Origin of the sequence: Microbacterium hominis NBRC 15708 (assembly GCF_001592125.1) — a bacterium.
Taxonomy (GTDB): domain Bacteria; phylum Actinomycetota; class Actinomycetes; order Actinomycetales; family Microbacteriaceae; genus Microbacterium; species Microbacterium hominis.
This window is the reverse complement of the sequence record NZ_BCWI01000009.1, coordinates 1-113918: the sequence shown is the minus strand read 5'-3', so window position 1 is coordinate 113918 and position 113918 is coordinate 1. Positions and strand designations below refer to the sequence as shown.

Annotated in this window: 102 protein-coding genes and 1 tRNA gene (1 of these 103 running past the window's edge); 43 read left to right on the top strand and 60 right to left on the bottom strand. The window is 71.9% G+C overall.

Annotated elements, in window-relative coordinates:
• Nucleotides 1–594, top strand: the 3' end of a protein-coding gene (locus tag MHO01S_RS09020; protein ID WP_061782183.1) for a phosphoenolpyruvate carboxylase. 2079 nt of this gene lie to the left of the window's left edge; only the last 594 of its 2673 coding nucleotides appear in the window; its start codon lies beyond the left edge, outside the window; it ends in the stop codon at nt 592–594.
• A 30-nt stretch (nt 595–624) separates the two neighbouring features.
• Here MHO01S_RS09020 and MHO01S_RS09015 read toward each other — a convergent pair whose 3' ends face one another.
• Nucleotides 625–1224, bottom strand: coding sequence for a gamma carbonic anhydrase family protein (locus MHO01S_RS09015; RefSeq protein ID WP_060959808.1), 600 nt, complete (start codon nt 1222–1224; stop codon nt 625–627).
• Between the two features lie 116 nt (nt 1225–1340).
• Here MHO01S_RS09015 and gdhA point away from each other — a divergent pair, with 116 nt between their 5' ends.
• Both gdhA and MHO01S_RS09005 read left to right on the top strand, forming a co-directional pair.
• On the top strand, nt 1341–2699 hold the full coding sequence (gene gdhA / locus MHO01S_RS09010; RefSeq protein WP_060959809.1) for an NADP-specific glutamate dehydrogenase: 1359 nt from the start codon (nt 1341–1343) through the stop codon (nt 2697–2699).
• On the top strand, nt 2696–4135 hold the full coding sequence (locus MHO01S_RS09005; protein ID WP_060959810.1) for a basic amino acid/polyamine antiporter: 1440 nt from the start codon (nt 2696–2698) through the stop codon (nt 4133–4135). Before gdhA ends, MHO01S_RS09005 begins: the two co-directional genes overlap by 4 nt.
• An 11-nt stretch (nt 4136–4146) precedes the next feature.
• Here MHO01S_RS09005 and mfd read toward each other — a convergent pair whose 3' ends face one another.
• Complete coding sequence (gene mfd / locus MHO01S_RS09000; protein ID WP_061782182.1) at nt 4147–7773, bottom strand: transcription-repair coupling factor; 3627 nt, start codon at nt 7771–7773, stop codon at nt 4147–4149.
• A 102-nt stretch (nt 7774–7875) separates the two neighbouring features.
• Here mfd and MHO01S_RS08995 point away from each other — a divergent pair, with 102 nt between their 5' ends.
• Nucleotides 7876–8601, top strand: coding sequence for a hypothetical protein (locus MHO01S_RS08995; RefSeq protein WP_255266078.1), 726 nt, complete (start codon nt 7876–7878; stop codon nt 8599–8601).
• Between the two features lie 43 nt (nt 8602–8644).
• On the opposite strand, the gene pth is transcribed toward MHO01S_RS08995, so the two are convergent.
• On the bottom strand, nt 8645–9229 hold the full coding sequence (gene pth, locus MHO01S_RS08990) for an aminoacyl-tRNA hydrolase (RefSeq protein WP_060959811.1): 585 nt from the start codon (nt 9227–9229) through the stop codon (nt 8645–8647).
• A gap of 82 nt (nt 9230–9311) precedes the next feature.
• Complete coding sequence (locus tag MHO01S_RS08985; protein ID WP_060959812.1) at nt 9312–9935, bottom strand: 50S ribosomal protein L25/general stress protein Ctc; 624 nt, start codon at nt 9933–9935, stop codon at nt 9312–9314.
• 276 nt (nt 9936–10211) lie between these two features.
• On the opposite strand from MHO01S_RS08985, the gene MHO01S_RS16880 reads away from it, so the two are divergent.
• Nucleotides 10212–10334, top strand: coding sequence for a hypothetical protein (locus MHO01S_RS16880; RefSeq protein ID WP_255266077.1), 123 nt, complete (start codon nt 10212–10214; stop codon nt 10332–10334).
• Between the two features lie 42 nt (nt 10335–10376).
• Here the strand turns inward: MHO01S_RS16880 and MHO01S_RS08980 are convergent, their stop codons facing one another.
• From MHO01S_RS08980 to MHO01S_RS08960, 5 genes are all read right to left on the bottom strand, one after another.
• Nucleotides 10377–10793 (bottom strand): hypothetical protein, encoded by a 417-nt coding sequence (locus tag MHO01S_RS08980; protein WP_060959813.1) that lies wholly within the window; start codon nt 10791–10793, stop codon nt 10377–10379.
• 115 nt (nt 10794–10908) lie between these two features.
• Complete coding sequence (locus MHO01S_RS08975) at nt 10909–11415, bottom strand: gluconokinase (RefSeq protein ID WP_060959814.1); 507 nt, start codon at nt 11413–11415, stop codon at nt 10909–10911.
• Nucleotides 11416–11417: 2 nt separating this feature from the next.
• Nucleotides 11418–12446, bottom strand: coding sequence for a zinc-binding dehydrogenase (locus tag MHO01S_RS08970; RefSeq protein ID WP_061782181.1), 1029 nt, complete (start codon nt 12444–12446; stop codon nt 11418–11420).
• Between the two features lie 16 nt (nt 12447–12462).
• Nucleotides 12463–13230 carry an SDR family oxidoreductase gene (locus MHO01S_RS08965; protein WP_060959816.1) on the bottom strand — a complete coding sequence of 256 codons (768 nt, stop codon included), beginning with the start codon at nt 13228–13230 and terminating at the stop codon, nt 12463–12465.
• Nucleotides 13223–14608 (bottom strand): GntP family permease, encoded by a 1386-nt coding sequence (locus MHO01S_RS08960; RefSeq protein WP_060959817.1) that lies wholly within the window; start codon nt 14606–14608, stop codon nt 13223–13225. Before MHO01S_RS08960 ends, MHO01S_RS08965 begins: the two co-directional genes overlap by 8 nt.
• A gap of 167 nt (nt 14609–14775) precedes the next feature.
• On the opposite strand from MHO01S_RS08960, the gene MHO01S_RS08955 reads away from it, so the two are divergent.
• On the top strand, nt 14776–15480 hold the full coding sequence (locus tag MHO01S_RS08955; protein WP_060959818.1) for a FadR/GntR family transcriptional regulator: 705 nt from the start codon (nt 14776–14778) through the stop codon (nt 15478–15480).
• Nucleotides 15481–15494: 14 nt separating this feature from the next.
• Here MHO01S_RS08955 and MHO01S_RS08950 read toward each other — a convergent pair whose 3' ends face one another.
• The 4 genes from MHO01S_RS08950 to MHO01S_RS08935 form a co-directional block, all read right to left on the bottom strand.
• Entirely contained in the window at nt 15495–16229 is a 735-nt protein-coding gene (locus tag MHO01S_RS08950) for a fumarylacetoacetate hydrolase family protein (RefSeq protein WP_060959819.1), read from the bottom strand.
• Nucleotides 16230–16281: 52 nt separating this feature from the next.
• Complete coding sequence (locus MHO01S_RS08945; protein ID WP_060959820.1) at nt 16282–17703, bottom strand: MFS transporter; 1422 nt, start codon at nt 17701–17703, stop codon at nt 16282–16284.
• Nucleotides 17704–17824: 121 nt separating this feature from the next.
• Complete coding sequence (locus tag MHO01S_RS08940) at nt 17825–18622, bottom strand: IclR family transcriptional regulator (RefSeq protein WP_061782180.1); 798 nt, start codon at nt 18620–18622, stop codon at nt 17825–17827.
• Between the two features lie 39 nt (nt 18623–18661).
• Complete coding sequence (locus MHO01S_RS08935; RefSeq protein ID WP_371836322.1) at nt 18662–19765, bottom strand: D-2-hydroxyacid dehydrogenase; 1104 nt, start codon at nt 19763–19765, stop codon at nt 18662–18664.
• Nucleotides 19766–19864: 99 nt separating this feature from the next.
• Between MHO01S_RS08935 and MHO01S_RS08930 the strand changes: the two genes are divergently transcribed.
• Both MHO01S_RS08930 and gnd read left to right on the top strand, forming a co-directional pair.
• Nucleotides 19865–20794: an NAD(P)-dependent oxidoreductase gene (locus MHO01S_RS08930; protein ID WP_061782179.1), complete on the top strand. Its 930-nt coding sequence runs from the start codon at nt 19865–19867 to the stop codon at nt 20792–20794.
• Between the two features lie 29 nt (nt 20795–20823).
• The gene (gene gnd / locus MHO01S_RS08925) at nt 20824–22317 is read left to right on the top strand and encodes an NADP-dependent phosphogluconate dehydrogenase (protein WP_060959848.1); all 1494 of its coding nucleotides are present in this window, start codon (nt 20824–20826) and stop codon (nt 22315–22317) included.
• Between the two features lie 108 nt (nt 22318–22425).
• On the opposite strand, the gene MHO01S_RS08920 is transcribed toward gnd, so the two are convergent.
• The 3 genes from MHO01S_RS08920 to MHO01S_RS08910 are packed head-to-tail and all read right to left on the bottom strand — an operon-like array spanning nt 22426 to nt 25749.
• On the bottom strand, nt 22426–23439 hold the full coding sequence (locus MHO01S_RS08920) for a magnesium and cobalt transport protein CorA (RefSeq protein WP_082734168.1): 1014 nt from the start codon (nt 23437–23439) through the stop codon (nt 22426–22428).
• A 37-nt stretch (nt 23440–23476) separates the two neighbouring features.
• Nucleotides 23477–24202, bottom strand: a complete 726-nt coding sequence (locus MHO01S_RS08915; protein ID WP_060959823.1) for an ABC transporter ATP-binding protein — start codon at nt 24200–24202, stop codon at nt 23477–23479.
• Nucleotides 24203–24252: 50 nt separating this feature from the next.
• A complete protein-coding gene (locus MHO01S_RS08910) occupies nt 24253–25749 on the bottom strand; it encodes an ABC transporter permease (RefSeq protein ID WP_061782178.1) in 1497 nt (498 codons plus the stop codon).
• A gap of 183 nt (nt 25750–25932) precedes the next feature.
• On the opposite strand from MHO01S_RS08910, the gene MHO01S_RS08905 reads away from it, so the two are divergent.
• From MHO01S_RS08905 to MHO01S_RS08895, 3 genes are all read left to right on the top strand, one after another.
• Nucleotides 25933–26667: a response regulator transcription factor gene (locus tag MHO01S_RS08905; protein ID WP_060959825.1), complete on the top strand. Its 735-nt coding sequence runs from the start codon at nt 25933–25935 to the stop codon at nt 26665–26667.
• 83 nt (nt 26668–26750) lie between these two features.
• Entirely contained in the window at nt 26751–28229 is a 1479-nt protein-coding gene (locus tag MHO01S_RS08900) for a sensor histidine kinase (protein ID WP_191009669.1), read from the top strand.
• 71 nt (nt 28230–28300) lie between these two features.
• Nucleotides 28301–28759, top strand: a complete 459-nt coding sequence (locus MHO01S_RS08895) for a GNAT family N-acetyltransferase (RefSeq protein ID WP_060959827.1) — start codon at nt 28301–28303, stop codon at nt 28757–28759.
• A 60-nt stretch (nt 28760–28819) separates the two neighbouring features.
• Here the strand turns inward: MHO01S_RS08895 and MHO01S_RS08890 are convergent, their stop codons facing one another.
• The 10 genes from MHO01S_RS08890 to MHO01S_RS08850 all read right to left on the bottom strand — a co-directional run bounded on the left by MHO01S_RS08890 (nt 28820) and on the right by MHO01S_RS08850 (nt 39494).
• Complete coding sequence (locus MHO01S_RS08890; protein ID WP_060959828.1) at nt 28820–30370, bottom strand: FAD-dependent oxidoreductase; 1551 nt, start codon at nt 30368–30370, stop codon at nt 28820–28822.
• Entirely contained in the window at nt 30370–31242 is an 873-nt protein-coding gene (locus MHO01S_RS08885) for an FAD:protein FMN transferase (protein WP_061782189.1), read from the bottom strand. The genes MHO01S_RS08890 and MHO01S_RS08885 overlap by 1 nt, the downstream gene beginning before the upstream one ends.
• Nucleotides 31243–31268: 26 nt before the next feature.
• Nucleotides 31269–31769 carry an FMN-binding protein gene (locus tag MHO01S_RS08880; RefSeq protein WP_060959829.1) on the bottom strand — a complete coding sequence of 167 codons (501 nt, stop codon included), beginning with the start codon at nt 31767–31769 and terminating at the stop codon, nt 31269–31271.
• Nucleotides 31770–31904: 135 nt separating this feature from the next.
• Nucleotides 31905–34625, bottom strand: a complete 2721-nt coding sequence (locus MHO01S_RS08875) for an HAD-IC family P-type ATPase (protein WP_060959830.1) — start codon at nt 34623–34625, stop codon at nt 31905–31907.
• 70 nt (nt 34626–34695) lie between these two features.
• Nucleotides 34696–35730, bottom strand: a complete 1035-nt coding sequence (locus tag MHO01S_RS08870; protein WP_060959831.1) for a ribose-phosphate diphosphokinase — start codon at nt 35728–35730, stop codon at nt 34696–34698.
• Nucleotides 35705–37177 (bottom strand): bifunctional UDP-N-acetylglucosamine diphosphorylase/glucosamine-1-phosphate N-acetyltransferase GlmU, encoded by a 1473-nt coding sequence (glmU, locus tag MHO01S_RS08865; protein ID WP_060959832.1) that lies wholly within the window; start codon nt 37175–37177, stop codon nt 35705–35707. The genes MHO01S_RS08870 and glmU overlap by 26 nt, the downstream gene beginning before the upstream one ends.
• Before the next feature lies 1 nt (nt 37178).
• Nucleotides 37179–37250: transfer RNA gene (locus MHO01S_RS08860), tRNA-Gln, on the bottom strand.
• A gap of 75 nt (nt 37251–37325) precedes the next feature.
• Nucleotides 37326–37607, bottom strand: a complete 282-nt coding sequence (locus tag MHO01S_RS08855) for a metal-sensitive transcriptional regulator (RefSeq protein WP_060959833.1) — start codon at nt 37605–37607, stop codon at nt 37326–37328.
• A complete protein-coding gene (locus MHO01S_RS16660) occupies nt 37607–37768 on the bottom strand; it encodes a DUF8730 family Cys-rich protein (RefSeq protein ID WP_167626524.1) in 162 nt (53 codons plus the stop codon). Before MHO01S_RS16660 ends, MHO01S_RS08855 begins: the two co-directional genes overlap by 1 nt.
• Nucleotides 37769–37808: 40 nt before the next feature.
• Nucleotides 37809–39494 carry an FAD-dependent oxidoreductase gene (locus MHO01S_RS08850; protein ID WP_061782176.1) on the bottom strand — a complete coding sequence of 562 codons (1686 nt, stop codon included), beginning with the start codon at nt 39492–39494 and terminating at the stop codon, nt 37809–37811.
• A 95-nt stretch (nt 39495–39589) separates the two neighbouring features.
• Here MHO01S_RS08850 and MHO01S_RS08845 point away from each other — a divergent pair, with 95 nt between their 5' ends.
• On the top strand, nt 39590–40087 hold the full coding sequence (locus tag MHO01S_RS08845; protein ID WP_060959835.1) for a MarR family winged helix-turn-helix transcriptional regulator: 498 nt from the start codon (nt 39590–39592) through the stop codon (nt 40085–40087).
• Nucleotides 40088–40182: 95 nt separating this feature from the next.
• On the opposite strand, the gene MHO01S_RS08840 is transcribed toward MHO01S_RS08845, so the two are convergent.
• The 4 genes from MHO01S_RS08840 to MHO01S_RS08825 are packed head-to-tail and all read right to left on the bottom strand — an operon-like array spanning nt 40183 to nt 45368.
• Nucleotides 40183–41979, bottom strand: coding sequence for an ABC-F family ATP-binding cassette domain-containing protein (locus tag MHO01S_RS08840; protein ID WP_061782175.1), 1797 nt, complete (start codon nt 41977–41979; stop codon nt 40183–40185).
• A gap of 33 nt (nt 41980–42012) precedes the next feature.
• Nucleotides 42013–43326: a GNAT family N-acetyltransferase gene (locus MHO01S_RS08835; protein WP_060959837.1), complete on the bottom strand. Its 1314-nt coding sequence runs from the start codon at nt 43324–43326 to the stop codon at nt 42013–42015.
• 39 nt (nt 43327–43365) lie between these two features.
• A complete protein-coding gene (locus tag MHO01S_RS08830) occupies nt 43366–44307 on the bottom strand; it encodes a 4-(cytidine 5'-diphospho)-2-C-methyl-D-erythritol kinase (RefSeq protein WP_060959838.1) in 942 nt (313 codons plus the stop codon).
• Nucleotides 44304–45368, bottom strand: a complete 1065-nt coding sequence (locus MHO01S_RS08825) for an aldo/keto reductase (RefSeq protein WP_060959839.1) — start codon at nt 45366–45368, stop codon at nt 44304–44306. The genes MHO01S_RS08830 and MHO01S_RS08825 overlap by 4 nt, the downstream gene beginning before the upstream one ends.
• Nucleotides 45369–45476: 108 nt before the next feature.
• On the opposite strand from MHO01S_RS08825, the gene MHO01S_RS08820 reads away from it, so the two are divergent.
• Complete coding sequence (locus MHO01S_RS08820) at nt 45477–47075, top strand: stealth family protein (RefSeq protein ID WP_061782174.1); 1599 nt, start codon at nt 45477–45479, stop codon at nt 47073–47075.
• Here the strand turns inward: MHO01S_RS08820 and MHO01S_RS08815 are convergent.
• The 11 genes from MHO01S_RS08815 to hemE all read right to left on the bottom strand — a co-directional run bounded on the left by MHO01S_RS08815 (nt 47011) and on the right by hemE (nt 58448).
• On the bottom strand, nt 47011–47934 hold the full coding sequence (locus MHO01S_RS08815) for a phosphodiesterase (RefSeq protein ID WP_060959851.1): 924 nt from the start codon (nt 47932–47934) through the stop codon (nt 47011–47013). The genes MHO01S_RS08820 and MHO01S_RS08815 overlap by 65 nt on opposite strands.
• A 78-nt stretch (nt 47935–48012) precedes the next feature.
• Nucleotides 48013–48858: a 16S rRNA (adenine(1518)-N(6)/adenine(1519)-N(6))-dimethyltransferase RsmA gene (gene rsmA / locus MHO01S_RS08810; protein WP_061782188.1), complete on the bottom strand. Its 846-nt coding sequence runs from the start codon at nt 48856–48858 to the stop codon at nt 48013–48015.
• A 55-nt stretch (nt 48859–48913) separates the two neighbouring features.
• Nucleotides 48914–49492 (bottom strand): hypothetical protein, encoded by a 579-nt coding sequence (locus tag MHO01S_RS08805; RefSeq protein WP_060959841.1) that lies wholly within the window; start codon nt 49490–49492, stop codon nt 48914–48916.
• 151 nt (nt 49493–49643) lie between these two features.
• On the bottom strand, nt 49644–50954 hold the full coding sequence (gene hemL / locus MHO01S_RS08800) for a glutamate-1-semialdehyde 2,1-aminomutase (RefSeq protein ID WP_061782173.1): 1311 nt from the start codon (nt 50952–50954) through the stop codon (nt 49644–49646).
• Nucleotides 50951–51946, bottom strand: a complete 996-nt coding sequence (hemB, locus tag MHO01S_RS08795; protein WP_061782172.1) for a porphobilinogen synthase — start codon at nt 51944–51946, stop codon at nt 50951–50953. The genes hemL and hemB overlap by 4 nt, the downstream gene beginning before the upstream one ends.
• Nucleotides 51943–52725 carry a uroporphyrinogen-III synthase gene (locus MHO01S_RS08790; RefSeq protein ID WP_061782171.1) on the bottom strand — a complete coding sequence of 261 codons (783 nt, stop codon included), beginning with the start codon at nt 52723–52725 and terminating at the stop codon, nt 51943–51945. The genes hemB and MHO01S_RS08790 overlap by 4 nt, the downstream gene beginning before the upstream one ends.
• Entirely contained in the window at nt 52722–53828 is a 1107-nt protein-coding gene (hemC, locus tag MHO01S_RS08785; protein ID WP_061782170.1) for a hydroxymethylbilane synthase, read from the bottom strand. The genes MHO01S_RS08790 and hemC overlap by 4 nt, the downstream gene beginning before the upstream one ends.
• Nucleotides 53825–55066, bottom strand: a complete 1242-nt coding sequence (locus MHO01S_RS08780) for a ferrochelatase (RefSeq protein WP_061782169.1) — start codon at nt 55064–55066, stop codon at nt 53825–53827. Before MHO01S_RS08780 ends, hemC begins: the two co-directional genes overlap by 4 nt.
• Nucleotides 55066–55755 (bottom strand): hydrogen peroxide-dependent heme synthase, encoded by a 690-nt coding sequence (hemQ, locus tag MHO01S_RS08775; RefSeq protein WP_061782168.1) that lies wholly within the window; start codon nt 55753–55755, stop codon nt 55066–55068. Before hemQ ends, MHO01S_RS08780 begins: the two co-directional genes overlap by 1 nt.
• Before the next feature lie 9 nt (nt 55756–55764).
• Nucleotides 55765–57375, bottom strand: coding sequence for a protoporphyrinogen/coproporphyrinogen oxidase (locus MHO01S_RS08770; protein ID WP_061782167.1), 1611 nt, complete (start codon nt 57373–57375; stop codon nt 55765–55767).
• On the bottom strand, nt 57372–58448 hold the full coding sequence (gene hemE / locus MHO01S_RS08765) for a uroporphyrinogen decarboxylase (protein ID WP_231735066.1): 1077 nt from the start codon (nt 58446–58448) through the stop codon (nt 57372–57374). Before hemE ends, MHO01S_RS08770 begins: the two co-directional genes overlap by 4 nt.
• Before the next feature lie 151 nt (nt 58449–58599).
• On the opposite strand from hemE, the gene MHO01S_RS08760 reads away from it, so the two are divergent.
• From MHO01S_RS08760 to MHO01S_RS08750, 3 genes are all read left to right on the top strand, one after another.
• Nucleotides 58600–59907 carry a glutamyl-tRNA reductase gene (locus MHO01S_RS08760; protein WP_255266076.1) on the top strand — a complete coding sequence of 436 codons (1308 nt, stop codon included), beginning with the start codon at nt 58600–58602 and terminating at the stop codon, nt 59905–59907.
• A complete protein-coding gene (locus MHO01S_RS08755; protein WP_061782166.1) occupies nt 59904–60860 on the top strand; it encodes a LacI family DNA-binding transcriptional regulator in 957 nt (318 codons plus the stop codon). Before MHO01S_RS08760 ends, MHO01S_RS08755 begins: the two co-directional genes overlap by 4 nt.
• A gap of 160 nt (nt 60861–61020) precedes the next feature.
• On the top strand, nt 61021–62307 hold the full coding sequence (locus tag MHO01S_RS08750) for an MFS transporter (protein WP_060959329.1): 1287 nt from the start codon (nt 61021–61023) through the stop codon (nt 62305–62307).
• Nucleotides 62308–62336: 29 nt separating this feature from the next.
• On the opposite strand, the gene MHO01S_RS08745 is transcribed toward MHO01S_RS08750, so the two are convergent.
• The 4 genes from MHO01S_RS08745 to MHO01S_RS08730 form a co-directional block, all read right to left on the bottom strand.
• Nucleotides 62337–63035, bottom strand: a complete 699-nt coding sequence (locus MHO01S_RS08745; protein ID WP_060959328.1) for a hypothetical protein — start codon at nt 63033–63035, stop codon at nt 62337–62339.
• A gap of 67 nt (nt 63036–63102) precedes the next feature.
• Complete coding sequence (locus MHO01S_RS08740; protein WP_060959327.1) at nt 63103–63996, bottom strand: TatD family hydrolase; 894 nt, start codon at nt 63994–63996, stop codon at nt 63103–63105.
• Nucleotides 63997–64139: 143 nt separating this feature from the next.
• Nucleotides 64140–65702: a methionine--tRNA ligase gene (gene metG, locus MHO01S_RS08735; RefSeq protein WP_060959326.1), complete on the bottom strand. Its 1563-nt coding sequence runs from the start codon at nt 65700–65702 to the stop codon at nt 64140–64142.
• A 69-nt stretch (nt 65703–65771) separates the two neighbouring features.
• Nucleotides 65772–66785, bottom strand: a complete 1014-nt coding sequence (locus MHO01S_RS08730) for a LacI family DNA-binding transcriptional regulator (RefSeq protein ID WP_060959325.1) — start codon at nt 66783–66785, stop codon at nt 65772–65774.
• Nucleotides 66786–67018: 233 nt separating this feature from the next.
• On the opposite strand from MHO01S_RS08730, the gene MHO01S_RS08725 reads away from it, so the two are divergent.
• From MHO01S_RS08725 to MHO01S_RS08710, 4 genes are all read left to right on the top strand, one after another.
• On the top strand, nt 67019–68272 hold the full coding sequence (locus MHO01S_RS08725) for a sugar ABC transporter substrate-binding protein (protein ID WP_060959324.1): 1254 nt from the start codon (nt 67019–67021) through the stop codon (nt 68270–68272).
• 73 nt (nt 68273–68345) lie between these two features.
• Entirely contained in the window at nt 68346–69977 is a 1632-nt protein-coding gene (locus tag MHO01S_RS08720; RefSeq protein WP_060959323.1) for an ABC transporter permease subunit, read from the top strand.
• 1 nt (nt 69978) lies between these two features.
• A complete protein-coding gene (locus MHO01S_RS08715; protein ID WP_060959322.1) occupies nt 69979–70911 on the top strand; it encodes a sugar ABC transporter permease in 933 nt (310 codons plus the stop codon).
• Nucleotides 70912–71043: 132 nt separating this feature from the next.
• Nucleotides 71044–72993 (top strand): glycoside hydrolase family 13 protein, encoded by a 1950-nt coding sequence (locus MHO01S_RS08710; RefSeq protein ID WP_061782165.1) that lies wholly within the window; start codon nt 71044–71046, stop codon nt 72991–72993.
• 13 nt (nt 72994–73006) lie between these two features.
• Here MHO01S_RS08710 and rsmI read toward each other — a convergent pair whose 3' ends face one another.
• Nucleotides 73007–73822 carry a 16S rRNA (cytidine(1402)-2'-O)-methyltransferase gene (gene rsmI / locus MHO01S_RS08705; RefSeq protein WP_060959321.1) on the bottom strand — a complete coding sequence of 272 codons (816 nt, stop codon included), beginning with the start codon at nt 73820–73822 and terminating at the stop codon, nt 73007–73009.
• 23 nt (nt 73823–73845) lie between these two features.
• On the opposite strand from rsmI, the gene MHO01S_RS08700 reads away from it, so the two are divergent.
• The gene (locus MHO01S_RS08700) at nt 73846–75444 is read left to right on the top strand and encodes a dolichyl-phosphate-mannose--protein mannosyltransferase (RefSeq protein WP_060959333.1); all 1599 of its coding nucleotides are present in this window, start codon (nt 73846–73848) and stop codon (nt 75442–75444) included.
• A 55-nt stretch (nt 75445–75499) separates the two neighbouring features.
• Here MHO01S_RS08700 and MHO01S_RS08695 read toward each other — a convergent pair whose 3' ends face one another.
• Nucleotides 75500–76327 carry an aldo/keto reductase gene (locus tag MHO01S_RS08695; RefSeq protein WP_060959320.1) on the bottom strand — a complete coding sequence of 276 codons (828 nt, stop codon included), beginning with the start codon at nt 76325–76327 and terminating at the stop codon, nt 75500–75502.
• A 124-nt stretch (nt 76328–76451) separates the two neighbouring features.
• Between MHO01S_RS08695 and MHO01S_RS08690 the strand changes: the two genes are divergently transcribed.
• The 6 genes from MHO01S_RS08690 to MHO01S_RS08665 are packed head-to-tail and all read left to right on the top strand — an operon-like array spanning nt 76452 to nt 84692.
• A complete protein-coding gene (locus tag MHO01S_RS08690) occupies nt 76452–76871 on the top strand; it encodes a hypothetical protein (RefSeq protein WP_060959319.1) in 420 nt (139 codons plus the stop codon).
• Nucleotides 76871–78484 carry an EI24 domain-containing protein gene (locus MHO01S_RS08685; protein ID WP_061782164.1) on the top strand — a complete coding sequence of 538 codons (1614 nt, stop codon included), beginning with the start codon at nt 76871–76873 and terminating at the stop codon, nt 78482–78484. The genes MHO01S_RS08690 and MHO01S_RS08685 overlap by 1 nt, the downstream gene beginning before the upstream one ends.
• On the top strand, nt 78484–78951 hold the full coding sequence (locus MHO01S_RS08680; RefSeq protein WP_060959318.1) for a hypothetical protein: 468 nt from the start codon (nt 78484–78486) through the stop codon (nt 78949–78951). The genes MHO01S_RS08685 and MHO01S_RS08680 overlap by 1 nt, the downstream gene beginning before the upstream one ends.
• On the top strand, nt 78948–79610 hold the full coding sequence (locus tag MHO01S_RS08675) for a hypothetical protein (RefSeq protein ID WP_060959317.1): 663 nt from the start codon (nt 78948–78950) through the stop codon (nt 79608–79610). Before MHO01S_RS08680 ends, MHO01S_RS08675 begins: the two co-directional genes overlap by 4 nt.
• Before the next feature lie 21 nt (nt 79611–79631).
• A complete protein-coding gene (gene hrpA, locus MHO01S_RS08670) occupies nt 79632–83699 on the top strand; it encodes an ATP-dependent RNA helicase HrpA (protein ID WP_061782163.1) in 4068 nt (1355 codons plus the stop codon).
• Between the two features lie 51 nt (nt 83700–83750).
• Complete coding sequence (locus MHO01S_RS08665) at nt 83751–84692, top strand: quinone oxidoreductase family protein (protein ID WP_061782162.1); 942 nt, start codon at nt 83751–83753, stop codon at nt 84690–84692.
• Between the two features lie 10 nt (nt 84693–84702).
• On the opposite strand, the gene MHO01S_RS08660 is transcribed toward MHO01S_RS08665, so the two are convergent.
• Complete coding sequence (locus tag MHO01S_RS08660) at nt 84703–86046, bottom strand: M20/M25/M40 family metallo-hydrolase (RefSeq protein WP_061782161.1); 1344 nt, start codon at nt 86044–86046, stop codon at nt 84703–84705.
• Between the two features lie 36 nt (nt 86047–86082).
• Here MHO01S_RS08660 and MHO01S_RS08655 point away from each other — a divergent pair, with 36 nt between their 5' ends.
• Both MHO01S_RS08655 and MHO01S_RS08650 read left to right on the top strand, forming a co-directional pair.
• The gene (locus MHO01S_RS08655) at nt 86083–87114 is read left to right on the top strand and encodes a Gfo/Idh/MocA family protein (protein ID WP_060959418.1); all 1032 of its coding nucleotides are present in this window, start codon (nt 86083–86085) and stop codon (nt 87112–87114) included.
• Nucleotide 87115: 1 nt separating this feature from the next.
• A complete protein-coding gene (locus MHO01S_RS08650; RefSeq protein WP_060959417.1) occupies nt 87116–88009 on the top strand; it encodes an NYN domain-containing protein in 894 nt (297 codons plus the stop codon).
• Nucleotides 88010–88040: 31 nt separating this feature from the next.
• Here MHO01S_RS08650 and citH read toward each other — a convergent pair whose 3' ends face one another.
• The gene (citH, locus tag MHO01S_RS08645) at nt 88041–89579 is read right to left on the bottom strand and encodes a citrate transporter CitH (RefSeq protein ID WP_060959416.1); all 1539 of its coding nucleotides are present in this window, start codon (nt 89577–89579) and stop codon (nt 88041–88043) included.
• Nucleotides 89580–89718: 139 nt separating this feature from the next.
• Here citH and MHO01S_RS08640 point away from each other — a divergent pair, with 139 nt between their 5' ends.
• The 5 genes from MHO01S_RS08640 (at nt 89719) to MHO01S_RS08620 (ending at nt 96158) form a co-directional block, all read left to right on the top strand.
• On the top strand, nt 89719–91389 hold the full coding sequence (locus tag MHO01S_RS08640) for a sensor histidine kinase (RefSeq protein ID WP_060959415.1): 1671 nt from the start codon (nt 89719–89721) through the stop codon (nt 91387–91389).
• Nucleotides 91386–92042, top strand: a complete 657-nt coding sequence (locus tag MHO01S_RS08635) for a response regulator (protein WP_060959414.1) — start codon at nt 91386–91388, stop codon at nt 92040–92042. Before MHO01S_RS08640 ends, MHO01S_RS08635 begins: the two co-directional genes overlap by 4 nt.
• A 110-nt stretch (nt 92043–92152) precedes the next feature.
• Nucleotides 92153–93535, top strand: coding sequence for an MFS transporter (locus MHO01S_RS08630; RefSeq protein ID WP_060959413.1), 1383 nt, complete (start codon nt 92153–92155; stop codon nt 93533–93535).
• A gap of 203 nt (nt 93536–93738) precedes the next feature.
• Complete coding sequence (locus MHO01S_RS08625; RefSeq protein ID WP_060959412.1) at nt 93739–95031, top strand: DUF4921 family protein; 1293 nt, start codon at nt 93739–93741, stop codon at nt 95029–95031.
• Nucleotides 95028–96158 carry a class I SAM-dependent methyltransferase gene (locus tag MHO01S_RS08620; RefSeq protein ID WP_061782160.1) on the top strand — a complete coding sequence of 377 codons (1131 nt, stop codon included), beginning with the start codon at nt 95028–95030 and terminating at the stop codon, nt 96156–96158. Before MHO01S_RS08625 ends, MHO01S_RS08620 begins: the two co-directional genes overlap by 4 nt.
• A gap of 30 nt (nt 96159–96188) precedes the next feature.
• Here the strand turns inward: MHO01S_RS08620 and MHO01S_RS08615 are convergent, their stop codons facing one another.
• The 4 genes from MHO01S_RS08615 to MHO01S_RS08600 form a co-directional block, all read right to left on the bottom strand.
• Complete coding sequence (locus MHO01S_RS08615) at nt 96189–96599, bottom strand: MarR family winged helix-turn-helix transcriptional regulator (RefSeq protein ID WP_060959411.1); 411 nt, start codon at nt 96597–96599, stop codon at nt 96189–96191.
• Nucleotides 96600–96709: 110 nt separating this feature from the next.
• Entirely contained in the window at nt 96710–97024 is a 315-nt protein-coding gene (locus MHO01S_RS08610; protein WP_061782159.1) for a hypothetical protein, read from the bottom strand.
• A 28-nt stretch (nt 97025–97052) separates the two neighbouring features.
• Nucleotides 97053–98156: an LLM class flavin-dependent oxidoreductase gene (locus MHO01S_RS08605; protein ID WP_060959409.1), complete on the bottom strand. Its 1104-nt coding sequence runs from the start codon at nt 98154–98156 to the stop codon at nt 97053–97055.
• Nucleotides 98157–98184: 28 nt separating this feature from the next.
• Entirely contained in the window at nt 98185–99018 is an 834-nt protein-coding gene (locus MHO01S_RS08600; protein ID WP_060959408.1) for an alpha/beta fold hydrolase, read from the bottom strand.
• Nucleotides 99019–99105: 87 nt separating this feature from the next.
• Between MHO01S_RS08600 and MHO01S_RS08595 the strand changes: the two genes are divergently transcribed.
• The 3 genes from MHO01S_RS08595 to MHO01S_RS08585 all read left to right on the top strand — a co-directional run bounded on the left by MHO01S_RS08595 (nt 99106) and on the right by MHO01S_RS08585 (nt 102166).
• Nucleotides 99106–99771: a GntR family transcriptional regulator gene (locus MHO01S_RS08595; RefSeq protein WP_060959407.1), complete on the top strand. Its 666-nt coding sequence runs from the start codon at nt 99106–99108 to the stop codon at nt 99769–99771.
• A 111-nt stretch (nt 99772–99882) separates the two neighbouring features.
• Nucleotides 99883–101487, top strand: coding sequence for a UGSC family (seleno)protein (locus MHO01S_RS08590; protein WP_061782158.1), 1605 nt, complete (start codon nt 99883–99885; stop codon nt 101485–101487).
• Nucleotides 101488–101578: 91 nt separating this feature from the next.
• Nucleotides 101579–102166, top strand: a complete 588-nt coding sequence (locus tag MHO01S_RS08585; protein WP_223848891.1) for a flavin reductase family protein — start codon at nt 101579–101581, stop codon at nt 102164–102166.
• 34 nt (nt 102167–102200) lie between these two features.
• Here the strand turns inward: MHO01S_RS08585 and MHO01S_RS08580 are convergent, their stop codons facing one another.
• The 5 genes from MHO01S_RS08580 to nrdH all read right to left on the bottom strand — a co-directional run bounded on the left by MHO01S_RS08580 (nt 102201) and on the right by nrdH (nt 106648).
• A complete protein-coding gene (locus tag MHO01S_RS08580; protein WP_060959405.1) occupies nt 102201–102668 on the bottom strand; it encodes a DUF3817 domain-containing protein in 468 nt (155 codons plus the stop codon).
• A 163-nt stretch (nt 102669–102831) separates the two neighbouring features.
• Nucleotides 102832–103812, bottom strand: coding sequence for a class 1b ribonucleoside-diphosphate reductase subunit beta (nrdF, locus tag MHO01S_RS08575; RefSeq protein ID WP_005052315.1), 981 nt, complete (start codon nt 103810–103812; stop codon nt 102832–102834).
• A 31-nt stretch (nt 103813–103843) separates the two neighbouring features.
• Entirely contained in the window at nt 103844–106000 is a 2157-nt protein-coding gene (gene nrdE, locus MHO01S_RS08570) for a class 1b ribonucleoside-diphosphate reductase subunit alpha (RefSeq protein WP_060959404.1), read from the bottom strand.
• Nucleotides 105982–106413, bottom strand: coding sequence for a class Ib ribonucleoside-diphosphate reductase assembly flavoprotein NrdI (nrdI, locus tag MHO01S_RS08565; protein WP_060959403.1), 432 nt, complete (start codon nt 106411–106413; stop codon nt 105982–105984). Before nrdI ends, nrdE begins: the two co-directional genes overlap by 19 nt.
• 1 nt (nt 106414) lies before the next feature.
• Nucleotides 106415–106648, bottom strand: a complete 234-nt coding sequence (gene nrdH / locus MHO01S_RS08560) for a glutaredoxin-like protein NrdH (protein WP_005052310.1) — start codon at nt 106646–106648, stop codon at nt 106415–106417.
• A gap of 403 nt (nt 106649–107051) precedes the next feature.
• Here nrdH and MHO01S_RS08555 point away from each other — a divergent pair, with 403 nt between their 5' ends.
• Nucleotides 107052–108275 (top strand): MFS transporter, encoded by a 1224-nt coding sequence (locus MHO01S_RS08555; protein WP_060959402.1) that lies wholly within the window; start codon nt 107052–107054, stop codon nt 108273–108275.
• A gap of 157 nt (nt 108276–108432) precedes the next feature.
• Here the strand turns inward: MHO01S_RS08555 and MHO01S_RS08550 are convergent, their stop codons facing one another.
• Complete coding sequence (locus MHO01S_RS08550; protein WP_060959401.1) at nt 108433–108837, bottom strand: hypothetical protein; 405 nt, start codon at nt 108835–108837, stop codon at nt 108433–108435.
• A 219-nt stretch (nt 108838–109056) separates the two neighbouring features.
• On the opposite strand from MHO01S_RS08550, the gene MHO01S_RS08545 reads away from it, so the two are divergent.
• Complete coding sequence (locus MHO01S_RS08545) at nt 109057–110217, top strand: acyl-CoA dehydrogenase family protein (protein WP_061782157.1); 1161 nt, start codon at nt 109057–109059, stop codon at nt 110215–110217.
• A gap of 180 nt (nt 110218–110397) precedes the next feature.
• Here MHO01S_RS08545 and MHO01S_RS08540 read toward each other — a convergent pair whose 3' ends face one another.
• Complete coding sequence (locus tag MHO01S_RS08540) at nt 110398–110670, bottom strand: metal-sensitive transcriptional regulator (protein WP_060959399.1); 273 nt, start codon at nt 110668–110670, stop codon at nt 110398–110400.
• Between the two features lie 34 nt (nt 110671–110704).
• Between MHO01S_RS08540 and MHO01S_RS08535 the strand changes: the two genes are divergently transcribed.
• From MHO01S_RS08535 to MHO01S_RS08520, 4 genes are all read left to right on the top strand, one after another.
• Nucleotides 110705–111976, top strand: coding sequence for a DUF445 domain-containing protein (locus MHO01S_RS08535; protein ID WP_060959398.1), 1272 nt, complete (start codon nt 110705–110707; stop codon nt 111974–111976).
• Between the two features lie 72 nt (nt 111977–112048).
• The gene (locus MHO01S_RS08530; RefSeq protein WP_060959397.1) at nt 112049–112393 is read left to right on the top strand and encodes a gamma-glutamylcyclotransferase family protein; all 345 of its coding nucleotides are present in this window, start codon (nt 112049–112051) and stop codon (nt 112391–112393) included.
• Nucleotides 112393–113301 carry an agmatinase family protein gene (locus MHO01S_RS08525; protein WP_061782156.1) on the top strand — a complete coding sequence of 303 codons (909 nt, stop codon included), beginning with the start codon at nt 112393–112395 and terminating at the stop codon, nt 113299–113301. The genes MHO01S_RS08530 and MHO01S_RS08525 overlap by 1 nt, the downstream gene beginning before the upstream one ends.
• Complete coding sequence (locus MHO01S_RS08520; RefSeq protein ID WP_061782155.1) at nt 113298–113765, top strand: SixA phosphatase family protein; 468 nt, start codon at nt 113298–113300, stop codon at nt 113763–113765. The genes MHO01S_RS08525 and MHO01S_RS08520 overlap by 4 nt, the downstream gene beginning before the upstream one ends.
• Nucleotides 113766–113918: the final 153 nt, after the last annotated feature.

Sequence of the window (113918 nt, the reverse complement as noted above, 5' to 3'; positions counted from 1 at the left end):
TGGTTCGCGACGGTGACCCCGATGGAGGAGATCGGGCTGCTCGCACTCGGCTCCCGCCCCGCCCGGCGCGGCCTGTCCGTCGAGTCGCTCGAAGACCTCCGCGCGATCCCGTGGGTGTTCGCCTGGTCGCAGGCGCGCATCAACCTCGCCGGGTGGTTCGGTCTGGGCTCCGCGCTCGAAGCCGTCGGCGACGTCGAGCTCCTGCGCCGCGCCTACGCGGAGTGGCCGCTGCTGCGCACCGTCATCGACAACGTCGGCATGAGCCTCGCGAAGGCCGACGGGCGCATCGCCCGCCGTTATCTCGACCTGGGCGACCGTCCCGACCTCGCCGCACTCGTCGTCGACGAGCTGCAGCTGACCGGCGACTGGGTGGTCCGCATCGTCGGCGGGGACGAGCTGCTCGCCAACAAGCCGGTGCTGCAGCGGGCCGTCAAGATGCGCAGCCCGTACGTCGACGCGCTCTCGCTGCTGCAGTTGCGCGCCCTGCGCACGCTGCGCACCGGCGAGCACGACGAGGCGGATCTGCCGCAGTGGCAGCGACTGCTGCTGCTCAGCGTCTCCGGCGTCTCGGCCGGACTGCAGAACACGGGGTGAGCCGCCCCGCGCCCGTGACGCCGCGCGGGCTCAGTCCGCGCGGCGGTCGTCGGCGTGGCGCGCGAGCGCCGCGCCGTAGCGCTCGGTGAGCTGGATCATCAGATCGGGCGTGTCGCGGTCCACGCCGAAGACGAAGCCGGGGAAGTCCAGCTCCTTCTGCAGGGCCCAGATCTCCTCGTGACGGTCGGGCGACAGCATCCGTGCGGGATCGCCTACCGCCACCCACCCGATCGGCACGACCGACTCCGGGGGCAGCGCGGTGCGCACGTGCACGATGGCGCCGATGCGCACCTCCGACCGGTCGCCGATGCGCGCGCCGTTGAACACGCGCGTGCCGGTGGCGAGGAACACCTCGTCGCCCACGGTCGCCCCCGAGATGCTGGCGGTCGGCCCGACGAGGACGTGGGAGCCGATGTGGACGGGGTGCACTGCGCTGGCGCGGATGAGCGCGTTCTCCATGACGATCACGTGCGTGCCGAGCGTGATCGGGCCGCCCTCGGCGGTCAGCACGGCGCCGTGGAGGATCTGGCATCCCGCGCCGATCTCCACGTCCCCCGAGATCACCGCCGTCGGGGCGACCACGGCGTCGGGGTGGATGCGGGGCCGGGCCCCGAGGTGTTCGAACTGCATGATCGACCTCCCGACCTCACCCTAGGGCGCCGCCGCCGAGCCGTCGAGGCTCTGTCGGAGCCCCATTAGGGTGGGACAGGCCGAACCACCCGGGACTGCGGCCGGAAAGCTCCACCGTGACAGAAACCCTCACCTCCCTGCCCTCTTCCGTCGCCGCCGTCTTCGACGCCGTGGTCGACCGCAACCCGAACGAGCCCGAGTTCCAGCAGGCCGTGCACGAGGTCGTGAACTCGATCGCGCCGGTCATCGAGAGCCGCCCGGAGTTCGCCGCGGCCGGAGTCCTCGAGCGCATGGTCGAGCCGGAGCGACAGATCATGTTCCGTGTGCCCTGGGTCGACGACCAGGGGCGGGTCCGCGTGAATCGCGGCTTCCGCGTGCAGTTCTCCTCGGTGCTGGGCCCCTACAAGGGCGGCCTGCGGTTCCACCCGAGCGTGAACCTGTCGATCGTCAAGTTCCTCGGCTTCGAGCAGATCTTCAAGAACGCGCTCACCGGTCAGGGCATCGGCGGCGCCAAGGGCGGCAGCGACTTCGATCCCCGCGGGCGCTCGGATGCCGAGATCATGCGGTTCTGCCAGGCCTTCATGAACGAGTTGTACCGGCATCTCGGCGAGCACACCGACGTCCCCGCCGGCGACATCGGCGTCGGGGGCCGCGAGATCGGCTACCTGTTCGGGCAGTACCGCAAGATCACCAACCGTCACGAGTCGGGCATGTTCACCGGCAAGGGCGTGCAGTGGGGCGGGGCGGAGGTGCGCACGGAGGCCACCGGCTACGGCGCCGTCTTCTTCGCGGAGGAGATGCTCGCGGTGCGCGGACGGTCGATGTCGGGTCGCCGGGTCGGTGTCTCCGGCTCGGGCAACGTCGCGATCTATGCGATCGAGAAGGCGCATCAGCTCGGGGCGATTCCGGTGACGGCGTCCGACTCGTCGGGGTATGTGGTCGACGACGAGGGCATCGACGTGGGCCTGCTCCGTCAGGTGAAGGAGGTCGAGCGGGCACGGATCTCGACGTACGCCGACCGCCGCGCCTCCGCGCGCTTCGTCGAGGGCGCCCGCCCGTGGGAGGTCGCCGTCGACATCGCGATCCCCGCCGCGACGCAGAACGAGCTCGACGAGACGGACGCGCGGGCGCTGCTGGGAAACGGCGTCGGCGCCGTGTCGGAGGGCGCGAACATGCCCTGCACCCCCGCGGCCGTCGCCGCCTTCCAGTCGGCCGGTGTGCTCTTCGGCCCGGGCAAGGCGGCCAACGCCGGGGGTGTCGCGACCTCGGCGCTCGAGATGAGCCAGAACGCCGCGCGGCAGCGCTGGAGCTTCGAGGACAGTGAGCGGAAGCTCCGCGCCATCGTCCGCGACATCCACCGCGCCGCGTTCGACGCCGCCGAGCGACACGGGCGCGACGGGGACTACGTCGCGGGCGCCAACATCGCCGGGTTCGAACGCGTCGCCCAGGCGATGCTGGCGCAGGGAGTGATCTGACGGCCGTGTCGTCCGGAGCCGGCTCCCCCGCCCCCGCCACCGTCTCGACGCTGACCCTGTCGACGTTCGTCGTCGGCTCGATGGTCGGCGCCGGGGTCTTCTCGCTGCCGGGCACCTTCGCGGCGCAGACGGGGGTGGTGGGCTCCCTCGTCGCGTGGGCGGTGGCGGGCACCGGCATGCTCCTGCTGGCGCTCGTCTTCCAGCGGCTGGCCGCGCGCCGGCCGGAGTTGGATGCCGGCGTGTACTCGTACGCGCGGGCCGGGTTCGGCCGCTACCTCGGCTTCCTGTCCGCGTTCGGCTACTGGGCGAGCGCCTGCGCGGGGAACGTCTTCTACTGGGTGTTCATCATGTCGACGGTGGGCGCGGTGCTGCCCGCCGTCGCCGGGGGCGACACGCCCGTGGCCGTCGCGGTGTCGTCCGCGGGATTGTGGACCTTCTTCCTGCTCGTGCGTCGCGGTACGCGTGAGGCGGCCGCGGTGAATCGCATCGTCAGCGTCGCGAAGGTGCTGCCGATCGTCGTGTTCGTGTTCCTGTGTCTGTTCGCGTTCGATCCGGCGGTGTTCGCCGCGAACCTGTCCGGCCCCGGCGACGTCCCGCTCTACGATCAGGTGCGCGGCACCCTGCTCGTCACGGTATTCGCCTTCATCGGCGTCGAGGGCGCGAGCGCGTACTCGCGGCACGCACGCCGCCGCCGCGACATCGGGCGCGCGACCGTGCTCGGATTCCTCAGCGTGCTCGCGATCTTCCTGTCGGTGACGATCGTGTCCTTCGGCATCCTCCCGCGCGAGCGCATCGCGCAGCTGGCCCAGCCGTCGATGGCCGGGGTGCTCGCCGAGGTCGTCGGACCGTGGGGTGCGGGCTTCGTCGGCGTGGCGCTCATCGTGGCGGTGCTCGGGGCGTACCTGTCGTGGACGCTGATGGCGGCGGAGGTGCTGCTGGTCGCGGCGCGCGACGGCGACCTGCCCCCGGTGTTCGCCCGCACCAACGCCCGTGACGTGCCGGTCGGAGCCCTGACGATGTCGACGCTGCTCGTGCAGGCACTGCTGATCGTGGTGCTCTTCTCCACGAACGCGTTCGACGTCGCGCTCAGCCTGACCAGCGCGTTCGCGCTCATCCCCTACGTCCTCACGGCGGGGTACGGGCTGCGTGTGGCTCTCGCCGATGCCCGCTCCGACGGCTCGCGCGCGGTCGCCGGCGCCCTCGTCGTGGCCGCCTGCGCCACCGCCTACACCCTGTTCCTGCTCGCCGCGGCGGGAGGCCAGTACCTGCTGCTCGCGATGCTGGTCCTCGTGCCCGGCACGCTGCTGTTCGCCCTCGCGCGGCGCCGTCGCGGCGACCGCGTCTTCCAGCGCGGCGAGTGGGTCGTCTTCGCCGTCGCCGTCGCCGCGGCTCTCGCGGCGGCCGTCCTGCTGTCCGTGGGGGCGATCGAGATCTGAGCGCCCCGGGCTCAGGCCTCGACGGCCTCGGCGACCGGCAGCGGGTAGAGCTGGTCGATGAGCTGGCCGACCCAGGCGATCAGATCACCGTCGGCCAGTGGCTCCCCCGCCGCCGTCGGCAGCGGCACGACCATCGCCTCGCCGCCGGCGAGGACCTTCGACTTCGGGTAGAGGCGCTGCAGCCGCACCCGCAGCGAGTCGGAGGCCGGCGCCGGCACGACCCGCAGGTTCGGCCCCATCGCGACGACGTCGCTGAGGCCCGCGACGGCGGCACGGCGGCGCAGCCGGGCGATCGCGACGAGACCGTCGACCTCGCGCGGCGGCGTGCCGTAGCGGTCGGTGAGCTCCTCGATCACGAGATCGATGGGGTCGCTGGAGGCTCCGGCATCCCCGCCGCGCGTACGGGCGTCGGGCGAGGCGGCGGCCGAGAGCTTCTGGTAGGCCTCCAGGCGCAGACGCTCGCTGTCGATGTAGCTCTCCGGCAGGCGGGCGTCGATGGGAAGCTCCAGGCGCAGCTCGGTCGGCCCCTCCACGTCGTCGCCGCGGAACGTCGCGACGGCCTCGCCGATCATGCGCAGGTACAGGTCGAAGCCGACGCCGGCGATGTGGCCGGCCTGCTCGGCGCCGAGGAGATTGCCCGCGCCGCGCAGCTCCAGGTCCTTGAGGGCGACCTGCATGCCGCTGCCGAGATCGTTGTTCACCGCGATGGTCTCGAGCCGATCGGCCGCGGTCTCCGAGAGAGGCTTCATCTCGTCGTAGAGGAAGTAGGCGTAGGCGCGCTCGCGTCCGCGACCGACGCGTCCGCGCAGCTGATGCAGCTGACTGAGGCCGTACTTGTCGGCGCGGTCGATGACGATCGTGTTCGCGTTGGAGATGTCCAGACCGGTCTCGATGATGGTCGTCGACACGAGCACGTCGAACCGGCGCTCCCAGAAGCCGTCGACGACCTCCTCCAGGGCGTGCTCACCCATCTGCCCGTGGGCGACCGCGATGCGCGCCTCCGGCACGAGCTCGGCGAGGTGGGCGGCGACCCGCTGGATCGACTGCACGCGGTTGTGCACGTAGAAGACCTGGCCTTCGCGCAGGAGCTCGCGACGGATCGCGGCGGCGATCTGCTTGTCGCTGCGCGGACCGACGTAGGACAGGATCGGATGCCGGTCCTCCGGCGGGGTCTGCAGCGTCGACATTTCGCGGATGCCGGTCACCGCCATCTCGAGCGTCCGCGGAATCGGCGTCGCGCTCATCGCCAGGATGTCGACGTTGGTCTTGAGCTTCTTCAGCGCATCCTTGTGCTCGACGCCGAAGCGCTGCTCCTCGTCGATGATCATGAGGCCGAGGTCTTTGAAGACGACCTTCTCGGTGAGGATGCGGTGGGTGCCGATGACCATGTCGATGCTGCCCTCGGTGAGCCCCGCGAGGATCTCGCGCGCCTCCTTGTCGGTCTGGAAGCGCGACAGCGCCCGCACCTTCACGGGGAAGCCCGCGAACCGCTCGGTGAACGTGTCGAGGTGCTGCTTGACGAGCAGCGTCGTCGGCACGAGCATCGCGACCTGCTTGCCGTCCTGGATGGCCTTGAACGCCGCGCGGACCGCGACCTCGGTCTTGCCGAAGCCGACATCGCCGGACAGCAGTCGGTCCATCGGGATCGGCCGCTCCATGTCGGCCTTGATCTCCTCGATCGTCTGCAGCTGATCGGGGGTCTCGGCGAAGGGGAACGCCTCCTCCAGCTCGCGCTGCCAGGGCGTGTCGGGACCGAACGCGTAGCCCTTGGCCGCCATCCGGGCGGAGTACAGCTTGACCAGCTCCACGGCGATGTCGCGGACGGCCTTGCGCGCCTTGCCCTTCGCGGCGGCCCAGTCGCTGCCACCCATCTTCGACAGCGTGGGCGCCTCGCCGCCGACGTACTTGCTGAGCAGGTCGAGCTGATCGGTGGGGACGAAGAGCTTGTCGCCGGGATGACCGCGCTTGGAGGGCGCGTACTCGAGCACGAGGTACTCGCGCGTCGTCTTCACGGCGTTGCGGCCGCCGCTGGACACCTCGCGCTGCACGAGCTCGACGAAGCGGCCGATGCCGTGGGTGGCGTGCACGACGATGTCGCCCGCCTTCAGCTGCAGCGGGTCGACGACGTTGCGGCGCCGCGATGCGAGCTTCTTGACGACGCGGCTGTCGGCACCGATGGTGCGCCCGTAGAACTCCGCCTCGGTGAGCACCGCCAGTCGGGCGTCGGGCTGCTCGAATCCGCTCTCGAGCGCCCCGAGCACGGCGACGGCCACGCCCGACTCGGGGGCTTCGGCCAGCGCGTCGACCGTGCGCGCCGCGATGCCGCGCTCGGCCAGCACGTCGCGCGCACGGTCGACGAGCCCGGCGCCGGAGGCCGCGATCACGACGCGCCAGCCGTCGGCGAGCAGGTCGCCCACGTGCGCCGTGGCGCCGTCGACGTTGCCCTGGAACGACGGCACCGCGGAGGCGGGGACGCGCACGACATCGGCCCGGTGCCCGCCGTCGATGCCCGCGAGGTCGGCCGCCGCGTCGGCGTCGCCCGAGTCGAACCCGCTCAGCGTCCACCACACACCGCCGCGCGCCGAGGTCGCCGCGCGCAGCTCGGGCAGGGCGAGGAAGTCGCCCGAGCCGAGATCGATCGGGGTGTCGGCGCCGGCGACGGCGGCGCTCCAGGCCGCCTCGAGGAACTCGCGGTTGGTCTCCCCCAGCGTCATCGCCCGACCCACCGCGCGCTCGGGATCGACCAGGGCCACCGCCGTCGCGGCGGGGAGATAGTCCACGAGCGGCACGACGGCGTCCGCGAGGGCCGGAAGGAGCGATTCCATCCCTTCGACCGGGATGCCCTCGCTCATCTTCTCGAGCATGCCGCGCAGGCCCGGGAACCGGTCGCGAAGACCCGCTGCGCGCTCGCGCACGGCCGGCGTCAGCAGCAGCTCACGGCTGGGCAGCAGGGTGACGGCCGCCACCTCGCCGGGCAACGAGCGCTGATCGGCGACCGAGAACGCGCGGATCTGGTCGACCTCGTCGCCGAAGAACTCGACGCGGTACGGGTGGTCGGCGGCGGGCGGGAACACGTCGAGGATGCCGCCGCGTACGGCGAACTCACCGCGCCGCGACACCATGTCGACCCGGTGGTACGCGAGGTCGACGAGCCGGCGCGTCACGCCGTCGAGGTCGTAGCCGCGACCCCCGGCCGACAGCTCGATCACGCCGGCGTCGGTCAGCCCTGCCGCGATCGGCTGCAGCGCGCTGCGCACCGAGGCGGTCACGATGAGGGGGTGGGAGCCGTCCCAGTGGTCGACGGCGCGCAGCACGGCGAGGCGCCGCCCGACGGTCTCCGGCGACGGGCTCAGCCGTTCGTGCGGCAGGGTCTCCCAGGCGGGGAAATGCAGCACCTCGGCATCCGGCAGGACGCTCGACAGCGCCGCGCCGAGCGCTTCGGCCCGCCGGCCGGTCGGCGCCACGGCGAGCAGGGCCGCCGGGTGTCCGGCGCGGCGGCGGCGCTCGACGAGTGCCGCGAGGACGGGCGCGTCGAGTCCCGCGACGAGCGAGAAGTCGGTGTCGGCGAGCGCGGACTCGACGGCTTCGCGGACCGTGTCCGCCTGGATGAGGGCGCGAACGATCCCGGAAACTGTCACCGGAAGAGTCTACGGCGCACCGCCGACACCGGACGCTGCGCGCCGCTCGCCGCGACGCCGCTCCGACACGCGCCGAGCGGCGGCTCTGCCTAGGATGAGCACGTGAGCGACAACCCGCAGCCCGCTGCGCCCCTCGAGCCCACCGCGCCGGCGGCCCCCTCCACGAGCGGCGGCTACGTCCAGCCCGCTCCCGGGGCGCCTCCCGTCTACGTCCCCCCGGCGGCCGTGCCCCACCCCGCGGCGCCCCCTCAGGCCGCCCCGTCTCCCGTCACCGCTGCGGGCGCGCCCGCGCCGAGCTCCGCGCCGGCACCCGCGCCGACGTACGGCGCCGCCCCGACCTACGGCGCTGCCCCGACCCACGGCACCGCCCCGACCTATGGCACCGCACCCGGGTATCCGGGCGCGGCGGCACCCGCCGCGTCGCCGTCACGCGCCCTCGGCACGATCGCGCTCATCATCGCGATCGTCGCCGTCGTCCTCGCGACGGTGCTGAGCACCGTCACCGCATTCGCCGCCGCCAGCGGGGCGGTCGCACACGCGGGGGTGTCTTCGACCGCGGCGCTGGAGAACCTCTCCGACGACCAGGTGCTGGCACTGCTCAGCCCCGTGCGCGGCCTCGTGCTCTGGGCCGAGATCGGCTTCTGGGCGGGGACCGTCCTGGGCCTGTGGGCCCTCGTGCAGGGCATCGTCGCGATCACGACGCGGCGCGGGCGCGGGCAGGGCATCGCCGCCGTCATCGTGGCCGCGGCCGGCCCGATCCTCTACGGCGTCGCCGTCACGGCCGCGGTCATCGTCGGTATCGTCGCCGCGACGCCCGTGTACTACTGAACCGCCCCGGTCCGAGAACGGACGCTCGGCCGCGCCCGCGAGATCAGGAGCGCGGTGCGTGGTGCTTCTGCTGCGCCGCGAGGAGGCCGTCCTCGACGAGCAGCTCCACCGCGTCGGCGGCGTCGGAGACGAGCACCGGCAGCGCGGCGCGCTCCGCGCTCGAGAACGGGTCGAGCACCCAGTCCGCGGGATCCTGTCTGCCGGGCGGGCGACCGATCCCCACCCGCACCCGCGGGAAGTCCGGCGTGCCGAGAGCCTTCGCGACGTCGCGGATGCCGTTGTGACCGCCGTGACCGCCCCCCGTCTTCAGCTTCACGGTGTCGAAGGGGATGTCGAGCTCATCGTGGACGAGGACGATCCGCTCCGCCGGGATGTCGTAGAACCGTGCCAGCTGGGAGACGGGACCGCCGGAGACGTTCATGAAGGAGTTCGGCGCCGCGAGCACGAGCTTCGCGCCGCCGGGGCGCAGCCAGGTCTCCGCGACCCGGGCCTGGGCCTTGTGCGCGCGCAGCGTCTCGGACCGGCGGGCGGCGAGCTCCGCGATCACCATCTGCCCGACGTTGTGCCGGGTGCTCTCGTACCGTGCGCCGGGGTTTCCCAGGCCGACCACGAGCCAGGTCTCGGGCATGTCCTCTCCTCCACTGATCGCGGGACGACGAAGCCCGCCCCACCAGTATCGGTGGCGGCGGGCTCCGGTCATGACGCGTCGATTACTCGGCGGCCTCTTCCGACTGCTCCTCGGCGACGGCCTCGTCGGCCGCCTCGATCTCGTCGGCCTCGGCGTTGGTCGCAGCCGGCACCGAGATGGCGACGATGAGCGTCTCCGGCTCGGTCACCAGCGACGCGCCCGCGGGCAGCTTCAGGTCGGCGGCGGTGATGTGGGTGCCGTCCTCGAGTCCCTCGACGTCGACCTCGACGTTCTCGGGGATGTGGGTGGCCTCGACCTCGAGCGACACCGTCGCGTTGTCGAGGTTGACGATCGTGCCCGCGAAGGGCTCGCCCAGCACGACGACGGGAACGTCGACCTGGACCTTCTCACCCTTCTTCACGACGAGCAGGTCGATGTGCTCGATGATCTGGTGCACGGGGTCCTTCTGGACGTCCTTGACCAGCGTGAGCTGCTGCGTGCCGTTCACGTCGAGCTCGAGCACCGCGTTGGCGCGGCGGATGAGCAGCGCGACCTGGTGGCCGGGCAGGGCGACGTGCACCGGGTCGGTGCCGTGGCCGTAGATGACGGCGGGGATCTGGCCGGCGGCGCGCAGGCGGCGGGCGAAGCCCTTGCCGAAGTTCTCGCGAAGCTCGGCGATGACCTTGGTGTCGGTCTCGGTCGACATGATGGATTCTCCTTGCGGGCTGTGGCGCCCTGGTCTGGGTCTGGGTCTCGACTCGAACGTGTGCACGTGAGGAGAGCCCGCCCGGACTGTCGTCCGAGTCGCGTGGGCCCGCAACACCGCGTCGATCACGGATGCCGGTGCGAGTACGCGCGGCATCCCTCGCCGAGGGAGGACAGCAGTCTATCAGCGACCCCGCTAGCATGGAGACGGTGCCCGGATCGGGCGCTCTCGCGCGGCCCCGGCCCCGCTCACCCGTCTCTCACTCCGGAGGAACCCATGGACTACGGCTGGATGTCGCACGCACTCCTGTGGATCATCGGCCTGATGTCGGTGGGGGCGACGGTCGCCGTCATCGGGGCCCTCTTCACACTCGGCCGCTCCGGCTACCGCAAGGACTGATCCGGTACCGCCGCGCCGCGCCTCCGCCCGGGGCGGCGCATCTCACCGCGCCGTGAGCAGATCGGCGACCCGATCGACCACGGCCTGCAGATCGGTGCCCGCAGCCAGGCGGAAGCCCGCCTCGTCCTGAGTGAGGGGCTCGCCGACGCTCTGGCGGCCGACCAGTTCGACGAAGACGACGTCGCGCACGCGCGCGCGCACGGCGTCTCGGGCGACGCGGGTGAGGGGGCCCGTCGTCACCACGACCGCAGGCGCCTCCACGAGGACGAGACGAAGCGCATCCAGCCAGATCTCGGCATCCGACGCCGCCGGCGTCGATTCCCCGCGCCGACGCCGCCGGCGCGCGGGCGGCCGCAACTCGTCGCCGTCGATGTAGCGGGCACGCAGGCGCGCGGCGAGCGCTGCTCCGGTGAGCTCGACCGCGGCATCCGTCGACCCCATCAGTACGATCCGCGCCATCTCGACCTCCGTTCGGCATCCCGCGGCCCGCCGCCCCGTGCCCGCGACGCGCCTCGATTCGAGCGTATCGGGGCGACGGCCGGTGCACGCTCCCCCGCCGGGGCGCGTCGGCCGGCTACGGGTGCGGCGCCGCGTCCAGCAGCCCGCGGGCGCGGCCGGCAACCTCGATGATGCCCCCGACGTTGTCGACGGCGACGCCGTCCTCGTCGGCCTCCAGATGCTCGAGGGTCGCGAGCTGCGACTCCAGCAGCGCCACCGGCATGAAGTGCTGACGCGACCGCATGCGCCGATCCAGCTCCGCCCGCGACACCCGCAGCTCCACGAAACGGACGTCGGGAGCGGCGGCGCGGATGCGGTCGCGGTAGCGACGGGCCAGAGCGGAGCAGGCGATCACCAGTCCCGGCGACGCGGCCAGCCGCGCGCCCACGACATCGAGCCACGGCATCCGGTCGTCGTCGTCGAGGGGCACGCCCGACTCCATCTTGGCGACGTTCGCCGGCGGGTGCAGATCGTCGGCGTCCACGAAATCGACGCCGAAATCGACGGCCAGGGCGGCGCCGACGGCGGTCTTGCCCGACCCGCTCGGCCCCATCACCACGATCCGCGCTTCGCGGTGCACCATCGTCATCCCTCCGTCGCCCCGGCGCCCGTGAAGGCGACGACGACCTTCGCGCTCACAGCCGATCGGCGGGCGGTCTCGAACGCGGCGACCGCCTCGCGCGGCGAGAACTCGTGCGTGATCACACTCTCGACGGCGGGCTGCGCGTCCAGCAGCCCGATCGCCTCCTCCATCTCGTCCAGGAAGCGGAACGCCCCGCGCAGCGTCGCCTCCTTCGCCACGAGCGGGGCGAGGTTCACGGGGCGGGGCTCGTTCGGCAGCATCCCGATCTGCACGACCGTGCCGCGTCGGCGCACCGCCGCGATCGCCGTGCTCACCGCGGCGGCAGCCCCGGAGCACTCCAGGACCACGTCGTAGGCGTCGTCGGGGATCGCGTCGACGCCGACCCGCCGGACGCGATCCGCACCGACCGCGCTCGCGCGCTCCAGCGCCTCGGGGAGGAGATCCGACACCTCGACGCTCGCGGCCCCGCGGGCGCGAGCCGCCACCGCCGCCAGCAGGCCGATCGGCCCCGCGCCGCACACCAGCACGCGCGTGCCGGTCAGCGCCCCCGCCCGGGAGGCCCCGTGGAGCGCCACGGCCAACGGTTCGGCCAGGACCGCGCGACGCACGGGAAGCGTGTCCGGGAGCGGGCGCACCATCGACGCCTCGACAGTGACGTACGCGGCCATCGCCCCCTGGGTGTGCGGCGTCGTCGAGGCGCTGCCCAGGTACGAGCCGCCGGGCCAGAGATGCGGCGCCTCCGCGAGCGCGGGAGTGCGCTGCCCGAAGCGCGCGGGATGCACCGTCACCGGCGCCCCCTCGACCAGCGCCCCCGACGGGTCGTGGGCGACCCAGCCCGACACCTCGTGCCCGGGAACGAGCGGCTCGGTCACGACGAACGCGCCGTTCGCGCCGTCGAAGTAGTAGTGCAGGTCCGATCCGCAGATCCCGACGTACCCCACGCGCAGCAGCACCTGTCCGGGCGCGCAGGCGGGCAGCGGCCGGTCCTCGACCGTCAGCGCCTCGCGCCCGCTGATGACAACAGCATCCATCGTTCTCTTCTCTCGATCACACGACCGCGGTCATGCCGCCGTCGACGAACAGGTTCTGCCCGCTCACGAAGTCGCTCGCCGCGGAGGCCAGGAACACGAGCGGACCGCGCAGCTCCGACACCCGACCCCAGCGCCCCGCCGGCGTGCGCTGCGACACCCAGGCCGTGAACTCGGCGTCGGCCACGAGCGCCGCGTTCATCTCGGTCGCGAAGTAGCCCGGCGACAGCGTGTTGACCTGGATGCCGTGGCCGGCGAGGTCGGCGGCCATGCCCCGGGTGAGCTGGGCGATCCCGCCCTTGCTGGCCGAGTACGGGGCGATCGTCCGCCGGGCCAGGGCCGACTGCACGGAGGCGATGTTGATGATCTTGCCCGAGCCGCGCGCGATCATGCCGGGAGCCACGAAACGCGAGACGTAGAACGCGCTCGAGAGGTTCGTGGCGATCACGTCGTCCCAGTCCGACACCGAGAACTCGGCGAACGGGGCGCGGCGCTGGATGCCGGCGTTGTTGACCAGGATGTCGGGGACGCCGACGCGCGCCGTCAGCTCGGCGATCGCCGCTTCGACGGCCGCGGCATCCGTCACGTCGAAGACGACCGTCTCCGCGCGCGCGCCGGTCCGCTCGGCCAGCAGGTCGGCGCTGGCGTCGACCGTCGCGCGATCGCGGCCGTGCACCACGACCCGCGCCCCGGCATCGGCCAGGCCTGCGGCGAGACTCTGTCCGAGGCCGCGCGACGACCCGGTGACGAGGGCGAGCCGGCCGGTGAGGTCGAAGAGCTCAGACAAGGGACACCGCCCCGAAGATCACGAGGACGAAGGCGAAGCCGACGACCGATTCCAGCGCCTGCTGCACGGTCCAGGTCTTCAGCGTCGTCTTCACGTCCATGCCCATCAGCCTCCCGACGAGCCAGAAGCCCGAGTCGTTGACGTGGCCGGCGAAGACCGACCCGGCGGCCGTCGCCAGGACGACGCAGGCGACCTGCAGGGGGCTGAAGCCGGCGGCGAGGACCGCGGGCGAGACCAGGCCCGCGGCCGTGACCAGGGCCACCGTCGCCGAGCCCTGGGCGACGCGCAGGACGACCGCGATGAGGTAGGCGGCGAAGATGACCGGGATGCCGATCGAGGCGAGCGAGTCGGACAGCGCGGTGCCGATGCCGGAGGCCCGCAGCACGCCGCCGAACATGCCGCCGGCGCCGGTGATGAGCACGACGGAGCAGATGGGCCCGAGGGCGGAGTCGACGATCTTCTCGAGCGCCGTCCCGTGCACACCCCGGCGGGTGCCGAGCACGAACAGGGCGACGAGCACGGAGATGAGCAGGGCGATCTGGCTGGTGCCGATCAGGCGCAGCGCCTGCACCCAGACGAGCGTGCCGTCCACGACCCCGGCCGACACGAGCGCCGACATGCCCGTGTTGAGCAGGATCAGCACGAGCGGGATCGCGAGCACCCCGATGACGGTGCCCGCCTTGGGCGGGTTGGTCGGCTCGACGTCGCGGCCGCCGAAGAGGTCGACGATCGCCAGCGGGATGCGCTTGTCGGTGAACTTCGCCCACAGGTAGCCGGTGAGGTACCACGTCGGCAGCGCGACGACGAGACCGATGAGGAGGACGAGCCCGAGATTCGCTCCGTACGTCTCACTGGCCGTGATGGGCCCCGGGTGCGGCGGCACGAAGACGTGCATGACCGAGAACGCGGCGGCGGCGCTGATGCCGTAGAGCAGCATGTGCTTGCCGCCGATGCGTCGTCCGACGGCGAAGATCACCGGGAGCATCACGATGAGTCCCGCGTCGAAGAACATCGGGAATCCCATGATGAGCGAGGCCACGCCGAGGGCGAACGCGGCCCGTTTCTCACCGAAGACGGACACCATCTTCTCGGCCAGCACGCGCGCACCGCCCGAGGTCTCCACGAGCGCGCCCAGCATGGCGCCGAGACCCACGAGCAGCGCGACGGCGCCGACGGTGCCGCTGAAGCTGTCGATGAGCACCTTGCCCACGCTGTCGATCGGGATGCCGGTGACGAGCGCCGTGAGCAGCGAGACGAGCACGAGCACGAGGAAGGCGTGCATCCTCGCTCCGATGATGAGGACGAGGATCAGGGCGATCGCGCCGGCCGCGATGAGCAGCAGGGGCACGGCGCCCAGGGTCTGTGTCCAGTCTTGCATGGGGCTTCTCCGATGAATCGTCCATGCGCCGGGGTCGTTCCCGGCGGCGTCACCACGCTGACACAAAAGTAGTACTTATTGCAACCCATTGATCATACTTTTTCCCGGCGACCCCTCCTCCGAGGCGCACCCGCACCGGTAGCGTGGGCCGGGACAGAAGGACACCGATGCCCCCCACGACCCCGACCGCGTCGCACGCGCACATCGTCGAGACCCTCGGCCGCCGTATCGCCGGCGGCGAGCTCAGCCCCGGCACGGGCATGACCGTCGCAGCGTTGGAGCAGGAGTTCGCGGCCTCCCGCACCGTCGTGCGGGAAGCGGTGCGCGTGCTCGAGGCCCACGGGTTCCTGCGCTCCCGACGCCGGGTCGGCCTGGTCGTGCGCCCGCGGGAGGAATGGGACAGTCTCGATGCGAACGTCATCGAGTGGAGCCTCGACGGTCCGCGCCGCCGCGACGTGCTGGTCGAGCTGACCGAGCTGCGCATCGCCGTGGAGCCGATCGCCGCCCGGGTGGCGGCGGAGCGCGGCAGCGATGCCGACCGCGCGCGGCTCCTGGAGCTGGCCGTGCGGTTGAGCGAGCTCGGCGCCGAGGGACTCGGAGACTCCGACGAGTACCTCGAGGTCGACATCGCCTACCACTCGCTGCTGCTGCAGGCCGGCGGCAATCCGCTCTTCGGCAAGCTCAGCGCGCCGATCGCCGAGATCCTGCGCGGACGCGCCGTGCGCGGCCTCACCCCCGGCATGCCGCGCGTGGGGACGCTGGAAGCGCACGTGGCGACGGCCCGGGCGATCACCCTCCGCGACGGGGCGACGGCCGAGGCCTCGGCGCGCGAGCACCTCACGCTCGTCTCCCGCGAGGTCGCTCACCTCTGACCGGGACGCCGCCCTCACGCGGTCGGCGTCGTGAGGCGCACCGCGCCCACCACGACATCCATCCGCTGACCCGGTCTCACCTCGCCGGCACTGAACGGCGCCCCCATCATCACGACGTCGCCGGGGCCGAGCGGCGTCCACGACGCCACGTAGGCCAGGCAGTCGCGGATCGGGACCGGCAGGGCCGCGGCATCCGTCTCGGCGACCGCCGCGCCGTCGATCTCGAGACGCAGCGCGACGCGGTCGATGTCGGCCGCGGTGTCGATCCACGGGCCGAGCGGCGTGTACCCGATGCCCGACTTGGACTCGAAGTTGCGCACGTCCACCGTCGCACGATCGGGACTGGACAGATCGTTCACGGCCGTCACGCCCAGCACATAGCGCTCCGCCGTCTGCGCGGTGAGACCGGCGGTGTCGCGGCCGATCACGACCGCGATCTCGCCTTCCGCGACCGTACGGCCCGCGTCGCGGCGCAGGCGGACCGCGACGCCGGAGGCGACCACCGTGCGGGGGCTCTTCAGCCACGCCTGGACGGGCGCGACGTGATCGGGACCGTTCTGCGCGATGCCGACGAGCACCCCCGGGTCGGCCGGGGCCAGCAGCACGGCGTCCCCTCGCGGCGCGCCGGTGTCGACCGGGAGCGTCCCCGACGCGAAGGCCGCGAACGGCGAGCCGATCGGGACCGGACCGTCGGGACTCCACCGCACATCGACGATCTCCCCTCCGATGCGGGCGCGACCGATCAGCACGGGAACTCCCCCGCGAACTCCCCCGCGACCTCCCCCGGGCGCGCGGACCGCGTCACCAGCGGACCGTCCGGATCGTCACGGTCGTGGAGGACACGCCCTCCCCCGACTCGTCGCGCGACACCTTCACGGCGTCGTCCAGGCGCGTGAGGTCTCGCCGCAGCGTCTCCGGGACGAGGAAGGTGGAGGCCGTGGTGATGAGGGCCAGTGTCGCCATGTAGATGCCGAGGAGCACCCAGTTGCCGCCGCTGACGGCGATCAGGTAGGCACCCAGCACGCCGGCCAGGCCGCCCGCGAGCACCGCGGACAGCTCGCGCGCCATCGCGACGCCGAGGTAGCGGTGGCGGTTGCCGAACAGCTCGGGCAGCATCGCGCACTGCGGTCCGAGCATGACGTTCACCCCGAAGCCGATGCCGACGGCGATCACCGCGATGGCGATCGCGTGGTTGCCGAGGGTGAGCAGCCACCAGGCGGGGAAGGCGTACGCGAGCAGGAACAGCGAGCCCATCCGGTAGACGGTGCGCCGTCCCATCCGATCCGACAGGGCGCCCGACAGCGGGACGGTGAAGATGCCGATGAGCGAGCCCAGCGTGACGCCCCAGGTCAGCAGGCTCTTGTCGGCGTTGTGCCCGGCGACGGCGACGAAGAAGGTGAGCGCGAGGGTGTTGAACATGTACGAGCCGCCGTTCTCGGCCATCCGCAGACCGATGCCGACGATCACGCCGGGCAGGCCGTGGCCGAAGATCTCCCGCACCGGACGGTCGTTGATCTGCTCATGCTTCTCCAGCTCGACGAACGTCGGCGTCTCGCGAAGGCGCATGCGGATGAAGAGGGCGACGAGGATGAGGGCGAACGAGCACAGGAACGGGACGCGCCACCCCCACGTGAGCAGCTGGTCATCGGGCAGGAGGGTGATCAGACTGAAGACCACGGCGGCCAGCAGCGTGCCGGCCTGGATGCCGATGAAAGGCAGCGCCGAGAAGAAGCCGCGTCGGCGCACCGGGGCGTACTCCGCCATGAGCACGGTCGCGCCCGCCTGCTCGGCGCCGGCGCCGAAGCCCTGCAGAAGGCGCATGAGCACGAGGAGGGCCGGGGCCCACAGGCCGATCTGCGCATAGGTGGGCAGCAGCCCGATGGCGGTGGAGGCTCCGCCCATCAGGAGGATCGTGATGACGAGGACCCACTTGCGCCCGAGGCGGTCGCCGAGCACGCCGAAGAACAGGCCGCCGAACGGGCGGGCGACGAAGCCGACGCCGAAGGTCGCGAACGCCGCCACCGTCGCCATCGCCGGGTCGTCCTGCGAGAAGAAGAGCACGTTGAAGATCAGCGCGGTCGACAGCCCGTAGAGGGCGAAGTCGAAGTACTCGAGCGCGCTGCCGATGCTGGAGGCCAGCGTGGCCCGGCGAAGGTTCGCCGCGTACTCGGGGTCGTCGGCCGCACTCGCGGTGACGGGGGGTCGAAGCTCTGTCACTGCCATCTCCTTTGATCGGCACGGCTGGGCCGCGTGTGCGATCAGAGTATCAACCCAGTGGACATAGTTCAATATGTTGAACGCAGTCAGCGCGCAGAAGATCGCTTCCCGGGCCGGCGTGAGGTCGTCAGCCGCGACGTGCGGCCGCGCTGAACGGGTTCGTCAGCTGTCGCGCGACGTCGCGGAGCGCCGCGGCGACGGCGTCGACGTGCTCCGGCGTCGCCTCGGCGACGGGGATGCCGACACCGATCGCGAGCTGCGGGTCGCCCGGCGCCCACCCCTCGAGCGGGACGGCGACGCCCACGATGCCCGGGAACGACTCCTCGGCGTCGAGTGCCCACCCGCGCTCGCGCGCCTCGACGAGCCGGCTCAGCAGCCCCGCCAGATCGCGCGTCGAGTTCTGCGTCACCGGGGGGAAGACCGCGTCCCGCCCGACGAGGGCCGTCACCTCGGCATCCGTCAGCGTGGAGAGCATCGCCCGCCCCGTCGCACTGAGGGCCGCGGGCAGCCGCGAGCCCAACGGGGTCCCGATGCGCAGCGACCGCGACCCCTCGTGCCGGGCGATGTAGAGGGCGTCGGCACCGTCGAGGATCGCGATCTGCACGAGCTCGCCGGCGAGCACCGGCGAGGCGTCGCAGATGTCATAGAACTCCCGCACCTGGTTGAACTGCGCGGCGAAGGCGCCGCCCAGCTCGGCGGTGCGCAGTCCGAGGCGGTACCCCTGGGCACCGCGCTCGATCATGCGCGCCGCCTCCAGCGCGAGGCAGAGGTTCGCGGTCGACGATTTCGCCAGCCCCAGCCCCCCGGCGATCTCGGTGAGGTTGAGCGGTCGGCGCGCCTCGGCCAGAAGCTCCAGCAGGCGGATGCTGCGGGTCACGGCGGGCGCAGGGTCGCGTCCGGCGCGGTCATCGAGGTCGTCGCTCATGGTCCTCCTTCGCGCGGAGTCCGCCGGCACGCGCGGACGTCAGTAGAACTCGACCGTATCGACAACCGCGTGCATCGGCGCGCCATCGAGCAGCCGCGTCGCATCCGACGCGAACCGCCGCGCGATGCGCTCCTCCTCGCGACTGCTCAGTGCCGCCGTGTGGGGGCTCACCAGCACGCGCGGGTGCGACCAGAGCGGGGACTCGCGCGGAAGGGGCTCGACCTCGAACACGTCGAGAGCCGCGAAGGCGACCGTGCCGTCGTCGAGCGCTGCCAGCAGCGCACGCTCGTCGATGACGCTGCCGCGCCCGACGCTGGCCAGGAGGAGTCCGGGGCGCGCGGCGGCGAAGATGCGCGCGTCGATGAGGTGGTGCGTCTGCTCCGTTCCGGGAAGGGTGACGACGACGGCATCCGCCTGCGCCACCGCGTCGGCGAGCTCGTCGAGCGGCACGAGCCGATCGACGCCGGCGACGGGCTCTCCCGAGCGCGTCGTCCCCCAGACACGCGCACCGAGCGCGTGGAAGCGCTCCGCGCAGGCGGAGCCGATGCCCCCCAGCCCGACGACGAGCACGGTGAGCTCGTCCAGGTGGCGCATCTCCCAGCGCGCCGACGGCCATTCCCGCGCGGCCTGGTCGCGCTGCAGCCGCGGCAGGTCCTTCGCCCCGGCGAGGATGCCGAAGACGGCGAACTCGGCCAGCGCCGCACCGTGGACGCCCGCGGTGGTGCTGAAGACGATCCGCTCCAGCGCCTCGGGCGCCAGCTGCGCCGCGCGCACCTGCGCACCGCCGCCGGCGGCGGTGGTCATCACCCAGCGCAGACGCGGATTGGCGGCGACGGTGCGCGCCAGGGCCGCCGGCTCGACGTCGGGGATGCCGAACAGCGCGTCGGCCGAGTCCACCATGCGCTCGTAGCGCTCCTGCTGGGCCGGCGTGCGCCGGAAGGACGGATCGCCCGACCAGTCGGCCGGCCCGCGCATCGGGGGGACCAGCTCGTGATCGCGCACCAGCTGCACGCGCGGCTCGAGCGCTTCGATGAGGCGGCAGAGCTCCTCCCGCAGCGGCACGGCGGCGACGGCGCGCAGCGACGGGGCCGTCGGGGACCCCGCATCGGGGGACGGGGTGATCTCCATCGACGTGTCCGACATGCGTGATCCCTTCATCGGGTGGGCGTGATCACCACTCTATCGCACGTCCACTTTGTTGAACATTGTCCATCCTGTTGGACAGCCGCTATCGTGGCCTCCATGACCCTTCCTCTCGATGACGAGAACGTCCGCCTCGGCGTGATCGGTGTGGGCGCGATGGGAGCGCCGATGGCGCGTCGCCTGCTGCACGCCCGCGGATCCCTGAGCGTGTTCACGCGATCCCCGCGCCCCGACCTCGAGGCCGGCGGTGCCACGCTCGTCGCGACACCGCGCGAGCTCGCGGCCCGCAGCAACGCGATCCTCGTGATGCTCCCCGACCTCCCCGAGCTGGAAGCCGTCCTGGACGGCGAGGACGGGCTGCTCGCCGGCGCGGACGGACTGCTGCTGATGATCGGCTCGACCTCGTCGCCGACCGGCGTGCGCGCGCTCGCCGAGCGGCTCCATCGGACCAGCGGCGGGGCGGTCCGGGTCGTGGACTGTCCCGTCTCCGGCGGGGCGGACGGCGCGGAAGACGGCACCCTGTCCATCATGATCGGCGGCGCCGGCGACGACGCGGCCCGCGCGGCGGCGCTCCTGGCTCCGTGCGGGCGCGCCGTGCATCTCGGACCGCTGGGCGCCGGCGAGGTCGCCAAGGCGTGCAACCAGCTCGTCGTCGCGGCGACCATCACGGCGCTCGGCGAGGCGACCGAGCTCGCCGCGCGGTCGGGGCTGGATCTGGACGCCCTGTGGGCGCTCCTGTCCGGCGGCTACGCGGGCTCGAACCTCCTCACCAGCCGGCGGCACCGACTGGTATCCGGCGACGACTCCCCCTCCGGCGCCGCCAAATACATGGTGAAGGATCTCGGCTTCGCCGCCGACGTGGCCGGGGCCACCGGCATCCACCCCGCTCTGCTGCCCGCCCTGCGCGACATCTTCGACGAGATCGTCGCGGAGGGACTCGGCGACCGGGACATCTCGGTGACGCGTCGGCTCACCGCCCGTCGTCATGCTGCGCCGACGACCCCCGCGGCGGACTACGCTGACTTGTGAATCCCCGACTGATCCCTGAGGAGTTCGACGTGCCCGAACAGACCGCTGCCGAGACCACCACGCCCGTGTCGCCCACGGCCAACATCGGAGTCGTCGGGCTCGCGGTGATGGGCTCGAACCTCGCCCGCAACCTCGCCTCGCGCGAGGGCAACACCGTCGCCGTCTTCAACCGGTCGCGTTCCAAGACCGATGAGCTCGTCGCCGAGCACCCCGAAGCCGGCTTCGTGCCCGCCTTCTCCTACGAGGAGTTCGCCGCCAGCCTGCAGAAGCCGCGCACGGCGCTGATCATGGTCAAGGCCGGCGGCCCGACCGATGCGGTCATCGACGAGCTGATGAACGTCTTCGAGCCCGGCGACATCATCATCGACGGCGGCAACGCCCTGTTCACCGACACCATCCGTCGCGAGAAGGCCGTGCGCGAGCGCGGGTTCAACTTCGTCGGCATGGGCGTCTCGGGCGGTGAGGAGGGCGCCCTCCTCGGCCCGTCGCTCATGCCCGGCGGTCCCGACGAGGCGTGGGTCACGCTCGGCCCCATCCTCCGCTCCATCGCGGCGGTCGCCGAGGGCGAGCCGTGCGTCACCCACATCGGTCACGACGGCGCCGGCCACTTCGTGAAGATGGTGCACAACGGCATCGAGTACGCCGACATGCAGCTCATCGCCGAGGCCTACGACCTCATCCGTCGCGCGACCGGCAAGACCCCCGCCGAGATCGCCGACGTGTTCGCGCAGTGGAACACCGGCGAGCTCGAGAGCTACCTCATCGAGATCACGGCCGAGGTGCTGCGCCAGGTGGATGCCGAGACCGGTGCGCCGCTGGTGGATGTCATCCTCGACCAGGCCGGCGCCAAGGGCACCGGCGGCTGGACCGTGCAGACGGCGATCGACCTCGGTGTGCCCGTCTCGGGCATCGCCGAGGCGGTGTTCGCCCGGTCGCTGTCGAGCCACCCCGAGCAGCGCTCGATCTCCGGAGGCCTTCCGGGACCGGACGACGACGGCGCCGCGCCCCTGAGCGGCGCGGAGGCCGACGCGTTCATCGAGCAGGTGCGCCTGGCCCTCTACGCCTCGAAGATCGTCGCCTACTCGCAGGGCTTCGATGAGATCCGCGCCGGCGCCGCGCACTACGACTGGTCGATCGACCTCGGCGCGGTCAGCAAGATCTGGCGCGCCGGCTGCATCATCCGCGCCCAGTTCCTCAACCGCATCGCCGACGCCTACGCCGCCGAGCCCGACCTCGCGGTGCTCCTGACGGCGCCGTACTTCGTCGACGCGCTCACCCGCGCCCAGGATGCCTGGCGCACCATCGTGGCGCGGGCCGCCGCCGCCGGCATCCCGGCGCCGGCGTTCTCGTCGTCGCTCGCGTACTACGACGGCCTGCGCGCACAGCGTCTGCCGGCGGCGCTCATCCAGGGCCAGCGCGACTTCTTCGGAGCGCACACCTACAAGCGCATCGACAAGCCCGGCACCTTCCACACGCTGTGGTCCGGCGACCGCACCGAGGTCGAGGCCGAAGACACCCACTGAGGCGGGCGACGCGGCTGAGCGGGGCGTTTCGACCCGCTGCGCGCGCTCAACGACCGGGACGGCAACCACCGGTCGTTGAGCGCGCGGCGCAGCCGTGAGCCGAAACGCCTAGAGCCAGTCCTTCTTCTTGAAGACCACGTAGAGCCCCGCGCTCACGGCCGCCATCAGCCCGAGGGCGAACGGATACCCCCAGGGCCACGCCAGCTCCGGCATGTGCTGGAAGTTCATGCCGTAGATGCCGGCGACGAGCGTCGGCGCGAAGCCGATCGCCGCCCACGACGAGATCTTCTTGACCTGGTCGTTCTGCTCGATGCTCCGGCGCGTCATCTCGCTCATCTGATCGTTGCGACGCTGGTCGACGAGCGTCGCGTGGATCGTCAGCGCGTTGTCGAGGGTCTCGCGGAACGCCGCGACCCTCGCGTCGATGTACCGGGCCCGGTCGGCGAGCTCGCGGTAGCCGGGTGCCTCGCCGTTCGGCGTCCGAAGGGCGACGTAGTGCTCGAGTCGGTCCATGATGGCCGGCAGCGGCGCCGTCGCGTGTCGCAGGTCGATCACCTCGCGCTGCAGGGCGAAGATGCGCCGGGACACGCCCTCGTCCTCGCCGAACAGCTCCTCCTCGATCTCGTCGATGTCGTGCTCGATGCCGTCCATCACGTCGCGGTAGCCCCGGGTGACGTACTCGAAGGTCCCCCAGAGCACGCCCAGCGGTCCGCGCGCGGCGATGTCGGGATGCTCGTCGAGTAGCGCGCGCAGCCGGTCGACGTCGACCGCGCCGTCGCCGGAGATCACGACGAAGAAGTCGGCGCCCACGAAGAGGTCCACCTCTCGGCACTGCACCGTCTCGGTGGTGTCGTCGTACTGGGAGGGCTGGACGACGACGTACAGATGCTCGCCGAAGCGCTCCAGCTTCGACCGCTGATGCGTGCGGAGGGCCGTGGCGACGCCGAGGCGCTCCAGGTGGAGCACCTCGGCGAGCTCGTGCACGTCGTCGTCGGTCGGCGCGGTCAGCCCGATCCACAGCATCCCGCCGCGCCGGCGCGCCTCGGCGAGCGCCTCGGCCGGGGAGGCATCGATCGGGTGGGCGATGCCGCCGTCGTAGACGACGCACTGGGGCTGGGCCATGAGAGCCACCCTAGGCCCCGCCCCGGTGCGTCGCGCGTCAGCGGCTGATGTCGCGGACGGTCCCCTTCTCCAGGCGCAGCCGACGGCGTGCGCGCTTCGCGACCGCGGAGTCGTGCGTCACCATGACCAGGGTCAGCCCCTCCGCATTGAGCTGCTCGAGCACCACGAGGATCTCGTCGCGCATGTGCTCGTCGAGATTGCCCGTGGGCTCGTCCGCGAGCAGCACGCGGGGGCGCTTCGCGATGGCGCGCGCGATCGCGACGCGCTGCTGCTGGCCGCCCGACAGCTCACCCGGGCGGTGGGCGCCGCGGTCGGACAGCCCCACGTGGTCGAGCGCCTCGGCGACCCGCACGTCGCGCTCGGCCCGGTCGAGTCCGAGCGGTTCGAGGCCCATCGCGACGTTCTCCGCTGCGGTCAGCGTCGGGATGAGGTTGAACGCCTGGAACACGAAGCCGATCTCGTGCGCGCGCAGGCGCTCGAGGTCCGCGCCGGATGCCGAGGCCAGGTCGGTCTCGCCGATGACGACGCTCCCGGTGGTCGGCGTGTCGAGCGCCCCCAGCAGCTGCAGGAGGGTCGACTTCCCGCCCCCGGTCGGGCCCTGGATGGTCACGAACTCGCCGGTGGGGATCTCGAGGTCGACGCCCCGGAGCGCCTGGACCTCGCGCCCCTTCTGTCGGTAGGTCTTCGTGACGGCGGTCAGCCGGTAGGCGGGCGCGCCGGCGGGGTCGGCGGCGCTCCCGACGGTCGGGTCGATGAGGGTCATGTCGGAGCTCTCTTCGTTACGGGGGTCGGTGGGGTGGGATGCTGTGGCGTTCACGAGACGGCTCGCAGTGCCTCGGCGGGGCTCAGGCGGGCCGCGCGCCATCCGCCGAAGGCACCGGCGACGAGGCCGCCGGCCACGGCGAGGCCGAGTGCGAGCGCGATGATCCAGACCGAGAGGGGCGCGTGCAGGACGATGTCGGTGGCGGTCTGTGCGAGCTGACCGAACCCGCCCTGGCCTCCTCCCGGGGCCTGTCCCATGCCGCCGGGGCCTCGCCCGCCCGTCGTTGTCGCGGGCGTGGAGGAGATCGTGGGCGCGATGACGTTGATGATGACCACGCCGATCAAGCCGAGCACGACACCGGCGATACCGCCGATCAGCGCCTGCACCATCGACTCCCCCGCGACCTGGCCGACGACGCGCGAGTTGGACCAGCCGATCGCCTTGAGCGTTCCCAGCTCACGCGTACGACGCGAGATGCCGGAGATCGTGAACAGCACGGCCAGGGCGACGGCGACGGCGAGCACGATGATCGACAGCCACGTCCCGAGGCTCGTGATGAGCGAGCTCGCGCTCGTCAGGGAGCCGGAGACGGTCGAGGCGAGCTCGGACTGCGAGCTCACGGTCGCGTCCGGCAGCACGGCGGCCAGCGCCGTCTGCACGTCGGCGATGCGATCGCTGGAGGTCGCCTGGACGTACACCGTCGACACCACGTCGCCCGCGCCGGACAGCGTCTGGGCCACGTCGAGGGGGATGTAGACGTTCGCCGCCGTGTCGGCCGACGAGGAGGCGGACGCCACGATGCCGACGACCTCGAAGCTCGTGCCGCCGATGTCGATCGTGCCGCCGACGGCGACGTCCGCGGTCGCGGCGTAGGTGGCATCCAGCACCGCGACGTCGGAGCCGGCGTCGCTGGAGTCGAGGGCACGCCCGTCGCTCAGCGAGACCGCCGAGAGCGGTCCGACCGCCGTCGCGGACGGGTCGATGCCGAGCACCGTGAAGGAGTCGACGCCGAACGACCCGCCGCCGAAGCCGCCGCCGCCCTGGCCACCCTGGCCGCCCTGCCCCTGCTCGGGCATCGTCCCGGTGCCGTCGCCGGTGCCGGCGTCGGAGGGCGCCTGCGGCAGCTCGCCGCTGAAGGTCATGTTCGTCAGGCTGAGCGCACCCGTGGCGGCCGACACCCCGTCGACATCCGCCACCGTCTCCAGCACCGAGGCGTCCAGCGTGCTGCGTCCGAAGTCGGTGACCAGTCGCGACTGGCTGAGGGTCGTCGTGCCGTCGGTCCCGGTCTGACCGCCGCCCTCGCCGAAGTCGAAGCGGCCGCCGCTGCCGGGGCCGCCCGAGCCCGGCTCGGCCTGGGCGCCCGTGACGGTGAGGTCGGTGCCGACGCCGTACACCGACTGCAGCGCTTCGGCCTGCGCGTCCCGGATGCCCGCCGACAGCGCGTTGACCATGATCACCAGTGCGACGGCGACGGCGAGGCCGATGGCCACGATCGTCGTCTGCTTCTTCCGGCCGGACAGCTCGCGGCGCAGATATGTCCAATACATCGAGTCCCCTTCTGGCGCCCGCTGCGGTGTGCGCGGCCACGCCGACGCCTCGACGGTAAGAGGGGCGTCGATGTGCCGTCTCGGTCCGGGTTAGGCAGGAGCTATGAGTGCGGGCCGGCGATACACAGCAGGCTCATAGTGCTCGGCATAGGTTCCTCACAGGAGGGGCACGAGAATGAACCCATGACCGCTCTCGCCGCCGCTCCCACCCTCCACCGTCCCGACGGTTCGGCCCTCCGCGTGCTCGTCGTCGACGACGAGCAGATGCTCACCGACCTGCTGTCGATGGCGCTGCGGATGGAGGGCTGGGACGTCCGTACCGCCGGTTCCGGCTACGACGCGCTCTCCCAGGCACGCGAGTTCGACCCCGACGCGATGGTGCTCGACATCATGATGCCCGACCTGGACGGCATGTCGGTGCTGCAGCGGCTGCGGCACGCGGGCAACGACGTGCCCGTGCTCTTCCTCACCGCGAAGGATGCCGTGGCGGACCGCGTCGCGGGCCTCACCGCGGGCGGCGACGACTACGTGACCAAGCCCTTCAGCCTCGAAGAGGTGGTCGCACGTCTGCGCGGCCTCATGCGGCGAGCCGGCACGGCGACCGCCGGCACGGCCGACCCGATCCTCCGGGTGGGCGAGCTGACGCTCAACGAGGACTCGCACGAGGTCATGCGCGGCGACGCGGAGATCGAGCTGACCGCCACGGAGTTCGAGCTCCTGCGCTTCCTCATGCGCAACCAGCGGCGCGTCGTGTCGAAGGCGCAGATCCTCGACCGCGTCTGGAACTACGACTTCGGCGGTCGCTCGTCGGTCGTCGAGCTCTACATCTCCTACCTCCGCAAGAAGATCGACGCCGGACGCGAGCCGCTCATCCACACGGTCCGCGGCGTCGGCTACATGATCAAAGCCCCTCAGTGAGCGCCACGACCCCCTCATCCCCCGGGCGTCACGTGCGCCGGCGCTGGAGCCTGCAGACCCGCCTGATCACGGCCGTCGTCGGCATGGTGACCCTCATCCTCGCGATGATCGGCCTGGCCACGAGCGCGCTGCTCGGCAACATCCTGTCCGGTCAGCTCGACACCCAGGTGCGCGACGCCGCCGGCAGCGTGAGTGCGCAGCTGGTCGGTCCGCACTCCGACTACGGCTCGGTCGAGACGGCGCTGAGCGTCCTCCAGGACGCCCGCGTGCGCACCCCCGGCGTCCTGCTGGTCGTGCGCTCCCCCACTGCCCTCGACGGCGCCTACCTCGACGGCAACACCGTCAACCAGCTCACCGACGCCCAGGTGCAGCAGATCGTGACCGCCTTCGACACCTCTCCCGCGACGACCGCCACCGTCGACGACCTCGGCGCCTACCGGCTGTTCACCACCCGCGCCGGCAACAACTACGTCATCGCCGTCGGGCTGCCGCTGTCGTCCATCAGCTCGACGATCGCCCAGATCCTCACGACCGTCGCCCTGGTCACGACGGGCGGCCTGCTCCTGCTGGCGGCGGTCATCGCGATCGTGATCCGACACTCGCTGCGACCGCTGCGCGCCGTCGCGGCGACCGCCACCCGGGTGGCGGCCCAGCGACTGGACTCGGGCGACGTGACCATCACGGAGCGCGTCCCGGCGACCGAGGCCGATGCGAGCGACGAGATCGGTCGGGTCGGCGCGGCGTTGAACTCGCTGCTCGATCACGTCGACGTCTCGCTGACCGCGCGCCAGCGCAACGAGGAGCGCATGCGCGCCTTCGTCGCCGACGCGAGCCATGAGCTGCGCACCCCGCTCGCCGCTATCCGCGGGTACTCCGAGCTGTCGCTGCGCTCTCTGCGGACGGTCCAGGCGGCCGGCGACGCCGCGACCGCGACGCAGGTCGCCGTCAGCGCCGAACAGTCGGAGCACAGCCTGGAGCGCATCCAGTCGGCGTCTCTGCGGATGACGGCCCTGGTCGAGGATCTCCTGCTGCTCGCGCGCCTGGACGAGGGCAAGGAGCTCGTCTACGGCGCGGTCGATCTGACACGTGTCGTGCTGGACGGCGTCGCCGACGCGCAGGTGGCCGGTCCCGAGCACCAGTGGCAGCTCGATGCCACGGAGGAACCCGTGGTCGTCGCCGGCGACGCCATGCGCCTGCACCAGGTGATCGCGAACCTCCTGACCAACGCGCGCGTCCACACCCCCGCCGGCACCACCGTCACCGCATCCATCGCGCTCGTCGACGGCGAGGCCGTCGTGCAGGTCGCCGACGACGGCCCTGGCATCGCCCCGGAGATCGCGGGAGAGCTGTTCGAGAGGTTCTCGCGCGCCGACACCTCACGCGCCCGGCAGACGGGCGGGACGGGGCTGGGACTCTCGATCGCGCAGGCGATCGTGACGGCCCATCACGGCACGATCACGGTCGACAGCGTGCCGGGCCGGACGGTGTTCGAGGTGCGCCTGCCGGCGCGGCCCGCCACCCCCGGGGCGGAGGGCGCCTCGACCGCCGTCGACGCCGCCTGACGGCGACATCCGCGAGCGGCGGCCGGCATCCCGGTTCGCCTCCTCACGGTCACGACTGGTTGACTTAGTGCGTGGATCTCGAGCGGTGCCGTGCGGCTGATGTCGAGGCGCTGACGGCCTTCCTCACAGCGGTGGACCTCACGCTGAGCGGACTGGACGCACCGAGCGTGCGATTGTGGCTCGAACGCGACGGGACGGGTGCGATCGTCGGCAGCGTCGGCTACGAGATCAGCGGCGACGGCCGTCATGCGCTGATCCGCAGCGTCGCCGTCGGCCCGACGCGGCGTTCCCGTGGTCGCGGCACCGCGCTGGCGCGCTTCGCGCTCGAGCGTGCCGTCGCGGAGGGCGCCCGGAGGGCGTGGCTCTTCAGCCGCCGGTCGGGCCCGTTCTGGCAGAGCCTGGGCTTCGAGCCGACCGACCGCGACGAGCTCGTCGCGACGTTCGCGGACACCCATCAGGTGCGTATGTTCCAGCAGACCGGACGGCTGAGCCGAGAGGTCGCCTGGTCGCGCCCGCTCGCCGCGGGCTGACCCGCGCGCGGGCGGCTCACGTACCCGCCCGAGACGGGGCGGCCGGCTCGCGGCCGGGGCTCAGTAGCCGGAGAAGGCGTCCGTCGTCAGGGAGCGCGCCTTCTCGAGCGCGGGCGCGAGATCGGCGATGAGACGCGGCGGCCCCGAGATGTAGGCATGCCGCGCAGCGAGGTCGGGAACCACCTCGAGCAGGCCGTCGGCGTCGAGTCGGACGCCGCGTGCCCAGCGCCAGTGCGGCGGCAGGGTGGAGGGCTCGTTGCGCGTGAAGACGATCACGGGGATGCCGGCATCCTCCAGGTCGCTGCGGAACGCGAGCTCCTCGGCATCCGAGGCGACGTAGACGAAGACGACGTCGCGGTCCTCGCCGGACAGGCGCAGGTGACGCAGCTGGGACACGAACGGCGTCACGCCGATGCCCGCGGCGACCATCAGGACGGGGGCGGACGGCCGCGCCGGCAGGACGAAATCGCCCCAGACGCCGGTGACGGCGAGCCTCTGGCCGGGCTCGACGAGGGCGAGCGCCTTCTTGTAGCTGGACTGCGATCCCTCCCGCAGTGCGATGCGCACCTCCGGGAGCTCTTCGGGGGCGGAGACGATGCTGAACTCCCGCCGGGTGCCGCGCGCGTCGGGGCGCGGGTGCGGCACCTCGAGCTCGAGGTACTGCCCCGACACGAAGCGGAAGCGCCGCTCGGCACGGAACGAGAGCTCGCGCACCGTCGGCGTCAGCGCCACGCGGTCCTGGAACGTGAGGCGGACGGCCGTGCGGGCGGCGAAGGCGAACGCGAGGAGGTTGCCGATGAGCAGCGCGCGCTCCTGGCCGAGGCTGACGTCGCCGATGTCGATGGGCCAGCCGGCCAGCACGCCCACGAGCGCCGCCACGGCGAACTGCTGCCAGCGACGGGGCGGGAGGGTGAGCGGCTCGGACAGCATGAAGGCGCCGAGGAACAGGAACGGCGACGACCACAGGATGTTCCAGAAGACGGTGCCGGTGTCGAGGGCGAGTCCCGCCTGCTGATACTGCACCGATGTGCGCACGAACGCGACCGCGACCGCGATCAGCAGGAACAGCGTGATGATGCGCACCTTCTCGGTGCGCACGAGCACCACCAGTCCGAGCAGGATCACCGGGCCGGCGAGGAACGGGGATCCCACCCACCAGGCCGAGGCGCCGAGGTCCGGAAGCCAGACGCTGAGGATCGTGAGGACGGTGGCGCCGACGGCGGCCGGGTTGAAGATGTGTCGCCCCTGCCACACCAGAAGGTACTTGGATGCCGAGGCCACCACGCCCGCCACGACGACGCCCACGAGTCCCAGCGGCTCGACGGTGGGCCGGAGCACGAACAGCAGGATGAGCGCGGTGATGAGGGAAGACTCCCAGCGCCAGTCCTTGCCGAGGAAGCGGTGCGCGACGGCATCCGTGCCCGCACACGCCAGCGCGAGGACGGCGACGGTGGCCAGCAGCTCCCACGGCGACGGCCCCACCGCGCCGAACAACGACAGCACGAACGAGATCGCCGCGAGCACCGCCAGGGCGAGCACGACCAGTCGGTACATGGAGACGCGGCCGAGCACCGCGAGGGTGCGGTTCCAGGCGGCGGTCAGCGAGGTCATCACAGGAACAACTCTGCCTTACTGTCGGGCGACCACTCCACGCGGCCGTCGGTGGTCATGCGGACCCACGCGACGCCGTGGGCATGGGCGAAACGCGGTCCGCCATCGAAGAAGAGCGCGGTCGCCGCGGCATCCGCGGTCATCGCGTCGGGCGCCACCGCCCACGTGGCGGCGATCGTCCGCACCGGCTCCCCCGTGCGGGCGTCCAGGACGTGGTGCAGGCCGCCGCCGTCCGCACCCGGCCACGCGCGGCGCTGCGTCGCCGACGCGCACAGGGCCGCATCCATCACCTGCCACACGCCGATCGCACGCGCCGCGTCGAAGGGATGCTCCAGGGCGATGGTCTCGCTGCCGCGGAGGGCGATGTCGCCGCCCGCGTCGACCGTGACGTCTCCGTCGGTGCGGGGGGCGAGGGTCGCGAGCACCAGATCGACCAGGCGTCCCTTCCCGAGCGCCCCGACGTCGATCGTGGCGGCCTCCCGCAGCGTCAGGGTCCCGTCGGTCCACGTCAGCAGTTCCCGCCAGCGTGCCGGCGCCGACTGCGCGCCGCGATCGACGAGGCCGTAGCGGGCGTCGTATCCGCGGCGCGCGAGCGCGTCGCCCACGAGGGGGTTGACCGCCCCTTCGGTGGACTCGCTGAGTGCGCCGTACAGCTCGAGCATCGCGGCGGCGTCGGCGGGAGCCGGGATCGCGCCGGGCTCCGACGCGAGGGGCGCGATCCGCGCATCCGGACGGAACCGTGACCAGGTCCGGTCGAAGTCGTCGATGAGCGCGCTCACCGCGGTGCGGAGAGCCGGTGCGAGCGGCGCCGACGTGTCGATCCGCCACCGCGTGCCGATCGCCTCGAACTCCCACCGGGCCCGCTCGAGCATGTCGCCTCCGCGCGGCGGCGTCGCCGTCACGCCTTCGCTTCGGACTTGATCTCCGCGATGGCCGTGTTGAACCCGCCGCTCGTGAGCGACGATCCCGCGACGCGCGACACCGAGATCTCGTCGATGTTCTTGCCGACGACCTCGCTGCTGATCCCGCCGATGAACTGGCTCTGGTACTGCTCCGACTCGCGCTTGGTGGGGTTGCCCGACACCTCGACGCTCGTGATGACGTCGTCGGCCAGGGTGACGGTGACCGAGATGGTCTCGACGGACTCGGGGGTCGAGTAGGAGCCGTCCGCGGTGTACGTGCCGTCCTTATAGACGCTGGTGGACGCGGTCGACTCCGCCGCGGCGGTCGACGAGGGCGTCGCGGATGCCGTGGCGGCGGTCGTCTTCTCCGGCGTGGAGCTGGCCGTCGCGTCGGCCGTCGTCGTGGCCGAGCAGCCCGCGAGGGCGACCATGCCGAGGACGGACGCGGCGGCGGCGCCGGCGCGGACGGAACGGGGTACGGCGGTGGTGCGGATCATGATGGTCCTCCTTCTGTCGTGCCCTGCCGCTTCAGATGCACGGGGGCGCATCGCGGTGGCAGTTCCACGGTAGCGGGGGCCGGGTTGGCGTCTGCCAGGCGTTGCCTATGCATTCGCATTGAAAGACGCGCGCGCTCAGCGCACCGCCGCGACGTCCGGGCCCGACCGACGCCGCAGCGCCTTGAGCCCTTCCACCGCGAAGAACACCGCGACCGACATGCCGACCGGGAGGATCCAGCCCACCGCATCCAGGGGTTCGGAGCCGAACAGCCCATTGAGGAACGGCAGGTAGGTGTAGAGCACCTGGAGCACGATGAGAGCGAGCGCCGACCACCAGATGACCGGGTTGCCGCGCAGGACGTCCACCGTGAGGCTCGATCGCCCGAGGAAGCGGCAGTTGAGCAGGAACGCCAGCTGACCGAACGCGAGCATCGCGACGGCCTCCGTGCGCGCGACGTCGACGTCCGAGCCGCGCGCGAGCGAGAGGGCGAACACCGCGAGCGTCGCGCCGCCGATCAGCAGCGACACCGAGAGCACGAAACCGAGCTCTCGGGCCGACACGATGGATCCGCCCGTGGCGCGCGGCGGACGGGTCATGATCCCGCGCTCGGCCGGCTCGTAGGCGAGCGCGAGCGACAGGGTGACGGCGGTCACCATGTTCACCCACAGCACCTGGACGGGTGTCAGCGGGAGGGTCAGGCCGAACAGCACGGCGACGAGGATCACCAGCGACTGCGCGCCGTTGGTCGGCAGCAGGAAGACGACCGACTTGCGGAGGTTGTCGTAGATGCGCCGTCCCTCGGCGATGGCGCTGCGGATCGTCGCGAAGTTGTCGTCGGCCAGGACGATCTCGGCGGCCTCCTTCGTCGCCTCGGTGCCCTTGATGCCCATCGCGATGCCGACGTCGGCACGGGTGAGCGCGGGAGCGTCGTTGACGCCGTCGCCGGTCATCGCGACGACCTCGCCGTGCGACTGCAGGGCGCGGACGATACGGATCTTGTGCTCGGGACTCGTGCGGGCGAACACGTCGACCCCGCGCACGACGACCTTCAGCTGCTCCTGGCTGAGCGCCTCCAGCTCGGCGCCGGTCAGCACCGGGGCGTCCTCGTCGGCGACCAGACCCATCTCGCGGCTGATCGCACGGGCGGTGCCGGCGTGGTCACCGGTGATCATCTTCACGCGGATGCCGGCGGCATGGCAGTCGGCGATGGCGGCGATGGCCTCGGGACGCGGCGGGTCGACGATGCCCCACAGCCCGAGGAGCTCCAGGTCCTGGAGGTCGTCGACCTCGACAGTGGTGGCGCGGGTGGGCTTGCGTGCGGCGGCGAGCACGCGCAGGCCCTGCCCGCTGAGCTCGTCGACCGCCCGCTCCCAGAAGCCGCGGTCGAGCGGCTCCGAGCCGTCGGCCCCGCGCTGGGTCAGCGCGCGGTCCAGGAGGCGGTCGGGCGCGCCCTTGACCAGGATCGCGCGCGAGCCGTCAGCGCTCTCGTTGAGGGTCGCCATGAACTTGTGGGCCGAGTCGAAGGGCACGACGCCGATACGGCGCGTGCCGGCGGTGTCCACTCCCCCCTTCATCGCGACGACCTTCAGCGCGCCCTCGGTGGGCTCTCCGACCAGCGCCCAGCCGGCGGCGCCGGCCCGCTCGGCATCCGCTCCCGCGGAGACGCGCTCGAGGGATGCGTCGTTGCACAGGTCGGCGACGGCGAGGAGGGCCGCGAGATCGGCGCCGCCGGCCGGCGCGATGTCGCCGGCGGGGTCGTAGCCGAGGCCGGACACCTCGTAGCGTGCGACGGGCGTGACGATCGTGCGGACGGTCATCTCGTTCTTGGTGAGCGTGCCGGTCTTGTCGGAGCACACGGTGGTCACCGACCCGAGGGCCTCCACCGCGGGGAGCTTGCGCGTGATCGCGTGGCGCCGCGCCATCTGCTGCACGCCGATCGCCAGCGTGATGGTGACGAGGGCGGGCAGGCCCTCGGGGATCGCGGCGACGGCGAAGCCGATGGTCGCCGACACCAGCTCGGGCAGCGGCATCTGGTGGAGGTAGCGGCCGATGACCATCATCGTCAGCGCCATGCCCAGGATCACCAGCGTGAGCTTGCGGCCGAAGGCGTTCAGCTGGGTGGTGAGCGGCGTGTCGAGCGATCCGGCGTCGCCGACGAGCGCCTGGATCTTGCCGATCTCGGTGGACGAGCCCGTGCCCGTCACGATGCCGAGGCCCTGTCCGGCCGTCACGATGGTCCCGGAGAAGGCCATCGACGAGCGGTCGCCCACGCCGGCGTCGCCGGCGACGGGGGCGCGGTCCTTCGACGACGACACCGACTCGCCGGTCAGCGCCGCCTCGTCGATCCGCAGCTGGGTCGCCTCCGCCAGCCGCACGTCGGCGGGGACCTTGTCGCCCGGCATGAGTCGCACGAGATCGCCCGGCACGAGATCGGCCGCCGGCACCGTCGCCCACCGGCCGTCGCGACGCACGGTCGCATCGGACGAGAGCATGCCGCGGATGCCCGCCAAGGCCTTCTCGGCGCGCCCCTCCTGCACGTAGCCGATGACGGCGTTGATGATCGCGACCGCCATGATCACCCAGAAGTCCAGCCAGTCGCCCATCACCGCCTTGATGGCGGCGGCGGCGAGCAGGATGTAGATGAGGGTGTCGTTGAAATGCGACAGGAAACGGAGCCACGCGGGGGTCCGCTGGGGCTCGGGCAGGAGGTTCGGCCCGACGACATCGAGTCGCGACGTCGCTTCGGACGTGGTCAGGCCGGCATCGTCGACGCGCAGCGCGCGCCGCACCTCGTCGACCTCACGTGCGTGCGGGCCTGCGACGGTGAACTCGGCGTCGACGGTGGGAAGGGTCATAGCGCGATCCTAGAAGGTGCGCGCCCGACTCGCCGTCCGCGCGGCGGGGGAAAACACGGCGGATGCCGACTCAGGCAGCGCCGTCGAACATGCTCGTGACGGAGCCGTCCTCGAAGACCTCCTTGATCGCGCGCGCGAGCAGCGGGGCGATCGGCAGGATCGTCAGTCCCGGGAAACGCTTCTCGGGGGGCAGCGGGATCGTGTCGGTGACGACGACCTCGTCGATGGCGGCATCCTGCAGGCGCTGCGTGGCGGGGTCGCTGAACACGGCGTGCGTGGCGGCGACGATGACGCGCTCGGCGCCGTTCGCCTTGAGCGCCTGCGCGGCCTTCACGATCGTCCCGCCGGTGTCGATCATGTCGTCCACCAGCAGGCAGACGCGACCCTCGACATGTCCGACGATCTCGTTGACCGTCACCTGGTTGGCCACGTTCGGATCGCGCCGCTTGTGGATGATCGCCAGCGGCGCCCCCAGCGAGTCCGACCACTGGTCGGCGACGCGCACACGTCCCGTGTCGGGCGAGACGACGGTCAGCTTCTCGCGGTCCTCCGGCGACAGGCTCTTCTGGAAGTAGTCGAGCAGCACGGGCTTGGCGAACAGGTGGTCGACGGGACCGTCGAAGAAGCCCTGGATCTGCGCGGCGTGCAGGTCGACGCTCATGACCCGGTCGGCACCCGCCGTCTTCAGCAGGTCGGCGACGAGACGGGCGCTGATCGGCTCGCGGCCGCGTCCCTTCTTGTCCTGGCGCGAGTACGGATAGTAGGGCGCGACGACCGTGATGCGCTTGGCGGATGCCCGCTTGGCGGCATCCAGCATGATCAGCAGCTCCATGAGCCACTCGTTCACGGGAGGCCCGAAGGACTGGATGATGAACGCGTCGCATCCGCGGATCGACACCTCGAACCGCGTCAGGATCTCCCCCGACGCGAACGTGCGGTGCTCGGTCGGGACGAGCTCGGTGCCGAGGGCCGCGGCGACGTCGTGGGACAGGGTCGGGTGGGAGCTTCCGCTCGCGACGACCAGACGCTTCTTGGTCTTGGCGACGAGTCCCGGGGCGATCCCGCGCTCGACGTCCAGATCAACCGTGTGCTTCTTGCGCGCCATCGTCCGCTTCCTGTGCAGACCGGGACTGCGCGGCAGCTGCCGCCGCGGCCGTTCCCGGTCGGTGGTTCTCAACCCACCCCTCGACGTTGCGCTGAGGGGCAACGCTCAAGGCGAGGGCTCCGGGCGGGACATCCTTGCGGATCACCGCGCCGGCTCCGGTCTTGGCGCCGTCTCCGATCCTAACGGGCGCGACGAACACGTTGTGCGAGCCGGAGTGCACCTCGTCACCGATCTCGGTGCGGTGCTTGGCGATGTCGTCGTAGTTGGCCGTGATCGCGCCGGCGCCGAGGTTCACCCCGCGACCGATGGTCGTGTCGCCGATGTACGACAGGTGCGGCACCTTGCTGCCCTCGCCGATGGTGGAGTTCTTGGTCTCGACGAACGTGCCGATCTTGCCGCCGGCGGCCAGCACGGTGCCGGGTCGGAGGTAGGCGAAGGGGCCCACCGTGGCGCCCGCGCCGATCACGGCGAGCGTCGCGTCGGCGCGGCGCACGACCGCGTTCTCGCCGACCTCGCAGTCCTCCAGCGTCGTGTCCGGGCCGATCGTGGCGCCCGCGGCCACCGCCGTCGCCCGCAGGATGTGGGTGTTCGGCAGCACGGTGACGTCGGGGGCGAGGGTCGCCGTCACGTCGATCCACGTCGTCGCCGGGTCCTGGATGGTCGCGCCCTCGAGCTGCCAGCGGCGCACGGTGCGGGCGTTGAGCAGCCGCCCCGCCTCGGCGAGCTGGGCGCGATCGTTGACGCCGAGCGTGAGGGCGACGTCCGCCACGATCGAGGCGACCACCTGCTCCCCGGCGGCACGGGCGAGCCCGATGACGTCGGTGAGGTACTTCTCCCCCTGCGCGTTGTCGGTGCCCACGCCGGCCAGATGCCTGCGGAGGGCGGCGGAGCGGAAGACGTAGACGCCGGCGTTGATCTCGGTCACGGCCGCCTCGGCCGCCGTCGCGTCCTTCTGCTCGACGATGCGCTCGACGGTGCCGTCGGTCGCGCGGATGACGCGACCGTAGCCGGTCGCGTCGTCGAGCACCGCCGACAGCAGCGTCGCGCTGGCGCCCGAGTCGCGGTGATCGCGGACGAGGGCGCTGAGGGTCGGCGCGTCCAGCAGCGGGACGTCGCCCGAGAGCACCAGGACGTCGCCGTCGAAGGCCGGCACCGCGGCCAGCGCGACCTCGACCGCGCGGCCCGTCCCGGGCACCTCGTCCTGATCGACGACGACGACCTCGGGTGAGATGCCGGTGACGGCGTCGGCGACCAGGTCGCGCTCGTGCCGGACGACGACCAGCACGTGCGCGGCGGAGAGGTCGCGCGCCGTGTCGAGGACGTGGCCCACGAGCGGACGCCCGCCGATGCGATGCAGCACCTTCGGAAGCGCGGATCGCATGCGCGTCCCCTGCCCGGCGGCGAGGATCACGACGGCCAGGGACGCGTCCCACGTGTTCTCTGTCATGCTCCGCCGCCAGGATTCGAACCTGAACCTCACAGCTCCAAAGGCTGTCGTGCTGCCGTTACACTACGGCGGACCGCACCCCGCGAGACGGCGGGCATGCCGGTCCAGTCTGCCAGTCTCCGGCGCCGAAGACCGCATCGATCGGCCGTCAGGCGAGCATGAGGAAGAGCTTCTCCAGCTCCTCCGTCGTGAGGCCGTCCTCGATCTCGGCGGCGGCCGGATCGGCGAGGCATTCGCGCAGCGCGGTCGACACGATCGCGAAGCCCGCGCGGTCCAGCGCGTGGGAGACGGCCGCCAGCTGCGTGACGACGTCGCGACACGGCCGCCCCTCCTCCACGGCCGCGATCACGGCGTCCAGCTGCCCGCGGGCGCGGCGCAGCCGGTTGGCGATCTTGCGCTGGGCGGCGGGGTCGTGCGTCGAGGTCGCCATCAGCGCGAGAACAGTCGGGAGAAGAAGCCCGATCCGCTGTCGGTCTCGTGTCCGGCGCAGCGCTGCGCGGCGGGGACGTTGCGCATCACCTGGTCCACGTGCTGGCCGCAGCCGGCCCAGGTCGTCTTTCCGCAGGTGGTGCACGTCACGGCAGAGCACATGTGAGGTCTCCTCGTCTTTCGGTGTCGGTGTGGGGGGGGTTCAGACGGCGGTGCGATCGGTCACGAGCAGGGTGCCCGCGCGGTCGCCGAGGACGGCGCGGAGCGTCAGCATGCCGCCGGAGAGGGATGCCGAGTCGAACCCGGCCTGCGCGAGCACCCGATGCGCGATCGCGGAGCGCACGCCCGACTGGCACATCACGCGCACGGGGCGGCCGGCGGCGGCGTCGCGGACCTCGTCGAGGCGGGCCCGCAGCTGCGTGTGCGGGATCGCCAGGACGTCCGGCAGTCGGCCGGTGGCGAGCTCCGCGGGCGTCCGGACGTCGAGGACGAGCGCCGACGAGAGCACCTCCTCGAGCTCCTGCGCGTACCAGAGGCGGAGCGTGCCGGAGCGCACGTTCTCCCCCACCATGCCGAGCAGGTTCACGGGATCCTTCGCCGAACCGTACGGCGGCGCATAGGCCAGATCGAGATCGATGAGGTCCTCGACGCTCCACCCGGCACGGATGGCGGTGGCGAGCACGTCGATCCGCTTGTCGACGCCGTCGGCGCCGACGGCCTGCGCACCCATCAGACGACCGTCGTCGCGCCGGACGTGCGCGACGAGGTGGATCTGCGAGGCACCGGGGAAATAGCCGGCGTGCTGGCCCGGGTGCAGGTGCACGGTGTCGATCTCGACGTCCGCGGCCGCCAGTGCGGCACGGTTGGCGCCCGTCAGCGCGACCGTCTGCGCGCCGACGCGCACGATGGCGGTGCCGACCGGTCGTGGGATCGCGCGGGCCGTGTGCGGGCGGAGGATCGCATCGGCCACGAGGCGGCCCGCCCGGTTGGCGGGGCCGGCGAGGGCGACGGGGCGCACGGCTCCCGTCACGGCGTCGGCCACCGCGGTCGCATCGCCGACCGCATAGACGTCGGGCAGCGAGGTGCGGCCGTGGTCGTCGACGATCATCGCCCCGCGGACGCAGGCGACGCCGGCCTCTTCGAACACGGCGGTGTCGGGCCGGACCCCGACCGAGAGCACCACCAGATCGGCGTCGAGCCGCGATCCGTCGTCGAGGACGACGACGTCGGCGTCGACGCCCGACTCGATCGCCGTCGCGGCCGCACCGGCGCGCACCTCGATGCCGAGCGCGTGCAGCTCGGCGCTCACGAGGGTCGCGAGCTCCTCCTCCAGCGGAGGGAGGACGTGGGGCGCGAGCTCCACGACCGTGGTGTGGAGGCCCCTCTGGGCGAGCGCCTCCGCGGCCTCGACGCCGATGAAGCCGGCACCGAGCACGACCGCCCGGCGCGCACCGGCGGCGACGCGGTCGCGCAGCGCCACGGCATCCTCCACGGTGCGCAGCGTCCGCACGCGAGAGGAGTCGAGTCCGGCGATCGGCGGGCGCGCCGACTGCGCGCCCGGTGCGAGCACGAGGGCGTCGTAGGCGAGCGTGTCGACCCCGTCCGCGGTGACGACCGTCACGGTCTTGGCCGCGGCATCCAGGTGGGTCACGTCGTGTCCGGTGCGTACGTCCAGGGCCAGCGCGGCCTTCAGCGACGCGGGCGTCTGCACGAGCAGTGCAGACGGGTCGGCGATCTCGCCGCCCACGAGGTAGGGCAGACCGCAGTTGGCGAAGGAGACGTGCTCCCCGCGCTCGAGGACGACGATCTCGGCGGACTCGTCGAGCCTGCGCGCGCGTGCGGCGCAGCTCATCCCTCCCGCCACGCCTCCGACGATCACGATGCGCATCCGTGCTCCCCCTTCAGGTTCAGTTCTCGCCCGAATATACCCCCGGGGGTATAGCGCGCCAAATCGGGCGGATCGCCTCCCGCGATAATGGAGCCATGGCCACCGAACACGACGAAGTCGACCGGATCGTCGGCGCGTGGGGTGCCCAGCGTCCCGACCTCGACTTCTCGCCCCTCGAGGTGCTCTCCCGCGTCGACCGTCTGTCGCGCCACCTCGACCGGGCGCGACGTGAGGCGTTCCGCCGCAGCGACCTCGAGCCGTGGGAGTGGGACGTGCTGTCGGCCCTGCGCCGCGCGGGCGAGCCCTATCAGCTGAGCCCGAAGCAGCTGCTGCAGCAGACCCTCGTCTCCAGCGGGACGATGACCAACCGCATCGATCGGCTCGTGGGCCGCCGTCTCGTGCGCCGCGAAGCCGACCCGGCCGACGGCCGCAGCGTGCTCGTCACGATCACCGACGACGGGAAGACCCGCGTGGATGCCGCCATCACGCGTCTCGTCGACGCCGAAGCCCTGCTGCTCGGCGTGCTCTCCCGCGGCGACCGGGAACGCCTCGCCGCCCTGCTGCGCAAGCTCTCCCTCGGCTTCGACGCCTGACACAGGCTCGCGTTACGGTCGCCTCGAGCGCCCGAAACGGCGCCCCAGCGAGTTTCGGACGCCACGAGCGACCGAAACTCCTCCGTCGCGGGGCGTCAGCCGAGAAGCTCGGACAGCTCGAACCAGCGCTCCTCCAGCGCGGCGATCTCCGCCTCCAGCGCGCCGATCGCCCGCATCCGCTCCCCCAGGCCGACGTAGTCCGACTGATCGTGGTCGGCGAGTGCCGTGCGCGCGGCATCCACCTGGGACGTGAGCTTCTGGATGCGCCGCTCCGCGGCGGCCACCTCTTTCTGGGCTGCGCGCAGGTCGGCGCCGGCGAGGGCGGGACCGGACGCGGCGGCGCCGGATGCCGCGGGAGCGGCGGCCGGTGCGGACAGCTGCGCGGCGCGCAGGCGCAGGTACTCGTCGATGCCGCCGGGCAGGTGCCGGAGGCGCCCGTCCAGCACGGCGTACTGCTGGTCCGTGACGCGCTCGAGGAAGTACCGATCGTGGCTGACGACCAGCAGGGTCCCCGCCCACGAGTCCAGGAGATCCTCGATGGCGGCGAGCATGTCGGTGTCGAGGTCGTTCGTCGGCTCGTCGAGGATGAGCACGTTCGGCTGGTCGAGCAGGATCAGCAGCAGCTGCAGCCGGCGCTGCTGACCGCCGGAGAGATCCTTGACCGGCGTCGACAGTTGGGCGGAGCTGAAACCCATCCGCTCCAGGAGCTGGCCGGGCGTCAGCTCGGCGGCCTTCGAGCCCGTGCCGATCGTGTAGCTCGTGCGCAGGCCCGAGATCACGACCCGCACCGGGTCGTCCCGGTACTGGTTCAGCTCGTCCATCCGCTGGGTGAGCGTCGCGACCTTCACGGTCTTGCCGCGCTTGACCCGGCCGCTCGTGGGCTCGACCGTCCCGGCCACCAGGCCGAGGAGCGTCGACTTGCCGGCGCCGTTGACACCGAGGATGCCGGTGCGCTCGCCCGGCGCGATGCGCCACTCGACGTCGGTGAGCACCGGGTGCCCGTCGTACGCGACGCCGGCATCGAGCAGGTCGACGACGTCCTTGCCCAGGCGAGAGACGGCGAGGGACTGCAGCTGGACGGCGTCGCGGATCTCGGGGACGTCGGCGATCAAGGCGTTGGCCGCGTCGATGCGGAAGCGGGGCTTGCTCGTGCGCGCGGGCGCGCCGCGGCGCAGCCACGCGAGCTCCTTGCGGGCGAGGTTCTGCCGCCGCTGCTCGATGACCGCCGACTGGCGGTCGCGCTCGACGCGCTGCAGCACGTAGGCGGCGTAGCCGCCCTCGAACGGCTCGACGATGCGGTCGTGCACCTCCCACGTGCGGGTGCAGACCTCGTCGAGGAACCACCGGTCGTGGGTGACGACCAGCAGCGCCCCCGTCGAGGCGGACCAGCGGCGCTTGAGGTGCGCGGCGAGCCAGGCGACCGCCTCGACGTCGAGGTGGTTCGTGGGCTCGTCGAGGGCGAGGACGTCCCAGTCGCCGACGAGCAGTCGCGCGAGCGCCACGCGCCGGCGCTGCCCGCCCGAGAGACCGACCACGGGGCCGTCCCAGTCGAGGTCGCCGACCAGGCCTGAGATCACGTCGCGGACGCCGGCATCGCCCGCCCAGTCGTGCTCGGCGCGGTCGCCGACGACGCTCTGGGCGATCGTGAGGGCATCGTCGAGCGTGTCGCCCTGATCGAGCACGCCCACGCGCACCCCGCCGCGCACGGTGACGCGACCGGCATCCGGCTCCAGACGCCCCGCGAGCATCGCCATCAGACTCGACTTGCCGTCGCCGTTGCGGCCGACGATGCCGATGCGATCCCCCTCGTCGACGCCGAGAGAGACGCCGTCGAAGACGACCTTCGTGGGGAATTCCAGGTGGAGGCCCTCAGCCCCGAGCAGATGCGCCATATCCGCTCCAGGCTACGCGAGAGGTCCCGGCGGTCAGTACCAGAAGCTCAGCCGCGGCGGCACCGTGGAGGCGAACAGCCGTGCGAGCGCGGGGGCGTCGTCGGCGACCAGACGGCCCGCGCGCGCCAGCGTCACGGGCGAGACGCCGCCCAGCAGCAGCGCAGACAGCTCGGCCACCCCGAGCGTGACCGTCGGCACGCCGACCGGCGGCTCGTCGACGAGTTCCACCGCAGCGGTGCCGTCGGCATCCGTCGTCAGCAGGAAAACCCCGGAGGCGATGCCCAGCGGATCGGTGACGTCGAGCACGACCGTGTCGACGACGTCGTAGGTCCGCGCCGAGAGCGCCGCCGGCACGTCCAGGATGCGCGTGTAGTGATGGTCGCGCAGCGTCACCGTCACGGCGCGCTGGTCGGCGATCATCCACCACAGCGGCTCGTCGACCGACAGCTCGCTGGCCTCCACCGTGCCGATGAGGTCCATCGTGAGGAAGAAGCGCCAGAGGGCCGCGTACGCCTCGTCGCCGGCGGCGAGCAGCAGGCCGATCTCGACGGTGGATGCAGCGAAGTCGTGCTCGTTCTCGGTGACGCGGTACACGGCGACGCCCTCGACGTCGCCGGACGGCGAGCGGTACTGCACCGCCCGCAGCTGCTCGGCCTTCTCGACGTCCGCTCTCGTGCCGAAGAAGCGATCCCAGTGCCCGCCGGGCATGTCGATCTCACCGGGCGCGTGCACGCGGACCCGCTCGTGCAGCTCCGCGGCGATCTCCCGTCCCTGCGCACGCGTGACGAAGTCGATGCGTCCGGGGGCGTCGGGTCCGATCCACCGTGCGCGGCGCGCGTCGATCCGCCACTGCGCGGCCAGCGCCGCGGGGGCGAAGCCGAAGCGGCCGTAGATGGTCGACTCGCTGACGGTGAGGATCGCCACCGGAAGGCCCCGCTCGACGGCGGTGCGCAGCTCGCCCGCCATCACCGAGCGCAGGATGCCGCGGCGGCGATGGGTCGGGGCGACGGTCACGGAGCTGATCGCGCAGGCGGGCACCGCCCCGCCGGGGAGACTGAGCTCCGCGGCCCACGACGCGAAGGTCGCGACCGGCACCTCCGGCTGCGGCGCCGTCTCGTCGAAGACGCCGAGCTTGCGACGGTACGCCGAGCCGGCGAAGAACGCCTCGCGCTGCGTCTCGGTGCGTTCGCCGTCGAGGAACCCGCGCGAGACGGCCTCCAGCCACGGGTCGGTCTCGGTGCGCAGCGCGTCGTCGACCCGCCGCACGACGAGGTCGCGCGCGGCGAGCTCATCGACCAGGGTGCTGTCGAGCGAGGCGTCGTGGTGCGGGCGGTGACGATCGGTCATGGTGCTCTCCGTTCGAGGGGGTGTGCGAGATGGCGGCGCTCAGGCCGTGACGACGCGGGCGCCGGGCACGGGACCGTGCGCGTGCAGCACACGCGAACGGGCCGGCGCGGTGGCCGCGAGGTCGGCGGCGAGCTCGACGGCGGCGCGCTCGTCGGCCGCGAGGAAGGCGACCGTGGGCCCCGACCCCGAGACGATACCGGCCAGGGCGCCCGCCCGTCGTCCGGCGCGCAGGGTGTCGGCGAGTGCGGGCCGCAGTGACAGCGCGGCATCCTGGAGGTCGTTGCGGACGGCGACGGCGAGCGCCGCGGGGTCGCCCGCCCGCAGCGCCTGCAGCACCACGGGATCGGCCGACGGCACGCCGTGATCAGGGGCGATGTCGGGCAGGTCGCGCAGGCGGTCGAGCTCGCCGTAGACCGCCGGCGTCGACAGCCCGTCCGCACTGGTCACGAGCACCCAGTCGAAGCGCCCGCGGGCGAGCGCCGGCGCCAGCTCGTCGCCGCGGCCGGTTCCGATCGCCGTGCCGCCGAGGACCGCGAACGGCACGTCCGCGCCGAGGGGCGCACCGAGCTCCTGCAGCTCGAGCGTCGTCAGCCCGCCGCCCAGCAACTCGTTGACGGCGACGAGGGCGGCCGCGGCATCCGCCGACCCGCCCCCCATGCCGCCGGCGACGGGCACGCCCTTGTGGACGTCGAGGTGGATGCCGCCCTGCCAGCCCAGCCGCTCGGCGGCGCGCCGCGCCGCCCGGACGGCGAGGTTCGTGGCGTCGAGGGGGACGCCGGACACATCGAGGTCGCCCGTGACGGCGATCGTGAAGTCGTCGGCCACCCGCGCCCACACGTCCTCGTACACCGACACGGCCTGGTACACGGAGGCGACGTCGTGGTAGCCGTCGGGCTGGACGTCGCCGACGTCGAAGGCGATGTTGATCTTGCCGGGCGCGCGCGCGTGCACCCGGCGACCGGCCAGCCCGGCGATGGTCACGAAGCGTCCACCCAGATCTCTCCGATGCCGGCAGCGATCACGTCGATGCGCGCGAGCTCCTCGGCGTCGAAGGCGGGCCCGTCCAGCGCGGCGAGGTTCTCGTCGAGCTGCGCGGTCCGCGAGGCCCCGATGAGCGCCGAGGCCACGACACCGTCGCGCAGCACCCACTGCAGAGCCAGCTGCGCGAGGCTCTGCCCGCGCTCGCGGGCGATCACGTCGAGAGCGCGCAGGCCCTCCAGGGCGGAATCGGTCAGGCGACGCCCGGGCAGCGACGAACGGTCCTGGGAGCGGGTCGCGGTGCCGTCGCCGAGGTAGCGGTCGGTCAGCAGCCCCTGCGCGAGCGGGACGAACGCGATGGCGCCCATGCCCTCCTGCTGCAGCACGCCGGTCAGACCGTCTTCGATCCAACGGTTGAGGATCGAGTAGGCGGGCTGGTGGATGATCAGGGGCGTGCCGAGCGCACGCGCGACGGCGGCGGCCCGCGCGGTCTGCTCGGGCTCGTACGACGAGATGCCGACGTAGAGCGCCTTGCCCTGTCGCACGAGGGTGTCGAGCGCGGCGACCGTCTCCTCGATGGGCGTCACCGGGTCGAAGCGATGCGAGTAGAAGATGTCGACGTAGTCGAGCGACATCCGCGTGAGGGACTGCTCCGCGCTGGCCAGCAGATACTTGCGCGAGCCCCACTGCCCGTAGGGTCCGTCCCACATGTCGTAGCCGGCCTTGGACGAGATGATGAGCTCGTCGCGGTAGGGCCGGAAGTCCTCGCGCATCATGCGGCCGAAGTTCGTCTCCGCGCTGCCGTACGGCGGGCCGTAGTTGTTGGCGAGGTCGAAGTGGGTGATGCCGCGGTCGAAGGCGTGGCGCAGCAGCGCGCGCTGATTGTCGAACGGCACGTTGTCGCCGAAGTTCCACCACAGCCCCAGCGAGATCGCGGGGAGGTAGAGGCCGCTGGCGCCCACCTGTCGGTAGCCGGCGGAGGTGTAGCGGTCGGGGGCCGCGGTGTAGGGACGGTGCAGGTCGCCGCCGCGCGACGCGGCGAAACGCTCGGGGGTGTCGGTCACCCGTCCAGGCTATCGAGCGCAGGGCGCCGGCGGCGGCCGGTGGCCGAAACGCGGAGGAAACGACATGCGCGTACGCTGAAGGCTCCCCGGCGACGAAAGAAGGTCTGCGTGACACCACTGGAGGCACTCTCACCGCATCCGCACCCCTGGTCAGGTCTGCTCGCCCGCGACGACCTCCGATGGGTCGACGGTGTCCTCCACCTCGTGCACGACGACCTCACCCCCGAAATGGCCCGGACGGCCGACATCGGCCTCGTCGCCGACGCCCTCGCGGCCGCCGGCCTCGACCCGATGCTCGCGCAGGACGACCACGGCGGCGCGGTGATCGTCGTGGATGCCGCCGAAGGCCCGGCCGCCGTCCGCGCCCTGGCCGCGGCCGGCGCGGACGAACCGCTCTATGCCAAGCCCGCCGGCGCCGTCGCGCGCCTCGCGGTGGATCTGCCCCTCCCCGACCCGGACGACGTCTGGGGGATGCGTCTGTACCGCCCGCGCATCAGCGCCAACGGCTCGCTGCGCTACGGGACGGCGGAGTCGGTGCGCCTCGAGGCGTGGCGCCGAGCGGACGGGCTCGTGCACGCGCCGCGCGCCAACGCCCTCACGCGGCGGGTGTTCCCGGCATCCGATCTCACCCCCACGACGGTGTGGCGCCACGGCCGCTCCTGGAGGACGGTCGTGGGCATGTTCGACGCGCGCCCGCATCAGGTCACCGCCGACATCGACATGGTCTTCTCGTGGGTCGACGGCTCGGCCAGCGAGTTCCAGCGCCAGCGCGCCGCGCAGCTCGAGGAGTACGTGGTCGGCGAGGGCGACGACGGGCCGGCGCGCTACCGCCACGTCGACGAGCTGCGCTACGCACTGCGCAGCGTGCACATGTACGCCCCCTGGGTGCGACGGATCTTCATCGCCACCGACTCGCCCAAGCCCGCCTGGCTGGCCGAGCACCCGCGCGTCACGATCGTGCGCAGCGAGGAGTTCTTCGCCGACCCCTCGGTTCTGCCCACCCACAACTCGCACGCCGTCGAGGCGCAGCTGCATCGCATCGACGGCCTCGCCGAGCACTTCCTGTACTCGAACGACGACATGTTCTTCGGCCGTCCCGTCGCGCCGGAGATGTTCTTCACCGCGGGCGGGCTCACGACGTTCGTCGAGTGCGACGTGCGCATCGGGGCCGGGGCGGCGCGCAGCGAGCGGTCCGGGCACGACAACGCCCTGCGCGTGAACCGCGCCCTCCTGCTCGAACGCTTCGGCCGCTCGATCGTGCGCGACCTCGAGCACTGCGCCGCGCCGATGAGGCGCAGCATCGCCGCCGAGCTCGAACGGGAGTTCGCCGAGGACATCGCGCGCACCGCGGCATCCCGGTTCCGCTCGGCGAGCGACGTGTCGGTCACCAACAGCCTCTACCACTACTACGCCCTCATGACCGGGCGGGCCGTGGCGACGACCGCACCGCGGGTGACCTACGTGCAGACCACCATGGTCTCCGCGCTGCGCAAGATGCGCCGGCTGGAGGAGCGCCGCGACGCGGACATGTTCTGCCTCAACGACGGCGGTGAGACCGAGGTGCCGGAGGAGATGCGCGTGCGCCTGCTGCGCGACACGCTCGAGCGCATGTTCCCGGTGCGGGCGCCGTGGGAGGTGCCGGTCAGCGCAGCACGGACAACGGCCGCGTCGGCGGGGCGCTCGGCCTCTGCACGCCGACGCCCGTGATGCCCGCCTCGGCGAGCCGCCGGCGGGCGGCCTCCGGGTCGGTGTACTCCATCACGCGGGGGACGTCGACGGGGACCACGGAGTGGACGACCGTGTCGTCGTAGACGTGCACCAGGTTGTACGACTGGGCCCCGTCCTGCGGGCGGGTGCCGCCGACGGGGACGGTGAGATCCTGCGCGTAGCAGGTGGATGACGCGACCGACACGGGGATGCCCGCGAACGTCGCGAACGTCGAGTAGTGCAGGTGCCCCGCGATGATGGCACGAATGTCGGTACCGCGGACGACGGCGGCCAGACGCGCCTGACCGCGCAGCTCGACGCTCGCCGCCAACGCGAGCACGCTGGGAACGGGCGGGTGGTGCATCGCCAGGATCGTGCCGAGCGGCGCGGGCGTCTCCAGCACGGCGGACAGCCACGCGAGCTGGGCGTCGGAGAGCTCGCCGTAGTGGTGGCCCGGAACCGAGGTGTCGAGGGTGACGATGCGCAGGCCGTCGAACTCGTCCACCCGGTCGACGGGGCGCAGATCGGCGGCCGGATCGTCCCACAGCTCGGCGCGGAACGCGGCGCGATCGTCGTGGTTTCCCATGACCCACACCACCGGCGCCTCCAGGCGCGCGGCGACGGGCTCCACCATCGCCCGCAGCGTCGCGTACGCGGCACGCTCGCCGAGGTCGACGAGGTCGCCGGTGACGACGATGGCGTCGGGGCGCACGCCCGAGGACTCGATGCCGTCGAGCGCGCGGGCGAGGTGCTCCTCGCCGGAGACGGCGTCCCAGATGCGCGAGCCCCCGGCCCGGAGGTGGGTGTCGCTGAGATGAAGCACGATCCGCTCGGGAGCAGGATGCTCGGCCATTCGCATGCGCGTCATGTTACAGACATGTTTCGTGACCGCGCGGTGAACGTTGCGCGTCGTGTCGAGGTCGCCGCCGGCGCGCGGTCAGCGGGAGGCGCGGGCGACCGCCACGAAGTGGTCGATCGTCAGCTGCTCGCCCCGGGCCGTGGGGTCCACTCCGGCCGCCTCCAGCACCGCGGTCGCCGCCGCCGAAGAGCCGCCGAGGAGCGGGGCGAGCGCCTGGCGCAGCATCTTGCGGCGCTGCTGGAAGGCGGCATCCACGACCCGGAAGGTGGCGCGGCGGAGGGTCTCGTCGCCTCGGGGTTGCGGATCACGGCGGAATCCGACCAGCACGCTGTCGACGTTGGGCACCGGCCAGAAGACCTGCCGCGACACCGTGCCCGCCAGCCGCCACGCGCCGTACCAGGCCGCCTTGACGCTCGGGGCGCCGTAGACCTTCGATCCGGGAGGCGCCGCGAGACGCTCCCCCACCTCGGCCTGCACCATCACGACGCCGCGCTCGAGACCGGGAAAGGTCTCCATGAAGTGCAGGAGCACCGGCACGCTGACGTTGTAGGGCAGGTTCGCGACGAGCACGTTCGGATCGCCCGGCAGCGCCGTGACACGGAGGGCGTCGGCATCCACGACCGTCAGCGCACCGTCGGCGACGCCGTGGGCCGCGGCGGTGGCCGGCAACCGCTCCGCGAGGCGGTGGTCGATCTCGACGGCGGTGACGGGCGCGCCCGTCTTGAGGATGGCGAGGGTGAGCGAGCCGAGACCCGGCCCGACCTCGACGACGCGGTCGGCGGCGGTCACCTCCGCGACGTGGACGATCTTTCGCACCGTGTTGGCGTCGACCACGAAGTTCTGCCCCAGCTTCTTGGTCGGAGTGACGTCGAGGTCGGCGGCGAGCGCGCGGATCTCGGCGGCTCCGAGCAGGGTCACGGGCATGCGCACCAGCCTATCCGTGATGCGTGCGGCCGCCCGGTCCGGCGGGATCCGCGGCCTAGGCGATCCAGTAGCCGACGGCGCACAGCAGGCGCGTCTCGTCGTCGGCCCCCTCGGGCGGATCGATCGCCGGCGGGAACACACCCCACGCGCGCCACTCCTCGGCGAACGAGACGACGTGCTCCTCGAGACCGGCGATCAGCTCGGGGGTGAAGTGGAACGGGATGCCGAGGTGCTTCGCGATGAGCCACGCCTGGAACGCCCGGTAGGTGGCGAGGTGGGCGAGACCCTCGGCGGCCGGGTAGTCGCCGTAGCTGAACCGGAAGGTGTCGGCGTAGCCGCCGGCGCGCACCGCCGCCGTCGCGGCGTCGTTGCGGGCGTCGTACGCGCCGATCGGATCGTCGCCGAGCAGGTCGACTCCCCGCAGGTCGTCGCCGTCGGCCGATGCGCGCCCGCGCAGGACGTCGGGGACCCAGGCCTCGTCGTAGGTGTGCGCCTGAAGGATGTCGCGGAAGGTGGGATCCGCCGTGGAGGTCCATTCGGACGGTGCCGGACGGGTGAGATAGGCCGGGTCGATCCGGTCGATCACGTCGCGCAGGGCGGCGTCGGAACGCAGAAACAGCTCGTCGGTGTCCATGGTCGACACGCTAGAGGGAGCCTCCGACACGGCGTCCGCCGCGGCCGGGCCGGGCCGGTGCCGGGGCCGCTGCCGTTGCCGAGGAGATGTCGCAAATCGAGGACGGGATGCCGCGGCTCGGCCCGCGGCATCCCGTCCTCTCCTCGGGAACCTACGCGGCGGCCGCGGCGCGGGCGGCCGCGGGCAGGGCGTCGACGATCTGCGCGACGGCCGCGTCGTCGTGGGCGGCGGTGAGGAACCAGGCCTCGAAGGCGGACGGCGGCAGCGAGATCCCGGCATCCAGCATCGCGTGGAAGAACCGGCCGTAGGCGGCGGTGTCCTGTCGCTGCGCCGCCCCGTAGTCGGGCACCCCGCCGACGACGTCCGCACCGAGGAACACGCTGAAGAGGGTTCCCGCCCGCTGCAGCACGTGGGGCACACCGGCCTCGGCCAGCGCGCGCGTGGTCGCGTCGGCGACCGCGTCGGCGGCCTGTCCCAGCCGGAGGTAGGCCGCGTCATCGGCGAGACGGAGGGTCGCCAGTCCCGCGGCCACGGCGACCGGGTTCCCGCTCAGCGTCCCCGCCTGGTACACGGGACCGAGCGGGGCCAGCAGATCCATGACGTCGGCGCGACCGCCGACGGCCGCGACCGGCAGACCCCCGCCGATCACCTTGCCGAACGTGACGAGGTCGGGGACGACCGTCTCCCCCACCTCCGCGAGCACCTGCGCGTAGCCGCCCGGTGCAGCACGGAAACCCGTGAGCACTTCGTCGCTGATCAGCAGGGCGCCCTCACGCCGGCAGAGGTCGGCGAGGAAGGCCGAGAACCCGGATGCCGGGGCCACGACACCCATGTTCGCGGCCGCGGCCTCGGTGATGACCGCGGCGATGCGACCGGGGTGGGCGGCGAAGGCCTCCTGGAGCGCGACCCGGTCGTTGTACGGCACGACGAGCGTCTGCGCCGCGACCGCCTCGGGCACGCCGGCCGACCCGGGCAGCGCGAAGGTCGCGAGCCCCGACCCTGCTGCCGCGAGCAGGCCATCGGAGTGCCCGTGGTAGTGACCGGCGAACTTCACGAGCAGGTCGCGGCCGGTGGCGCCGCGCGCCAGACGGATCGCCGTCATGGTCGCCTCGGTGCCGGTGGAGACCAGCCGCGCCTTCTGCACGGCGGGCACCCGCGCGACGATGAGCTCGACCAGTTCCGCCTCGGCGGGCGTCGGCGCCCCGAAGGACAGGCCGCGTGCCGCGGCCTCCTGCACGGCGGAGACGACCTCGGGGTGGGCGTGGCCGAGCAGCGCCGGACCCCAGCTGGCGACGAGGTCGACGTAGCGGCGGCCCTCGGCATCCGTCACGTACGGACCCGCGGCCTCGACGAGGAAGCGCGGCGTGCCGCCGACGGACCCGTAGGCGCGCACGGGCGAGTCCACACCGCCCGGGATGACCGCGCGGGCCCGGGTGAACAGGGCGTCGTTGGTGTCGGTCATGCGAGTGCGCGTCCCTCTCGGATCCAGCCGGCGACCTCGATCGCCCAGTACGTCAGAATCGCCTCGGCGCCGGCGCGGCGGATGCCGAGGAGGGTCTCCCCGATCGCACGCTCGCGGTCGATGACCCCGGCTGCGGCGGCGTGCTCGATCATCGCGTACTCGCCCGACACCTGGTAGGCCCAGACCGGCACCGACGAGACGGCGGCGACCTCGGCCAGCACGTCGAGGTAGGGCCCGGCGGGCTTGACCATGACGATGTCGGCGCCCTCGTCGATGTCGGCGAGCGCCTCCTGCACGCCCTCGCGGCCGTTGGCCGGGTCGAGCTGGTAGGTGCGGCGGTCGCCGGTGAGCGTCGACTCGACGGCGTCGCGGAAGGGGCCGTAGAAGGCGGAGGCGTACTTGGCGGAGTAGGCGAGGATCACGACGTCGCTGCGTCCCCCCGCATCCAGGGCGGCACGGCACGCGGCGACCTGGCCGTCCATCATGCCGGACAGACCCAGGACGTCGGCGCCGGCCTCCGCCTGGGCGACGGCCATCCGCGCGTACACCTCGAGGGTCGCGTCGTTGTCGACGCTCCCGTCGGCGGCGAGCACGCCGCAGTGGCCGTGGTCGGTGAACTCGTCGAGGCAGAGGTCGGCCTGCACCGTGAGGCGCCCGGCCGCCGCGCGCGCCGCGACGGCGATCGCCCGGTTGAGGATGCCGTCGGGGTCGGTCGCGCCGCTGCCGACGGCGTCGCGCACCGCGGGAACGCCGAAGAGCATGATGCCGCCGATGCCGGCCTCCGCGGCGTCGTCGACGAGCGCGGCGAGCTGCTCGATCGGGTACTGCTGGACGCCGGGCATGCTGGCGATGGGCTGCGCCTGGGCGATGCCCTCCTTGACGAACACCGGCAGCACGAGACGACGCGCGCTCAGGTCGGTCTCGGACACGAGCCGGCGCAGCGCCGGCGTCTGCCGGAGGCGCCGCAGGCGGCGGACGGGGAACGTGGTCATGGGGTGACCTCCAGACGTCGGGATGAGGAGTCGAGCTCGGCGATGAGGGCGTCGATGCTCTGCGTGCGGGCGGTGTGGCCGACGGTGAAGCCGAGACGCTCGGCGTCGCGCGTCGTGCCCGGGCCGATCGAGGCGACGAGGGTGGATGCCGGGAGGGTGCCGACCTGGCGGCGCAGCTCGCGGCCGACGCTCAGCGAGGTGAGCAGGACGATGTCGAACCGCCCGTCGTGCAGCTCCCCCGCGACCGCCGGGTCGAGGTCGACGCCGACGGTGCGGTAGCCGATGCACACGTCCACCGCGAAGCCGCGCAGCTCGAGCTCGTCGCTGACGACCGCGGCGGCGAGGTCCGAGCGGACGACGAGGCAGCGCCCGGTGGATGCCGCGTCGTGCGCCGCGGTCCACTGCACGATCATCGTCTGCGCCGACGAGCGTCCTCCGGGGACGAACGCGACGCGCGCACCGAGGGCACCCACCGCGCGGGCCGTCGACGGACCGACGGCGGCGATCTCGAGGGTGTCCGGCAGGGTCCGCCGCCGCGCGGAGAGGAAGCCGGCGAGCTGCTCGACGCTCGCGGCGCTGGTGACGAAGAGCCACGCGTAGCGCCCGTCGGCGAGCGCGGTGAACGTCGCGTCGCGCGCGGCGGCGTCGCGGGGCGGCGCGGTGCGGATCACGGGTGCGATCACGGGCCGGGCGCCGCGCGCCGCGAGCTCCTGCGCGACCCGCTCACCCCAGGCGCCGCCGCGCGGCACGAGCACCCGCGCCCCCTCCAGGGCGGTCACCGTCCGGCTCCCTCCGCGCCGGTGGCGCGCGGGCCGAGGTCGGCGAGATCGCCGGCGCCGGCATCCATGAGCGCCGCGACGACGGATGCCGCGGCGAGATCGCGCCCGGCGGCGTCTGCCAGCTCCTCGCGGGTGGCGGTGTGCGCGACGCGGACGGCGCGGGCGCCGTCGAGGGCGTAGACCTCGGCGACCAGCGTGACGGGCGTTTCGACTCGGGCCTGCGGCCCTCGCTCAACGACCGGGGGCACAGCCTGCGGCCCTCGCTCAACGACCGGGACGAGACCACCGGTCGTTGAGCGAGCGGGGCGCATCGAAACGTCCGGGCCCGCGGCCTCCGCGAGCCGGGCCGAGATGCCGACCGGCGCGGCGCAGCCGGCCTCCAGCAGCCGCAGCACGGCGCGCTCCCAGAGCGCGGTGACCTCGGCATCCGCATCGCTGATCGCGGCGATCTGCGCGGCGACCGCGGAGTCCGATCGCACCTCGACCGCCAGCGCACCCTGCCCGGCCGATGTCGGCCAGCCGTCCGCGGCGAAGCGGTCGGTGATCCGGTCGGTGCGGCCGATGCGGGTGAGGCCGGCCTCGGCGAGCACGATCGCGTCGTACTCCCCCTCGTCGACCTTCCGCAGCCGTGTGTCGACGTTGCCGCGGATGCCGCGGACCTGCAGATCGGGCCGGCGCCGGAGCAGCTGTGCGACCCGGCGGGGCGAGCCGCTGCCGACGACCGCACCGTGCGGCAGGGTGTCGAGCGTGAGACCGTCGCGGGCGCACAGCACATCGCCCACGGGTGCGCGCGGCGGCACGGCGGCGATCGCGAGGCCGTCGACCTCGGCGGTCGGCAGATCCTTCATCGAGTGCACCACGAGGTCGCACTCCCCGCGGAGGAGGGCTTCGCGAAGCGCCGCGACGAAGACACCGGTGCCGCCGAGCTGTGCGAGGGGCCCCGTGAGCACGTCGCCCGCCGTCGTGATCGGCACGAGCTCCACCTCGCGGCCGGTCGCCGCCCGGAGCGCCGCGGCGACGTGGCCCGACTGCGTGGTGGCGAGCAGGCTCGCACGGGTGCCGAGGCGCAGCGGCGCGGCGCCGGACGCGTCGGTCACGGTCACGGCGCGATCCCGGCGAGCGCGGGCTGGAAGCCCAGGCGCTTGTTCTCGCAGCATCCGGGACGGCACACGTCGTACCAGGGGCCGAGGTCGGTCTCGTGGGGGCGGCCCACGGCCGGGGTACCGTCCAGGCGCTCGACCATCAGATCGACGAGACCCGACACGTACGCCGGATGCGTGCCCGGGGTGGGCGTGCGCAGGGCGATCAGGCCGAGCTCCTCGGCGGTCTCCATCGCCTCGGTGTCGAGGTCCCAGAGCACCTCCATGTGGTCGCTGACGAAGCCGAGCGGCACGATCAGCACGGCCCGGCGCCCGCGGGCCGGGAGCTCGGCCATCGCGTCGTTGATGTCGGGCTCGAGCCACGGCACCTGCGGCGGGCCCGACCGGCTCTGGAAGACGAGCTGCCAGGCGCACGACGAGGCGAGGCGCGCCATGATCGCCTCGGCGACCGCCGTGTGCTGCGCGACGTAGGCCCCGCCGGCGCCGAACCCGCGCTCGGGCGGACCGGAGCGGTCGGCGTCGCTGTTCGGGATCGAGTGGGTGGAGAAGAGGATCTCGATCTGATCGTCGGCGAAGCCCTGCGCGTGGAGGGCGGCGAGTCCCTCGGCGACGCCCTCGGCGAACGGCGTGACGAAGCCCGGGTGGTCGAAGAACTGGCGCACCTTGTCGATCTCGACCTCGCCGGACAGGCCGGTCGCCTCCACGGCATCCGCCAGGTCTTCGCGGTACTGCCGGCACGACGAGTACGAGCTGTACGCGCTCGTCGCGATCGCGAGCAGGCGCCGATGACCGGCATCGTGAGCATCCTGCAGCGCGTCGGCGACGTACGGCATCCAGTTGCGGTTGCCCCAGTAGACCGGCAGGTCGAGTCCGCGCGCGGCGAGCTCGGCGTCCAGGGCCGCCTTCAGCTCGCGGTTGTGCTCGTTGATCGGCGAGACGCCGCCGAAGTGGCGGTAATGATGCGCGACCTCCTCCAGGCGCTCGTCGGGGATGCCGCGGCCCGCCGTGACGTTGCGCAGGAACGGGATCACGTCGTCCTGACCCTCGGGGCCGCCGAAACCCAGCAGCAGCACGCCGTCATACGCCGTCGGGACGCTGACGTGCGGCTCGCCGGCGCACGTCGCCGCCGTCGCGGCCGGCACCCGGCATCCGTCGCCGCAGACGGGAGCGGCGCTCGCGCGCGCCGGCTTGGGGCGGAACGGCGCCGCGCCCGCGGCGCGGGGGGCGATGTTCTCGGCCATCAGCTCAGCACCTCCGCGAGCTCGTCCAGCTCGAGCCGTCGGCCCGTGTAGAACGGCACCTCTTCGCGCACGTGGCGGCGCGCGTCGGTGGCGCGCAGGTCGCGCATCATGTCGACGAGGTGGATCGGGTCGTCGCTCTCCAGCGGCAGCAGCCACTCGTAGTCGCTCAGGCCGAACGTGGAGACGGTGTTCGCGACGACGTCGGTGAAGCGGGCACCCTTGCGGCCGTGCTCGGCGAGCATGCCGGCGCGCTCCTCGTCGGGCAGCAGGTACCACTCGTAGCTGCGCACGAACGGGTACAGGCACAGCCAGCCGCGGGCGCTCTCGCCGCGGAGGTAGCCGGGCACGTGCCGCTTGTTGAACTCCGCCTCCCGGTGCACGCCCATCGCCGTCCAGACCGCCGTGTGCGCTTCCAGCGCCGCGGTGCGCCGGAGGGTGCGCAGCGCCTTCTGCAGGATGGCCGGGTCGTCGACCTCGCCGGGCGTGGTGTGCAGCCAGATCATGAGGTCGGCCTCGGCGCGCATGCCGGTGACGTCGTACAGGCCGCGGACGGTGACGCCGCCGGCCGTCACCGCGGCGACGGCCTCGGAGAGCTCGGCGATCGCCGCCGCGTCCGTCGCGGCGACGCGCGGGCGGGGCCCGGCGAGGACGGCGAAGAGAGTGTATCCGAGCGGGGTCTGTGCGGTCATGCGGTGCTCCTAGGAAACCGGGTGGGTGGGAAGAGAGGTCGGCGATGGGGATGCGGCCAGCGCACCGTCGATGCGGGCGGCGAGCGCGCGGGCGTGCGGAATGACGGAGGCCAGGCCCGTCCCTGCCGCGACGGCCCCGGCCGCATGGACGTGCGCCGGAAGCCCGTCGGGAGCGGCGGCCGCGGCGACGGCATCCGGCCACTCCTGGACGACCAGGTCGACAACGTCGGCGGCGGCCACCTCGACGCCGGTGAGGATCGAGACCTCGCGCGCGACGTCGTCGGCCGAGGCGAGGGTGCCGGCGGCGGCGTCGCGGGCGGACAGCCGCACGAGGTGGATGCCGTCGGGGACCGCCGCGCGCGCCCAGTCCCATTTGGCGGAGATGTGGGTGAGCGCCTTGGCCGCCGTCGGCAGCGTCGGGTCGACGATGACGCCCGATCCGACCGGCTCGGCGGCGAGTCCGGGGTGCGCGATGGCGGCGGCGACGAGGCGGACACCCGCCGCCGTCGGCGCGGGGGCGCGTTTCGACTCGTCGCTGCGCTCCTCGCTCAACGACCGGGGGGCGCGGACACGCTCCGCGCTCGACGACCGGGGGGCGCGGGCACGCTCCTCGCTCAACGACCGGGAGGCGCGGACACGCTCCTCGCTCAACGACCGGGAGGCGCGGACACGCTCCTCGCTCGACGACCGGGGGGCGCTCCCGGTCGTTGAGCGAGCGGAGCGAGTCGAAACGCCCGCACCCGCCAGCAGACGCGCCGCCTCCGCGGGGCCCGTCGCGATCACGAGGTGACGCGCCGACAGCGATCCGCCGGCCGTGTCGACCGTGACCGTCTCGGCATCCGACCGCACGGCACGCACCGCGACGCCGGTGCGGATCTTCGCGCCGTGCGCCGCCGCGGCATCCGCGAGCTCCGCCGGAAGCCGCCACATGCCCCCGCGGACACCGCCGACGGCGGCGCCGGCGCGTTGACCGGTCGCCACGGCATCCGCGGCCTCGAGGAGCGAGCCCCGCGCGACGAACTCGCGCCAGAGGCCGGGGTGCAGCGCGGACAGCCGCGCGTCGGCGGCGGGCCGCGAGTAGACGCTGCGGCACAGCGTGTCGACGAGACGGTCGGCCACGCGAGCGCCGAGACGATCGGCGACGAGGTCGTACAGCGACGGCTCCGCATCCGCCTCGACCGGCAGGCGCCGCTCGGCCCGGGCCCGCGCGGCGCCGTCGACACCGATGATCGCGACGACGTCGTCGGCCTCGGGGTCGGCGGGGATGCCGAGGACGGTCCGTCGCGGCAGGCGGGCGCGGGTGACGCCGTGCTCGGTGGCCACCGCGAGCCACGCGCCCTGCGGGCGCGGCGCGACCAGCTCGAGGTCGAGCCCGGCATCGGCCACGAGGGTGGCGACGGCGTCGGTGCGCGTGGCGAACGACTCCGCGCCGAGGTCGATGTCCACGCCGGCGAGCGTTCCCCACCGCAGCAGCCCGCCGACCTCGGACGCCGCGTCGACGACGATCACGTCGTACCCGGCGCGGGCGAGGTCATGGGCGACGACGAGCCCGCCCATGCCGGCGCCGACGACGATGACGTCGGCATCCGTCGCGGGCGGCGCCGGGGAGACGGCACTCACCGCACGGACTCCGCGGGGGCGCGCCAGTCGTGCACGGTGCGCACGAGGTCGGTGAGCACGGCGGGATCGGTGTTCATCGGCACGCCGTGGCCGAGGTTGAACACGTGCGCCCGCGCGGCGAGACCGGCATCGAGGGCGGCCTGCGCGGCGCGGCGGCGCACGTCCTCCGGAGCGAACAGCAGCGCCGGGTCGAGGTTTCCCTGCACCGTCACGTCGCGGCCGATCCGGGCCACCGCGTCGTCGAGGTCGACGCGGTAGTCGACGCCGAGCGCATCCACGCCGATCGAGGCCATGTCGGCGAGAATCTCACCCGTGCCGACGCCGAAGTGGATCAGGGGCACGTCGATGCCCTCCCCGCGCAGGGCGCGGGCGGGCTCCAGCGCGGCCGCGGATGCCGGGAGCACGGCACGCCGGTAGTCGGCCGGGGCGAGCGCGCCGGCCCACGAGTCGAACAGCTGCGCCGCACTCGCCCCGGCACGCACCTGGAGGGCGAGGAAGCGGCCCGTGACCTCGGCGAGCCAGGCGGTGAGGTCGGCCCAGGCCGCGGGCTCGGAGTGGATGAGGCTGCGGGCGGCGAGGTGGTCCTTGGACGGACCGCCCTCGACGAGGTAGGCCGCGAGCGTGAACGGCGCGCCGGCGAAACCGATGAGAGGAAGCGCCTCGCCGCGGCGGTCACCCTCCTCCGCGAGCATCGCCACGGTGCGCTGCACCGCCTCCACGACGACGTCGCCGCGCTCCTCCACGAGAGCGGGGTCGATCCGCACGAGGTCGGAGATCTCGGCCGCCGTCCGCACCGGGTGGCGGAAGACGGGACCGCGACCGGCCGCGATCTCGACCTCCACGCCGACGAGGTGCAGCGGCACGATGATGTCGCTGAAGAAGACCGCGGCATCCACGCCGTGCCGCCGCACCGGCTGCATCGTGATCTCGCTGGCGAGCTCGGGGGTGAGGCACGCGTCGAGCATCGTGCCGGTGGCACGCAGCGCCCGGTACTCGGGCAGGGAGCGCCCGGCCTGGCGCATGAACCAGACCGGCGTCGTCTCGGGACGCTCGCCGCGGAGGGCACGGACCAGACGTGAGGCGGAGGTGCCGTGCGCGGTCAGGGGGTGAGCGGCGGCGGCGGTGGAGGAGGTGATGATGATGCTCCCGACGGGACGGACTCGAGTGGGCGTTAATCGTTATACTAATCACGTTCCCTTCCGATCCGAATCCGACTGGACCCGCGTGCTCGTCTGCCTCTCCGCCCATCAGCGCACCACTCCCCTCGAGGCGTTGGAGCGGCTGTCGGTCGTCGGAGACACCGTCGCGACCGACCTGACGGCGGCGCACGAGAGCATCCGCGGAGCGGTCGTGCTGGCCACCTGCAACCGGTTCGAGGCCTACTTCGACCTGGCCGACGGGCCCGACGAGGCCTCGCCGCTGCCGGCGATGGATGCCGCGATGGAACGCCTCGCCGAGCTGTCGGCGCTTCCCTTCCGCGACGTGCGCGAGACGGTCGACTTCGCGCACGGCAACCACGTCGCGCAGCATCTCTTCTCGGTGGCGTCGGGCCTGGACTCGGTCGCCGTCGGCGAGGACGAGATCGCCGGACAGGTGCGCCGCGCCCTCGATGCCGCCCGGCGGGAGGGGGTGACGACCGCGCCCCTCGAGCATCTCTTCCAGCGCGCGACGGAGACCTCGCGCGCCGTCAAGAACTCGACCAGGCTCGGCGAGTCGGGCCGATCGCTCGTGCGGCTGGCCGTCGAGCTCGCCGGCTCCCGCCTCGGCTCCTGGGAACAGGCCCGCGTGCTCCTGATCGGCACGGGGCGCTACGCCGCGGCATCCCTCGCGGCCCTGCGCGACGTCGGCGCCGTCGACATCCGCGTGCACTCGCGCTCCGGACGCGACCGCTTCGCGAAACGGGAGCACCTGACGGCGGTGTCGGCCGAGGACTTCGCCGCCGAGGCCGCCCGCGCCGACGTCATCGTCACCTGCACGACCACGACCGACACCTACGCCCTCGACGTGGAGAACCACGGCGCCGCGCGCGCCGGACTGGCCACGCCGCAGCTGATCATCGATCTCGGGATGCCGCGCAACGTCGATCCGGGGCTCCGATCGCTTCCGGAGATCGAGCTGCTCGACCTCGACACCATCCGCGTGCACGCACCGATCGACGAGTTCGCCACCATCGGCGAGGCCCGCCTGATCGTGCAGACCGCGGCGCAGCGTCACGCGATGGCGCGGCGCGTGCACGAGGTGGCACCGGCGGTGGTCCACATGCGCACCCACGTTCAAGCGGTGCTCGACCGCGAGCTCGAGCGGGCGCGCACCCGCGGCGGGAGCGCGGAGACCGAGGCCGCTCTGCGGCACTTCTCCGGCGCGCTGCTGCACGGGCTGATCTCCCAGGGGCACACGCTGGCCGCCGCGGGCTCCGGAACGGCCTGGACCCACGCGGTGGACACCGTCTTCCCCGCCGCCGGCGATCCCCGCACCCGCACGGATGCCGGCGACGCGCGCGACCACGGCGACGGCGACGGCGGACGCGGATGACACGCGTCACGCTCCGCGACGTCGCCGCGCGGGCGGGGGTGTCGACGGCGGCAATCAGCCAGGCGCTCAACGGCCGCGGCAACCTCAGCGCGGAGACGCGGGAGCGCATCAAGGCCGTCGCGGCCGAACTGGGCTACGCGCCCAACAAGCACGCGAGCGCGCTGCGCAGCGGCCGCACGATGTCGATCGGCTTCGTCATGGCCGCCAACTCGCTGCAGGACGGGCGCCGGGCGCTGCAGCGCGCACGCCAGCTCGACGCGCTCGTCGAGGCGGGGGCGACGCGGGGCTTCACCGTGACGGTGCTGCCCGACAGCCGCCCCGACCTCCTGTCGGGCGCGCAGATCGACGCGCTCTATTTCCCCGACCCCGCCGATGATCGCACGATCCTGCGCGACGCCGTGGCCGCCGGCATCCCCGTCGCCGCGAACGACCTCACCGTCCCCGGCGGGGTGCTGACGATCCGCACCGGCTACGCCGCGGCCGTGCGCGCGGGCCTCGCGCATCTGGCCGACGCCGGAGCGCAGCGCATCGGGTTCCTCGTGGACGAGAGCGAGGTCCCGCGCGACCAGCTCGGCGAGAGCGCCTACCTGGCCTGGAGCGCCCTCAACAGGCGCACACCGTTGGTGGCCCGGGTGGACGCCGGGCGACGACGCCTCGTGCCCGCGCTGCACGAGCTCCTGGATGCCGACGTCGACGCCGTCTTCGCGTACTGCGAGGAGGGGCCGGAGATCTACCTGCACCTGGAGGAGATCGACACGGTCATGCCGCGCGACGTGCAACTGCTCGTCCTGTGCACGATCGACTGCGAGATGAACACCCGACTGGGCGTCACCCACCTGTGCCTGCACCCCGAGAAGGCCCCCGAGGTCATGTTCGCCGCGCTCGACGCCGGCGAGGCGCCGCGCTCGATCGAGCTGCCCTACGAGCTCGTCCGCGGCTCCACCACCCGCTGAGCCCGACGGCCGGCGCGGCCTGCCGCCCGCCGACTCGTCCCGAACTCCTCCAACGACGCCGGCCCGCGGCCGCGGGGCCCCGGTTTCGCGGCGTCCGCCGCGCGGCGGTCATGATTCTGGAGGAGTTCGGCACGTCGGCGGCCGCACCTACGATGTCAGGATGCCCACGCTCGGAACCCGCCGCTCCGTCGGCGAGATCGTCGCGCCGCGCCGCCTCGGCCGCGACTTCCGCTGGCTGCTGGCCTCGTCATGGACGAGCAACCTCGGCGACGGCATCGCACTGTCGGCATCCCCGCTCCTCATCGCCTCGCTGACGAGCTCGCCGATCCTCGTCGCCGCCGGCGCGATGATGCAGTATCTGCCCTGGTTGCTGTTCGGACTGTTCGCGGGCTCCGTCGCCGACCATCACGACCGCCGCCGCCTGGTGATCGTCGCGAACGCCCTGCGCGCGCTCGTCGTCGCGGGCCTGGTCGCCTTCCTCGTGACCGGCGCCGTGACCGTGTGGATCGTGCTGGTGGCCGCGTTCCTGTACGGCACGGCGGAGGTGTTCGCCGATACGGCCGGCAGCACGCTGCTGCCGATGCTCGTCCGCCCCGCGGATCTCGGTCTCGGCAACGCCCGGCTTCAGGCCGGCTACCTGGTCGCGAACCAGCTCGCCGGTCCGCCGCTCGGCGCCTTCCTGTTCGCGATGGGATCGTTCTGGCCGTTCGTCACCCAGATCGTCTGCGTGACACTGGCCATCGTGCTCATCGCACGGATCGCCCGTACGCCGATCCCCGAGCGCGAAAAGGCGGATGCCGAGCGGCCCGCCCAGCCGATCCGCGAGGGCCTTCGCTGGCTGCGCGCGAACCCGCCGGTGCGGACGCTCGTGATGATCATCCTGGTCTTCAACATCACCTGGGCCGCCCCCTGGGGCATCCTCGTCCTGTACGCCACCGACCACCTCGGCATGGGGCCGGTCGGCTACGGAGCGCTGACGACGGCATCCGCGCTGGGTGGGCTCGTCGGGATCGGGATCTTCGGCGCGCTGGAGAGGCGGGTCTCGTTCGCGACGCTCATGCGGGTGTGTCTGACGCTCGAAGTGGTCATGCATCTCGCCTTCGCGCTGACGACGGTGCCGGCGATCGCGTTCGTGATCATGTTCGGCTTCGGCGTGTACGCGTTCGTGTGGGCCACGATCTCGACCACCGTCCGCCAGCGCCTCGTGCCGTTGGCGCTGCAGGGCCGCATCGCGTCGGTGAACATGGTCGGCGTCTTCGCCGGGCTCGTGATCGGTCAGGCCCTCGGCGGCGTGATCGCTCAGACCTGGGGCCTCACAGCGCCCTGGTGGTTCGCGTTCGGCGGATCGGCGTTGACGCTCCTCCTCGTCTGGCGCTCGATCTCATCGATCGCCGCGGCGAAGCCAGTGCTGGCAGAGACGGACAGCGGTGCCGACGAGCCCCGGTGACGAGGCACGAACGTCCGCGCGTGCGCGTCTCATCGTGGGAGGGTCGTGATCCCCAGGTCGAGAAACGGCAGACTGTCCCGCGGCAGCACGATCGTGCAGACGACACTGTCGTCTGCACGGAACCCGAACGCGTAGACGAACGGGTCGGTGTCGATGTGCAGGCCGGAGCGGTCGCGGCCGTCGACGGTGACCGAGGCCGGGGCCACCGCCGTCGGCGTCGCGCGCCAGCCGCCGTCATCCGGGAAACCTGTGGGAATCGCCGGCAGCCCCAGCTCCTCGCGGTAGACGTTGCGCAGCACGTCATTGGTGTGGTCGACGAGCAGCGGGGCGAGCGCATGCCTCTCCGGGTCGGGCGATGCCTGCCACGCCGTGCGGACGGCGCTCCACAGCATCGGGTATCGGAGGAACTGGGCCTGTTCGACGAGCCAGGCTGGTCGCCCCCACGGCGGTTCCTCCTCGATGGAACGCCGTGTCTGCTCGTCGAGTTCGATCTCATTCCTCGGATCGGACCGGTCCTCGGGGTACCGCCACAGTGTGTAGGAGAACTCCACCGTCAGCTCTTCGTGACCTGCCCACCCCGAACTCTCCGTGAAGCCCGTGATCGGCAGACGTGTGATGCCCGGTTGCGGGCGCAACTGGAAGACCGGGAACGCGACGGCGCGCAGCCGCGCGTCGGAGGCGACACTCGGATCGGGCGCGTCTTCCGGGAGAACCCCGCCGAACTCCATATCCCCAGTGTGACGGACGGCGGGCGATGCCGGGAGCGAGTGGGGCGAGTGGGCCGATCGGCGCCGCTCAGTCCTCGAACGCGCCGTAGACCTCGAGCGTGTTGGCCGCCAACTGCGCGCACAGCTCGGCGAGCGGCATCCCGAGCTCCTCGGCCATGAAGCGCACCGTCACCGGGATCAGGTACGGCGCGTTCGGTCGACCGCGCAGCGGCGTGGGCGTGAGGAACGGCGCGTCGGTCTCGACGAGGATCCGCTCACGCGGCGTCACCGCCAGCGCGTCGCGCAGGTTCTGCGCGTTCTTGAAGGTGATGTTGCCCGCGAAGCTCAGCCAGTAGCCGCGGTCGGCGGCGATGCGCGCCATGTCGGCGTCGCCGGAGAAGCAGTGGAACACCGTCCGCTCGGGGGCACCGACCCGCTCCAGCGTCTCCAGCACGGCCTCGTGCGCGTCGCGGTCGTGGATCTGCATCGCGATGGCGTGCTTCTTCGCCAGCGCGATGTGCGCCTCGAAGCTCTCGAACTGCGCGGGACGTCCCGCCTCGTCGGTGCGGAAGAAGTCCAGCCCGGTCTCGCCGATCGCGCGCACGCGCGGCTGCGCGGCGAGCTCGTCGATCACGGCGATCGCCTCGGCGAGCATGCTTCGCTCGGCATACGCGGGTGCCTCGTTGGGATGGATCGCCACCGCCGCGAGCACGCGGGGGTGGGATGCCGCGGCCCACGCCGACCACCGGCTCGATTCGATGTCGCCGCCGGCCTGCACGGCCCCGATCACGTTGACCTCGACCGCGCGACGCAGCTGCTCGTCGAGCGGCAGCCCCTCGCCGTCCTCGATCTCCAGGTGCGTGTGGTTGTCGTACACCGGCACGGGCAGGGGCTCCGGCGCCGGCGGGTACGAGACGTCGCGCGCGCTCTTCTCACGCACGCGGACGTACGTCGACGGATCAACGGCCTCGCTCACCGGCATCCCCTCTCTGCTTCGCTCCGGCGCACTGTCCCCGCCGCCCCTCCGTGTCCCACTCTCTGTCGAATAGCGCACCCCCAGGGAGCATCTTTGGGGACATGCCGCGCCGCAAGTGGGACACAGACGGGCGAGACGGGCGGGAATTCCTACTGCTCGATGCGCGGGAACAGCGGCTCGAGCCCGTTCACGCTCGTACCGGGGACGAGCACGCCCCAATTCCCGGCCTCACGCAGCGGCTGGTCCTGCAGACGCCCCGCATGCCCGAGCGCCACCCACAGCTTCTGCGTCGCCACCGGCATCACCGGGCTGAGCAGCACCGCGAGGGCGCGCAGACCCTCCGCCGCCGTGTACAGCACCGTTGCGAGGCGCGCGCGCTGGGCGTCGTCCTTCGCCAGCGCCCACGGCGCGTTCTCGGTGATGTAGCCGTTCAGCGCATCCACGATCGTCCAGATCGCGGCGATGGCCTCGTCGGGACGGAACCGCTCCATCGCCGCATCGGCGGCCGACGCGGCATCCGCCACGATCTTCTGGATGCCGAGGTCGCCCTCCGTGTACGCGTCCGGCGGCGGCACGATGCCCTCGAAGTACTTCTCGATCATCGCGGTCGTGCGCGAGGCGAGATTGCCGAAACCGTTCGCGAGCTCGGCCTGGTAGCGCGCCGACAGGTCCTCCCACGAGAACGAGCCGTCCTGGCCGAACGCGATCGCCGAGAGGAAGTAGAACCGGTACGCGTCCGATCCGAACACGTCGGTGATCTCGGTCGGGGCGATGCCGGTCAGCTTGGACTTCGACATCTTCTCGCCGCCGACGAGCAGCCACCCGTGGGCGAACACGCCGCGGGGCACGTCGAGCCCGGCCGCCATCAGCATGGCGGGCCAGATGACGGCGTGGAAGCGGAGGATGTCCTTGCCGACCACGTGGTAGGCCGGCCAGCGCCGCGCGAACTGGTCGGGATCGGTGCCGTACCCGACCGCGGTCGCGTAGTTGAGCAGCGCGTCGACCCACACGTAGATGACGTGTGACGGGTCCCACGGCACGGTGATGCCCCAGTCGAACGCCGAGCGGGAGATCGACAGGTCCTTCAGCCCGGACCGCACGAACGAGACCACCTCGTTGCGCGCCGACTCGGGCCGCACGAAGTCGGGCTCGGTCTTGTAGAGCTCCAGCAGGCGGTCCTGGAACTCGCTCAGCTTGAAGAAGTAGTTCTTCTCCTGCAGCAACTCCAACGGCTTGGAGTGGATCGCGCAGACCTTGAGGCCCTCGAACGCCCCGGTGCCGTCGACGATCTCCGCCTCGGGCTTGAACTCCTCGCAGCCGACGCAGTACAGCGCCTCGTACTCGCCCGCGTAGATGTAGCCGCGGTCGTAGAGCGCCTTCACGAACTGCTGCACGCGCTCCTCGTGGCGCGGCTGCGTCGTGCGGATGAAGTCGTCGTTGGCGACGTCGAGCGTCTTCAGCAGCGGGAACCACGACTCGGTGACGAGCTTGTCGACCCACTCCTGCGGCGTCACGCCGTTCGCGGCCGCCGCGCGGAGCATCTTCTGCCCGTGCTCATCGGTGCCGGTGAGCATCCAGGTGTCGTCTCCCGCCTGGCGATGCCAGCGCGCGAGGGTGTCGACGGCGACCGTCGTGTACCCGTGGCCGATGTGCGGCAGATCGCTCGGGTAGTAGATCGGCGTCGTGATGTAGAAGGACTGACCAGATGTCACCCGTCGATTCTAGTTCGGGGCGACCGTCGCCTCCCCCGTGTGACGACGCCGCGGAGCCCTCTCGCGCCGTCAGGCGCTCTCGCGGACGATCAGCGTCGTGGGAAGGACGACGGCGTCGCGCTGGCGGCCGGCGATGGCGTCCATGACCATCTCGACCATGGTCGCGCTGATCTGCGCCCAGGGCTGGCGGATCGTGGTCAGAGGCGGCGTGTGCGCCTCGGCGAGACCCGAGTCGTCGAAGCCGGCGAGCGCGATGTCCTGCGGGATGCGGCGCCCCTGCGCGGCGAGCGTCTGCGCCGCGCCGACGGCGAGCAGGTCGCTGGCGGCGAACACGGCATCCACGTCGGGGGCCCGCTCCAGGAGGCGGGACATCGCCGCGGCGCCGGCGTCGCGCGTGAACGCCACGACCTCGACGAGGTCCTCGTCGAAGCGCTCACCGAGCTCCTCGCGGAAGCCGTCGAGGCGGAAGCGTCCGCTGGGGGTGTCCAGCGGCCCGGTGATCAGGGCGATGCGGCGGTGTCCGGCATCCATGAGGTGCCGCGTCATCGTCCGCGCCGAGCCCACCTCGTCGATCGCGACGTGCGGCACGGCGAGACCCTCCCACAGCGGGATGCCGGAGCACACCGTCGGCACGCCGGCGTTCACGAGCGAGCCGAGCAGGTCGTCGGAGTCGTGCGAGGAGACGAGCAGCACGCCGTCGACGTGACCGGCGCGGACGTAGCGTTCGGCGTTGGCCTGCTCGCGCTCGGTGTCGGCGATGAGCAGCACGAGCGTCATCCCCCGCTCGGAGACCGCGTCGGTCGCGCCGCGCAGCAGCAGCGCCATGTTCGGGTCGGACAGGAGGACGTGCTGCGACTCGGTCAGCAGGAAGGCGAGGGAGCCGGTCTTCCCGGTCGCAAGGCTCCGCGCCGCCTGGTTGGTGGTGTAGCCCGTGGAGACGATCGCGGCGTCGACGGCGGCCCGGGCCTCGGGCGACACCCAGTGTCCGCCGTTGAGCACACGCGACACCGTTCCGTACGAGACGCCGGCCGCCGCGGCCACGTCGCGGATGGTCGGCTTCCTCGGCACGTCACTCGGTGTCACGAGAGCCGACTCTACCGGTGTCTACAACGATTCCGGCTCGAAGAGCACCCCTCACTGTAACCGATCACAGTCGGAAGACTGTAACCGGTCACAGTTCGATAACGAAGCCGTTATCTTTCGATTTCCGACCGCACAATTGAGGGCGTTCGCACCCGGTGCGACATCACCCCAGGGCGGCGGAGCAGCCGAGCTACGGCCCCTCTCCCCCTGTGATCCCAGAGAGAGGCACACCGATGAAGGTGAAGAAGAAGGGCGCCGTCGCCCTCGGACTGCTCGTCGCGTCCGGCATCCTGGCACTGGCCGGCTGCTCCGGCGGCTCGAGTGCACAGCCCACCGGCAGCGCAGACGCGGGGGCCGCGACCAGCGGCCAGCTGACCGTCTGGGTCGACGCCGACCGCGCACGCGCCCTGGAGGACGTCGCGAGGAAGTTCGAGCAGGACAAGGGCGTGAAGGTCAACCTCGTCGTCAAGGACTACGGCAAGATCCGCGACGAGTTCACCGCGCAGGTTCCGACCGGGAAGGGCCCGGACATCACCATCGGCGGCCACGACTGGATCGGCGCGTTCGTCAAGGACGGCATCGTCGCCCCGGTCGAGCTCGGCGACAAGGCCGCCGACTTCGAGAAGGTCGCCGTCGAAGCCGTCACCTACGAAGGCAAGACCTACGGACTGCCCTACGCGATCGAGAACATCGCGGTGCTGCGCAACACCGCGCTGGCCGACTCGACCCCGGCCACCTACGACGAGATGATCGCCAAGGGCCGCGCCGCCGGCACGGAGTACCCGTTCGTCGTCGGACTCGACCCGCAGGCATCCGACCCGTACCACCTCTACCCGTTCCAGACGTCGTTCGGCACCTCGGTGTTCGCCCGCAACGCCGACGGCTCCTACGACGCCGGCAAGCTCACCATCGGCGACGAGGGCGGACAGAAGTTCGCCGCCTGGCTCGCCGCGCAGGGCGACACCGGCACCAAGGTGCTGAACCTGAACCTCTCAGGCGACCTCGCCAAGGAGGCCTTCAACGCCGGCAAGTCGCCGTACTTCCTGACCGGCCCGTGGAACGTCGCGGATGCCCAGAAGGCCGGCATCGACGTCGCCGTCGACGCCATCCCGCCCGCGGGCGGCGGCGACGCCCAGCCGTTCGCCGGCGTGCAGACGTTCTTCCTCAGCGCCAAGAGCAGCAACGCCCTCATCGCCAACGAGTTCCTGGTCAACTACATCGCCACCGCCGACGTCCAGACGGCGCTCTTCCAGGCCGGCGGACGTCCGCCGGCACTGACCGCCGCCTTCGAGGCGGCGCAGTCCGACCCGATCGTCGAGGGCTTCGCGAAGGTCGGCGCGAACGCCGTGCCGATGCCCTCGATCCCGCAGATGGGCTCGGTCTGGGACGACTGGGGCAAGACGGAGGCCGCCCTCATCAAGGGTGTCTCCGACCCGGCCGCGGAGTGGACCACGATGGCCGACTCGATCACGAGCAAGCTCGGCTGATCCCGCGAGGAGGGGCGGCCGCACCGCCGCCCCTCCTCGACCGCTCCCCCACCCTTTCCGACAGGAGTCGAAGATGACTGGCCCCACCATCGCCGCGCCGCCCCCGACGCGTGCGCCCGAAGACCGCGCCGCCGCTCGGCGCCGCAGACGCGCCGAGGCCTGGGCGGAAGCCGCCGGCGCCGGCTGGAAGGTGTGGCTGGTCAAGATCGTCTGCCTCGGCATCATCGACGCGATGGCGGTCTACGCGATCCTGGTGCTGCTGACCAAGGACAGCCTCCTCGTCGCCGCCGTCGTCGCCCTCGGCATCCTCGCGATCAACGTCGTGTACCTGAAGCCGGGCCTGCTTCCCGCGAAGTACCTGACCCCCGGGCTCGTCTTCCTCTTCGTCTTCCAGATCTTCGTCGTCCTGTACTGCATCTACATCGCCTTCACCAACTACGGCTCGGGCCACGTGTCCAGCAAGGACGATGCGGTCAACGCGCTCCTCATCCAGAACCAGCAGCGCGTCGAGGACTCCGCCGCCTACCCCGTGTCGGTGCTCGAGAAGGACGGCGCCCTCTTCTTCCTGGTCACCACGCCGGACGGACAGGCCGAGATCGGCGGCGCCGACCGGCCTCTCGCCGCGGCGCCGGATGCCGAGTTCTCGGGCGACCGCGCCGTCTCGCTCCCCGGCTACACGACGCTGGACTTCGCCCGTCTCGTCGCCGACCAGCAGGCCGTGTCCGCGATGGCCGTGCCCTTCTCGGACGATCCGAACGACGGCACGCTGCAGACCCGCGACGGCTCGACGGCCTACCAGTACGTCTCGACGCTCGTGTGGGACGCGGATGCCGACACGATGACGAACACCGACACCGGTGTCGTCTACACCGACAACGGCAACGGCTCGTTCGCGTCCGCCGACGGACAGACCCTCGCCACCGGCTGGCAGGTCTGGGTCGGCGGCGACAACTTCGTACGGGCGTTCACGACCGAGTCCATCCGGGGCCCGTTCCTCGCGGTGCTCGTCTGGACGTTCGTGTTCGCGATCCTGTCGGTGGCGACCACGTTCGCCCTCGGCCTGTTCCTGGCGATCGTGTTCAACGATCCGCGGATGAAGAGCAAGAAGTACTACCGGGTCATCATGATCCTGCCCTACGCCTTCCCCGCCTTCCTGTCCGCCCTGGTCTGGCAGGGCATGTTCAACCAGGACTTCGGCTTCATCAACCAGACGCTCCTGGGCGGGGCGTCGATCCCGTGGCTGCAGGACCCTCTGCTGTCCAAGATCTCCATCCTGGTCGTGAACCTCTGGCTCGGCTTCCCCTACATGTTCCTCGTCACCACGGGGGCGATCCAGGCCATCCCCGACGACATCCAGGAGGCCGGCCGCGTCGACGGCGCGGGTGTGTGGCAGATCTTCCGCCACATCAAGTTCCCGCTGCTGCTGGTGTCGGTCGCGCCGCTGTTGATCTCGTCGTTCGCCTTCAATTTCAACAACTTCAACCTGATCTACATGCTGACCGGCGGCGGGCCGCGGTTCGCGGACGCCTCCATCAACGTGGGCGCGAGCGACATCCTCATCTCGATGGTCTACAAGGTGGCCTTCGTCGGCGCGGAGCGCGACTACGGACTGGCCAGCGCGTTCTCGATCATCATCTTCGTGCTGGTGGCGGTCATCTCCTACCTCAGCTTCCGCCAGACCAAGGTTCTCGAGGAGCTGAACTGACATGACCGTCCCGGACACCCTCCCCCGCACCGCCGCGGCACCCGCGGCACCGGCCGCGACGGCCGCGACGCACCCGCGGCGCCCCTTCGGCCGCTGGTTCCGCGAGACCGGCTGGCGCCACCTCGTCGGCATCGTCATGCTCGTGTTCGCGGCGTTCCCGCTCGTCTACGTGCTGTCGGCGTCGCTGAACCCCGGCGGAACGCTGCTGACGGCCAACAGCCTGTTCGCCAAGGTCGACATCGGCAGCTACATCGCCCTCTTCCAGGATCCGCTGCGGCCCTACGGCAACTGGTTCGTGAACTCCGTGTTCATCGGGCTCACGACCTCGTTCTTCACGGTCGTGCTGTGCGCGCTCGCCGCCTATGCGTTCTCGCGCCTGCGGTTCTCGGGGCGCCGGTTCGGACTGCTCACGCTGCTGCTGGTGCAGATGTTCCCGCAGCTGCTCGCCGTCGTCGCGATCTTCCTGCTGATGAGCGCGATCGGCGACATCTTCCCGGCACTGGGACTCAACTCCCAGATCGGACTGATCATGGTCTACCTGGGCGGGGCGCTCGGGGTGAACACGTTCCTGATGTACGGGTTCTTCAACACCGTCCCGGCCTCGATCGACGAGGCCGCGAAGATCGACGGGGCGGGGCACGCCCGCATCTTCTTCACGATCATCCTGCGCCTGGTGGCGCCGGTGCTCGCCGTGATCGGGCTGCTCTCGTTCATCGGCACGATGAACGACTTCCTGATCGCCTCGGTCATCCTCGTCGATCCCGACAAGCAGACGCTGGCCGTGGGGCTGTATCAATTCGTGTCGCAGGAGACCGCGCGCAACTGGAGCGTCTTCGCCGCCGGGGCCGTGCTCGCCGCCATCCTGCCGATGGCGCTCTTCCTGTCGCTGCAGCGCTTCATCGTCGGCGGACTCACGGCCGGCTCGGTGAAGTAGGGCTCCGCCGCTCGGCGGCGCCACCAGACCACACGCCACCAGAACACAATCAGAGGGCTCTGTCACGGACCTCCGTGCAACCACGTCGCATCCATCGCCGACGTGCGCGTCGGCATCCTTCCGGAGGTTCTCATGATCGATCCCGCACGCCCGCACCACGACGGCTCGCCGTTGCACGTCTCGCACGCCGACCCCGCGCTGGGCGACGAGGTCACCGTCCGCCTGCGCGTCCCCGCGCACTACGGACCGGTCGTCCGCGTCGTCGTGCGCAGCAACCCGGACCACGAGCCGGCCTGGGTCGAGGCCGTGCACGACGGGACCGCCGAGGGATGGGAGTGGTGGTCGGCGCGCATCGTGGTCGCCAACCCCCGCCACGGCTACCGCTTCCACCTCGTCGGGGCGGACGGCCGGGTCGAGGTGCTCAGCCAGGCGGGACTGTCCGACATCGACGCCCTCGATGCGCAGGACTTCGCCCTCGTCGCCGGGAACCCGCCGCCCACCTGGATGACCGACACCGTGCTGTACCAGATCTTCCCGGACCGCTTCGCGCGCTCCGCCGCGGCGGACGATCGCCCCGCCCCGCCGTGGGCGCTGCCGGCGGCGTGGGACGAACCGCTGGATCCGACCCACCCCGGTCGCAGCCGCCAGCTCTACGGCGGCGACCTGGACGGTGCCGCGGAGAAGCTCGACCACCTCGTCGACCTCGGCGTCACGGCGCTCTACCACACCCCCGTCTTCCCGGCCGAGTCCAACCACCGCTACGACGCATCCCGTTTCGACCTCGTCGATCCACTGCTCGGAGGCGACGACGCGTATCGCCGGCTCATCACGGCCGCGCACGGCCGCGGCATCCGCGTGATCGGCGACCTGACGACCAACCACTCCGGAGCGGCGCACGAGTGGTTCCGCGCCGCCTACGGGTCTCCCGAGGCCCCCGAAGCCGCGTTCTACTACTTCCGCGACGAGGCCCACACCGTCTACGAGACCTGGCTGGATGCCGCGACGCTGCCCAAGTTCGACTGGAGCTCGGCGGAGCTGCGCCGCCGCTTCATCGAGGGCCCCGAGTCGGTCGTCGCGCGCTGGCTGACGGCCCCCTACGGCATCGACGGGTGGCGCATCGACGTCGCCAACATGACGGGCCGTCTCGGCGCCGAGGACCGCAACGCGCAGGTGCGCCAGACACTGCGACGCACCATGGTCGAGGTCGCGCACGACACCCTGCTGCTCGCGGAGTCCACCAACGACGCGGCCAGCGACCTGCAGGGCGACGCCTGGCACGGCGGGATGACGTATCCGGCGTTCACGCGGGGCGTCTGGGCCTGGCTGGCCGAACCGCGCTCCCTCCCGCACCGCGGGTTCGACGGGCGCGTCACCGACGAGATGTGGTTCTTCGGTCTGCCGACGGGGATGCCGAGCTACACCGCGGAGCAGTTCGTCCGACAGCTGCAGCGCTTCACGAGCCAGATCCCGTGGCGCGTGCAGCTGGGCACCATGAACGCGCTCGACACCCACGACACGGCCCGTTTCGCGACGTACGCGACGGAGGAGTCGATCGTGCCGGCGGTGGGGCTGTCGATGACCCTCCCCGGCATCCCGGTCGTCTACGCGGGCGACGAGTTCGGCCTCGAGGCGGTCGACGGCGAGATGAGCCGGACGCCGATCCCCTGGGACCGGGCCGACGAGCCCGCGATCGCCGCCCGCATCGCGCTCTACCGCGAGCTCATCGGGCTGCGCCGAGGCCACCGCGCACTCTCGACCGGCGGCCTGCGCTGGCTGCACGCCGACGCCGGCTCCGTCGCCTTCGTGCGCGAGAGCGCCGAAGAGGCGGTGCTCGTGGTCGCCGCCTCCACCGACCTCGACGTGATCCTGCCCAGCGGCGCGCTCATCGGCGTCGACGCGGCACGGCCGCTGTACGGCGCGGTCCGCCTCGACGCCGACCCGAGCGGCGCGGTGCGGCTGCGCGGCACGGGCGCGTCGTTCGCCGCGTGGGCGCTTCCCGGCGTCGACGCTCCCGCCGCCCGCGCGACGTCCGCCGAATCGACGCCGGAGGCGTTCGCCCAGCTCGGCGGACCGGAGCTCTGACCGGGTTCCCCGGTCATCGGGCGGCGAGCACCGCCTGGTAGAGGTCGCGGCTCGACAGCCCCGTCGCGGCCGCGACCTCGGCCGCCGCATCCTTCAGCCGCACACCGTCGGCCACGAGCGCCTGCACGTGTGCGACGGCGTCCGCGGCGGACACTTCCCGGGCGGGCGCACCGCCCACCACGAGGACGATCTCGCCGCGGACGCCGCTGGACGCCCACGCCGCCAGAGCCCCGACGCCGTCGCGCACGACCTCCTCGTGGAGCTTCGTGAGCTCACGGCACAGCGCCGCGGGGCGGTCGGCGCCGAACGCGGCGGCCATGGCGTCCAGCGTCTCCGCGACCCGTGAGGGCGCCTCGAAGAAGACCATCGTGCGCGGCTCCGCGGCGAGCAGACCCAGTGCACGCGCCCGCTCCCCCGCCTTGCGCGGAAGGAAACCCTCGAAGGTGAACCGGTCGGTCGGCAGCCCTGCCACGGCGAGCGCGGTCACCACCGCGCTCGGACCGGGCAGTGCGGTCACGGTCACGCCTTGCGCGACCGCCTCCGCGACCAGGCCGAATCCGGGGTCGCTGACGGTGGGCATGCCGGCGTCGCTGAGGACGAGCAGGTCCTCGTCGCGGGCACGGGCGACGAGCTCGGCCGCGCGCTGCTTCTCGTTGTGGTCGTGGAGCGCCACGAGGCGGGGCCGATTGGCGATGCCGAGCGCCTGCAGCAGCCGCACCGTCGTGCGGGTGTCCTCCGCCGCGATCACCGTCGCCTGCTCCAGGGCCGCGACCAGCCGCGGCGAGGCGTCGCCCAGGTTGCCGATGGGAGTCGCGCCGAGGATGATCACCGCTTCAGCTTAGGCTTGTGGCCGTGTCGACCACCGCCGAGTCGCTTCCGCCGCTGCTGCCGCCCGCGCGCACGTCCGCCTACGACCGCTGGCGCGAGCGCGTCGCCGCCGAGCCCCGCCTCCAGCGGCTGTACGCCTGGCTGGCGCCGCTGCTGGTCACGCTGCTCGCCGGCATCCTGCGCTTCGGGAACCTGGGGCATCCGCACGCCCTCGTCTTCGACGAGACGTACTACGTGAAAGACGCGTGGAGTCAGTGGAACCTGGGCTACGCCGCGACCTGGCCGGACGGCGCCGACGCACGCTTCGCGGCGGGCGAGACCGGCATCTTCACGACGGATCCGAGCTTCGTCGTGCACCCGCCGCTGGGCAAGTACCTCATCGGCATCGGGATGTGGCTGTTCGGCCCGGACAGCTCGTTCGGGTGGCGGTTCATGACCGCTCTGTTCGGCACGGCGTTGGTGCTGCTGCTGTTCCTGGTCGCCAAGACCCTCACCGGCTCGACCGTGTTCGCAACCGTGACGTCGTTCCTGCTGGCGATCGACGGTCTGGGGATCGTGATGAGCCGGGTGGCCCTGCTCGACGTGTTCCTCGCGTTCTTCGTGCTCCTCGCCTTCTGGTTCGCGCTCCTCGACCGCCGCCGCCATCTCGATCGCCTCGCCGCCGCGACGGTCGCGCTCCGGTCCGACGACGCCCCGCCGGCGTGGGGCGCCGTGCTGTGGAACCGCCCGTGGATCATCGCGGCCGGCGCCGCGGCGGGAGCGGCGACGGCCGTCAAATGGTCGGGCGTGTGGGTGCTCGCCGGGATCGGGATCTACCTCGTCGTCACCGACGCCCTCGAACGCCGCCGGCTCGGGGTGACCTTCTGGCCGATGGATGCCGTGCGGCAGGGGCTCGTCTCGTTCGTGCTGCTGGTGCCCGCCGCGGCCGTCGTCTACCTGGGCTCATGGAGCGGATGGCTGCTCAGCGACGGCGGTTACGACCGCAACGCCGCCGAGATCAGCCCCGCCACGGGACTGTTCTCCTGGGTGCCGCTGCCCATCCAGAGCCTGTGGACCTATCACCAGACGATCTACGGATCGATGGTCGGGATGACATCTCCCCACAGCTATTCCAGCGCCGCCTGGGCGTGGCCGTTCCTGTGGCGGCCCACCTCGATGTACGCCTTCTCCAGCGCCGACGGGCAGAACGGGTGCACCGGCGACAACGGCTGTCTGCAGATCCTCTACAGCATGCCGAACCCGCTGCTGTGGTACGCCTCGGTGATCGCGGCCCTCTACCTCGTCTACCGTTTCGCGGTCGATCGCGACTGGCGCCACGCGGTCGTGCTCGTGGGCATCGCGGCCACGTGGGTGCCGTGGCTGCTGTACCCCGAGCGGACCGTGTTCCAGTTCTACACGATCGCGATCTGGCCGTTCCTGCTGCTGGCGCTCGCGTTCGCGCTCCGCGAGATCGCGGGTGCGGCCCATGCCGAACCCGCGCGCCGCACGGCCGGACAGCGCGTGGTGATCGTGTTCCTCGTCGTCGCCGTGGTCCTGTCCGCGTTCTGGTATCCGCTCTGGTCGGCGATGCAGGTGCCGTACGACTTCTACCGGCTGCACAACTGGATGCAGGGCTGGGTCTGACCCCGCGCGCGAGCTCCACCGGGGCGACGGGATGCCGCCCCGGCGAAGCCGGGCGTCAGTTGACCTCGTCCGGGTGGGCCGAGACGCGACCGCCGCGCTCGAGCGCCGTGATGGCCGCCACCTCGTCCGCGGTCAGCGCGAAGTCGAACAGGTCGAGGTTCTCGCGGATGCGCTCGGGGTTGTTCGACTTCGGGAAGATGATGTGGCCCTGCTCGATGTGCCAGCGCAGCACGACCTGGGCGGGCGTCTTGCCGTGGGCCGCGGCCGCGGCGGCGACGGGCTCCTCGTCGAACAGCGGGTACTTGCCCTGACCGAGCGGGCCCCACGCCTCGATGAGGATGCCGTGCTCCTTCGCGAACGACGTGACGTCGCGCTGCTGGTAGGCCGGGTGCAGCTCGATCTGGTCGACGGCGGGGGTGACGCCCGTCGCCGCGATGATCTCGGACAGGTGCGCGGGCAGGTGGTTCGAGACGCCGATGCTGCGCGCCTTGCCGGCGTCGCGGATCTGCACCATCTTCTCCCACGCGTTGACGTAGGCGCCGTTGGCCGGCGCCGGCCAGTGCACGAGGTACAGGTCGACGGCCTCGAGGCCGAGCTTCTCGAGGCTCTCGTCGATCGCGGCGAGCGGCTCGTCGCCCCGCTGGCGGTCGTTCCACAGCTTGGTGGTCACGAACAGCTCGTCCCGCGACAGACCGCTCGCGGCGATGGCACGGCCCACGCCCTCCTCGTTGCCGTAGATGGCGGCCGTGTCGATGTGGCGGTAGCCCGCCTCGAGCGCGTCGGAGACGATCCTCTCGGTCTGCGCCGGGTCGACCTTGAAGACGCCGAAGCCGAGCTGGGGGATGGTGTGACCGTCGTTGAGTGTCAGGAGGGGAATCGTCATGTCCTCCAGCGTAGGTGCGCCCGATCGCCCTGCGGGCGGATGCCGCGGCATCCGGAGCATGGGTTGTTCTCCCCATCGCGACGCGTCGAGGGCTCCCCTAGGTTGTCAGGAGGGAGGCGGACGGATGAGCGATCTGAAGATCGATGTGAGCGAGGTCCTGTCGAGCGCGTCGCGCGCCGAGAGGATCGCGGCCGACTTCTCGACGGCCGAGCGCATCGCCGACGAGACGGCGGGCTACACGGGTCACGACGGGCTGGCCGGCAAGGTCCGCGACTTCGGCGGCAAGTGGGACATCGCACGCGGGAAGCTGGAGGACAACCTCACGTTCATCGCGGACTACCTGCGCGCGGTCGTCGACACCTTCGAGGACCTCGACACCGACCTGGCCGCCGCGGTGCAGCAGAGCCGGTCGGGCGACGCCGCAGCCGCAGCCGACGTGCGCGACGCGGCCTCCGCGACCCCCACGCCCGCGCCCGCGCCCGCCCCCGTCCCGACGCCGACACCGGGCCCGGCACCGACGCCCCCGACGGACGGAGACCGCTGATGACCCTTCCCGGCAACCCCGACGCGCTGGCCGAGCGCGCGGCGACCTACGTCTCGTCGGCCAGCCGCATCGAACGCGCCGCCGACGACCTCCGGGCGCTCGCGTATGCGAGCACCGCCCGCTCGCTGGACGCGATCCGCGAGCGCAGCGGCCAGGTGGCCGGAGACCTGAGCGCCGCCCACGGCCGTTACGCGGGCACGGCGCACGCGCTGGTCGAGTATGCGGCGGCGCTTCGCGACGCCCACCGCAAAGCCGACGAGGCCGACGCGAGCGAGGCGTACGCCGAGCGGCACGCCGGCAGCGCGGGCACGCAGGTCTCCGCGCTCGACCGGCACGTGCGCAGCCTGGAGCAGTCGGCCGCGCCCGCCGCGAACATCGAGACCGCGGAGCGTCAGCTCGCCGACGCGCGCGCCGCGGCCCGACGGTACGACGACGCCGCCTCGGCGGCTCGCGAGGCCCACGAACAGGCGCGACGCAACATGGAGGAGGCGGCGCAGCGCGCGATGGCGCTGATCGACAGCGCCATCGACGCGACCAACGAGGGGTGGCTCGATCGCGTCGGCAACTTCTTCGAGGGTCTCGGCTCGTTCTTCGCCGATCTGGCGAAGTGGGTCGGCGATTTCCTTCAGGATCTGTGGGACGAGCTCCAGCGGCTCGTCTCGACCGTGCTCGCCCTGGTGGGGACCGTCCTGATCCTCGCGCTGGTCTATGCGCTGCTCTCGCTCATCCCCGTGATCGGTCCGCTCATCGCGGCCCTGGTGGTCGGACTGCTCGCGGGGTTCCTCCTCTCGAGCATCCTCTCGGACGTCCTCAAGCCCACCCCGCAGGTGAGCGAGTACGACCGCACCCGGCGGGAGAAGCGCGATTCGCAGGGCGAGCCCACCGATCTCGCGCACGCCATCAAAGATGCCGGCTACGTCGACTCCTTCGGCCACTACACCGCCGACAGCGCCGACGAGACCGTCATCAAGGTCACGAAGGTGGTCGACGGCGACGGGGTCGTGCGGTGGCGTGTCGCGCTGCCGAGCACGCAGGAGTGGCTCTCGCGGTTCAACGGCGACCAGGGAGCGGTCAACGACCTCGACAGCAACCTCGCCCTCATGCTCACGCCCTCCCTGCGCTCGCAGTACGAGCGCGCGGTCCTGCAGGCGATGCAGCAGGCCGGGGTGGGGCCGGACGACCCGGTGATGCTCGTCGGCTTCAGCCAGGGCGGGATCATGGCGGGCCACCTCGCGGCCTACAACTCCGACTACAACTGGGATGCGGTCGTGGTCGCCGGCGCACCGATCGACAGCATGCCCATCCCGTCCTCGACGACCGTGGTCTCGGTGCAGCACGACGGCGACCCGGTGCCGCGCCTCGACTCGGTGATCTCCCTCGGCACCGGCGGATACGCCCAGCAGCGGCCGAACTGGACGACGATCAACACGCCGTCGCCTCTGGCGGCTCAGGGCGTCGGCGGCATCCACAACGCCTCCGCCTACAACTCGACGCTGCAGAGCCAGATCGATCGGGTGCCGCCCGCCACGCAGGACGATCTCAACGCGTACTTCATCGGCGACGGCAGCACGTACGGTTATGACACGACCTACTACTCCTGGCAGGAGAAATGATGCCCGGAACGACTCGACTCGCCGTCGCCGCGGCCGCCGCGGTCCTCGCGGTGGCGGCGCTCACCGCATGCACCGGCGGAGGCGGCGCGCCCGCCGCGTCCAGCGCCGCACAGGAAGGAACCGACGTGGATCTGCAGAGCGTCTACGCCGCCGTCTCGGCGGCCGATCCGGGGGTCGAGGATCCGCTGGGCACCGTGAGCACCTCCGGCATGGCGAAGACCCTGTCGGTGAGCGTGCTGGTGTCCGCCGACGAGCCGGTCACCGCCGAGCGCCTCGTGGCGATCTTCGTCGCGATCCGCGACACCACGCCCGCGAGCATCGAGACGGTCACCGTGATCGCCCGCGATGCCGCAGACGAGGAGAAGATCGTCGACCTGTCCGCGGCGGTCGCGGGACTCCCCGACGATGTGACGGCGCTGCACGACGGCGGCGTCACGCTCAGTCGCGTCGACCTCGAGAAGCTGTGAGCGACGACGCCGTCCCGGAGCTCGTGTTCCGCCTCGTCGGCACCTGGTGGCCCGTGGCGCTGGACAGCGACGAGGAGGCGCGCGCCTCGGCGACCGACGTCGCCCGCGGCACGCTCGGCACCGCCGATCAGCACGCGACGGCCCGCCGTCGGATGCGCGACGACCTCGTGGAGGCGGCGCGGGCCGCGCGCGAGGCGCACGGACGACTGCTGCTGCTGCAGACGGAGCTCGGTCCCGGCGAGCCGATGTCGGCCATGCTGACGCTGTTCGACGACGATCGCCTCCGCATGAGCCCGTCGATCGGCACGAACCCGCAGCACGTGCTGGCGGTGCTCGAAGAGGCCCTGCCCACCATCGCGCCCGACATGGCCGCGACCGCCGTGCGACGCCCGTTCTCCGACGGAGAGGTCGTGCGCGCGCATCGCGTGGACGAGTCGGTCGAGTTCGAGGACGGTGCCCCGTTCACCCAGCGGCGGCTCGTCGCCCAGTACTGGTATCCCGTGCCGGACTCGAAGAAGCTGAGCCTCGTCGTGCTGTCGACCCCGCTCGGCGACATCCCGAACGCGCTCCTCGCCTACTTCGACGCGATCGTCGAGGTCTCGGGGTTTCGCCCGGCATCCGCGCCCGTCGTGGACCACGCGGGCACCGTGGCGCGCTGACGCGCAATACGATGGAGGGCTATGCCTCCCGTCGTCCCCGTGATCTCCTACCCCCCGGAGCTGCCCGTCAGCGCCGCGCGGGAGGAGATCTCGCGCGCCATCGCGACGCATCAGGTGGTCATCGTCGCCGGCGCGACCGGCTCGGGCAAGACGACGCAGCTGCCGAAGATCTGCCTGGAGCTCGGCCGCACCCGCATCGCCCACACCCAGCCGCGCCGCATCGCCGCACGCACGATCGCGGAACGCATCGCGCACGAGCTGCAGGTTCCCCTCGGCGGCGCCGTCGGCTACAAGGTGCGCTTCACCGATCACGTCTCCGATGAGACGCAGGTCGCTCTGGTCACCGACGGCATCCTGCTCAACGAGATCCACCGCGACCGGTTGCTGCGCCGCTACGACACGATCATCATCGACGAGGCGCACGAGCGGTCGTTGAACATCGACTTCCTCCTGGGCTACCTCGCCCGGATCCTCCCGGAGCGTCCCGACCTCAAGGTCGTGATCACGTCGGCGACGATCGACCCGGAGAGCTTCGCACGGCACTTCGCGGATGCGGAGGGCACCCCCGCGCCGATCGTCGAGGTCTCCGGCCGCACCTACCCGGTCGAGATCCGCTACCGTCCGCACGTCCCCGAGGCCCCGGTCGCCGACCGCGGCCCCCGCGCCACCCCGGCCGCCGAGCGAGGCCCGAACGCCACCCCGGCCGCCGAGCGAGGCCCGAAGGGCACCCCGGTCGCCGACCGAGGCCCGAACGCCGCCCCGGTCGTTGAGCGAGGCCCGAAGGGCCGAGTCGAAACGCCCGCCGACGGCGACGACGTCGACGCGCTGCTCGCCGCGCTGCGGGAGCTCGATCGCGAGGCCGACGGCGACGTGCTCGTCTTCCTGCCCGGGGAAGCCGAGATCCGCGACGCGATGGATGCCGTGCGCGGCATGTACGCCAGAGACACCCGCCCGACCGAGGTCCTCCCCCTGTACGGCCGTCTGTCGGCGTCGGAGCAGCACCGCGTCTTCGAGCCGTCCGGCGTCGCCGGGGTGCGGCGCCGGGTCATCCTCGCCACCAACGTCGCCGAGACGAGCCTCACCGTCCCCGGCATCCGCTACGTCATCGACGCCGGCACCGCGCGCATCTCGCGCTACAGCGTCCGCTCCAAGATCCAGCGCCTGCCGATCGAGGCCATCTCGCAGGCCTCGGCGCAGCAGCGCTCCGGCCGTGCGGGACGCACGTCGCACGGCATCGCGATCCGGCTGTACGGCGAGGACGACTTCCGCTCGCGGCCGGAGTACACCGAGCCCGAGATCCTCCGTACGTCGCTCGCGTCGGTCATCCTGCAGATGCTCTCCCTCGGATTCGGCGACATCGAGGACTTCCCGTTCCTGACCAAGCCCGACAGCCGCGGGGTGAAGGCCGCGTTCGACCTGCTCACCGAACTGCGCGCCGTCACGCCGTCGCGGCGGCTGACGTCGCTCGGACGCGAGATCGCACGCCTCCCGATCGATCCGCGGTTCGCGCGCATGCTGATCGAGGCGCGGCGCCTGCAGGTGTTGCCCGACGTCTTGGCCATCGTGGCCGGGCTGTCCATCCAGGACGTGCGCGAGCGGCCGTCGGTGGAGGACGGCGCCGGACGCGAGCAGGCCGATCGGCTCCACGCGCGGTTCACCGACCCGACCAGTGATTTCCTCACCCTGCTCAACCTCTGGAACCACCTGCAGCAACAGCAGCGTGAGCTCGGGTCGAGCGCGTTCCGGCGGTTGTGCCGCAGTGAGTTCCTGAACTACGTCCGCGTGCGCGAGTGGGTCGACGTGCACCGACAGCTGCGTCAGCTGATGGGCACGTCCTCGCGCACCGCCGCGGGCGACTCGCCGCGCACCGACGGGAGCGCCGCCGATCCCGCCCTGGTCCATCGCGCCATCCTCGCGGGGCTGCTCTCCCACATCGGCATCCTCGACACCCGCTCCGTAGCGGCGAAGGCCAGCGGCCGGCCCGCCGACAAGCGCAAGCCGATCCAGGTGTTCCGCGGCGCACGCGGGAGCGCGTTCGCGATCTTCCCCGGTTCGGCGCTGCGCAAGGCCACCCCCGACGCCGTCATGGCCGCCGAGCTCGTCGAGACGTCGCGTCTGTTCGCGCGCACCGTGGCGGCGATCGATCCCGCGTGGGCCGAGGAGCTCGCCGGCGATCTCGCCCACCGCCAGCTGAGCGATCCGCACTGGTCGAAGGATGCCGGCGCCGCCGTCGCCGCGGAGAAGGTCACGCTCTTCGGCGTCGAGATCATCCCCCGCCGGCGGGTGCAGCTGGCGAGGATCGACCGGCCGCTGGCACGCGAGCTGTTCGTGCGGCACGCGCTCGTCGACGGCGACTGGAACAGCCAGCACCTCGACAAGCGGCTGACGGCCTTCGAACGGCGCAACCTCGACCTGCGTCGCCGCCTCGAGAAGGTGGAGGAGCGCGAGCGCCGCCGCGACATCCTGGTCGGAGACGAGGCCGTCTTCGCCTTCTACGACTCCCGCCTGCCGTCCGACGTGTTCGATGTGCGCTCGTTCGAGTCGTGGTGGCGCGACGCCTCGGCGCGCACCCCGCGGCTGCTCGACATGACCGAGGCCGACCTGCAGGGCGACGCGTCGCGTTCCGATGAGCGCGCGTTCCCGGGCCGGTGGCATCAGGGCGATCAGGTGCTCTCCCTCGCGTACCGCTTCGAGCCGGGCGATCCCGAGGACGGCGTGAGCGTGGTCGTCCCGCTTCCGCTGCTGGCGGGGCTCCGACCGGACGGCTTCGACTGGCAGGTCCCGGGGCTGCGCGCGGAACTGACCACCGCGCTGCTGAAGGCGCTGCCCAAGGCGATCCGCCGCCACGTGGTGCCGGCCGCCGACTGGGCGGCCCGCCTCGGCGAGGAGCTCAGCGACGCCGGGCCCGAGCATCACGACGGGCTTCCGCCGCAGACGCTGCGCGCCGCCCTCGCGAGCCGCATCCAGCGCATCGCGAACCAGCCGGTCACGGTCGCCGATTTCGACCTCGACCGCGTGCCCTCCCACCTGCTCGTGACGTTCCGCGCCGTCGACCACCGCGGCCGCTCGGTCGGCACCTCGCGCGATCTGGGCGAGCTGCAGGATCGGCTCGCGGGCCGTGCCCGTGAGCAGGTGGCGCGCACCCTCGCGCGCGAGACGCCGCCCGCGGCCCGCGTCGCACGGGCGGCGGCCGGCGCGCCGCCGGCCGCCGCGGCCCCCGCTCTCGCGGAGCGCACCGGCATCCTCACGTGGGACCTCGGCACGCTGCCGGAGGTGGTCGACACCAAGGTCGCCGGCGGCGTCGTACGCGGCTACCCCGCTCTCGTCGACGAGAAGGATGCCGTCGCCCTGCGCATCGAGGCGACGCCGGAACGGGCCGAACGCCTCACCCATGCCGGCGTGCGCCGGTTGCTGCTGTTGGCCGTCTCCTCCCCCAGCGCCTACGTGCTCGATCACCTCACCGCGGCCGAGAAGCTCTCGCTGGCCGCGTCCCCGTACCCGTCGGCCAAGGCTCTCATCGAGGATGCGCGCGTCGCGGTCGCCGACGCCGTGCGGGACCGCGTGGCCCCCGGCGGCGTACGCACGCCCGAGCAGTTCGCGGCCGTCCGCGACGCGTTCTCGGCCGCCGTGGTCGACGAGCTCTTCCAGGCGGTGTCGCTCACGGCGCGCATCCTCACGCTCCAGCGCGAGGTCGACAGGGCGATCAAGGGCCAGAACTCGATGACGCTGCTCACCGCGCTGGGCGACGTGAAGGGGCAGCTGGCGGGACTGATCTTCCCGGGGTTCGTGTCGCGGTCCGGTCTCGACCGCCTCCGGCACCTGCCGCGTTACCTGCAGGGCGCGCTCGAACGCGTCCGGACCCTCGCCGACAACCCCGGCCGCGACCGGCAGCGGCTGACCGAGTTCGAGCGCGCCGCCGCGCTCTACGCCGACGCGGGGGGCACGCTGCCCCTGCCCGCCGACGCGACGCCGGCGCTGGTGCACGCGCGGTGGCTGCTGGAGGAGTACCGGGTGAGCCTGTTCGCGCAGGCGCTCGGCACCGCCGAGCCGGTCTCGCTCCCCCGCATCACCAAGGCGCTCAGCGCCTGATCCGGCCGCTCCGACGCGGAATACGGGCGGGGCGGGGCCGTTGCATCCCGCATGAGCACCGCGATCGTGTACACCGAGTTCGGAGGACCCGAGGTCCTCACCGTCGCCGACGTCGAGGTGCCCGCCCCCGGGCCCGGCGAGGTCACCGTCCGCATTGAGGCGGTCGGTGTCAACCCCATCGACCACAAGCTGCGCTCGGGCCTGCGCGCATCCGACCCGATCGTCGAGCCGCGCCGCCTGGGCTCGGATGCCGCCGGCATCGTCACGGCGGTCGGATCCGAGGTCGAGGGCTTCCGGGTCGGCGACCCCGTGGTCGTCTTCGGCGCCGCCGGCACCTACGCGAGCGCGCTGACGACCTCCGCCGCGCACGTCTCACCGCGTCCCCCGCAGGTGTCGGCCGCCGAGGGGGCCGCCCTCGGCATCCCCGTCGGGACGGCGTACCAGACGCTCCGCTCGCTCGCGGTGGGCGCCGATGACACCGTGCTCATCCACGGCGGCTCGGGAGCCGTCGGGCAGGCCGCCATCCAGCACGCGGTGCTCTCGGGCGCGACGGTGCTCGCGACCACGAGCGACCGTCGGGCCGACCGGGTGCGGGCGCTCGGCGCGCATCCCCTGCCCTACGGCGCCACCGTGGTGGACGACGTGCGCCGGATGGCGCCGCAGGGCGTCACGGTCGCCATCGACCTCGCCGGCACCGACGACGCACTGCAGCAGTCACGCGAGCTCGTCGCCGACCATCGCCGCATCGCGACGCTCGTGCGCGGGAAGGATGCCGCAGCTCTCGGCATCCGGGCCTTCAGCGGCGGCAGCCCGGTGCCCTTGACGGCGCAGGAGCAGGCGTGGCGGGCCGAGGCCGTCCCGGTCACGGTCGCCCTCCTCGCTGCCGGACGATTCCGCATCGAGCTCGGACCGCGGCTGCCGCTGGCCGAGGCCGCGGAGGCGCACCGGCTCGTCGCCGCCGGCGCCGACGGCAAGATCGTGCTGGTCCCCTGACCCTCCCGGCTCAGCTGGCCGCGATGAGGGCCCGGTAGAAGCGGATGCCGGCCAGCCACGACGCGACCCGGATGCGCTCGTTGTGCGAGTGCAGGGCGTCGCGTTCGGCGCGCGTGAGGTGGAACGGCGTGAAGCGGTAGACGTGCGCGCTGATGGCGGTGAACCACCGGCTGTCGCTCGCACCGAGCTGGATGTAGGGCGTCGTGACGACCTCCTCGCCCAGCGTCTCGCGGACCGCCGTGGCGATGCGCCGCCACGGCCGTCCGCGCCACGGCGAGACCGGCGACGGATCGGACCCGTGGCGCACCTCCACCTCGACATGCGGGTCAGCGACGACGCGGCGGATCCGCGCCGTCGCGGAGGCGACCGTGTCGCCCGTGAGCAGGCGGACGTTGACCGCGGCGCGCGCGGTCGTCGCGAGGACGTTCTCGCCGGGGGCGCCCGACAGCTCGGTGGCGACGGCGGTGGTGCGCACCATCGCGTTCATCTCCGGCCCGAGCCGGGGGAAGACCCGCGCCACCACCGGCGCCAGCAGGCCCAGATTGGCGAACACCGTGCGCAGCGGCTGAGCGGCGTGCGGGGCGAGGGTGGCGAAGAGCGCCCGCACCGGCGGCGCGATGCGCGCGGGGAACGGATGCCGGTGGATGCGGTCGATCGCCCGGGCCAGGCGCGCCGTCGCCGGGAAGGCCGGCGGCGTCGACGCGTGCCCGCCGCCCTCCCGGGCGGTGAGACGGAGCGTCATGACGCCTCGCTCGGCGACACCCACCATCGCGGTGGGCACCGAGATCCCCGGCACGACGCCCTCCACCACGGCGCCGCCCTCGTCCAGGACGAGACCAGGCTCCACGCCGCGCTCGCGCAGCAGCGCGACGATCGCCCGGGCGCCCCCGCCGGCGGTCTCCTCGTTGTGCCCGAAGGCGAGATAGACGTCGTGCTCGGGTGAGAAGCCGTCGGCGACGAGCGCCTCGACCGCTTCGAGGATGGCGACGAGCGCGCCCTTGTCGTCGATCGCTCCGCGCGCGTGGATGGCCGCATCCGCGCCCTCGCCGGCGATCTCCGCGGCGAACGGCGGGAGATCCCACTCCTGCTCGACCACGGGCACGACATCCAGATGCGCCATCAGCACGAGCGGGTCCGCCCCGCCGCGGGCGCCCGGCCAGCGGTAGAGCAGCGAATGCCCGTCGACGACCTCGCGCTCCAGCACGGCATGCAGCGCCGGATACAGGCGCACAACCGCGTCGAGCAGCCGGTCGAAGGGCTCCCAGTCGATGAGGCCCTCGTCGGCATGCGAGACGGTCGGAATCTGCAGCAGCTCACGGAACCGGGCGATCGAGGCGGCGTTGTCGGCACTCACGGCTCGAGCCTACGCGGCCGCCGATAGGCTCGAGGCATGACCGACATCGCTCCCGGCAGCCCCGGCGCCGCCTCCCCGATCCCCGGCGCCCCCGTCCGCTGGGGCATCCTGGCGACGGGCGGCATCGCCCACGCCTTCACGAAGGATCTCCGGACCGCGGGGCTGACGGTCACCGCGGTCGGTTCGCGTCGCGCCGAGTCCGCGGAGGCGTTCGCGCAGGAGCACGGCATCCCCCGCGCCCATGGCTCGTACGAGGAGCTGGTCGCCGACCCCGAGGTCGACATCGTCTACGTCGCCTCGCCGCACAGTCATCATCGCGAGCACGCCGTCCTCGCTCTCGAGGCCGGAAAGCACGTCCTCATCGAGAAGGCGGTGACGCTCGACGCCGACGAGGCCGTCGCGATCCGCGACATCGCGGCCGGCCGCGGACTGCTCGCGATGGAGGCGATGTGGACGCGGTACCTGCCGCACATGGTGCGCATCCGCGAGCTCATCGCCGACGGGACGATCGGCGAGGTGCGCACGGTCGTGGCCGACCACACCCAGTCGCTCCCGCTCGATCCCGGCCACCGCCTGAACGCCCTCGAGCTCGGCGGCGGTGCCCTGCTGGACCTCGGCATCTACCCGGTCTCCTTCGCATGGGATGTGCTCGGACCGATGACCGAGGTGCGCGCGGTCGGTCGGCTCGGCGAGACGGGCGCCGACACCGAGGTCGCGATCGCCGCCGTCCACGAAGGAGGCGCGGTGTCGTCGCTCGTCACGAGCTCGCGCGCCGCCGGACCGAACGCGGCGCACGTCATCGGCACGGCCGCCCGCATCGACATCGACCGCGTGTGGTACGAGCCCACCTCCTTCCGCGTGACCGCGACCGACGGCACGGTCATCGAGGAGTACCGCTCCACCGTCGACGGGCGCGGCATGCAGTTCCAGGCTCTGTACGCCGAGGCGCTGCTGCGCGCGGGACGCACCGACAGCGACCTCCTCCCGTTCGACGAGTCGATCGCGATCATGGCCGCCCTCGACGGCGTGCGAGCCCAGCTCGGCGTGACCTACCCGAAGGGGCGCTGACATGGCCGAGCTGCAGGGCAACCGCGTCGCGGTGTATCTCGACTTCGACAACATCGTGATGAGCTGGTACGACCGCGTGCACGGGCGCAACTCCTACGCGGCCGACCGGCAGAAGATCATCGCCGACCCCGACGCGCCCGAGATCGCCCAGCGCCTCAAGGACGCGACGATCGACGTCGGCGCGATCATCGACTACGCGGCATCCTTCGGCACCCTGGTGCTCACGCGCGCCTACGCCGACTGGTCGTCGCCGGTGAACGCGCTGTACCGCTCGCAGCTCGTCGCGCGCGCCGTCGACCTCGTCCAGCTGTTCCCGGCCGCCGCGTACGCGAAGAACGGCGCCGACATCCGCCTGGCCGTCGACACGGTCGAGGACATGTTCCGCCTGCCCGACCTCACCCACGTCGTCATCGTGGCGGGAGACAGCGACTACGTGCCGCTCGCGCAGCGCTGCAAGCGTCTCGGCCGGGTCGTCGTCGGGGTCGGCGTCGCCGGGTCGACCGCGAAGTCGCTCGCCGCGGCGTGCGACCAGTTCGACGCCTACGACTCGTTGCCCGGCGTCGTTCCGCCGGCGGCGGCCGCCACCGCACAGAAGAAGACGGATGCCGCGGCCACGACGTCTTCCCGCCGCCGCAAGAAGGCGGAGGACCCGACGGCCGAGCTCCTGGGCCGCGCCCTGCGGCTGGAGCAGGAGCGCACCGACGACGAATGGGTGCATCTGTCGGCCGTGAAGAACCTCCTCAAGCGGATGGACCCCTCGTTCAGCGAGAAGGCTCTCGGCCACCGGTCGTTCTCCGACTTCGTCAAGGCGCACCCGACCGTCGCGGACATCGACGAGACCACGAACATCGTCCGCGTGCGCCCGCACACGTCCGACGCGGCCGACGAGGGCTGACCCCCGCCGGCCGCGCCGGGCGGACGAGCGGTCAGCCGGCGAAGGGGATCGCCCCGACCAGGACGCCGACCGCGAGCATCGCGAGCGAGACGAGCGTCGCCCGCCACAGCACCTTCTTGTGGTGGTCGCCGAGGTTGACGTTCGCGAGGGACACGAGCAGCAGGATCGCCGGCACGAGCGGGCTCTGCAGGTGCACCGGCTGGCCGGTGATCGAGGCCCGCGCCATCTCGACGGGCGCGATCCCGAAGTGCGACGCGCTCTCGGCGAGCACCGGCAGGATGCCGAAGTAGAAGGCGTCGTTCGACATGAAGAACGTGAACGGGATCGACAGCACTCCCGTGATCACGGCGAGGAACGGGCCCAGCTCGGCGGGGATGACCGAGGTGATCCACGAGGCCATCGCGGTCACCATGCCCGTGCCGTTGAGCACGCCCACGAGCACGCCCGCGGCGAGCACCATCGACACCACGCCGACGATCGACGGGGCGTGGGCGACGATCTCGTCGGCCTGGCTCTTCAGCTTCGGGAAGTTCACGATCAGCGCGATCGCCGCTCCCACCATGAAGACGAACGCCAGCGGGAACAGGTCCAGGATCAGCAGCACCATCACCGCGACCGTCAGCGCGAGGTTGAACCAGATGAGCCGCGGGCGCAGCGTGGGCCGGTTCGGATCGAGCATCGTGTCGGCCATGGCGGTGTCGGCGGCATCCACGAGGGCGGTCGCCGCGACGGCCTCGCGGGCGCCGCGCACGGTGACGATGTTCCCTGTACGCAGCGTCGCCGCGGCTCCCGGCTTGGGCTCGGCCCCGCGGAACAGACGCGGCGCGCCGAAGATGCCGTCGCCGCGGGTCGCCTCGATCCGCGTGGTGTCGACCACGCCGGCGAGGCGGCGGCGCTCGCTCAGGCCGAGGAACCACGCGAAGGCGAGGGAGATCACGAGACCCGTCGCGAGCGAGGGCAGCATCGGCACGAAGATGTCGGTGGGCTCCAGCGAGAGAGCGGATGCCGCGCGCACCGTCGGCCCGCCCCACGGCACGATGTTCAGGGTGCCGTTCATCAGCCCCGCCACGCAGGTGAGCACGACCGGGCTCATCCCCAGCCGGAGATAGATCGGCAGCATCGCGGAGGTGGTGATGATGAAGGTCGTCGATCCGTCGCCGTCCAGCGACACGGCCCCGGCGAGCAGCGCCGTGCCGAGCACGACCTTCGCGGGGTCGTCCCCCAGCACCCGCGTGATCACGCGGATCAGGGGGTCGAACAGCCCGACGTCGATCATGATGCCGAAGTACATGATCGCGAACATCAGCAGCGCCGCGGTCGGCGCCATCGATTTGATCGCGTCGATGATCATGTCGCCGAGCCCGAGACCGGCACCGGCGAACAGGCCGAAGATCGTCGGCACCACGATGAGCGCGACCATCGGCGTCAGGCGGCGCGTCATGATCAGCGCCATGAAGGTCAGCACCATCGTGAACCCGAGCACGACGAGCACACCGTCCGAGGGCGTGAACGCCAGATCGTAGCCGTCGTCGGCGGCGGCCGCGACGAGACCGAGGGGAACAGGGGGCATCTCGACTCCTTCGTCAGCGGCCGACGTTCGTCGTCGACCGGATGCCGCGAATCTAGGGACCGCGCCGCGGCGGCGCGCGCTATCTCTCATTCCCGCGACTTCTGCGCGAAGCGCGAGTTCAGCGCATTATGCTCACCAGATGAGATTCGCGACGCGCGCGGCGCTGCTGCTGCTGGCGACGGTGGTCGCCGTCGTCGCGGTGTGCGTCGTGGTCTTCGTGATCCTCGGCGTCCAGCTGCTGCGCGCCGAGGCGGAGACCTCCGCGCTCAACATCGCCCGTACGATCGCCGTCGATCCGCAGGTGCGCGCCGAGGTCGCCGCGATGAGCGCCGATCCGGGCACGCCCGACGGTGCCGAGCTCCGCGACGGAGAGCTGCAGCGCCTGGCCGACGCCGTGACGGCGCGCACCGGGACGCTGTTCGTCGTCATCGCCGACGACCACGGCATCCGTCTCGCCCACCCCGACCCCGACCAGCTGGGCCGGCCGGTCAGCACGGACTACCGTCAGGTGCTCGCCGGCAACGAGGTCGTGACGTGGGAGGAGGGGACCCTCGGCGTCTCGGCGCGCGCGAAGGTGCCGATCCTCCCGCCCGACGGCGAGGGCACCGCCCCCGTCGGCGAAGTGAGCGTCGGATTCGAGCCCTCGAGCGTGTTCGACGACCTCCCGGCGCTGCTGGGCGGCATCGCCGCCGCGGCCGGCGCGGGGATCCTGGTGGCCGCGCTCGCCGGACTGGTGCTGCGACGGCGGTGGGAACGCGTGACGCTGGGCTTGCAGCCGGAGGAACTGGTCGCCCTGGTGCAGAACCAGGCCGCGGTGCTCGACGGCGTGGGCGACGGCGTCGTCGCGCTCGACGGGGAGGGGACGGTGCGCCTGTGCAACGAGACCGCCCGCCGGCTCCTCGATCTCGACGCCCCCGAGGGGCGCACGCTGGAGGAACTCGGGGTCGCACCGGCCATCCTCGTCGCCGTGCGCGAAGGGACCGCGGGCGACGGGATCGTGGTGGGCGATCGGGTGCTCTACGTCGACGCCCAGCCGGTCCGTCGCGAGGGGCGCGACCTCGGGGCCGTCCTGATCGTGCGCGACCGCACCGACATCGTGGCCCTCACGGAGCGGCTCGACACCGTGCGCGCGATGACCGGCGCGCTGCGCGTCCAGCGACACGAGTTCGCCAACCGCCTGCACGTCGCGGCCGGCCTGCTCGACGCGGGGCGCGACCGCGAGGCGCGCGAGTTCCTGGGCGATCAGCTGCAGCGCGGCCCGGTGGACTATCCGGTCGAGAACCTCGATCTGATCGGCGATGCCCTCCTGCATGCGCTCATCGGCGCCCACGCGCTCGAAGCCGGCGAGCGCGGCGTCCGCGTGTCGATCGATCCCGACTCCCTGCTGCTGTCGCCGCTGCGCGACGTCGAGGACGTCGCCGCCGTGCTCGGCAATCTCGTCGACAACGCCGTGCGGGCGGCGGTCGCCGGTCCCGAGCCGCGGGAGGTGCGGATCGGCTGCTTCGGCGACGGCCCGGACCTCGTCCTCACGGTCGCCGACTCGGGCGCGGGCGTCCCCGACGACGCCGACCTCTTCCGTCGCTCCGCACGGCCCGCCTCCGATCTCGACCGCGTGCACGGGCTCGGCGTCGGCCTTCCGCTGTCGCGGGAGCTCGCCCGGCGCCGCGGCGGCGAGGTCTGGCTGATCGATCCCGGCGGACGCGGCCCCGCGGGCTCGGGCACGGGGGCCGTGTTCGGCGCGCGTCTCGTGGACGTGCTGGACGCCGGCACCGCCGCGGACCCCGCATCCGGAAAGGACTCCGCCCGATGAGCTCACCCGTCCGCGTCCTCGTGGTCGACGACGACTTCCGGGTCGCCGGCCTGCACCGCGACATCGTCGCGGAGCGTCCCGGCTACACCGCGCTGGAGCCGGTGCGCACCCTCGCCGCGGCGAGCGCCGTCGTGCGGGCCGACCGGCCCGACCTCATGCTCGTCGACGCGTACCTCCCGGACGGCGACGGCATCGGCTTCGTGCAGGCCTGCGGCGTCGACGCCGTCGTCCTGTCCGCCGCCGCGGACGCCGCGACGGTCCGCCGCGCGCTGCGCGCGGGGGCGCTGGGCTACCTCGTCAAGCCGTTCGAGCGCCGCGCACTGACCGACCTGCTGGATCGCTATCTGCGCTTCCGGAACCTGCTCGACGAGTCGCGCACCGTCTCGCAGGAGGAGATCGACCGCGCGCTGGCGCTCCTGCGCGCCGGCGGTGAGACCCCGTCGGTGTCGCGGTCGGCGACCGAGCAGGTGATCCTCGAGGCGCTCGGCGACGACGAGTCGTCGGCGTCGGAGATCGCCGACCGCGCCGGCGTCTCGCGCGCCACCGCGCAGCGGCATCTGTCGGCGATGGCGGCCCGCGGAGTCGTGGACGTGCGTCTGCGCTACGGCACCACCGGACGCCCGGAGCACCGCTACCTGCGCGTGCGTGCGTGAGCGCACAGGAGCTGTGCGGCACTGAACCTTGTACCTGAATCACTTTTCAGGTAGCGTCCACGTCGCGGCATCCCCCCGCCGCACCGCGCTCTACAAGGAGGTATCAGCGCATGGCTTCAGCCACCCCGCCAGACACCACGCAGCCGTCGTCCGGGCTCCGCCGGGTCGTCAGCGCCTCGATGGCCGGCACGATCGTCGAGTGGTACGAGTTCTTCCTCTACGCCACGGCCGCGACGCTCGTGTTCAACCTGATCATGTTCCCCCCGTCGGACGATCCGTACGCGGGCATCATCGCCGCCTTCGTCACGTACGCCGTCGGGTTCGTCGCGCGCCCTCTCGGCGGCATCGTCTTCGGCCACTTCGGCGACAAGTACGGACGCAAGAAGCTGCTGCAGCTCGCGATCATCCTCGTCGGCGTCGCCACCTTCCTGATGGGGTGCCTTCCCACCTTCCAGCAGGTCGGCTACTGGGCTCCGGCGCTGCTCGTGCTGCTGCGGTTCGCCCAGGGCTTCGCCGTCGGCGGAGAGTGGGGCGGCGGTGTGCTCCTGGTGGCCGAGCACTCCCCCGACAAGACCCGCGGCTTCTGGGCCTCGTTCCCCCAGGCGGCCGTCCCCATCGGCAACCTCGTCGCCACGATCGTCCTGCTCGTGCTCAGCCGCACGCTCTCCCCCGAGGCCTTCCTCGCGTGGGGCTGGCGCGTGGGCTTCTGGCTCTCGGTGGTCATCGTCGCGATCGGCTACTACATCCGCACGAAGATCACCGACGCGCCGATCTTCCTCGAGGCACAGAAGGAGGTCGAGGAGCAGAAGCACGTGCGCTACGGCGTCTTCGAGGTGCTGCGCCGCTACCCGCGCGGCGTGCTGACCGCGATGGGCCTGCGCTTCGCCGAGAACATCATGTACTACCTCGTCGTGACGTTCTCCATCACCTACCTGAAGATCGCGCTCGGCGTCGACACGGCCGAGATCCTCGGGATGCTCGTGATCGCCCACATCGTGCACATGATCGTGATCCCCCTCGTGGGCGGCCTCGCCGACCGGATCGGCCGCAAGCCCGTCTACGCGATCGGCACCGTCGGCGCCGCCGCCTGGGGCTTCATCGCCTTCCCCATGTTCAACACGACGCAGCCGCTCATCATCATCCTGGCGATCTGCCTGGGCCTGGTCATCCACTCGTTCATGTACGCCCCGCAGCCGGCGATCATGTCGGAGATGTTCCCGACCCGCATGCGCTACTCGGGCGTCTCGCTCGGGTACCAGGTCACCTCGATCGTCGCCGGCTCGCTCGCCCCGATCATCGCGACCGCACTCCTGTCGGCCTACGGCACCTACATCCCGGTCGCGCTGTACCTCGCCGTCGCCGCCGCCATCACGCTCGTCGCGGTGGTCTCGATGCGCGAGACGAAGGGCAGCTCGCTCCACGAGCTCGACCGCGTCGACCGCGAGCGCCTGGTGGCCGAGACCGGCACGGTCCGCGTTCAGGCCGGCCGCTGACCGCGGACGTCGAGGGGGCGGATGCCGCGGCGTCCGCCCCCTCGCCGCCCGATCAGTCGCGCGTGGCGAGCAGCGCCCACTCGGCCAGGAGCGGCGGGGCGGCGAGCCGCACGAGGCGGGCGGCGTCGCCGTCCCGTCGCGCGAACGTCTTCATCCGGCCAGTACGCCCCGGCGGGTGTCGGCCGCGTCGGTAGGCTGAAGGGATGAGCGACGGTGCGGCACGAGCGATCCGACGCCTCCCCGACGGCACGGTCAAGCAGATCGGCCCGCTGACCGGGACGCGGGTGTGGACGGTCCCGGGCCGGGCGAGCCGCCCTCTGGCGCTCGCCCGCGACGACACCCGCCGGCTCGGCCCGGGCGAGGATCGGCGGCTCTGCGCCTTCTGCGTCGACCGCTACTTCGAGACCACGCCGGAGAAGGCCCGCCTGGTGGGACCGCGCTTCGAGGAGCTGCGACGCGTCCCCGCCTCCGCACTGAACGACACGGTCGCCGAGTTCCGGCGCTTCGCGAACCTCTTCGAGATCGTCTCGGCGGAGTACTGGCGCGAGAACCACGGCTTCCGTCAGCCCGCGCACGTCTTCCGGTGGGCCGAGGAGTACCTGTCCGACCCCGTCGGGCGCGTCCACCTCGAGAAGCTCGCCGAGATCCGCGCGCAGGCCGCGGGCACCGAGACCAGCCTCGAAGAGGCGGCTCTGGATCTGCTCGGCGGCTCCCACGACGTCGTGGTGGCGCGACGCCATGTCGTCGACGGCGCGACCACCGACGCCGAGCTGGCCTCCTCGGGCACCCTCACGCCCGGCGAGCACGCCGCGTACGTCGCCTTCACGGTGCGGGCCCTCGCGGAGATCCAGGCCGCGCAGCCGCACGCCGCCTACGTCAGCGTGTTCCAGAACTGGCTGCGCCCCGCCGGCGCCTCCTTCGAGCACCTCCACAAGCAGCTCGTCGCGATCGACGAGCACGGGCCGCAGGTCGACCACGAGCTGCGGCTGCTCTCCCACGATCGCGACCTCTACCAGCACGAGATCGCCGACCTCGCCGTGGCCGAACGCCTCGTCGTCGCCGCGAACGACGGCGCCGTCGCGTTCGCCGGCGTCGGCCACCGCTATCCCGCCTTCGAGATCTTCTCGACCTCCGACGCCAATCTGCCGCAGGACCACACGGATGCCGGCATCCGCGCCGTGTCCGACCTGCTGCACGCTCTGCACGCCGCCACCGGCGTCCACGTCCCGACCAACGAGGAATGGCACTACCGACCGCCGGGTGCACCGTGGCCCATGCCGTGGCGGGTCGTGCTGAAGTGGCGCATCTCGACGCCCGCCGGATTCGAGGGCGGCACGAAGATCTACGTCAACACGATCGATCCGTGGGAGCTGCGCCGCCGCGCGGTCGCGACGCTGCACGGGCTGCGCGACGCGGGCGCCCTGTCCACCGGCATCCGCATCGGCGATGAGTGCACGCCGGACGACGCCGTGCTGCACTATGCGGACCCGGCGTGAGCTTCCCGTTCGAGCGCCTGCGTCGCGCGCCCGACATCGAGGGTGAGGGTCTGGTCGCCGCGGATGCCGCGGACCGGCTCATCCTCGACGAGTCGGCGGCGCTGCGCACCGCGGCGGGGCCGGGTGAGATCGTCGTCATCGGGGACGGCTACGGCGCCCTCGCACTCGGCGCGGCCTTCGCCGGCGCGCGTGACGTGCGGGTGCATCAGGACGCGCTCTCGGGCGAACGCGCGCTCGCCGCGAACGCGCGGGCGCTCGGCCTGGACGACCGGGTGTCGTCGGGTGCTCTGGACGCGGCGCTGGTGTCGGGGGCGCGCGTCGTGCTGCTGCGACTGCCGCGCGCGCTCGATGCGCTGCGCGACATCGCCGGGCTGATCGCCGCACACGCGGTATCCGATGTCGTCGTGGTCGCCGGCGGGCGGCTCAAGCACATGACCGTCGCGATGAACGACGTGCTGCGCAGCGCGTTCGACACTCTCGACGTCACGCACGCGCGGCAGAAGTCGCGGGTGCTGATCGCCCGCGACCCGCGCGGCGTCGGCGGCGATCCCGTGCCGGCCGCGGCGCGCATCGACGGGCTGGAGGTGCGGGCGTTCGGCGGCGCGTTCGCCGGCGCGCGACTGGACATCGGCACGCGCGCGCTGCTGGCGGCGCTGGACGCGGCGCCCGCCGCCCCGGCGGGCGGCACCCCCGACGATCCCTGGATCGACCTCGCGTGCGGCACCGGGATCATCGGCGCCTGGCTCGCCCGGCGGCATCCGGCGGCCCACGTGTACGCGAGCGACCCGTCGGCCGTCGCCGTGGCATCCGCCCGGGCGACGGCGGCCGCCAACGGCCTCGCCGACCGCGTGATGGTCGCTCGTGCCGACGGTCTGGAGCAGCGCGCGGATGCGTCCGCGTCGTTCATCGCCCTGAATCCGCCCTTCCATTCCGGCGCCGCGCTGACCGCGGGCATCGCCGAACGCCTGTTCGCCGACGCGGGACGGGTGCTGCGCCCCGGCGGCGAGCTGTGGTGCGTGTGGAACTCGCCCCTGCGATACCGACCCGCATTGGATCGGCTGGTCGGTCCGACCCGTCAGATCGCGCGCGACGCGAAGTTCACGGTGACGGTGTCGACGAGGCGCTGATCCCGCCGGAGCGAGCGACGGGCCGCCCGATCAGACGATGCCGGCGCGGATGCCGTCCAGCGAGTCGGCGACCTTGGGGAGGCGCTGAGCGAGCACGCCGTCGAGCTCGAACAGGCGCTCCCGGGCGTCCTGCAGGACGCGGGCGCCCTTGGAGGTGACGTGGAGGTCGCTGGCCGCTCCGGCGTGGGCCGTCGCATCCTGGACGAGGCCGTCGTCGACGAGCGTGCGGACGGCGGTGTGCGCCGACTGCACCGTGATGTGAGAGCGGCGGGCGAGCTCGGAGAAGGAGATCCCCGGCTCGGCGTAGATGTGCCCGAGGAGGCCGAACTTGCGGGTGCTGATGCCGAGGTCCTTCAGGATCGCCGCCAGCTGCTCCTCCCACATCGCCGAGACCGCGAGCAGCGCGATGACCGGACTGAAGCGGGGGCTCTCTTGGGTCATGGCCCCATGCTAGCGAGCCACCGGCGGACACGGCCTCAGGCGCGACCGTGAGCGAGCGCCGCGACGACGGCGGGTGCGGGATGCCGAGGTGTCCCGCACCCGCCGCGTCATCAGGGTGCGCCGACGACGGTGTGCGCCATCACCGAGGCACCGTCCGCGCTCGTCCAGCCGTGACGGGCGGCGAAGGCGATCATGTCGTCCCACCGGGGTGCCCAGTCGTCCTCGGCAACCTGCTCCTCGGCGAGCGCCCGCAGGCGCGCGATGTCGAGCCAGTGGTGCAGCGCGCCCACGCGCTCTCCGCCGAGGCCGGCACCCGCCAGCGCGGCCGAGACGGCGCCCCCGACGGGGGCATGGATCTCGAGCCTCGCCGTGTCCGCGGGCTCCTCGAGCTGGACGTCGCCGTCCGGGCGCACCGTCACGATCATCGCCCGCTCCTCACGGTCCGTCCGCCCCTCACGCCGCGACGCGCTCGCCGACGAGCGCACGCACGCGCGGGAGGACCTCGCGCCCGTAGAGCTCGAGCGAACGCAGCGAGACCTCGGTCGGCAGCGCGGCGTCGGTGAGCGTCACCTCGATGCGCTCGATGCCGGTGAGCAGGATGAAGTCCGCGATCTCGCGCGCGACCTTCTCGGGTCCGCCCATGAAGTTCGGCCGCACGGGCATCGACATCCCCTTCGGCTCGGTCGGGAGCGGCACCGACGCCGGCACGCCCGCCATCCCCATCGCCAGTCGCGCCATCAGCGGTGCCGGCGCGGCGAAGAGCTTCATCAGGTTGCCGAAGCCGGTCTCGTCGGCGATCCTCTCCGCCTCGGCATCCGTCTCGGCCACGAGAGCGAACGCGCGGTAGAGCATGTCCTCGCCCGCGACGGTGCGACCTGCCTTCTGCGCCTCCGCCTTGAAGACCTCGGCGAAGGTCGCGATCACGGGGGCGGGGGCGAACGAGAAGCCGGCGATGTAGCCGTTGCGTGCCGCATACGTGGCCGAGTCGGGCGAGTTGGCCGACACGAGGATCGGGAGGTCCGCCTCGGGCTGCGGCCACACGGCGACGGTGCGGTACTCGAAGTGGCGGCCGATCCAGGCGAACGGCTCCGGCTCGCTCCAGATCGCCTTCATGAGCTCCATCTGCTCGTAGAACACCTCCTTCGACTCCCACGGGTTCGTGCCGTAGGTGAGCAGCTCGTTGGGGGTGCCGCGGAAGAAGCCGACCAGCAGCCGCCCCGGAGCGAGCGCGCTCAGCATGCCGATCTCCTCCGCCAGACGCACGGGGTTCACGAGCGGCAGCGTCGAGCCGAGCAGACCGATGTCGATGCCGACCTCACGGGCGAGCAGCACGGCGGCCGTCACGGAGTTGGGCGAGAGCTGCGCGGAGCTGTAGTGATGCTCCGCGACGGAGATCTGATCGAGCCCGGCCGCCTCCACGGCGTGCGCGAAGTCGATCGCGCCGCGCAGCGACGTCGACGAGACGCCCGGCTGACGGGACACACGCGGCGGGGCCGGCCACGATCCGTGGCGCGGCAGGTCGTAGGTCGGGAAGGGGTGGAACACGGAGAACTTCATTGTCGGCAGTTCCTTGTCGGTCTGGTGGTCAGGGGTAGATGAGCGTCGAGCGGTCTTCGATGACGAACTCGGATCCGCGCTGCAGGAAGTCGCCGACGATCGCGGCGAAGGCCTCGGGCCGGTCTCCGCTGAGATCGTGCGCGGCGTCGTAGACGATCGCGAACGTCGCATTGGGCATGATGCGCCGGTATGTGCGGCCGACCTCGGTGCCGAAGAGTCCGTCCGCGGTCCCGGTGAGCACGAGGGTGGGGGTGTGCACGTCGGCGAGGCTGCGCTCGAGGTCGATGTCGTGGAGAGGGCCCATGATCCGCTCCACGAGCGGCCAGATCGCCGCGATGTGGGCCGGATCGGCGGGGACGATCGTCTTGCGCTCCGGGTGGGCGTGGAAGGCTCGCGCCATCTGCTCGGGCGAGAGCTTCGACGGATCGCTCCCGTCGGGCCGGAACGCGCCGGGCACCTCCAGCACGAGCCGCGTCAGCCGGCGCGGGGCGAGGACGGCGGCCCAGGATGCGACGACTCCCCCCATCGACGTCCCCAGCAGCGCGAACTCGGCGAGACCGAGGGCGTCGGCGATCGCGAGCACCGTGCGGGCCATGTCGCGGCCGTCCGCGGTGCGCTCGTTGCGCTCCTGCCCGAACCCGGGCAGCTCCACCAGGTACACCCGGTTGCCCGCGGTGAGCAGATCGATGCCGCGGGAATGGGTGAACCCTCCCGACCCGTGCGAGAAGCCGCCCGCGCCGTGGAGGGCGATCAGGTCGGGCCCCTCACCCGCGACCTCGTATCGGACGGTGAACCCGTCCGCGTCCACCGTCCCCGGGGTGAACACCACGCCCGCGTCGAGCGTCACTTCGTTGTGTGTCATTGTCGCCTCCTTGCTTGATGACCGGTCAGCAGTATGTGACTGACATTGCAACACTGTCAAGTGAATCGCGCACACTAGACTCGACGCATGGCAGATTCATCGCAACGAACGCTGCTCTCCGATCGCGCGTACGACGACATCCGGTCTCGGATCCTCGACTGCGTGATCGCCCCCGGCGAGTTCGTCAGCGAGCGGGCACTGGCCCAGCAGCTCGACCACGGCATCGCCGCGACGCGTGCCGCCCTGGCCCGACTCGCATCGGACGGTCTGGTGACCTCGATCCCCCGGGTCGGGTACCAGGTGGCGCCGATCACCCTTCGCGGCGTCACCGCCTTCTTCGAGACGTGGGCCATCATCGGCCCGCCGTTCGTCGGACTCGGCATGTCGCGCCTCACCCCGGCGCAGCGCCGCGAGATCGAGAGCCTGCCCGCCCTGGCCCCGAACTACACGGCGCGCGAGGCCGTCGAGTACGCCGACGCCTTCTTCCGCATCCTGGCCGAGGCCGTCGACAACGCGCTGCTCGCCGAGATCTTCCGTCGCCTCCAGGGCGACATGCATCGCATCTTCACGCTCGCCTACTGGGATACGACCACCCACGGCGATTCGGCTCCCCTGCAGCCCGTCCTGGCGGACTTCGATCCCGCGACGGCCGAGCGGCAGGCGGCGGCGTTCATCGAGCACGCTCGCCGCCACACGATGAACTGGGTGACGACCTCCACGTCCCTCGCCGACGTCGCCCTCTCGTTCCGCTGACGCCTCCCGCCCGCCGTTCCGGCGCTTGACATGTCAACACTGCGCGAGTGATAGCCTACGCTCCACCCGCGTGCGACATCCGAGCCCGCGCGCAGCGACGAAGGAGACGGCATGATCACTCCGGCCGGCGAAGAGCCCTCATACGCGGTGCGCTCCCCGCGTAGCGACATCCCCGCACGCGCGCGCAACGCACTGGCGGATCGGCCCACGGATCCCGCGCGCCTGCGCGTGGTGGTGCTGCGCACCATGCCGCCCGGGTCGGGCCTCGAGCCGATCGCGGAGGCACTCGAGCACCGGCTGGCGCAGTCGGGTCCGTCGATCGAGGCGACCGGACGTCTGCGACGGCAGTTCGTGATGGACGACCCGCAGGAGCGGGCGGAGCTCGCCGCCGAGGCCGACGCGGTGATCCTCGTCGCCGGACCGGGCGCGACGAGCGTCACCCTCAGCCTGCAGTACGCCGTCGAGCTCGAGCGCTCCGGGGTGCCGACGGTCACGACGGTGTTCACTCCCCTCGTCGAGACGGCCCGGCATGTCTGCGATCGGGCGGCGGCGCCCCTGCGGTGGGTCGCGGCGCCCGCCGCCACCGAGCCCGACGCCACCGCCGAGGCGGCGGACCGCGCGATCGCCGAGCTCACGCGCCCCCTGTCCGCCGAGGAGACCGCCACGGGCATCCGTCCGGCCCGACGGGAGCCCGAGATCGCCGTCCGCGGCACCCTTCGCGACATCGACGACGCGTTCCTCACCCGCGGGTGGAGCGACGGACTGCCGATCACTCCCCCCACACGGGCCGCCGTCGAGGAGATGCTCACCGGGACGACGCGCGGTCGCGAGGAGATCGTCACGACGCGATTCCGCCCCGAAGGCCTCCCGGCGACCGTCGAGAACGTCGCGATCAACGCCGTCCTGGCCGGAGCCCGTCCCGCGCAGCTGCCGGCGATCCTCGCGGCGGCGAGCATGATGGGCGACCAGGCCTTCGAGTCGCAGACCCGATCGGTCAACTCGTTCGCCTGGGCGCAACTGATCAGCGGTCCGTACGCCGCGGCAGCCGGCCTGCACGGCGGCCTGAACGCGCTCGGACCGGGGCACCGCGCGAACGCGACCATCGGCCGCGCGCTGCACCTGATGATCCGCAACCTCGGTCACGCCGTCGACGGCGTGACGACCAGCGTCACCCAGGGGACGCCGGCCGGATGGGGCTTCGCCTTCACGGAGAACACGGCGCAGTCGCCGTGGGAGCCGTTCCACGTCAGCGAGGGCTTCGCCCCCGACGAGAGCACATCCTCCCTGTTCACGATGGGCTTCGCCCACGACGGCACGTTCTACTACGGAGATCTCGACGACATCGCGCGCTCGCTCGCGTCACTGGCGGATCTTCCCGCGGGGGCGCTCGTGCTGCTCAGCGCGAAGCGGGCGCGAGCGCTGGCCGATGCGGGCATGAGCAAGCAGGACGTCGAGGGCCACCTGTACCGCCACGCCGTGGCGCCCCTGGGCCGGCTGCGCTCGAGCGGGTTCTGGCCCGCGACGCGTGCCCGCATGGAGCTGGGCCTGCCTCGCACGCTCCCGCGGGACTACCTCGTTCGACGCGACGACGAGGAGGTGCCGGTCTACGCGCCCGGGTCGATCAAGGTGGCGGTCGTGGGCGGCGACGTCGCGTCGGTTGCCCAAGCGTGGGTGCTCGCCCTCCACGACACCGCTTCCGTGGATGCGTGGAGATGACGACCTTTTGATTGTTCACAAGACGTGGTTGACATGTTAGCGTAAGGCATCTGCCCGCTCAGGGCTCCCTTCGACAGCAAAGGCGCCGTCCATGACCGACCACCTGCACCGCATGCCCGACACCCTGACGGCCACCGGGCCGGTCGCCCGCATCCTCGCGAGCGACCAGCCTGCGGCCGGGATCTCCCCCGACGCCCTGCGCGGACTGTTCCGCAACCACCCCTCCGGCGTCGCCGTGATCACGGCGCCCTCCGACCGCGGCCCGGTCGCGATGACCGCCTCCTCGCTCTTCTCGGTCAGCGTCGCCCCACCGCTGATCGTGTTCTCGGCATCCGCGCTGTCATCCAGCACGCCGGCCCTGCTGGCCGCCGACACCCTGGTGATCCACCTCATCGACGCGGAGAGCCACGAGATCGCGGTGCTCGGCGCGACGAGCGGCATCGATCGCTTCGCGGACACCGACCTGTGGAGCACGCTGCCGACCGGGGAGCCCTACTTCGTCGGCCCGCACCGCCGCATCCGCGCACGCGTGGTGAACAAGGTCGATGCCGGGGCCGCGACGCTGTTCGTCGTGCAGGCGATCGAGTCGTGGAACGACGAGCCCGCCGATGACGCGTCGCCCCTCGTTTATCACAACCGCACGTGGCACACGCTCTCCGACGGGTCCCGCCTCGCCTGACGCGGCGCGAGACGCGGCAGCGGCGATCGGATCGTCAGCCCTTCGCGCCGCCGGGAGGGCCGAGGATCAGGAGCACCGCGAAGATCGCGACGACCGCGACGAGGATGCCGACGAACAGCAGCCAGGGGCGGCGCAGGAACCACGCCAGCGGCGCGTCGTACCAGCGCGCATCGGTCGCGTCAGCGGCCTGCTCGACACGCCAGGTACCCGCGAGCAGGCCACGACGGTGCACCCACAGCTCCGTCGGGACCGTCGCGTAGGGGATGATCGCGGAGATCAGGGCGACGGCCGTCGGACCCGCCGGCCAGCGGTTGTTCAGCGCGACGAGCACGACGGTCGCGCCATAGGAGAGGAACACGAATCCGTGGATGCCGCCGCCGATGGTGACCGCCGGCGCCCAGCCGGTGGTCGCGCGGACGATGAGCCCCGCGATGAGCAGCGTCCACGACACGGCTTCGGCGAACGCGAGCGTGCGGAACAGGGACAGGGGTGTGCGGAGCATTCCTTCAGCATAACTGAAGGAGGGGTTGGTGCCTGAGCACTCCCTGTGAGGCCCGGCCGGACGCCGCCGAGTCGTGACACGACGACGCCCCTGCCGAGATGCTCAGGGAGCAGGTCGGCAGGGGGCGCGCGCGGGGCTCGGCATCCGCCTCACGGTGACGCGATCAGAAGTCCCAGTCGTCGTCCTCGGTCGCGACGGCCTTGCCGATGACGTACGACGAGCCCGACCCGCTGAAGAAGTCGTGGTTCTCGTCGGCGTTCGGCGACAGGGCCGACAGGATGGCGGGGTTCACGTTGGTCAGCTGCGACGGGAACATCGCCTCGTAGCCGAGGTTCATCAGCGCCTTGTTGGCGTTGTAGTGCAGGAACTTCTTGACGTCCTCGGTCAGGCCGATGCCGTCGTAGAGGTCCTGCGTGTACTGCACCTCGTTGTCGTACAGCTCGTACAGCAGCGAGAAGGTGTAGTCCTTGATCTCGTCGCGCTCGGGCTGGGTGAGCTTCTCGAGCCCCTTCTGGAACTTGTAGCCGATGTAATAGCCGTGCACGGCCTCGTCGCGGATGATGAGGCGGATGATGTCGGCGGTGTTCGTCAGCTTCGCCTTGCTCGACCAGTACAGCGGCAGGTAGAAGCCCGAGTAGAACAGGAACGACTCCAGCAGGGTCGAGGCGACCTTGCGCTTGAGCGGTTCGTCGCCACGGTAGTAGTCCATGACGATGTGGGCCTTCTTCTGGAGGTTCGGGTTCTCCACCGACCACCGGAACGCGTCGTCGATCTCCGGCGTCGAGCACAGGGTCGAGAAGATCGACGAGTAGCTCTTCGCGTGGACCGACTCCATGAACGCGATGTTGGTGTACACCGCCTCCTCGTGCGGCGTGATCGCGTCGGGGATGAGCGACACGGCGCCGACGGTGCCCTGGATGGTGTCCAGGAGCGTCAGCCCGGTGAACACCCGCATGGTGGTGGTCTGCTCGTCGGGGGTGAGCGTCGCCCACGACTGGATGTCGTTGGACAGCGGCACCTTCTCGGGCAGCCAGAAGTTGTTCACGAGGCGGTTCCAGACCTCGAGGTCCTTGTCGTCCTGGATGCGGTTCCAGTTGATCGCCTGGACGTGATCGATGAGCTTGAGCGGCTCAGAGGGGGTCATGATTTTCCTTCAGCGGTCGTTGAACGCAGCGTCACAGCATGCAGCTGACGCACTCGGACAGGTTCGTGCCCTCGAGTGCCATCTGACGCAGGCGGATGTAGTAGATCGTCTTGATGCCCTTGCGCCACGCGTAGATCTGCGCCTTGTTGATGTCGCGCGTGGTGGCGGTGTCCTTGAAGAACAGCGTCAGCGACAGGCCCTGGTCGACGTGCTGCGTGGCCGCGGCGTACGTGTCGATGACCTTCTCGTAGCCGATCTCGTACGCGTCCTGGTAGTACTCCAGGTTCTCGTTCGTCATGAACGGCGCCGGGTAGTAGACGCGGCCGATCTTGCCTTCCTTGCGGATCTCGATCTTCGACGCGATCGGATGGATCGAGCTCGTCGAGTTGTTGATGTACGAGATCGAGCCGGTCGGCGGCACCGCCTGCAGGTTCTGGTTGTAGATGCCGTGCGCCTGGATCGAGGCCTTCAGCTCACGCCAGTCGTCCTGAGTCGGGATGTGGATGCCCGCGAACAGCTCGGCGACCCGATCGGTCTGCGGCACCCACTCCTGCTCGAGGTACTTGTCGAAGAACTCCCCCGACGCGTACGTCGAGTCGGCGAAGCCGTCGAAGGCCGTGCCGCGCTCGATCGCGATGCGGTTCGAGGCGCGCAGGGCGTGGAACAGCACCGTGTAGAAGTAGATGTTCGTGAAGTCGATGCCCTCTTCCGACCCGTAGTGCACGTGCTCGCGCGCGAGGTAGCCGTGGAGGTTCATCTGACCCAGGCCGATCGCGTGCGAGCGGTCGTTGCCGTCCTCGATCGAGCGGACCGAGCGGATGTGGCTCTGGTCGCTGACCGCCGTGAGCGCACGGATCGAGGTCTCGACCGTTCCCGCGAGGTCCTTGCCGTCCATCGCGAGGGCGATGTTCATCGAGCCCAGGTTGCAGGAGATGTCCTTGCCGATCTGGTCGTAGGACAGGTCCTCGTTGTACGAGGTCGGCGTGTTCACCTGCAGGATCTCGCTGCACAGGTTGGACATGTTGATCCGACCCTTGATCGGGTTGGCCTTGTTCACCGTGTCCTCGAACATGATGTACGGGTAGCCCGACTCGAACTGGATCTCGGCGAGGGTCTGGAAGAACTCGCGCGCGTTGATCTTCGTCTTCTTGATGCGCGCGTCGTCGACCATCTCGCGGTACTTCTCGGTGACCGAGATGTCGCCGAACGGCACCCCGTAGACCTTCTCGACGTCGTACGGCGAGAAGAGGTACATGTCCTCGCCGTTGCGGGCGAGTTCGAACGTGATGTCGGGGATCACGACGCCGAGCGAGAGCGTCTTGATGCGGATCTTCTCGTCGGCGTTCTCGCGCTTGGTGTCGAGGAAGCGCAGGATGTCGGGGTGGTGCGCCGAGAGGTAGACGGCGCCGGCGCCCTGACGCGCACCGAGCTGGTTGGCGTAGCTGAAGCTGTCTTCGAGCAGCTTCATCACGGGGATGATGCCGCTGGACTGGTTCTCGATCTGCTTGATCGGCGCGCCCGCCTCGCGGATGTTGCTCAGCAGCAGCGCCACGCCGCCGCCGCGCTTGGACAGCTGCAGTGCGGAGTTGATGCCGCGGGCGATCGACTCCATGTTGTCCTCGATGCGCAGCAGGAAGCAGCTGACGAGCTCGCCGCGCTGGGCCTTGCCGGTGTTGAGGAAGGTGGGGGTCGCCGGCTGGAAGCGGCCGGAGATGATCTCGTCGACGAGCTTCTCGGCGAGCTGCTGGTCGCCGTCGGCGAGCCCGAGGGCGGTCATGACGACACGGTCCTCGAAGCGCTCGAGGTAGCGCTTGCCGTCGAAGGTCTTCAGCGTGTAGCTCGTGTAGTACTTGAAGGCGCCGAGGAACGTCTCGAAGCGGAACTTCGCGCCGTACGCCCGGTCGTTCAGGCGCTGGATGAACGCGAAGGGGTACTTCTCCAGCACCGCGCCCTCGTAGTACTCCTTCTCGACGAGGTAGTCGAGGCGCTCCTGCAGCGAGTGGAAGAACACGGTGTTCTGGTTGACGTGCTGCAGGAAGTACTCCCGCGCGGCGCGCTTGTCGGCGTCGAACTGGATCTGGCCGTTCTCGCCGTAGAGGTTGAGCATCGCGTTGAGGGCGTGGTAGTCCATCCCCTCGAAGCGCGCGTCGGTCTTGAATGTCGCCGGGCTCACTGCAGCTTCCACCATCGTTCCAATCCGTCGCTCACACGAACGACGTCGTCAGGCGTGCCGAAAAGTTCGAGCCGATACAAGTGCGGCACGGTGCACTTGCGGCTGATGATGTCACCGGCGCGACAGAACGACTCGCCGAAGTTGGTGTTGCCCGCGGAGATCACTCCGCGGATGAGGTGACGATGGTGCTCGACGTTGAGGAACCGGATCACCTGTCTGGGGACGGCCCCCTTCTCCTCGCCACGCCCCTGGCCGCCCCCGTAGGTCGGTGTCACGAGCACGAACGGCTCGTCGACCTCGAGGGGGGCGTCGCCAGGGGTGAGCGGGATGCGGGCGGCCGGCAGGCCGAGCTTCTCGATGAAACGCGCCGTGTTGCCCGACACACTCGAGAAGTAGACGAGCAGCGGGGCGCTCGTCAGCGTCGGCATCTCAGGCCAGACGGCTCGCGAGCTCGTCGATCTTGTCGGGACGGAAGCCCGACCAGTGGTCCTCGTCCGTGACGACGACCGGCGCCTGCAGGTAGCCGAGCGACTTCACGTGCTCGAGGGCCGCCGGGTCTTCGGAGAGGTCGAGGACCTCGTAGTCGATGCCCTTGGAGTCCAGCGCGCGGTAGGTCGCGTTGCACTGCACGCAGGAGGGCTTGGTGTACACCGTGATTGCCATGTCGTTCTTTCTCTCCCCTTGATCCCAGCGGATCGATCTCTGCGGTTGTCGTCGTCTTGTCGCCTGTGGTCCCGGCCCTGCCCCCGCCGGGAGTCCAATACTACATATGGGTACGGACGTTGGATAGCACCACAAGGGCTAGTAGTTACATCCGTGTAGTTTTGCACCGTTCTCCCCATGTACAACACAGGTTGTCCACCGTTTCATCCACAGGAGGCCGAGCGATCCGGCGTCGGGAAAAAGCCTGAATCACGGGCATTTCCCCCGGGCCGCGCCCGCTCATCCACAGTTCGGACGCTAGCCGCCGCCTCCGACACTCCCGGGCCTGTGGAATGGAGTCGTCGGCGTGTCGCGGCATCCCTCGGGCGTGTCGCGATGTCGCCCCGACGGGTAGCGTGGAGGGGTGGCGGGATACCGGGAATTGCTGCGCACGCAGGGCGTGGCGCGCATCATCGCGGCTCAGCTGACGGCGCGGTTCCCGAACGGCATGACGAGCCTCGCGATCCTGCTGCACGTCGAGCAGATGACCGGGTCGTACGGAGCCGCCGGTCTCGTGCTGGCGGCGGCATCCGTGGGTCAGGCGACGGCCGGCCCCGTGACGAGCCGGTGGATGGGCCGATGGGGCATGCGCCGGGTGCTCACCCTCACGACGACCGTCTGCGCCGCCGCTCTGCTCGCCCTCGCCCTGATCCCCATGGGCGTCGTGGGTTACATGGTGTTCGGCCTCATCGCGGGCCTGTCCACGCCGCCCGTGCAGTCCGCGGTGCGCACGATCTACCCCAAGCTCGTCAACGCACGGCAGCTGACCGCCCTGTTCTCGCTCGATGCGAGCCTGCAGGAGATCATCTGGATCCTGGCGCCCGTCGTCATCACGGTCGTCGCCACGCAGGTCGGCACGGTGCCGGCGCTCCTGCTCATCGTCACGATCCTCGCCGCCGGCGGCGCGTGGTTCATCCTCTCCCCCGAGGTCGGCCGGGTGCGCATCCCGCGCAGCCGCCGCGCGTTCGGGAAGGTGCTCGGCAAGCCCGTCGTGCTGCTCGCCACGGTCATCGGCTTCCTCCTCATCGGCGCCTGTGCCGCAGTCGAGGCGGCCGTCGTCGCGACATTCGGACACGGCGGCCTCGAAGCCGGCCTCGTGCTCGCCGTCTTCTCCGTCGGCAGCCTCGCCGGCGGCCTGGCGTTCGGGCACATCCCCATGGGGCCGTGGGCGATGGCGCGCCGCATGAGCGTCGTCGCGGTCGGACTCGTCGCGGCGGTCTTCATCGTGGGTGGCATCGGCGCCTCCACGCCGTGGTGGATCGGGGCGTGCCTCGTGATCGCGGGCGTCGGCATCGCGCCGGCGCTGGCCGTCATGTTCGCGATGACCTCGGCATCCGTGAAGTTCAGCGAGACCGCCGAGGCCTACGGATGGATCGGCACCGGACAGCTCATCGGCGCCGCGCTCGGCTCCGCCATCGCCGGGTTCCTCATCGACGGCATCGGGCATGCCGGGGCGTACGCGGCGGCCGCCGCCTTCGCGATCGTCGGGGCGCTGGTCGCGACCGCCTTCGTCCGCGGCTTCCCCGACCTGCGCGGCCGCGACGCGAGCCCCATCCCCGACACCGAGCCGGTCCCCGTCATCACCTGACGCCCCGCCCTGCTCGCGCGTACGAGGGTGCGGGCACGCGCCGGAACTGCAAGGGATGCGGCGAGACACGCCGCATCCGTGTGCGCGGAGTCGGCGTGTCGCGCCGCGGGGCCTTGCCGTTCGGTCGGCGCGACCCGGGCGCCGCGGCACCCGCGGCTCAGGCGATCCGGCGGAGGATGTGCAGGAGCGCGAGGGCGTACGCGTCCTCGGGCTGCGGATGCTCGAACACGTGGCGCTCGCCCGCGAACTCGATCTCCACGCGATGGGTGTCGGTCAGCCGCTCCAGGCGGCGGAACGCGCCGCGCAGCAGCTCGCGCAGCTGATCCTCGCGCGGCAGCCACAGCGCATCGGTCTGCGCGACCGAATCCAACGCCCACTCCGTCGTCCCGTTGAACGCGAGGATCGCACCCGTCGCGTACTGGCGGGGTTCGATCGTCATCTCACTGACGGTGAACACGTCCGCCTCGAACTCCGGCTCGTCGAGCTGGAAGCGGTCACCGGATGCCGGGCGCCACACGAGCCCCGCATCGCGGAGGGCGACGGCCAACTCGGTCGAGATCATGCCCCCCATCCTCCCCCACCCGCGCCGCGGCCGGGCCATCCCGCGAAGCCCCGGCCGCCCCGGGCATCGCGGCACGCCGGACCGAACTCCTCCAATGCCGCACGCCCCGGCCGCCTCACCGGCTCTTGGGCCCCGGCCCGGCTCCAGGCAGAGGAGTTCGGGACACGCGACCTCGACGCCGAACGGCCCGACTCCCGCGGCGAGGGGCAGGATGGAAGGGTGAGTGACTTCGACCCGACCGCGTACCTCCCCGACGACCTGCTCGAGCGCATCCGCTCGCGCGCCGCGGCGGTGGATGCCGAGAACCGGTTCCCCGACGAGGACCTCGCCGAGCTGAGGGATGCCGGGTATCTCGCGATCCTCGTCCCGACGGCGCTCGGCGGCGCGGGACTGGGTCTCGCCGAAGCGGCGGTGCTGCAGCAGCGACTCGCGAGCGCCGCGCCGGCGACTGCGCTCGCGATCAACATGCACCTCGTGTGGACGGGGGTGGCGAAGGTCATGTCCGACCGCGGCATCGACGACCTGCGGTTCGTGCAGACCGGTGCGGTCGCCGGCGAGGTCTTCGCCTTCGGCATCAGCGAGGCGGGCAACGACCTCGTGCTCTTCGGCAGCGACACCGCCGCCGTCCCCGGACCCGACGGTTCGTACACGTTCACGGGGACGAAGATCTTCACCTCGCTCGGCCCGGTCTGGACCCAGCTGGGACTGCACGGACTCGACACGACCGACCCGGCGAACCCGAAGATGGTCTACGCCTTCGTTCCCCGCACCGACGCCGTCGACACCCGCGACGACTGGGACACCCTCGGCATGCGCGGCACCCAGTCGCGGACGACGGTGCTGAGCGGCGTCGTCGCCCCCGCCGACCGGGTCGTGCGCCGTGTCGACCCGGGCCCGAACCCCGATCCCATCGTGTTCGGCATCTTCAGCGTGTTCGAGGTGCTCCTGGCATCCGTCTACACCGGCGTCGCGCGTCGGGCGCTCGATCTGGCCGTCGCCGCCGCCAAGACGCGGAGCTCGAAGAAGACCGGCCGTCCCTACAGCGACGACCCCGACATCCGGTGGCGGATCGCCGAGATGGCGCTCGCCTACGACGGCCTGCTCCCCCAGGTCGCGGCGATCGCGCACGACGTCGACGCGCTCGTCGACCACGGCGGACTGTGGTTCCCGAAGCTGTCGGGCCTGAAGCATCGGGCGGTGGTGTCCGCCAAGCAGATCGTCGACGAGGCGATGCTCGTCGCGGGCGGCTCGTCCTACTTCACCCGCAACGAGCTCAGCCGCCTGTACCGCGACGTGCTGGCCGGCATGTTCCACCCGTCCGACCCCGAGTCGGCGCACGCGACCGTCGCCGCGGCCTGGCTCGGTCCGGTCGGCGCCTAGCCTCCCCGACCGCGCCCGCCGCGGCATCCACCCCGCCGCACCGCACCGCACCGCAGCCGACCGAACTGCAAGGGATGCCGCGCGACGCGCCGTGGGCGGAGTGACGGACCCCGCGTGTCGCACCGACGGCCTTGCAGTTCGGGCGCCCGACCCGGCCCGACAGCCCCGCCGACGACGCGGTCAGCGGGTCTCGAGGTCGTACGCCTTGAGCAGTTCGGCGACGGCGAGGTCGCGCTGATCGCCGCCCTCGGCGAACATGTGGGCGACGTGCGTGCGCAGGTGGTTCTCGATCAGGAGCTTGTCGAGCGAGGCCAGCGCCTTCTGGATCGCCCGGGACTGGGCGATGATGTCCATGCAGTATTCCTCGCCCTCGATCATCCGCGCGAGCCCGCGCACCTGTCCTTCGAGGATGCTGGTGCGGTGCAGGGCGCGCTTCTGGATGTCTTCGATCACGCGGCCAGGATACGCCGCGTGCGAGACTACGGGGATGGCGCCCACTCCCACGCAGCTGCTCAGCCCGGCCGATCAGGAGCGCCGGCGAGCTCTGCGGGTGATGAAGGGCGTCGCGCTGGGCGCGCTCGTGCTGATGGCGGTCGTGTTCGTCGTCGCCTTCGTCCTCCAGGAACGTTATCCCTGGCTGGAATACGTCCGCGCGGCGGCGGAGGGCGGCATGGTCGGCGCCCTGGCGGACTGGTTCGCGGTGACGGCGCTGTTCCGCCACCCGCTCGGCATCCCCATTCCGCACACCGCGATCATCCCCCGGCGCAAGGACGAGATCGGCCGCACCCTCGGAGAGTTCGTCGAGACCAACTTCCTCGAGGCCGAGGTCGTGCGATCGAAGCTCGAGTCGACCCCCATCGCCCGCACCGCCGGCACGTGGCTGAGCGAGCCCGCCCACGCCGAGACCGTGGCGGGCGAGGCGTCGGCGGTGGCCTCCGGCATCCTGCGCGCCCTCAGCGACGACGAGGTGCAGGACCTCATCAGCGACCTGGCGCGCGAGCACCTGCTGAGCCCCGAATGGGGTCCGACCGTCGGCGCGTGGCTCGGGCGGGTCGTCGCGGCCGACGCGCATCGCGGCGCCGTCGACCTCGGCGTCGACAGCATCGCGACGTGGCTGCGGGCGAACCACGAGGCCTTCAGCGGGCTCGTCTCCCGGCGCCTCCCCTCGTGGGTGCCGTCGGTGGCCATGCGCCTCGTCGACGACACCGTCTACAACGAGGCGGTCAAGTTCGTCGCAGCCATCCAGGCCGACCCCGATCACCCGGCGCGGCGCGCCGTCGACGGCTACCTGACCCGTCTCGCCGAGAACCTGCAGAGCGATCCGACGACCATCGCACGCCTCGAAGACGCGAAGACCGCGGTGTTCGACAGCCCGCGCGTGCGCGAGCTCGCCGCCGACGCGTGGAACACCGCGAAGACGGGACTGCTCGCGGCGCTGGCCGACCCCGAGAGCGGTCTGCGCCGGCGCGTGACGGCGGCGCTGGTCGAGATCGGCGAGCGTCTGGCCACGGATGCCGCGCTGCAGCACCGTGTCGACGACCGGATCGCGGACGCGGCCGTCTTCGTCGTCGACCGCTACCGCCACGACATCGCCTCGATCATCACCGACACCGTCGAGAAGTGGGATCCGGCCGAGACGACCGAGAAGATCGAGCTGATGGTCGGCCGCGACCTGCAGTACATCCGTCTCAACGGCACGATCGTCGGCGCCCTGGCCGGCCTCGCGATCTTCGCGGTCGCCCACGCGCTGCTCGGCTGAGCACCCCTTTTCGACGGCGCCGACGTCGGCGCCGTCTGGATGCGGGCACCCGGCGCGCAGTAGCCTGACGGCATGGACGATCCGGCCGACGATCTTCTCTTCACCTACGGCACCCTGCAGTACGCCGAGGTGCAGCTGGACACGTTCGGACGCCTCATCGCCGGCGAGCCCGACGTGCTCCCCGGCTACACGATCGACTACGTCGAGATCGAGGACCAGCGCGTGGTCGACCTCTCCGGAGCCTCCGTGCATCCCGTGCTCCGCGAGACGGGCAACGCCGTCGACAAGGTCGTCGGACGGGTGCTGCACCTCACCGCCGACGAGATCGACGCCGCCGACGAGTACGAGGTGTCGCTGTACCGCCGCGTCCGGGTGAGGCTGGGCAGCGGCCGGACCGCGTGGGTGTACGTCGGCTGATGGCGCTCTCCCACGATCCGCTCTGGCCGCGCGCGGGCGACTGGCCCACGATCGGCCAGCTCGCCGCCGGTGATCGCCTCGACGCCGCACTGCTCGGCGCCCCCGCCTTCCGCACCTCGCTGTCGCCCACCGGGGCACACGCGACGCCGGCGGCCGTGCGTGACGCGCTCCGCCGCTTCAGCCCGACGCTCCTGGGTCCCCCGCCCGTCGACCTCGCCGATGCGCTCCGGCTCGCCGACGCGGGCGACGTCGCCGAGCCCGACGGTCCCGACGGAGAGGCGCTGCTGCGTGCGCGCGTCGGCGAGCTGCGGGAGCGCAGCGAGCTGGTGATCGCGATCGGCGGCGACAACTCGATCACCTACGCGGCGGCCCAGGGCGCGGATGCCGCCGGTCTCATCACCCTCGACGCCCATTTCGACCTGCGCGACGGCGTGTCCAACGGCTCTCCCGTGCGGCGGCTGGTCGACGGCGGGCTCGATCCGCGCCGCGTCGTCCAGGTCGGCATCGCCGACTTCGCCAACTCCGCCGCCTACGCCCGGCGCGCCGCCGACCTCGGCATCCGGGTGATCACCCTCGACGAGGTGCGGCGCCGCGGGATCGACGACGTGGTGGCGGAGGCGCGCGAGATCGCGGGACGCGGGGGCGGCGGCATCCACCTCGATGTCGACGTCGACGTGTGCGACCGCGCGGTGGCGCCCGGGTGCCCGGCCTCCGTGCCCGGCGGGCTGCAGGCGTGGGAGCTGCGGGCGCTCGTGCGCGGGATCGCCGCCACCCCCGCGGTGCGCAGCGCCGATATCGTCGAAGTGGATGCCACGGCCGACGCCCCCGACGGGCGTACGGTGCGGCTGGCCGCCCTGTGCGTGCTGGAACTGCTGACGGGCCTCCACACACGAAAGGTGTCCGCATGACGACGCTCGTCCTCGTCCGCCACGCGAAGAGCGACTGGGGAGATCCCGGCCTCGACGACCACGACCGCCCCCTCAACGCCCGCGGCCTGCGCGATGCGCCCGCCCTGGCGGCGCGGCTGGCCGGCACCGGCATCCGGCTCGAGGCCATCCTGTCGTCGACGGCGCTGCGTGCCCGCACGACGGCATCCTTCTTCGCCGAAGCGTTCGGCCTCGACGCGGAGCTGGACGGCGACCTGTACGGGGCTGCGGCGGCCACGCTCCTGCGGGCGGCCGCCGACCGCGGCGTTCCGGCCGTGATGGTCGTCGCGCACGACCCGGGGATGACCGCGCTCGCGGAGCGGCTCTCCGGCGGCGGGATCGGTCATATGCCGACCTGTGCCGTCGCGACGTTCGTGTGGGCCACCGACGACTGGGATGTCGCGACGGCGACGGATCCGGAGCAGTGGAGCTTCGACCGCCCCTGACGCGACGGGGCGCAGGGCGTTTCGACTCGCGGCGCAGCCGCTCGCTCAACGACCGGGGGGGCGAGACGGGGCGCGGGGCGTTTCGACTCGCGGCGCAGCCGCTCGCTCAACGACCGGGGGGCGAGACGGGGCAGGGTGTTTCGACTCGCGGCC

What these genes read in the sequence shown, in the direction of transcription:
- MHO01S_RS09015 (WP_060959808.1), bottom strand. Translation starts at nt 1,224, where the DNA reads ATGCAGTTCGAACACCTCGGGGCCCGGCCCCGCATCCACCCCGACGCC.
- pth (WP_060959811.1), bottom strand. Translation starts at nt 9,229, where the DNA reads ATGCCCGAGACCTGGCTCGTGGTCGGCCTGGGAAACCCCGGCGCACGG.
- MHO01S_RS08985 (WP_060959812.1), bottom strand. Translation starts at nt 9,935, where the DNA reads ATGTCGACCGAGACCGACACCAAGGTCATCGCCGAGCTTCGCGAGAAC.
- MHO01S_RS16880 (WP_255266077.1), top strand. Translation starts at nt 10,212, where the DNA reads ATGGACTACGGCTGGATGTCGCACGCACTCCTGTGGATCATCGGCCTG.
- MHO01S_RS08980 (WP_060959813.1), bottom strand. Translation starts at nt 10,793, where the DNA reads ATGGCGCGGATCGTACTGATGGGGTCGACGGATGCCGCGGTCGAGCTC.
- MHO01S_RS08975 (WP_060959814.1), bottom strand. Translation starts at nt 11,415, where the DNA reads ATGGTGCACCGCGAAGCGCGGATCGTGGTGATGGGGCCGAGCGGGTCG.
- MHO01S_RS08970 (WP_061782181.1), bottom strand. Translation starts at nt 12,446, where the DNA reads ATGGATGCTGTTGTCATCAGCGGGCGCGAGGCGCTGACGGTCGAGGAC.
- MHO01S_RS08960 (WP_060959817.1), bottom strand. Translation starts at nt 14,608, where the DNA reads ATGCAAGACTGGACACAGACCCTGGGCGCCGTGCCCCTGCTGCTCATC.
- MHO01S_RS08955 (WP_060959818.1), top strand. Translation starts at nt 14,776, where the DNA reads ATGCCCCCCACGACCCCGACCGCGTCGCACGCGCACATCGTCGAGACC.
- MHO01S_RS08945 (WP_060959820.1), bottom strand. Translation starts at nt 17,703, where the DNA reads ATGGCAGTGACAGAGCTTCGACCCCCCGTCACCGCGAGTGCGGCCGAC.
- MHO01S_RS08940 (WP_061782180.1), bottom strand. Translation starts at nt 18,622, where the DNA reads ATGAGCGACGACCTCGATGACCGCGCCGGACGCGACCCTGCGCCCGCC.
- MHO01S_RS08935 (WP_371836322.1), bottom strand. Translation starts at nt 19,765, where the DNA reads ATGTCGGACACGTCGATGGAGATCACCCCGTCCCCCGATGCGGGGTCC.
- MHO01S_RS08930 (WP_061782179.1), top strand. Translation starts at nt 19,865, where the DNA reads ATGACCCTTCCTCTCGATGACGAGAACGTCCGCCTCGGCGTGATCGGT.
- MHO01S_RS08920 (WP_082734168.1), bottom strand. Translation starts at nt 23,439, where the DNA reads ATGGCCCAGCCCCAGTGCGTCGTCTACGACGGCGGCATCGCCCACCCG.
- MHO01S_RS08915 (WP_060959823.1), bottom strand. Translation starts at nt 24,202, where the DNA reads ATGACCCTCATCGACCCGACCGTCGGGAGCGCCGCCGACCCCGCCGGC.
- MHO01S_RS08910 (WP_061782178.1), bottom strand. Translation starts at nt 25,749, where the DNA reads ATGTATTGGACATATCTGCGCCGCGAGCTGTCCGGCCGGAAGAAGCAG.
- MHO01S_RS08905 (WP_060959825.1), top strand. Translation starts at nt 25,933, where the DNA reads ATGACCGCTCTCGCCGCCGCTCCCACCCTCCACCGTCCCGACGGTTCG.
- MHO01S_RS08900 (WP_191009669.1), top strand. Translation starts at nt 26,751, where the DNA reads ATGGTGACCCTCATCCTCGCGATGATCGGCCTGGCCACGAGCGCGCTG.
- MHO01S_RS08890 (WP_060959828.1), bottom strand. Translation starts at nt 30,370, where the DNA reads ATGACCTCGCTGACCGCCGCCTGGAACCGCACCCTCGCGGTGCTCGGC.
- MHO01S_RS08885 (WP_061782189.1), bottom strand. Translation starts at nt 31,242, where the DNA reads ATGCTCGAGCGGGCCCGGTGGGAGTTCGAGGCGATCGGCACGCGGTGG.
- MHO01S_RS08880 (WP_060959829.1), bottom strand. Translation starts at nt 31,769, where the DNA reads ATGATCCGCACCACCGCCGTACCCCGTTCCGTCCGCGCCGGCGCCGCC.
- MHO01S_RS08875 (WP_060959830.1), bottom strand. Translation starts at nt 34,625, where the DNA reads ATGACCCTTCCCACCGTCGACGCCGAGTTCACCGTCGCAGGCCCGCAC.
- MHO01S_RS08870 (WP_060959831.1), bottom strand. Translation starts at nt 35,730, where the DNA reads ATGGCGCGCAAGAAGCACACGGTTGATCTGGACGTCGAGCGCGGGATC.
- glmU (WP_060959832.1), bottom strand. Translation starts at nt 37,177, where the DNA reads ATGACAGAGAACACGTGGGACGCGTCCCTGGCCGTCGTGATCCTCGCC.
- MHO01S_RS08855 (WP_060959833.1), bottom strand. Translation starts at nt 37,607, where the DNA reads ATGGCGACCTCGACGCACGACCCCGCCGCCCAGCGCAAGATCGCCAAC.
- MHO01S_RS16660 (WP_167626524.1), bottom strand. Translation starts at nt 37,768, where the DNA reads ATGTGCTCTGCCGTGACGTGCACCACCTGCGGAAAGACGACCTGGGCC.
- MHO01S_RS08850 (WP_061782176.1), bottom strand. Translation starts at nt 39,494, where the DNA reads ATGCGCATCGTGATCGTCGGAGGCGTGGCGGGAGGGATGAGCTGCGCC.
- MHO01S_RS08845 (WP_060959835.1), top strand. Translation starts at nt 39,590, where the DNA reads ATGGCCACCGAACACGACGAAGTCGACCGGATCGTCGGCGCGTGGGGT.
- MHO01S_RS08840 (WP_061782175.1), bottom strand. Translation starts at nt 41,979, where the DNA reads ATGGCGCATCTGCTCGGGGCTGAGGGCCTCCACCTGGAATTCCCCACG.
- MHO01S_RS08835 (WP_060959837.1), bottom strand. Translation starts at nt 43,326, where the DNA reads ATGACCGATCGTCACCGCCCGCACCACGACGCCTCGCTCGACAGCACC.
- MHO01S_RS08815 (WP_060959851.1), bottom strand. Translation starts at nt 47,934, where the DNA reads ATGCGAATGGCCGAGCATCCTGCTCCCGAGCGGATCGTGCTTCATCTC.
- rsmA (WP_061782188.1), bottom strand. Translation starts at nt 48,858, where the DNA reads ATGCCCGTGACCCTGCTCGGAGCCGCCGAGATCCGCGCGCTCGCCGCC.
- MHO01S_RS08805 (WP_060959841.1), bottom strand. Translation starts at nt 49,492, where the DNA reads ATGGACACCGACGAGCTGTTTCTGCGTTCCGACGCCGCCCTGCGCGAC.
- hemL (WP_061782173.1), bottom strand. Translation starts at nt 50,954, where the DNA reads ATGACCGACACCAACGACGCCCTGTTCACCCGGGCCCGCGCGGTCATC.
- hemB (WP_061782172.1), bottom strand. Translation starts at nt 51,946, where the DNA reads ATGACCACGTTCCCCGTCCGCCGCCTGCGGCGCCTCCGGCAGACGCCG.
- MHO01S_RS08780 (WP_061782169.1), bottom strand. Translation starts at nt 55,066, where the DNA reads ATGGCCGAGAACATCGCCCCCCGCGCCGCGGGCGCGGCGCCGTTCCGC.
- hemQ (WP_061782168.1), bottom strand. Translation starts at nt 55,755, where the DNA reads ATGACCGCACAGACCCCGCTCGGATACACTCTCTTCGCCGTCCTCGCC.
- MHO01S_RS08755 (WP_061782166.1), top strand. Translation starts at nt 59,904, where the DNA reads ATGACACGCGTCACGCTCCGCGACGTCGCCGCGCGGGCGGGGGTGTCG.
- MHO01S_RS08750 (WP_060959329.1), top strand. Translation starts at nt 61,021, where the DNA reads ATGCCCACGCTCGGAACCCGCCGCTCCGTCGGCGAGATCGTCGCGCCG.
- MHO01S_RS08745 (WP_060959328.1), bottom strand. Translation starts at nt 63,035, where the DNA reads ATGGAGTTCGGCGGGGTTCTCCCGGAAGACGCGCCCGATCCGAGTGTC.
- MHO01S_RS08740 (WP_060959327.1), bottom strand. Translation starts at nt 63,996, where the DNA reads ATGCCGGTGAGCGAGGCCGTTGATCCGTCGACGTACGTCCGCGTGCGT.
- MHO01S_RS08725 (WP_060959324.1), top strand. Translation starts at nt 67,019, where the DNA reads ATGAAGGTGAAGAAGAAGGGCGCCGTCGCCCTCGGACTGCTCGTCGCG.
- MHO01S_RS08720 (WP_060959323.1), top strand. Translation starts at nt 68,346, where the DNA reads ATGACTGGCCCCACCATCGCCGCGCCGCCCCCGACGCGTGCGCCCGAA.
- MHO01S_RS08715 (WP_060959322.1), top strand. Translation starts at nt 69,979, where the DNA reads ATGACCGTCCCGGACACCCTCCCCCGCACCGCCGCGGCACCCGCGGCA.
- MHO01S_RS08710 (WP_061782165.1), top strand. Translation starts at nt 71,044, where the DNA reads ATGATCGATCCCGCACGCCCGCACCACGACGGCTCGCCGTTGCACGTC.
- MHO01S_RS08695 (WP_060959320.1), bottom strand. Translation starts at nt 76,327, where the DNA reads ATGACGATTCCCCTCCTGACACTCAACGACGGTCACACCATCCCCCAG.
- MHO01S_RS08690 (WP_060959319.1), top strand. Translation starts at nt 76,452, where the DNA reads ATGAGCGATCTGAAGATCGATGTGAGCGAGGTCCTGTCGAGCGCGTCG.
- MHO01S_RS08685 (WP_061782164.1), top strand. Translation starts at nt 76,871, where the DNA reads ATGACCCTTCCCGGCAACCCCGACGCGCTGGCCGAGCGCGCGGCGACC.
- MHO01S_RS08680 (WP_060959318.1), top strand. Translation starts at nt 78,484, where the DNA reads ATGCCCGGAACGACTCGACTCGCCGTCGCCGCGGCCGCCGCGGTCCTC.
- hrpA (WP_061782163.1), top strand. Translation starts at nt 79,632, where the DNA reads ATGCCTCCCGTCGTCCCCGTGATCTCCTACCCCCCGGAGCTGCCCGTC.
- MHO01S_RS08665 (WP_061782162.1), top strand. Translation starts at nt 83,751, where the DNA reads ATGAGCACCGCGATCGTGTACACCGAGTTCGGAGGACCCGAGGTCCTC.
- MHO01S_RS08655 (WP_060959418.1), top strand. Translation starts at nt 86,083, where the DNA reads ATGACCGACATCGCTCCCGGCAGCCCCGGCGCCGCCTCCCCGATCCCC.
- MHO01S_RS08650 (WP_060959417.1), top strand. Translation starts at nt 87,116, where the DNA reads ATGGCCGAGCTGCAGGGCAACCGCGTCGCGGTGTATCTCGACTTCGAC.
- citH (WP_060959416.1), bottom strand. Translation starts at nt 89,579, where the DNA reads ATGCCCCCTGTTCCCCTCGGTCTCGTCGCGGCCGCCGCCGACGACGGC.
- MHO01S_RS08640 (WP_060959415.1), top strand. Translation starts at nt 89,719, where the DNA reads ATGAGATTCGCGACGCGCGCGGCGCTGCTGCTGCTGGCGACGGTGGTC.
- MHO01S_RS08635 (WP_060959414.1), top strand. Translation starts at nt 91,386, where the DNA reads ATGAGCTCACCCGTCCGCGTCCTCGTGGTCGACGACGACTTCCGGGTC.
- MHO01S_RS08630 (WP_060959413.1), top strand. Translation starts at nt 92,153, where the DNA reads ATGGCTTCAGCCACCCCGCCAGACACCACGCAGCCGTCGTCCGGGCTC.
- MHO01S_RS08625 (WP_060959412.1), top strand. Translation starts at nt 93,739, where the DNA reads ATGAGCGACGGTGCGGCACGAGCGATCCGACGCCTCCCCGACGGCACG.
- MHO01S_RS08615 (WP_060959411.1), bottom strand. Translation starts at nt 96,599, where the DNA reads ATGACCCAAGAGAGCCCCCGCTTCAGTCCGGTCATCGCGCTGCTCGCG.
- MHO01S_RS08610 (WP_061782159.1), bottom strand. Translation starts at nt 97,024, where the DNA reads ATGATCGTGACGGTGCGCCCGGACGGCGACGTCCAGCTCGAGGAGCCC.
- MHO01S_RS08605 (WP_060959409.1), bottom strand. Translation starts at nt 98,156, where the DNA reads ATGAAGTTCTCCGTGTTCCACCCCTTCCCGACCTACGACCTGCCGCGC.
- MHO01S_RS08600 (WP_060959408.1), bottom strand. Translation starts at nt 99,018, where the DNA reads ATGACACACAACGAAGTGACGCTCGACGCGGGCGTGGTGTTCACCCCG.
- MHO01S_RS08595 (WP_060959407.1), top strand. Translation starts at nt 99,106, where the DNA reads ATGGCAGATTCATCGCAACGAACGCTGCTCTCCGATCGCGCGTACGAC.
- MHO01S_RS08590 (WP_061782158.1), top strand. Translation starts at nt 99,883, where the DNA reads ATGATCACTCCGGCCGGCGAAGAGCCCTCATACGCGGTGCGCTCCCCG.
- MHO01S_RS08585 (WP_223848891.1), top strand. Translation starts at nt 101,579, where the DNA reads ATGACCGACCACCTGCACCGCATGCCCGACACCCTGACGGCCACCGGG.
- MHO01S_RS08580 (WP_060959405.1), bottom strand. Translation starts at nt 102,668, where the DNA reads ATGCTCCGCACACCCCTGTCCCTGTTCCGCACGCTCGCGTTCGCCGAA.
- nrdF (WP_005052315.1), bottom strand. Translation starts at nt 103,812, where the DNA reads ATGACCCCCTCTGAGCCGCTCAAGCTCATCGATCACGTCCAGGCGATC.
- nrdE (WP_060959404.1), bottom strand. Translation starts at nt 106,000, where the DNA reads ATGGTGGAAGCTGCAGTGAGCCCGGCGACATTCAAGACCGACGCGCGC.
- nrdI (WP_060959403.1), bottom strand. Translation starts at nt 106,413, where the DNA reads ATGCCGACGCTGACGAGCGCCCCGCTGCTCGTCTACTTCTCGAGTGTG.
- nrdH (WP_005052310.1), bottom strand. Translation starts at nt 106,648, where the DNA reads ATGGCAATCACGGTGTACACCAAGCCCTCCTGCGTGCAGTGCAACGCG.
- MHO01S_RS08550 (WP_060959401.1), bottom strand. Translation starts at nt 108,837, where the DNA reads ATGATCTCGACCGAGTTGGCCGTCGCCCTCCGCGATGCGGGGCTCGTG.
- MHO01S_RS08535 (WP_060959398.1), top strand. Translation starts at nt 110,705, where the DNA reads ATGGCGCCCACTCCCACGCAGCTGCTCAGCCCGGCCGATCAGGAGCGC.
- MHO01S_RS08530 (WP_060959397.1), top strand. Translation starts at nt 112,049, where the DNA reads ATGGACGATCCGGCCGACGATCTTCTCTTCACCTACGGCACCCTGCAG.
- MHO01S_RS08525 (WP_061782156.1), top strand. Translation starts at nt 112,393, where the DNA reads ATGGCGCTCTCCCACGATCCGCTCTGGCCGCGCGCGGGCGACTGGCCC.
- MHO01S_RS08520 (WP_061782155.1), top strand. Translation starts at nt 113,298, where the DNA reads ATGACGACGCTCGTCCTCGTCCGCCACGCGAAGAGCGACTGGGGAGAT.